The sequence below is a fragment of the Selenomonas sp. F0473 genome (genome assembly GCF_000315545.1).
Lineage (GTDB): Bacteria > Bacillota > Negativicutes > Selenomonadales > Selenomonadaceae > Centipeda.
Map to the genome: position 1 here is coordinate 1,136,470 of NZ_JH992902.1, position 115,343 is coordinate 1,251,812.

Sequence of the window (115,343 nt, forward strand, 5' to 3'; positions counted from 1 at the left end):
ATAACAGAATACATCGAAGGTCAACTGAAACGAGACAGGGAATCTGATCAGTTGAGTTTATTTGACCCGAGAGACCCATTTATGGGTAGCAAGTAACAAACGCATGGCTGGCAGGCCAATAAAAAGCGTACTTGTACGCCGCTAGTAATATTAGGGCTATGCCCGAAAATGAAAAACCACCCGCTACGCGGGTGAGTATTTATTATAAAAAACCAAAAAATACCTATTGACATCCCCTTTCCCTGCCCTTATAATACAACATATGAATAGTCATTCATATGTTGTGAAAAATAGAAGGGGACGATTACTATGAAGAAGGCATTTAAACTGAGCGAGCTCGACTGCGGCCACTGCGCACAGGAGATCGAGGACGCCGTGGCGAAACTCGACGGCGTGAACAAGGTGCGCGTGAACTTCATGAGCCAGCGTATGACGCTCGACGCGGACGACGCGCGCTTTGACGAGATCCTCGGCGAGGTCAGGAAGATCATCAAGACGATCGAACCGGACGCCGTATTCGAGGGCTAAACGACCCGAAAGGAGCCGCATCATGACAAAAAAACAAAAGCGCATGCTCTGCCGCATCTGCGGCGCGGCCGCGCTCTTCATCCCCGGCATGATCTTCGAGAAGACGATGCCCGGCATGGTGCTGCTCCTCGCCGCCTATGCCCTCATCGGCTGGGACATTCTGTGGCGCGCGGCCGTCAACATCCGGCACGGACGCGTCTTTGACGAGAACTTCCTCATGGCGATCGCAACCGTCGGCGCGCTGCTCCTCGGCGACTACTCCGAAGGCGTCGCGGTCATGCTGCTCTACCAGATCGGCGAGTGGTTCCAAGCGTACGCCGTCCAACGTTCCCGGCGCTCCATCTCCTCGCTCATGGATATCCGCCCCGACACCGCGCGCATCCTGCGGGGCGGTGCGGAGGAGGAGGTGTTCCCCGACGAGGTGGAGGTTGGCGACACGATTCTCGTCCGCCCGGGCGAGCGCGTTCCGCTCGACGGCATCATCAAGAAAGGCGAGGGACTCCTCGACACCTCTGCCCTCACGGGCGAATCCATGCCGCGCGAGGCGCATACGGGCGACGCGATCATCAGCGGGTGCATCAATCAAACGGGCGTCCTCGAAATCGAGGTTACGACGCCGTATGAGGAATCCACCGTCGAGCGCATCCTGTCGCTCGTGGAAGAGGCGACGGACAAGAAAGCGACGACCGAAGCGTTCATCACGCGTTTTGCGCGCTGGTACACGCCGTCCGTCGTTATCGGCGCCCTGCTCCTCGCCGTCATCCCGCCGCTCGTAACGGGCGATCCCTTCGGCATGTGGATCTACCGCGCGCTGACCTTCCTCGTCATCTCGTGCCCGTGCGCGCTCGTCATCTCCGTGCCGCTCTCATTCTTTGCGGGCATCGGCGGGGCGAGCCGCGCCGGTATCCTCATCAAGGGCGGCAACTACCTCGAGGCGCTCGCGAACGCTGACACCGTCGTCTTTGACAAAACGGGGACGCTCACAAAGGGCAGCTTCAGCGTTACGGACGTCCTGCCCGCGAACGGTTTTTCCAAAGAAGAGGTGCTCTTTTACGCGGCGAACGCCGAGCGATATTCCACGCATCCGATCGGCGTCTCCATCGTGCGGGCCTTCACCGAGAGCGGCAAACGCGCAAACGACGCTGACGTCCACGCCCTGGAGGAGAATGCGGGGCACGGCATCTCCGCGCACATCAACGGCCACATCATCCTCCTCGGCAAACTCGAATTCCTCGCCGCGCACAAGACCGCGGCTATGCCGCCCATTCCGCATGTCGGGGCGGTCTGTCTCGCGATCGACGGCCGCTATGCGGGCGTCGTGCACATCGCCGACGAGGTCAAGGACGATGCCAAGAGCGCCGTCCACGCGCTCAAGGAGCGCGGCATCGGCGAGACCGTCATGCTGACGGGCGATTCAAAATGGATCGGCGCGTCGGTCGGCAAGTCCCTCGGCATCGATACGATCCATGCCGAACTTCTTCCGCAGGATAAGGTCGCGGAGGTCGAGGAGCGCCTCGCCCACCGTAAGGAAGGTACGACCGTCGCCTATGTCGGCGACGGCATCAACGACGCGCCCGTGCTCGCGCGCGCGGACGTCGGCATCGCCATGGGCGCGCTCGGATCCGACGCGGCGATTGAGGCGGCGGACGTCGTCCTCATGACAGACGAGCCGAAGAAGATCGCCACCGCCATCGACATCGCGCGCAAGACCATGCGCATCGCCTGGCAGAACATCATCTTCGCCATCGGCATCAAGGCCGTCGTGCTCGTCCTGGGCGCGCTCGGCATGGCGGGGCTCTGGGCGGCCATATTCGCCGACGTCGGCGTCACCGTCCTCGCCATCCTCAACGCCATGCGCGCGCTGCATGTGAAAGAATAAATGCAAAAACAAAACCGGCAGCATCGACATCGAATCGTCGATACTGTCGGTTTTTATATGGTCAAAAATCCCGCGTTACGCCCCCATAGACACCGCTAAGCGACACGGAAGTTTCGATGCATAGCTAGGAATTGAGGCAAACGCGAGGAAGGCGTAGCCAAAACCTATGTCGACGAAGCGTTTGCCAAAAATGACGACGCTAGGCGCGAAAATCCCGCGCCACGCCCCCTCTATAGGCAACACTAAGTGACGCGCAAGCTTGGATGTATAGCTAGGCATGAGGAGAATACAAGCGAAGGTGTAGTTAAGAGCTACGTCGAGCGCAGTATTCGACGAATAACGACGCTAGACGCCAAGATCGCACGTCACGCCTCACGTCTGTCCGCGGCGCCCATGATACAGACACCACGGCTCCTCCGCCATATAATCCCCGCCGTGATAATACGCCGCGCGCGCGCGGCAGCCGCCGCACGACTTCTTATAGTTACAGGAACCGCATCCGCCGCCGTAATCGAGCGTGCGGAGTTTTGCAAGCACCTCGTTCTTCGCCCAAATCTCGTCGAAGGGCGTTTTACGCACGTCGCCGAGCTCGCGGTTGAGGTACGCGCACGGCTGCACCTTGCCGCGCGGGCTGATGATGCAGTACGTCAGTCCCGCCAGACACCCCCGCGTGAAACGTGTCCGCGTGCCGATCTGATCGGCGATGCGCAGGAACTGCGGCGCGCAGGTCGGCTTGAGTTCGATGTCGACGGTCTCCTGTTTCTTCATAATCCGCGTCAGGACATCCTCATACGCCTCGGCGCGCAAAGACTCCTCCTCGATCGTCTCGGCGCGTCCCGTGGGCACGAGAAAGAAGAAGTGGTGCGCCTTCGCCCCGATCTCCACGGCAAAATCCGTCATCGCCTCGAGCTCATGCGCGTTCCAATCCATCACCGTCGTATGGATCTGGAACGGCAGCCCGACGGCGCGACAGCTTTCCATGCCGCGCACCGCGCCCGCCCAGCCGCCCGGGAACGAACGGAACGTGTCGTGCTTTTTCGGATCGAGCGAGTCGAGCGAGATGCCCATGCCGCACGCGCCCGCATCCTTGAGCGCCTGTGCCGTCGGCAGATCGATCAGCGTGCCGTTCGTGCCGAAGACCGGGATCAGCCCAAGCCCGCGCGCATGGGAAACGAGCTCGAGGATGTCGGGACGCGTCAGTGGCTCCCCGCCCGAAAAGATCATGATGCGGAACCCCGCCCGCGCAATCTCATCAAGGAGTTTCTTCCCCTCTGCGGTCGAGAGTTCCTCCTCCGCACGGCAGCCCGCATCGCGATAGCAGTGCGCGCAGTACATATTGCACGCGTTCGTCGTGTTCCACGAGATGATCTTCACTCCGCCGCCCGCAACGCCCGGCGGATGTCCGCCCGGTCGTCCGCCGGGATGCCCCGCTCCGTGGGGATGCCCGCCCGGATGCCCCGCGCCGTGCGGGTGTCCCGGATGTGCGCCCCCCGTGTGCGGCCGGAACGCCTCTTTGCACGCGGCGGATGCGGCACAGAACTCCTGCACGGCACTCACAGCGCCGCCTCCCTGAGGCCGATCTCCTCGTCCGTCAGATAACACGAGGGATCCGACGCCCAAAAATCTCCCGTCCGCGCCTCCGCGCGCGTGCGGAAATTCCCGTTGCACCAACTGAGGTATTGGCATTTTGCACAGCGCCCCTTGAGCAGCGGCTTTCGATCCTTCAGCCCCGCGAGAATCGGATGCGTTATATCCTGCCAGATCTCGCCGAACGGCCGCTCCCGGACATTGCCGAAGGTGTGATGCTGCGTGAACTGGTCGGGATGCACATAGCCGAGCGGATCCACCTCGCCGAACGCGATGCCCGATCGGTTGCCGCCGTTCGCGCCGATGAGCTTTCGGATCTGCGCCGCCCCCGCGTCGTTGCCCTCCGCGAGCGCCTTGATGTACATATAGACGCCGTCGCAGTGATTGTCGACGGTCAGAATCTCCTTTTTGAGCCCGCGCGCCTCGAAGTCCTTCGTCCGTGCGATGATCGTGTCCATCGCGCGGCGCGACTCCTCGGCCGTTACGTCCTCGTCCATCATCCGGCCGCCGCGCCCCGAGTAAACGAGGTGATAGAAGCAGACGCGGTTGATGCCCTTTTCCTCGATGAAGTCAAAGATCTTATCGAGCTCCATGATGTTGTGCCGGTTGATGGTAAAGCGCAGCCCCACGCGCTGCCCGACCGCGACGCAGTTCTCGATGCCCTCCATCGCGCGCCGGTACGCGCCCTCCACGCCGCGGAACATGTCGTTCACATCCGCGAGGCCGTCGAGCGAGATGCCGACGTAGCCGACGCCGAGGTCCTTGATGCGCTGCGCGACGTCGCGCGTGATGAGCGTCCCGTTCGTCGAGAGCGTCGGGCGTACCCCGCGGTCGCGTGCGTGCTCTGCCAGCTCGAAGAAATCCGGCCGAATGAGCGGCTCCCCGCCCGAAAACAGCAGTACGGGCACGTGAAAATCGGCCAAGTCGTCGATGAACCGCTTAGCCTCCTCCGTCGTGAGCTCCCCCGCATACTTTTTCCCGTCCGACTCCATATAGCAGTGGCGGCAGCGCAGATTGCACGTGCGCGTCGAGTTCCAGACGACGACGGGTCCCATCCCTTCGGCCGCGCCGTTCCGCATGCGATGCGCGTTATGCCCGTAGCGCAGCGCGTCGCCGTAGTGCGCGTCCATAAAGAGCAGTTTGGTTACGCTGATCATATGGATCCCCTATCCGAAAATATCATACACAGAGTAAAAAGACTTTACGCCTCGTCGCGCGCGCGGATCCCGTCGAGCAGGAGCTTCGTTTTGAGCGCGATGTTCTCTTGGAACGAGAGATCGAGCCTGCTGAACGCCGCCGCCTGGTAGAGCGAGTGGAACATCTCGGCAATGAGATCCACGGGCACATCGCGGCGAATCTCTCCGTCGGCCTGTCCCTGTGCGATGATCTCCGTAAAGATCTCTTTGATCTGCGGCGTCATGCGCCTGCCGCTCTCCGCCGTTCCGCGCGGATGCGGCGCGGTCTTTGCATCCTCCAGCGCGCCGCGAAAGGAGTCTCCCGTTTCGTGCGGGTCCTGTGGGCCCTGGCGGCGCGACGCCGCGAGGAAGAGCGGCATCACAAACCGGTTCTCATCGAGGAATTTTGCCGTCACATGCGCGCCGACCTCGAGGAGTTCGAGTGCGGTCCGCTCGGCCGCGCGCGCCTCCGCGAGCGCCATGCGGATCGCGTCTCCGAGCCGCCCCAACAGCGAGAACAGGAGGTCCTCCTTCGATGTGAAATAATTGTAGAACGTACCGATCCCGAGATCCGCGGTTTTCATAATATCCGCGACCGACGTATCCTTGTAGCCGTTCTTCGAGAACTCGCTGATCGCCGCCTCGAGAATCATCCTGCGCGACTGCATTTTCTTGCGCTCGCGCCGTCCCATTTTCGCCTCCAACAAAACTCCACCCTTCTTTAAATAACAACTTACGGTATCATTATAGCGAAAAAATTCCCGTTTGAAAAGAAAAATATGAACGACATTCATATTTTCATTCTCAATACGCTTATTGAGAACGACAAAAAAGGCGCCGACCAAAGTCGACGCCTGCGCGTTCATTGAAATGGTGACCCAGGAGGGATTCGAACCCCCGACCCTTTGATTCGTAGTCAAATACTCTAATCCAGCTGAGCTACTGAGTCACTTCGTCTTGCGACGGTGATTATACTAACATTTTTAGGAGGTCGTGTCAAGGGGGAATTTTGGCGCGGCTTACATAACCGTCTGTGGGATCATAGGCAATCACTGCACGGTGGGGAAGATTCATATCTTTTTCTATCCCTAATATTCTCTTACGCGCTCTCCCCATATACCGTCGCGATAGAGGCGCGTGAGTCGCATGGGGACGAGATTGCCGCGTGTGACGGGCGCGTCCGTATAGACGCGGATATAGGTGTCCGTCAACCCGTCGGCGATGCCGTTCTCGGTCGTTTCAAAGAGGACCTCCGCCGCCGTGTCGAGCGCCGCGCGGCGGCAGTTCTCCGAGAGTTCTGCCGCAAGCGCCTGCATCCGCGCCACACGCTCCTTACGGACGGGCGCGGGGATCTGATCCGGCCGCCGCGCGGCGGGCGTTCCCCTGCGCGGCGAATACGGGAACACATGCATGCGCGCGAACCCCATCCGACGTATGAAGTCCATCCCCTCCGCAAACTGCGCCTCCGTCTCGCCCGGGAACCCCACGATGACGTCCGTCGAAACTGCGACCCCCGGTACGGCACGACGCACGTCCTCTATGAGCCGTGCGAACGCCGCGGTATCGTAGTGGCGGTTCATCGCCGCGAGGACGCCGTCGCTCCCCGCCTGGAGCGGCAGGTGCAGATGCGCCGCAAAGCGCGGCTCTGTACGGATCAGTTCGAGGAGATCGGCCGAGAGTTCCACCGATTCGAGCGAGCTGAGACGCAGACGGCCGAGCCCCGGCAAAGAGAGCGCCGTGCGGCAGGCATCGGCCAGCGTCGGACGCTCCGCGAGGTCGATCCCGTAGGCGCCGAGATGAATCCCCGTCAGCACGATCTCGCGGAACCCGGCCGCCACGAGCCGCTCCGTCTCACGCCGCACCGCCGGGAGCGTCCGCGACTTCACAGGACCGCGCGCATAGGGAATGATGCAGAATGTACAGAAGTTCTGGCAGCCGTCCTCAATCTTAAGAAACGCCCGCGTGCGGTGCGGCATATACGCGAGCGGGATGTCCTCGAAGGTCCGCGCCTGCATGATGTCCGTGATGCGTCCCGCAACGTGATCCTCTGCGCGCAGCGCCTCCTCCACATAGTCCACGATCTGCGCGCGTTCCTTCGTCCCGATCACCACGCGCACGCCCTCGAGCGCCCGGATCTCCTCGGGTGCCACCTGCGCGTAGCAGCCGCAGACTGCGATGCAGGCGCGCGGGTTCGTCCGTGCCGCGCGGCGGATCAGCTGACGCGACTTTCGGTCGCTGAGATGAGTCACCGAGCAGGTATTGACGACATAGACGTCCGCCCGCTCCTCGAACGGCACAACCTCATAGCCGCGCGCACGGAACAGTCCCTCCATCGTTTCCGTTTCGAACTGATTGACCTTGCAGCCGAGCGTCATGAATGCAACCGCGCCCAAGACGCACCTCCTCTTCTAAAATATTTTCCATTGTACCATAGAACCGGCCGTTCGGAACAATAAATTTTTCCGCTAAACTAATGACATTTCCCAAAAATGCGATATAATAAGTACAAGGAATCGTAGCCATGCCATACACCATGGAGGGGGGGATATTCATGGCAACCATTACCCAGATGACCGGAGCCGCGCGCTCCATCTACTCGTCTCTTTACAGCGGCAATTCGCGTACGAATGCGACGGCCGCGCTTTTCGGAGGGGATACGAGCCGCGCAGGCGCGGGCACGAGTCTCTTTTCCGCGCAGTACCGCGCGCAGGACTCCAGCGCACAGGAACTGAACGCGATCTTCTCGATTGCGAATCAGGCGGCAAGTCTCCGCAAGTCCTATGCCGAAACCAGTTCGAAGTTCTACAAAGAGTACGACGCAAACATGCAGGACCTGCGCAAATCCGCAGGCACCGTCAAGACGATGAGTTACGATCTCGACGGTTCGGACATTACGACGAATGCCGACGGCTCTAAGACCTACAGCGACCGTCTCAAAAAGGCGATCGGCAACGTCAAGGATCTCGTCGCGCAGTACAACGAGACCAACGGGTTCCTCGCCGGGAACAGAGACGCAGGCCCGGGGGTGCGCCGTCTTGCTTCGGACTTTTCAGACACGACGTACAAAGCGGACTCCTATGCCAAGATGGGCATCACCGTCAATGCGAAAACGGGACAGATGACGGTGAACGAGAGCCGCCTTGCGCGCGCGCTCACGACTTCGCCCGCACAATCCGAGGCGATCCTCGGCAAAGATGGTCTCGCGGGACGCGCGGATCGTCACGCGCAGCTTGCGCAGAGTTCGCGCAGCCGCGTTTTCCCATCGATGCAGCAATCCATCGGCAAGCAGCTGGGCTACGCCGACGGTATGCTGTCGGGCGGATCGCTCTCCGCAATGTCGCGATACTCGAGCATGCTGAACCTGTTCAGCATCTACGTCTAAGGAGAATATGAAATGGATCTCACAATGGATATTGCGCAGCTGTCGGTCAATATGCATCGCCGGCAGGATATGCAGGACCTCGGCATCGCCGCCGTAAAGATGGCGATGCATGCGAACGACGACGCGCTCGAGCTCCTCGAGGAGACGACCGCGAGCGTCGATCCGAACCTCGGAAACGGCGTCGACATCTACGCGTAAACTTGAAAAACCTCGTCCCTTTTAAAGGGACGAGGTTTTTTATTGCCGTATTATGGACAGAGCGGGCAAGTCCCCGCTTCATAGATATTTAAACAGCTGAATCAATCGCTTCCCAAAAATGACATTACTCTCATCCTCGTCAAGCAGTCGCTCTCCAAAAGCCTAAAATCCATTCCGTTCATAGAACTCTAACAGCCGCGGCTTATCCTCACATTCTAAATACACAAACCTTCCGCTGGATATCCGTTGAATCTGCATAACCTTATCACATGCAATTCGAAGGAGTTTATCCCCTTCGATCAAGCGATCGTATCCGTTTGCGTAATTCTTCGCCAACTGCCCAATGAGCAACGCTGAGACAATATATCTGCGCAAGTCCTCGTCATAAGAAGAAAATTTATTGATTCTCCTACGCTGCGTATTGCTTAAACTATTCTTCTTCAAGTCGATATGGAAATACTTCTGCGCAATGGAAAAATATCCCACCACGGCGTCCTCACCTCGATACTGTTTGAGGACGAGATACGTAGCTGCAATTCCCTGTTTTGAAAATAAAACGGCTTTCTCTTTAATAAAATTCTCCACATCTTTGTTATATGGACAGGAAAACTCCGACCGTATATGATCTATTTCCTCATCTTTTCCTGCGTCTATCAAATCTCGCAAGTTAACGACGATCGTTCCTATCATTCGGAATTGTTACCCCCGACGATATTTACGCAGTAGCGTATCGATTTGATCCGGGTCACGAACTTCATAATAGCTCACATGATCGGTATCCGTATTTTTTCACGTCCCCGTTCCGCTCGCTCCAAGGCTCCTACAAAAGCTTTCAGCTGTCTGCGGCCTTTAATGTTGATACTTTTTAAAAAGCTCTTGGTCGCCATATCTATCTCCCCTTAAAATCTTCATGATAAAATAGGAACTCATTGTTCCTCTATTATATGGGAGTTCACGTATATTCGCAATGGTTTCCCGACAAATAAATATCCACCCGCGTAGCGGGTAGTTTTTCATTTTCGGGCATAGCCCTAATATTACTAGCGGCGTACAAGTACGCTTTTTATTGGCCTGCCAGCCATGCGTTTGTTACTTGCTACCCATAAATGGGTCTCTTGGGTCAAATAAACTCAACTGATCAGATTCCCTGTCTCGTTTCAGTTGACCTTCGATGTATTCTGTTACCGCCTTCGTGTTTTTCCCTACCGTATCCACATAGTAACCTTTACACCAAAACTCCCGGTTCCTATATGCAAATTTCATATTCCCAAACTTCTGGAATATCATTAAGCTGCTCTTGCCTTTTAGATACCCCATAAACCCCGATACACTCATTTTCGGTGGGATACTTATCAGCATGTGGATATGATCCGGACACACCTCTCCTTCGATTATTTCTACTCCTTTCCACTGGCATAACGTCCGCAATATCTCTCGTATTGCCGTCCGTTTCTCTGCATAAAACACTTTCCTCCGATATTTCGGGGCAAATACTATGTGGTACTTACAATTCCACCTCGTATGTGCTAAACTATGTCTGTCTGCATTTTCTTGTTTTGACATTATGTGACCTCCCTAGTACGGTTGCTCTTGCTAAGCTGGCAGGCTCGGCTCTAGCTTACCATACTAGGGTCTATTTTTTTCACCGCTTAAGCTCTTTGGAACCACGCGACTATCGCGTGGTTTTCTTTATACAACAAAAAAATCCCCCGCCCGAAGGCGGGGGATTTTTCATGCGACAATGTCGCTTTTTGTGCTGAGAATCAATTAGAACAGGAACTCAACGCGGCCGAAGAGTTTCTGAACCTTATTGTTCGGCTGATCGGCGATCGTCTTACCATTGAAGTACTTCGCGGAAAGGACGACATTCTTGAACAGCGTGTAGTTCGTTCCGAATTCAAGTCCCTTTGTAGCGAAGAGAGCACCGTCCTGCGTTGGGAAAGCGAGCGATGCGCCGCCGAGGTAACGGTAGGAAGCATATGCGCCCCACGAGCCCTTATCCGCAGCGTCTGCACCCTTGTACTCATAGGTGACCTGATAGGACTTCTTGTACTTATTGTCTGTATCAAAATCTTTATTGTGAGCATAAGCACCCGAGAGCATATTGTTCTTATCGAAACGATAGCCGAGGTTTGCCGCCCAAATGTTCATCTTATCCTTAGCATCTTTGGTGACAAAGCGAAGAGCATCCGCACCCACACGATAGTAGCCGACGCCTGCCATCAGGTTGTTCTTATTGTACTGGAGTTCGACGCCCTGATAGTTGGCGTGGTGATCGGACAGAAGGCTGTCTGCCTGATTCTGTGTCAACGTTCCATTGTTAACTAGGCGTTCAGCGACCCCATTAACGACCGCGGCTCCAGCCACATCCTCAAGATTCAGGCGGCCGCCCTGCAGCTTGAGCTGGACATCCTTACCGAAGGAAACCTCCGCGCCCGAGAACTCGTCGTCGAAAACAAGGGCGCCCGGTGCGGCATAGGCCTCAGCCGTGAGAAGTTCCATCTTGCCGAGCTTCACGGTAAAGTTGTCATAGTCACCCTGTGCCCATGCACGCTTCAGTGAAACATGACTGTCCTGGGAGTCGCCATGCGTTGCATCGTTGCCGTCTTTCATCATATCGGTCGTTGCGTCAAGACGTGCGTTCACGTGCCAGTGACTGTTCACCTCCGCAGACGGCTCGAGACGGAAAAGAAGCTGATCATCGTTAATACGACGACGGCTCTCAGGACGTACACTCGTGTAAGTATACTCGAGTTTGCCGTTCCACTTCACCATGTCGGCATTGCGCTCGAGGTTCGAGACGCGAACGCCGAGGTTGTTGAGCTCATCCGCGAACTCAGCGGCAAGGCGGTCGACGAGCGCGCGGTCCGAAGCGGACATATCGCCCTTTGCCATCGCCTTTGCAACCATCTGCGCCATCTCATAACGCGTGATGTTGCGGTCGCCGCGGAACGTGCCGTCGCCGTAGCCCTCGATAACGCCGTCAGAGGCGAGCTGGGTCACGGCGTCGTAGGCCCAGTGATCGCGGGGCACATCGGAGAACGGGTTCGCAGCCGCGAACGTGGTGCTTGCCGCGCCGACAACGAGAGCCGTTGCCAGTGCGGATACGAGAGTCTTCTTCATGAGAAACTCCTCCTTCTGATAAATAGAACTTTATCGATTTCCAAAAGGAGCGAAATCTCGCTGAAGTATCCTTGTTTCCTTTTCGCGATAGATTCCCAACCCCTTGGAACAACTTCATCATAGCATGCGAATTAATAAATTGCAAGCTTTATGAGTAAAAAATTTTATATCAGGTTGTAATTTTCATCTTATTTTCAGTGGTTTATACGCTGTTCCTTCCCTCCGGCAAAGGCGATATGCGGTACAACCCTTCTCCCCTAGAACCTTGAAAATATCTGCGGCTATTGCGACGGACAGTAAAACGCCCCCTCCAAAGATGAAGGGGGCGTTGTTCCGCGGCGGGTGCCGCAAGTATTTAGAAGAAGAACTCGACGCGGCCGAAGAGTTTCTCCGCCTTGTCCTCAGCCGTCGGTCCGACATAGATCTCCTTGCCGCGGAAATATTTCGCCGAGAGCACTACGTTTTTAAAAAGCGTATAATCCGTACCGACTTCTACGCCCTTCGTATCCCACATGGCACCGTCGCTCGTCGGGAACGGGGAAGCGAATCCGCCGAGTTTGCGGTAGGCAACATAAGCGCCCCACGATCCCTTGTCCTCCGGGTCAGCCCCCTTGTACTCATAGGTGACCTGCCAGGAACTCTTTGCATTGTCCGCCTTTGTGTTCTCTGCGTAAGCACCGGAGAGCATGCCCGCGTCGCCGAATCGGACGCCGCCGTTCACGGCCCAGATATCCGCCTTCGTGTTTCTAAGATTCTCGGCTCTGTCGTTGAGGTACCGGACCGTATTTCTCCTGTGGAAATGCATCCCTCTGAAATAATTGGATCCCAGATGGTAGTAGCCCGCACCCAGCAGGACATTATTCTTGTCATACTGCAGTTCGACGCCCTGATAGTTCGCCACGTCTTCATCCCCCGGCAGGTTGTGTGCACCGTGACCGCCGCCGGGCGCGCCGAAGGCGTCGTCCAGATCAATGCGGCCGGCCTGCAGTTTGAACTTCAAATCCTTGCCAAAGCTGACCTCGGCGCCCGAGAACTCATCGTCGAACACGAGAGCGCCGGGTTTCGCATACGCCTCGGCGGAGAGCAGTTCCATCTTGCCGAGTTTCACCTGGAAGTTGCCGTAGTCTCCCTGTGCATAGAGCCGTTTAAGCGTGACTTTGTCTCCGTCGTCATCTCCCGCGTCCGTTTTCAGCTTGGTCTCCGCATCAAGGCGTGCGTTCACGTGCCAGTGGCTGTTGATCTCAGCCGACGGTTCGAGGCGGAACAAGAGATTGTCATCGTTCGTCTTCGTATGATTGAACTTCTTGCGCTGACTCGTATAGGTATACTCGAGTTTGCCGTTCCACTTCACCATGTCGGCATTGCGCTCGAGGTTGGAGACACGGACGCCTAGGTTGTTGAGCTCATCCGCGAACTCGGCGGCAAGGCGGTCGACGAGCGCGCGATCCGATGCGGACATATCGCCCTTTGCCATCGCCTTTGCGACCATCTGCGCCATCTCGTAACGCGTGATGTTGCGGTCGCCGCGGAACGTGCCGTCACCGTAGCCTTCGACAACGCCGTCGGCCGCGAGCTGCGTCACGGCGTCGTATGCCCAGTGATCGCGGGGCACATCGGAGAACGGGTTCGCAGCGGCGAACGTGGTGCTTGCCGCACCGACAACAAGAGCCGTTGCCAGCGCGGATACGAGAGTCTTCTTCATGAGAAACTCCTCCTTCTGATAAATAAAACTTTATCGATTTCCAAAAGGAGCGAATTCTCGCTGAAGTATCCTTGTTTCCTTTTTGCGATAGATTCTCAACCTCTTGGAACGGCTTCATCATAGCACGTACATTAGCAAAATACAAGCCTTATGGCGAAAAAATTTATAACAGGTTATAATTTTCATCTTATTTTCAGCGTTTTATACGCTGTTCCTTCTCTCCGGCAAAGGCGATATGCGGTACAACCCTTCTCCCCTAGAACCTTGAAAATATCTGCGGCTATTGCGACGGACAGCAAAAATCCCCCTCCCGAAGGAGGGGGATATATGTTGCGACTGCTGCCGCAGCTTGTTGGATGGGTTTAGAACATGAACTGAACGCGGCCGAAGAGCTTCTGCACCTTGTCGTCCGACTGTGCCTCAATGGTCTTGCCCTTGAAGTACTTCGCGGAGAACACGACGTTCTTGAACGGCGTATAGTTCGCGCCGAACTCGACGCCCTTCGAGCCGATGAGCGCACCGTCGTCCGTCGCGAAGACCGACGCGCCGCCGAGGTAACGATAGGCCGCGTATGCGCCCCACGAACCCTTATCCGCCGCATTTGCGCCCTTGTACTCGTACGCAACCTGATAGGACTTTTTGAGCTTGCTGCCGTCGATATCGTTGTTGTTCGCATAGGCGCCCGAGAGCATGTTGTTCTGATCAAAGCGATACCCGAGGTTCGCCGCCCAGATATTCATCTTGTCCTTGCCGTTCTTCGTGACGGAAGTGAGATCGTTCGAGCCGAGACGATAGTACGCGGCGCCGGCCATGAGCCCGCCCTTGTTGTACTGGAGCTCGGCACCCTGGTAGTTCGCCGTGTCGTTGTGCGTCAGCAGGTTCGTCTTGACGCCGTCATACGCGCCGTCCAGGTTCAGGCGGCCGGCCTGCAGCTTCAGCTGAACATCCTTGCCGAAGGTGGCCTCCGCGCCCGAGAACTCCTTATCGAACACGATCGAGCCCGGCGCCGCATAGCCCTCTGCGGAGTAGAGTTCCATCTTACCGAGCTTGACGTCGAAGTTGTCATAGGCGCCCTCTGCCCATGCGCGCTTCAGCTTGACATTAGCGTCGCTGTTGCGGCCGGACGCGTCGTCCTTCATGTTCGTCGACGCATCGAGACGCGCGTTCACGTGCCAGTGATCGTTGATCTCGGCGGACGGGTCGAGACGGAACAGGAGCTGATCGTCATTGACGCGTTTCTGGCCTTCCAGACGATTGCTCGTGTAGGTGTAGCGGAGCTGTCCTCTCCACTGGACCATGTCGGCATTGCGCTCGAGGTTCGAGACGCGGACGCCGAGGTTGTTGAGCTCATCCGCAAACTCGGCTGCGAGGCGGTCGACGAGCGCGCGGTCCGACGCGGACATGTCGCTCTTCGCCATCGCCTTTGCGACCATCTGCGCCATCTCATAACGCGTGATGTTGCGGTCACCGCGGAATGTGCCGTCGCCGTAGCCTTCGACAACGCCGTCGGCGGCGAGCTTGGTCACGGCATCGTACGCCCAGTGATCGCGGGGCACATCGGAGAACGGGTTCGCGGCTGCGAACGTGGTGCTTGCGGCACCGACGACGAGCACCGTCGCCAGTGCGGATACGAGAGTCTTCTTCATGATAAACTCCTCCTTTTGATAAATAGAACTTTATCGACTTCCAAAAGGAGTGCGGCGTCGCGGAAGTGTCCATGTTTCCTTTGCGCGGCATGTGCCCACCCTCTTGGATTGTCTTTATCATACCCCGCGCCGCGGCGAAATACAATGTTAATCAGATTAAAAATTTAGTACTAGGTAATAATTTTTCTGTTATTTTTACGCAAAAAAACTCATTCCCAACTCATAAGCGCCGCATTTCCCCTTCTCCCCCTGCATCAAAAATCCTCCGCCGCACCCGGGAGCCCCTAGGTGCGGCGGAGGATAAATCGGTTATGTAATGATATGCGGCAAGGAATAACGACGCCGCGAAGAAGACGCAGTTCCCCTCTGCTCCGGCCGCAGCGCTCGACAACATGACGAAGCTAGGCGCAAATATCGCGCATCACGCCGTCACGATACCGTAGCCTGAGTGGCGCGCAAGATTTGATGCATAGCAAGGAATGAGGAGATCGCGAAGGAAGGCGTAGTTATCCGCTACGTCGACCGCAGGATTTTTCGCAGTGACACAGCTATGCGCGAAAATCCCATGTCATACCAAAGATACGGGGGACGGCACCCGCACCCCCAGACTGTTCGTAAATATCTCTACCCGCACGCCGAACACCGCCGCAATGCGTTCCTCTGTAAGAACGTCCGCGGGGGTGCCGGTGGCGACGATCTCCCCCTGCCGCATGAGTACGATTTCATCGGCGTACTGCATGGCGTGCGCCATGTCGTGCAGCACCATGAGGATGGTAATGCCGCTGTCCTTGTTCAGCCGCGTGATGATCTCCATGACGCGCAGCTGGTGCGCGACATCGAGGTAGGTGGTCGGCTCGTCGAGGAGGAGCAGACGCGGGCGCTGGCTCAGCGCCATCGCAAGGTAGACGCGCTGCCGCTCGCCGCCCGAGAGCGTATGCACCTCGCGCTGCGCAAACGCATCGACGCGCGCCGTCTCCATCGCCCACGCGACGGCCGCGCGGTCGTCCGCCCCGTCGCGCGCCTGAAATATCCCGCGGTGCGAAAACCGCCCATAGGAGACGAGCTGCTCCACGGTAAGTCCGTGCGCCGTGCCGCGCTCCTGCGGCAGGATGGCGCGCACACGCGCGAGTTCCTTCTCCGAATAGCGGCCGAGTTCTTTGCCGTCGAGCAATATCTCTCCGGTATAGTGCGCGTTGAGCCCCGCAAGCGCGCGCAAAAGGGTCGTTTTGCCCGCGCCGTTGGGTCCGACGATCGCCGTTCGCCGGCCCGCCGCGACGGACACATTCAGCCCGTGCAGGATCTCTTTCCCCGCGATGCGGACATACAGATCGCGCGCCGTTACCCCCGCGCTCATAGCTGCCTCCGCAGGAGATAGAGGAAGAACGGCGCGCCGAGCGCCGCCATGATGATGCCGACGGGCAGCTCGAGCGGCGCGAAGAGCAGCCGCGCCGCCGTATCGCTGAGCGTCAGTACGCCGATGCCGAGCAGCGCCGCCGCCGGCAGGAGGAACCGATAGTCCGCGCCGATCATGAGCCGCGCCGCATGGGGGACGATGAGCCCGACGAAGCCGAGGAGGCCGACGACGGAGACGGCGCTCGCGGCAAGCAGCGCCGCAATCGCGGTCAGCATAACGCGCGTCTGCTCAACGGCGAGGCCGATGCCGCGCGCCATGTCGTCGCCAAGCTGCAGGATGTTCAGCCGCTGCGCCGCCAGCATCGCGAGCAGCCCCGCGCCGAGGGTATACGGCCAGAGCATTTCCACATGCGGCCACGTCCGCGCCGAAAGCCCGCCGACCATCCACATGAGCGCCCCCTGCACGCGGTCGCTGTAGAGGATCATCATGGCGGAGATACCCGCGCCAAGGAATGTCGACACCGCAACGCCCGCGAGGATGATCCGCGTCGGCCGAATGCCGTCGCGCCACGCGAGGATATAAATGAGGAACGCGGCGAACATCGCGCCGACAAACGCGCCCGGCGTGATGAGGAGCGCGGCGCCCGGCAGCGCGAGCATGATGAAGATGCCCGCAAGCCCCGCGCCCGACGAGATGCCGATGATGTGCGGATCGGCGAGCGGATTGCGCAGGATCGCCTGCAGGATCGCCCCCGAGAGCGAGAGATTGACGCCGACGAGCGCCGCGACGATCGTCCGCGGCAGGCGGATGTTCCAGAGAATTTGAGCGTGCACCGTATCGTGCGCGCCGCCGAGGATGGCAAAGATCTCCTCAAGGGGGATATCCGCGGATCCCTTGGCGACGGAAAGCAGCATCGCGCCTACGGCCGACGCGGCAAAGAGAACGAGCAGCGCGATTCGTTTTTTCATGGATAAACCAAATGCGCCATGTAGCGTACCGCCGCCGGATACTCGATGCCGGGACTGAAGAGGAAGAGATCCTGCGGCAGATAGTAGACGCGTCCTTCACGCACGGCGGAAACGCTCTGCCACGCGGGGCTCTCCGCAAACATCGCCTCCATCGAGGCGCGGATCTCGTCTTCTTTTCCCATACTCGTAACGAAGATGATGTCCGGGTTCTGCGCGACGAGAGTCTCCATGCTGTACGGCGCGGCGTCGGGGTTCTTATCGAGCGCGGCCATCCCGCTCGCCGTGTTCTCCCAGCCGAGCATGTTCGCGATCGAGCCCGCAATGCTGCCATCCAGCTGGACGGAAAGTCCCTGCCCCGTGCTGTGGATGATCGCGACGCGCTTCTTCTCCTGCGGGATGCCCGCCTTGACCTCGGCGATTTCCTTATCCATCTTCTCGACGAGGCTCTTCGCCTTATCAGGTTCTCCCGTGAGCGTCGCAAAGGTTGTCAACGTGCGCTTCACATCGTCATAACTCTTCATATCGATCACGATGCTGGGGATGCCGTTCGCGTCGAGCGTATCGATCAGTTTCTCATTGATGCCCTTGATGATGAGCACGAGATCCGGCTTGAGGGCCGCGATTTTTTCCACATCGATCTGATAAACGGGACCGATCTCGGCGACGTTCTGCGCCTCCGGGATCACCTTCGCCTTGCTTGCCGGCCGTCCGACGACCTCGCCGCCCACCGCATACAGCGGCGCGAGATAGGACACCGACGTCGTGACGATGCGCTGCGGCTTGTGCTCCAGCGTCACCGTACGGCCGCCGTCATCGGTAACGACGGCATACGCGCCGCTCTCCGCGGGCGCCGCGGCTTTGTCGGCGGGCGCGCCGCAGGCGGAGAAAAGAAGGGCGGAGGCGGCTAAGAATACGGCCGCACATTGTTTGATCATGATTAGTTCCTCCGTGTCAAGATGGTGGAAAGATAATTCAGCTTTTCATCCGCATGCCGCTCGAGGTTCTCGATGATCCGCTCCCCGTCCAGCCCCGCACGGCTGACGAGCACGGCCTCTTCCGCCATGTCGTTGCGGCGCAGGAGCTCGACGATCTCGGGGTAGTTGCGGTAAACCTTCATGATAACGGCGCTGGACGCCACGGCCATGACCTCCTCGATGCGTTCCTTCGGCGCGGTCGCGGGGATGATCGCGAGCACGTCGTTGCCCTCGACGATGGGACGGCCGATCCTGCTGCCGATCGCGGCAAACGCGGGAACGCCCGGGATGGTGACGATGTCGACGTCCTCGTGCGCGAGGAGGTGGAAAACATAGATATAGGTACTGAAAAACATAGGATCTCCGAGCGTCAGGAACGCGACGTTCTTGCCCGCGTTCAGGAGCGCGAGGATCTCCTCCTTGTTCGCTTCCCATGCGTCCGTGTTTTCCGCAAAGTCCTTGACCATCGGGAACACCTGATAGACGATTTCGATCCGATCCTTGAGATAGGGCCGCGCAATCTCGAGCGCAACGCTGCCCTCCTTCTTCTCCGTTTTGGGGGCAATCAGGACGTCTACCTGCTCGATCGCCTTGATCGCCTTGACCGTTAAGAGTTCCGGATCACCGGGACCGACGCCGATACCGAAAAATGTTCCGCGCATAAATTCTCCTTCCAAAAGATACTCCATGATGGATACTCAGCCCCACGGTGGAAGAACGTGAAAGCAAAAAATCCCCCTTTCATATTAGCCGTGAAGGCGTCTTTTGTCAATTGACGCGGCGCAGGATTTTCGCATAGAGGGAGCATCTTTGCGGCAAAGACGATGCGCCGCCATAAGGAGTTCAAGGGCGCAGCGGCGCGGCGCCCCTACGGAGGCGGCAACGGCGTTACATTCTCTCTCGATGATAATTGCGCCGCATTGATGTTTCGGTTCTATAAATGCCTGCATAAAAAAGGAGCCGCAGCGAAATCGTGTTTTTACACAATTTCGCTGCGGCTCCTTGTTAGACAAATTATGCCGAATTACATCAGCATTGCGAGCATCGTGCCCGCCGCGACGGCGGTGCCGATAACGCCGGCAACGTTCGGTCCCATGGCGTGCATGAGGAGGTAGTTGCCCGGCTTCGCCTTGATGCCGACAATCTGACTGACGCGCGCCGCCATCGGAACGGCGGAAACGCCCGCGGAGCCGATGAGCGGGTTGACTTTCCAGCCCGTCGCGCGGCACATGATCTTGCCGAGCCAGACGCCCGCGGCCGTGCCGAAGATGAATGCGACGAGGCCGAGGCAGATGATGAGGAGCGTCTCCGTAACGAGGAAGCTCTCCGCGCTCATCGTGAGTCCCGTGCCGAGCGCGAGGAAGATCGTGACCGTGTTGATCAGCGCGTTCTGCGCCGTATCGGAAAGACGATCCGTCACGCCGCTCTCACGGAAGAGGTTGCCGAGCATGAGCATGCCGAGCAGGGCGGCGATGGACGGAAGCAGAAGGCTGATGAAGATCGTCGAAACGATCGGGAACGCGATGCGTTCGAACTTCGTGACCTCGCGCGCCTGCTCCATGACGACTTCACGCTCTTTTTTGCTCGTGAAAAGCTTCATAACGGGCGGCTGGATCAGCGGAACGAGCGCCATGTAGGTGTACGCGGCAACGGCGATCGCGCCGAGCAGTTCCGGCGCCATCTTCGAAGCGAGGTAGATGGAGGTCGGGCCGTCCGCGCCGCCGATGATGCCGATCGCGCCCGCCTGCTGTGCGGTGAAGCCGAGCATCATCGCGCCGAGCAGGGCGACGAAGACGCCGAACTGCGCTGCGGCGCCCATGAGCAGACTCGAGGGGCGGGCGATCAGCGGGCCGAAGTCCGTCATCGCGCCGACGCCGAGGAAGATGAGCGGCGGGAAGATTTCATACTTGATGCCCATGCCGATGGCCGACATCACGCCCGGTTCTTCAAAGCCTGTGAGCGGGATGTTCGCGAGGATACAGCCGAATGCAATCGGGCTGAGCAGCAGCGGCTCGAAGTCCCTTGCAAACGCAAGATACAGGAGCACGAGCCCGACGATGATCATGATTAGATGCCCGCCGGTGAATGCCGAGAACCCGCTGCTCTCGGCGATCGCCTGCAGCGAGATAGTAAATGCGCTAATAAAATCCATTGTGTCACTCCCTCCCCGTCGTCACGAGCGCATGCCGCTCACGCGACCGTAGCCCGTCCATGCGGGCTGCTCTGCGGGACGTATCGCCTGAATTTGAGACGCGCTGCATCCGCACGCGCTGACGGCAGCCGCGATGACGGCGACCGTCTCCGCGTTGAGTCCGCCTGTCCGGGGTGCGGAAGCGGCGGGTGCAGTAGGAGCTGCGGTACCCAGAGGCTGAGCCGCAGGCGGCTCCGCCTTCTTCTTCGTCGGATCAATCCTATGGGTGATCTCGATCAGCGCCCATACTGCGATGAGTACGGTGAAAACGATGACCATGTTGATGATCATGATGACGAATGGGTTGTTGGTTACGGGTTGATGCATAAACTCACCTCATCCATAGATTTTAGGAACTCTCAGATTTATTAGATAGTTCCTCCTATACATGCCCTCTCCACGGAGCAATATGGTTAATATTATGCTTTATTTCAGACGATTTTACAAGGGTTTTTTCATTTTTCTTTCATGAAAAATATGCATAATTTTTATGCATAAAAGTTCTAACTCTTGGTTATGGCGTCAAAAGCCGCGCGTACGGCCGCATAGATCGTATCGTAGTCATCTCCCGGCTGCGCTTCGTAGCGTTTTTCCCCCGCCGCGAAGAGGCTCGGCACGTAGTAGTACATGCCCGCGTAGGGTTTCGTACGCGCGGGTTCGGCATTCTCGTCGATGTATTCGACGGGGACGTCCGCGTAGGCGCCGCCCTCGGCCTTCAGCGTCTGTATGGCGCGGCGCGCGTTCGCGCAGTACGGGCAGCCCGCCATCTCGATCATGGTCAATGTTTTCATAGATAACCTCTTTCTAGTGTGATAAATTTCAGCACCGTTTCAAATCCAGAGCGCCCTAAGACGCGCATATATCGCTCAGAGCACGGCAGCGCCGTGCCCCTACAGGACGCGCATAAATCGCGGCGATTACCCACGATGAAAAAGCTACTCATTGCGACGCATTCGACGAAATGACAACGCCGGGCGCGAAAATCCTGCGTCACTGTGACGCGTAAGCTTGGATGCATAGCGAGGAATTGAGACGAACGCGAGGAAGGCGTAGCCAAGACCTACGTCGACGAAGCGTTCGGCGAAAATGACAAAGCTAGGTACCAAGATCGCGCGTCACAATCATAGCATATTTTTTTATGCTAATACAACAAAAATTCTGCAAACACCTCGTTGCCGAACTTCATGCCGCGCGGTGTGAGCGCGGTAAAGCCGTCCGCGCGCCGCAGGAGCCCGCGCGCGACGAGCGGCGGCAGCGCCGCGCCGTAGACGGCCTCGAACGGCGTCCCCCACGCGCGGCGAAAATCCGCCTCGTCGATGCCCGCGGCGGTGCGCAGCGCGAGGAACGCATACTCCTCCATCGCCGCCGTCTGCGTGCGCGCGCCGTCCTCGGCACGGCGCACATCCTCGCCTGCCGTCACCCTACGGATATAGGCGGCGGCGTCGCGCTCGTTCTCCCAGCGGACGTTGTCGATATAGCCGTGCGCCCCCGCGCCGACGCCGAGGTAGGGCACGCTCCGCCAATAGCCGAGGTTGTGGCGGCTCTCATAGCCCGGGCGCGCAAAATTCGAAATCTCATAGCGCAGGTACCCGCGTGCGGGCAGTTCTGCCACGAGGTAGTCGTACATCTCCTCGGCCGTCTCCTCCGTCGGGAGCTCGAGCCGTCCCGCCGCCTCCGCCGCGGCAAAGGGCGTCCCTTCCTCGACGGTCAGCCCGTAAACCGAGATATGTTCGGGCGCAAGCGCAAGCGCCGCGCAGACGCTCTCCCGCACATCGACGAGGGTCTGCCCCGGCAGTCCGTACATAAGGTCGAGACTGATATTCGTAAAGTCCGCCGCGCGCGCCGCCCGGAATGCCGCGCGTGCCTCCGCCGCCGTATGGATGCGCCCGATGCGCCGAAGGAGCGCATCGTCAAAGCTCTGCACGCCGAGGCTGATGCGGTTCGCGCCCGCCGCGCGGAGCTGCCTAAAATACGCCTCGTCCACCGTACCGGGGTTCGCCTCGACGGTCATCTCCTCCGGGATCCCCGCCGCCTCCCGCAGCGCGGAGATGATCCCCGTAAGCAGATGCGCCGGCAGCGCTGTCGGCGTCCCCCCGCCGAAGTAGGCGGTCGCGGCGCTCCCCCACCGCGTGAAAAGCGGCGGCGCCGCATGCCGGATCTCTGCGCGCAGCGCCGCCGCATATTGTTCCTGTTCGCGCACCGTCTCCGTCCCCATAGACGCGGAGACAAAGTCGCAATACGCGCATTTTTTCACACAATAGGGAATGTGGACATAGACGCCCCACGCCCTTTTTTCATTCGTCAATTTTCAGCACCGCCATGAACGCCTCCTGCGGCAACTCCACGCTGCCGACCGCCTTCATGCGCTTTTTGCCCTCTTTCTGCTTCTCGAGCAGCTTGCGTTTGCGTGTGATGTCGCCGCCGTAACACTTTGCGAGAACGTCCTTGCGGCGTGCGCGCACGTTCTCGCGCGCGATGATCTTGCTCCCGATCGCGGCCTGGATAGGGATCTCGAACATCTGCTGCGGGATGATCTCCTTGAGCTTCACGGCGAGCTGACGGCCGCGCCCCACGGCGCGGTCGCGGTGGACGATGGTCGAGAGCGCGTCCACGGGATCGCCGTTGAGGAGGATATCGAGCTTGACGAGGCTGCCCGTCCGATAGTCGATGAGTTCGTAATCAAGGGAGGCGTAGCCGCGTGTGGCGGACTTGAGGCGGTCGAAGTAGTCGTAAAGAATCTCGTTGAGCGGGATTTCATAGATGATCATGACGCGCGTCGCGTCGAGATAGTCCATGGTCTTGAAGATGCCGCGCTTTTCCTGCGAAATCTCCATGACCGCGCCGACGTAGTCCTTCGGCACGATGACGGTCGCCTTGACATACGGCTCCTCGATATGATCAATTTCAGTCTGCGGCGGCAGATCGGCGGGATTGCTGACCTCGCGTATCGTGCCGTCCGTACGGTAGACCCGGTAGACGACGGACGGCGCGGTCATGATGAGCCCGAGGTTGTACTCGCGCTCGAGCCGCTCCTGTATGACGTCCATGTGCAGGAGTCCGAGGAAGCCGCAGCGGAAGCCGAAGCCGAGCGCGATGGAGGTCTCGGGTTCAAAGACGAGCGCGGCGTCGTTGAGCCGGAGCTTTTCGAGCGCCTCGCGGAGGTTCTCATAGTCCTTGCTGTCCTCGGGGTAAAGCCCGCAGAACACCATCGGCGTGACGCCGCGGTAGCCCGGCAATGCCTCGGCGGCGGGGCGCTCCGCGCTCGTCACGGTGTCGCCGACGCGCACGTCGCGCACGTCCTTGAGCGCCCCCGCGATAAAGCCGACCTCGCCCGTGCCGAGCGCGCCCGTATCCACGGGCTGCGGGCGGAAACAGCCGACGTCCGTCACCTCGAAGGTCCTCTCCGTCGCCATAAGTTTTAATTTCATGCCCTTTTTGATGCCGCCTTCCTTGACGCGGACATGGGCGATAACGCCCTTGTACGGGTCGAAGTAGGAATCGAAGATGAGCGCGCGCAGGGACGCGTCCGCGTCTCCCTCCGGCGGCGGGACGTAGGCGACGATGGCGTCGAGAATTTCCTTGATGCCGATGCCCGTCTTTGCCGAGGCGAACACCGCCGCGCTCGTATCGAGCCCGATGGTATCCTCGATCTCGCGGGCCACGCGCTCGGGTTCGGCGCTCGGCAGGTCGATTTTGTTGATGACGGGGAGGATTTCGAGGTCGTGTTCGAGCGCGAGGTAGACGTTCGCCAGCGTCTGCGCCTCCACGCCCTGCGCCGCATCCACGACGAGGAGCGCGCCCTCGCACGCGGCAAGGCTGCGCGAGACCTCATAGTTAAAGTCGACGTGCCCCGGGGTGTCGATGAGGTTCAGCTCGTACATCTCGCCGTCGGCGCCGCGATAGTCGAGGCGAACGGTCTGCGCCTTGATGGTGATGCCGCGCTCGCGCTCAAGATCCATGCTGTCAAGCACCTGCGCCTCCATCTCGCGCGCGCTGAGCGTGCCCGTGTACTCGATGAGGCGGTCGGCGATGGTCGATTTGCCGTGGTCGATGTGGGCGATGATGGAAAAATTGCGGATATGCGTCTGCTCCATGGGGCTCCCCTTCTCCTCTGCGATAGCTTTTCGAGATAATTTCCTATTATATTATATGACGACTTGAAAGACGTCCTGCTGTCTGTTTGTGATAAAAATCTCAATCTCTCCGCGCTCGTTCTCAAGCGCCGCGCGCAGGTGCTCCGCCAGAACGGAGACGACGGGGAACTCCGTGCCGAAATGTCCGGCGTCGACAACGTGCATGCCCAGCTCGACGGCGCGCTGGGCCTCGTGGTACTTCACATCGCCCGTGACGTAGACGTCCGCGCCGCGGATCGCCGCCTTGTCGATGAACTCCGCGCCCGCCCCGCCGCAGACGGCGACACACCGCACGGGGCGATTCGCCGCGGCGGCAAGGCGCACATGGGAAACATGGAGAGATGTTTTTACATGGCCGGCAAAGTCCTCTATGGAGACGGGTGCGGGCAGCGTGCCGATGCGCCCGAGGCTCTCCACCTCGCCGTCCGACTCCCCCGTGACGACGAATGCGGAGAGTTTTTCAAGTCCGAGGCGGGCCGCGAGGACGTCGTTGACCCCGCCGCGCGCGATGTCGAGATTCGTATGGGCGGCGGCAACGGCAATGTGATGCGTCACGAGTTTCGCAAGACGCCGCCCGAGCGGGAGGTCGGTGCGCAGTTGTTTCATGCCGTGGAAAATCGCGGGATGGTGCGCGACGATCATGTCCGCCTTGCGTTCGATCGCTTCATCTACGACGGCATCGTCCACGTCGAGCGCGACCATGATGCGGCTCACCTTCTGCGCAAAGCTCCCGACAAGGAGTCCGGGATTGTCCCAGTCCTCGGCGAGGCTGCGCGGGGCGAGGTGGTCCAATGCGTTCATTATGACTTGACAGCTTAACATATTCTCTCCTTAGGTGGGACGAGATATTGGCGCCTCGCTGTGTCACTGCGAAAAATCCTGCGGTCGACGTAGGTCTTATCTACGCCCTCCCTTGGATTTTTCTAGTTCCTTGCGATGCATCCAATCTTTCGCCCCACTGATTAACGGTTTTATCAAGCGGGATTTTCGCGTCACGGGGTGATAGTCACGTTCCTAGTTACCGCGTGCCGCGCGGCGTTTGCCGCAGCGATTTTTAAGCCATGCTTTTTTCGCAAGGCAAATGCCAAGCGGCAATCATACGTCACTATATTTTTAAAAGCTCCTCCAGCGCCGCGATTCGCTCCGTCACCGCGCGGTATGCGCGGCTCGTGCGCGCCTCTTTGCTCTGCGCCATCCCCTCTGCGGCGCGGCGTAGCTTGGCAATCTTTTCGGCAATAAATGCCGCGAGCAGGGGGTCGCGTTTTTCAATAAGGTTTTCCCCGACATGGAGGAAGACGTCTGCGGGCATCTCTGCGCGCCCGGGTTCTGCGCGGATGATTTCGTAGATGCGCCCGCCTGCGCGCGCGAGCGCCTCGTCCGCCGCGTGCCAGCCGTTCTCATAGAGCCAGGCGCGCAGCCTTGCCGCGCCGTTCATCGGCTGAAGAACGAGGGCTTTCACATGGGCAAGAACGTCCGGATTTCTCCCCAAAATCTGCGCGATCAGCGCGCCGCCCATCCCGGCGATCACAACGGCCTCCGCCTCGCCGGGCACGAGCACCGAGAGGCCGTCGCCCTGCCGCACGGCAATCCGATCCGCGAGCACATGGGCCTGTACGGTGCGCCGCGCCGCCGCGCACGCCCCCGCGCTGAGATCGCCGACGACGCCGCGGGGCGCCCCCCCGTCCCGCACCAAGGCGGCGGCGAGATAGGCATGGTCCCCGCCGATATCCGCAAACGAGGTTCCGGGAGGGACGAACGCCGCGATCGCGGCCAGACGCGCATCAAGTTGAATCATTTTCCCTCAATAATCACAGAATAAAAAGAAAGGGTGTAACGCTGCGTTACACCCTCGCATATACAAATGGCTCCTCGAACAGGACTCGAACCTGTGACATTCTGATTAACAGTCAGACGCTCTACCGACTGAGCTATCGAGGAATGTGTCAGACGCGCTTATTATAAAGGCTGTGACCCGTCCTGTCAAGGAAATATTTCCCCTCTTACTTTACCCTCGCCCCGTCGAGCGCGCTGCGGACGCTCTTCTGCGCGCGGCGGAGTTTCTCGATTTCCTCCTCCGACAGCCGCACCTCGAAGGAGCGGACGACGCCGTCCTGGCTGAGCATGCGCGGGATCGAGAGCGCGACGTCGTCGATGCCGTATTCGCCCTTCATCGCGGCGGCGCACGGCAGAATCGTGTGCTCGTTGTATAGGATCGCCTTGATGAAGCGGCAGACGACCATCGCGATGCCCGTGTTCGTATAGCCTTTGAGATTGATCACATCATAGGCGGTCTGAATCAATCCTTTCTCCACGTCCGCACGGCTGAGTTTTTCCTTCAAATGGAAATACTCGTCCAAATGATCGATGCCAAAGCCCGCGCAGTTGACGGTCGACCATGCGACGAACGCGTCGTTGCCGTGCTCGCCGAGGACGTAGCCGTGGATGTTCTTCGGATCCATGTCGTAATGCTCGGCGAGGATATAGCGGAAGCGGTAGGTCTCGAGCATCGTGCCCGTGCCGAGGATCTTCTCGCGCGGATAGTCGAACTCGGTCGAGACGACATAGGTCGCCACGTCGAGCGGATTCGTCACCATGATGATCATGGCTTCCTTCGTATGCTTCGTGATCTCGCTGAAGATGGAGCGCATGATCTTCGTATTCGTGCTCGCGAGCTTCAGCCGATCGGGCGTCTGCCCGGGCAGGATGGACGGCCCCGCCGTGATGACGATGAATCCCGCGTCTTTGCAGTCCTCATAGGCACCGGGATGGATCTTGATATTCGTGCTGTACGGCGAGGACATCGCATGGCTCGTGTCGAGCGCCTCGCCGCGCGCACGGTCCATATCGAGATCGATGAGCGCAATCTCGGAGGCCAGCTGAAAATCCGCGATCTTGTTCAGCACGGCGGAGCCTACGTTGCTCGTCCCGATGATGACGATTTTCCCCTTATTGACGGCCATAAAAATACCCCCTTAAAAACAATAAAACCCGACCGCACACAGTTCATGTGGAGTCGGGTGTCGTGTGAACGAAATGATAATTTTTGACAGCATCGCGCAGCACTTCTTTCGGGCAGATGCCGCAGGATTCCCTGCACGGTCATCGTAGCACTCCGGCACGCGCTTGTCAATGGGTTTTTATTCCAAAAAATCCCGCAGGACTTTGCTGCGGCTCGGGTGGCGGAGTTTCCGGAGCGCCTTTGCCTCGATCTGACGGATGCGCTCGCGCGTGACGCCGAAGCTCTGTCCGACCTCTTCGAGCGTGCGCGAGCGTCCGTCCTCGAGGCCGAACCGCAGGCGCAGGACGTTCTTCTCACGATCGGTGAGGGTCTCGAGGACTTCCTCGAGCTGCTCGCGGAGCAGCATGAACGACGCCGCCTCCGCGGGGGCGGGGGCCGCCTCATCCTCGATGAAGTCGCCGAGGTGGGAGTCCTCCTCCTCGCCGATCGGCGTCTCGAGCGATACGGGCTCCTGCGCGATCTTCATGATCTCGTGCACACGCGCAACGGTGATGTTCATCTCTTTGGCAATCTCTTCGGGCCGCGGATCGCGGCCGAGTTCCTGGAGAAGCTGGCGGGAGATGCGCACGAGTTTGTTGATCGTCTCCACCATATGCACGGGAATGCGGATCGTCCGCGCCTGGTCCGCGATCGCGCGCGTAATCGCCTGCCGGATCCACCATGTCGCGTAGGTGCTGAATTTATAGCCTTTGCTGTAGTCGAACTTTTCGACCGCCTTGAGGAGGCCGAGGTTCCCCTCCTGGATGAGGTCGAGGAAGAGCATGCCGCGGCCGACGTAGCGTTTGGCGATGCTCACGACGAGGCGCAGGTTTGCCTCCTCGAGCCGGTGACGCGCCTCCTCGTCGCCCGCCTCCATCTGCCGGGCGAGTTCGACTTCCTCCTCGGCGGTGAGGAGGGGCACATGGCCGATTTCCTTCAGGTACATGCGGACGGGATCGTCGAGGCTCACGCCCTCGGGGATGGAGAGATCGATCTCGACCTCTTCCTCCTTCTCCGCGGGCTCCTCGGGCGCGGGTTCATCGGCGTTCGACGCCGTGTTGTCGACAATGTCGACGCCCTCGTCGTTGAAGCGTTGATACATATCGTCCATTTCATCGGGGGACATATCCTGTTTTTGCAGTGCGTCGATCAGTTCGCCGTATGTCAGCGAACCGCCGTTTTTCTTGCCCTTGGCAAGCAGGCGTTCAATGATATCGGTGCTCGGCGCCTTTTTTTGCTCCGTCCCCTCTGCCATAACGCTGTCCTCCTACTGTAAACCGGTTTCGTTAAAAGTCAAAATTTCCTTGTAATTTACGCAGCCGCACGGGATGCCGGAGTTTCCGGAGCGCCTTCGCCTCGATCTGACGGATGCGCTCGCGCGTCACGCCGAAACTCTGCCCGACCTCTTCGAGCGTGCGCGAGCGTCCGTCCTCGAGGCCGAACCGCAGGCGCAGCACCTCCGCCTCGCGCGGGGCGAGGGTGTTTAAGACCTCCGAGATCTGCTCTTTGAGCAGCATCATGGACGCCGCGTCCGCAGGATCCGGAGCCGCCTCGTCCTCGATGAAATCGCCGAGGTGGGAATCCTCCTCCTCGCCGATCGGCGTCTCGAGCGATACGGGCTCCTGGGCAACCTTCATGATCTCGCGCACGCGCGCGACGCTGAGGCCCATCTCCTTGGCGATCTCTTCGGCCGTGGCGTCGCGGCCGAGTTCCTGCAGGAGCCGCCGCGAAACGCGAACGAGTTTATTGATCGTCTCCACCATATGCACAGGGATGCGGATCGTCCGCGCCTGATCCGCGATCGCGCGCGTAATCGCCTGCCGAATCCACCATGTCGCGTAGGTGCTGAATTTATAGCCTTTGCTGTAGTCGAACTTTTCGACTGCCTTTAAAAGGCCGAGGTTCCCCTCCTGGATGAGGTCGAGGAAGAGCATGCCGCGGCCGACATAGCGTTTGGCAATGCTCACGACGAGGCGCAGATTTGCCTCCTCGAGCCGCCGCCGCGCGGTATCGTCGCCCGCCTCCATGCGCCGGGCGAGGTCAACTTCCTCCTCCGCCGTGAGAAGGGGCACGCGCCCGATCTCCTTGAGGTACATACGGACGGGATCGTCGAGGCTCACGCCCTCGGGCACGGTGAGTTCGAGGCCGGCCTCCTCGTCTTTGTCGATATCCGCATCGTCTGCGCCGTCCTCCGCCGCAAGCGCATCCATATCCGTATCGTCCACAATCTCGACGCCGAGGTCTTGGAATCGCCGGTACAGATCGTCCATCTCATCCGGGGACATATCGCCGTTTCCCAGCGCTTCGGCCAGTTCGCTGAACGTCAGCGTACCGCCTTTTTCTGCGCCTCTCCTCAGCAGTTCGTCAACGCGCTCCGTACCGCGTTCTTCTTCGGGCGCAATCAGCGCCGCCGTTGCCTGCATCGTGTCCCCTCCTTTCGGTTCTCTCTAAAACAATCGGTTTCTCGTATGATGTCTATCGTCCCTTCGCTATAGTTCTTAAAGGGCGGAAATTTCGTCCTGGATTTTCTTCACTTCGTTTAATTCGTCAATGTATGCCGGTTTTCCTTCTTGCATCATTTCTTCCGCGCGCCGCGTGTGCCGGGCGAGCAGGGCGGCGAGATACATCCGGCGAAAGGTCTGCAGCGCGTCCCGGTAGGCCTCTTCCGTATGCCCCTCCTCCACAAGCGCGCGCGAGATCTCCGCTGCCGCGGCAGGATCCAGGCCCGCGGTAAACGCCGCGTCGAGCGTCCCCCCCGCCTCCGTATGCGCCGCCGCGCGTCGGAGAATATCGCCGAAAAGGTCGTCCGGAAATTCCGACAGCGGCACTGCGTCCGCAATCTCCGCGAGCAGGGCGGCATCGTGCCAAACGGCGGCGACAAGCTCGCGGCCCGCGCGCGCCGCGGCCTCGTTCCGGCGGCGCGCGGCGGGCGGCGCGGCGCCGGCCCGTGCCGCGGGCGCCGCGGCGGCCGCCCCGCCCCGCCGCAGGAACTGCTGCAGCGCGTCCGCAACGACTCCTTCGTCGAGGAAGAATGCGGCCGCCGCCTTACGCACATAGGCCGCGCGCGTCACGCCGTCAAGTTCGGCGAGCACGGGCAGCATCGCGCGAAGCGCCGCGCGCTGCCCGTCGACGCCCCGCGCCATGCCGCCGACAATGTGGCGCAGACGGTATTCCGGCGCGGGCACGGCGGTATCGACGACGCTGCGGAACGCCTCCGCACCGTGCGTGCGAATGTATTCGTCGGGATCCTTCCCGTCCGGGAGCAGGAGGACGCGCACCTCCGCCGCATGGCCGCGCACGGCCGCGAGCGCCCGCAGCGTCGCCTCCTGCCCCGCCGCGTCGCTGTCATAGCAGAACACAATGCGCGGCGCGCGCCGAAGCAGCAGCGCCGCATGATCCTCGGTAAACGCCGTACCGAGGGTAGCGACCGCGTTCGCGACGCCTGCCTCCGCGACCGCAATGGCATCCATATAGCCCTCGACCACAATCGCGACGCCCTCCTGCACGATGGCGCGGTGCGCGCGGTCAAGGCCGAAGAGGAGCTTCCGCTTGTTGAACACGGGCGTCTCCGCCGTATTGAGATATTTCGGCATCGCATCGCCGAGCGCACGTCCCCCGAAGCCGACGATACGCCCGCGCTCATCCGCGATCGGGATGATCACGCGGTTGCGGAACCGGTCGTACACGCCGCCGCTGCGCTCGCGCGCGGAGCAGAGCCCCGCTTCCACGAGGAGTTTTTCGGAAATACCGCGCTTTTGGAACGCATCCGAAAGTTTCGACCATGCGTCGGGGGCAAAGCCGAGCGCCCAGCGTTCGATGGTCTCCTCCCCGACGCCGCGTCCCGCGAGGTATTCTTTTCCCGCCGCGCCGTAGCGCGTGCGCGTGAGGCAGTTATGAAAGAAGTCCCGGGCAAGCGCGTTCACGCGCCGCAGATCATCGAGCGCCCGCAGGCGCGCCTCGGCGCGCGCGTCGCGTTTCCGCTCGGGCATCGGAATGCCGAGCTGCTCCGCCTGCCGCTTGATTGCCTCAAACGGCGTGATATGCTCCATGAGGGATATGAATTTGAACGCGTCGCCCCCCGCGTGACAGCCGAAACAGTAGAAGAACCCCTCGGCGGGCACGACGGAGAACGACGGCGTTTTTTCCTGATGAAAGGGACAGCAGCCCCAATAGCGTCCGCCCTTGCGCTTCAGAGGAACATAGCCCTGCACGACGGCAAGGATGTCGGTCTGCGCGCGCACCTGCTGCACGAACGCCTCCATCCTCGGGTCTTTCATGCGGTACTCCTCTATATCGGTTGTATACTCATCTCGCCGACGGGCGGCACAAAGATCTCGTGAAAGAGCGCGACGGCATAGCTGTCGGTGAGCCCCGCCACATAGTCGACGACGCACTGCTGCGTCCCCCAGCGCTCCGCGCGAACGACAAACGCACGCGGCAGCGTGTCAAAATGCTTCATAAAATGCGCGACAAGCGCCCGCAGGACAAACCCCGCCTGCGCTCTCTCGTGGGCAAGCGTCTTGGAATGGTAGATGCGCTCGAACATAAAGCTGCGAAAGATATCCATCACGCGCTGTGTCTCGGGTGAAAACGCCGCGTCGCCGCGTTCCTCGGACGTGACGATCATATCCGAGACCATGCGCGTGATCATCGCGGACGCATCCGCGCCGAAACACGCGATCACCTCGCGCGGCAAATCGCTCGCGTGCAGCAGCCCCGCGCGCAGGCTGTCGTCATAGTCGTGGCAAAGATATGCGATGCGGTCGGCAATGCGCACGATCCGCCCTTCAAAGGTGGAAGGCATCCCCTTGCCCGTATGGTTCAGGATGCCGTCTCGCACGGCGCCCGTGAGGTTCAGCCCGCGCCCGCCGCGCTCGAGTATCTCCACCATGCGAAGGCTCTGCTCGTTGTGGGCGAAATGTCCCGTGATCTCCGCCATCACCGCCTCGCCCGCATGGCCGAACGGCGTGTGACCGACGTCATGTCCGAGCGCGATCGCCTCCGTGAGATCCTCGTTGAGCCTGAGCCCGCGCGCAATCGTGCGCGAGATCTGTGCGACCTCGAGGCTGTGCGTCATGCGCGTGCGGTAATGATCGCCCGCGACGATGTAGACCTGCGTCTTGTGCTTGAGGCGGCGAAACGACTTGGAATGCAGAATGCGGTCGCGGTCGCGCTGGAACTTCGTACGGAACGGACACTCCTCCATCGGCCGGCTGCGGTGCGCGTCGGCGCTGCGCGCGGCGAGCGGCGACAGCAGCTCGTCCTCCTGCGCCTCGAGGCGTTCGCGGACGGTCATAACGTCACCTACTTGATCACCATCACGGGAATCTTGGATTCCTCGATGACCTTTTGGCTCACGCTGCCGATCAATACGCCCTTGAGGAGGCCGAGCCCGCGGCTGCCCATGATGATGATGTCGCTGCCCTCTTCCTGCGCAACCGCAAGGATCGTCTTGGCAATATTGCCCGTCTTGACGTGCTTGCGCGCGGCGCGTCCCGCGGGGATCTTCTCCCAGATGCGGTCAAAGACGATGTGGCTCGGAATGTCCTTGTTGATGTTGCTCGCAACATAGACGAAATCGAGCTCCGCATCGCATTTCTCCGCGAAGAACAGCGCCTCGTCCACCGCCTTGCAGCCGCTCACCGAGCCGTCGACGGGCACGAGGATCTTCTTGATCTTGCTCATCATAATCCCTCCTAGTCGTTTCTTCGTCTGCATTGATAAATAGGGTTTATCAGTATATTTCGATGATTGGATCGGGAAATCCTCTCTCCTCGAAAAAAAACCTGCGCTAGAGCAGATCATGCTCGGCAAAGCTGTAGTAGCCGTCGGCGCCGAGCACAATGTGGTCGATCACGGGGATGCCGAGCAGTCTGCCCGCCTCGGCGAGCGTGCGCGTAATGCGCAGGTCTTCGGCGCTCGGCGCCGGATCCCCGCTCGGGTGGTTGTGCACGAGAATGATATGCGCGGCGGCGCAGCGGATCGCGGGCGTGAAGACCTCGCGCGGGTGGACGAGCGTATGGGTGAGCGTGCCCTTCGAGACCTCCGCCACCATGATGATCTCGTTCTTTGCCGTCAAAGGGAGCACGATGAAATGTTCGTGCGGCGCGCTGCGGTACTCCGGCAGGAGGAGGTCGGCGACCGCCCGCGCCTCGTCCACACGCGGCCGCCCCTGCGCGCGGCGCTGCGCCCTGGCGCCGAGTTCGAGCGCCGCGAGCACTGTCGCGGCCTTCGTGAGACCGATCCCGTCGATGCGCGCCAGTTCCTGGGCCGGCATACGCAGGAGCTCCGAGAGGCGCCCCTCCGGCAGCCGGGCGATGATCCTGCGGGCGAGGTCCAGCACGTGCTCGCCCCGGCGCCCCGTCCGCAGAAGGATGGCGAGCAGCTCCGCGTCGGTGAGCTGCCCCGCGCCCTTTGCGATAAGGCGCTCGCGCGGGAGCTCGCCCGCGGGCAGGTCACGGAGCTGCATCGTCCTCGAAAAGGCTGATCCCCGCCTCCCGCGCGAGCGCCGCGACGGCCTGCAGCGGCAGCCCGACCACGTTCGAATACGAACCATGGATCTCCTCAATGTACATCGCCGCCCTCCCTTGGATGGCATAACCGCCCGCCTTGCCCATCGGTTCTCCCGTCGCGATATAACGCGCAATCTCCGCCGCGGACATCGGAGCAAACTGTACCGCGGTCACCGCCACATCCGTATAGGCGCGTCCGCGGTAGATCCACGCCACCCCCGTGCACACCTCGTGCCGGCGCCCGGCGAGAAGCTCAATGATGTGCCGTGCATCGGCGGGGTTCTTCGGCTTGCCGAATACGTTCCCCGCGATCACCACCGCCGTATCCGCGCCGAGCACGGCGTGTTCCGGATACGCCGCGGCGACGGCCTCGGCCTTGGCGAGCGCATTGTGTACGACCGCATCGCGCGGCGGCGCCTCCCGCAGCGACTCCTCGGCCCCGCTCGCCACGGCGGCAAAGCGCGCGCCGATCTGGCGCAGCAGATCCCGCCTGCGCGGCGAAGCGGATGCAAGAATAAACATGAGCCCCTCCTGCGTCGTGGAAAAAAATAAAACCGCCGAAATTCGGCGATTTCGCAAATTTCTATATTTTCTATTCGCCCCGCGGGGACTTTTTCCTGCAAGGAATTTTGTCCCTTTTTTTACAGTAAATAACGCAGGTAGATATACGCTGTCGAGAGCAGAATCGTCAGGATCATCAGGGGAAAGCCGATCTTAAAATATCTGACGAACGAGATGTGCACGCCGCGCTCCGTCGCCATGCCCGCAACGATGAGGTTCGCGGACGCGCCCACAAGCGTGCCGTTGCCGCCGAGGCACGCGCCGAGCGCGAGCGACCACCACAGCGGCTCGAGATGATCGATACCCATCGCCCCCATCCCTTGAATCAGGGGGATCATCGTTGCGACGAACGGGATATTGTCGAGCACGGAAGAAACGATCGCGCTCATCCAGAGGATCAGCATCGAGGTGGCCGTCATATCCCCGCCCGTCGCCGAAACCGCGGTCTCGGCAAGGCGCTCGATGATGCCGACCTCAATGAGACCGCCCACGGCGATGAAAAGGCCGATGAAGAAGAAGATTGTCGGCCACTCGACGGCATGCATCGCCTTTTCGACGAGCTGCTCGCTCCCGCCCGCCAGGAGCAGCAGAAGGAAACCGCCCGAGAGAGCGATCAGAGAGGACTCGATATGCGTGAAGGAGTGCGTAAAAAAGCCGAGAATCGTCAGCCCGAGGACGAAGAGGGAGCGCTTTAAGAGCGCATGGTCCCGGATCGCCGTCTTTTCATCCATGCGCATCAGTTTTTCCCGGCGCTCGGGCGTCGTCACGAGGTCTTTATGATAGATGCGCTCCATGATGAAGAGCACGGTGATCATACAGATGATCGCGATCGGCGCGAGATGCTCGATGAACATGACGAACGTCAGCTCCTTGACCGCGCTGCCGATCATGATGTTCGGCGGGTCCCCGATGAGCGTCGCCGTGCCGCCGATATTCGAGGCGATAATCTGCGTCAGGAGATACGGCATCGGGTCGAGCCGCAGGATGCTTGTGATGCTGAACGTCACGGGCACCATGAGAAGCACCGTCGTCACATTGTCGAGGAACGCCGAGAACACCGCTGTGATGAGGCAGAGATAGACAAGGATGCGGCGCGGCTCCGCCTTGGCCGCCTTGGCCGCGCGGATCGCCACGTAGTCAAATAGTCCCGTCTCCTTCGTCACGCCGACGAGCACCATCATGCCGACGAGGAGCCCCAGCGTCTCAAAATCGACATGATGCAGCGCCGTTTTCTGCGAGAGGATGCCGAGCAGCATCATGAGCACCGCGCCGACCATCGCTGCGACCGTGCGGTGAATCTTCTCCGAAACGATCACCATATACATGACGACAAAAATAATTCCTGCGAGCGTATCCATACGGGCGCCTCCTTTTATCGGGGGTGTCGTGTGTGCGGGGGCAGCGCGGTCGCCCGAATCCGCACGCGGCTCCGTTCATTCTATCACAAGGCGCGAAGCGCTGACAAGTTTCCCAACGCATAATTTTCCGCATTTGCACATGAAAAAAAACGCGCCGGACCGGTCCCTCCACCGTTCACACCCGCGTATTTTTCTCTCGCAATACGATTCTGTTGTTCAGAGAATGCCCTCCTCTGCCGCCGCGCCCGCAGCGCCGCCGCACGTTACGTGCGCAGTTCGAGCGCATACGGATCGCCGAAGATCTCACGCGACGCGTCGCTGTGAATATCATCCTCGAGTATTCTCAGCGAGCGGGCGAGCGCTTCGATGTCGAGCTTGTAGGCATTACTGCCGATGCCGTTCAGTTCACGGATATCCTCCCGGTATGCGGGCCGCCGCCCGTACATCCCCGCAACGAGCGCGTCCTCCGTGGCGGGATTGGCCGCCGAGGCACGCACCATCGCATAGATTTGGATCCGTTTCGCCGAGTTGTCCAGCACCGATGCGTGTGATAATACCGACATCACTGCCACCTCATTTCCTTATGAGTATACGGGGAGAGCGCAAAGCCCTCCGGATGAGACACTTCCCTTGTCTCATGTTTATTATAAAATGTTTTCCGGTAATTGAATATAGTTCTTTCTTCCTATTTTTAGGATATTCTCCCCATTTCGAATGAAAATTTTATGAAAATATTTTTTGATTGGGTATTGATTTTCATTATCTTAAGTGCTATAGTATATATAGGCTTTCGTTAGAAACCGTGTTCCGCGGACGGATCATGGTTTTCCAAAGCTCTCCTAAAATATAATACACAGCAAAAACACCCCGCAGCTGCTCATTGCGGGGTGTTTTTGTTGTGTGACGCGCGATCTTGACGCCGCGCAGCAAAATCACGTGTCACGCCGTAGCCTGAGTGACGTGCAAGCCTGGATGTACAGCCAGGCATGAGGAGAATACAAGCGAAGGCGTAAGATCTGCGTCGAGCGCAGTAAAGGGCGTATAACGAAGCTAGACGCCAAAATCCCGCGCCCCACAGCCGTAACGTAAGTGACGCGGAAGATTTGATGCATAACAAGGAATGAGAAAAATATAAAGGAGTCGCAGCAGCAGCGCTGCGTCGACTGCAATATTTTTCGATATGACGCAGTTAGGCGCAAATATCCCGCGTCACGCCTTTGGGATTCGGCAATCCATATTCTTAATATGCCCCGTCAGCCACCGCGCCAAAAAATCCAAAATCTTCAGCAGCTCTTCCTGCTGGTTCTCGTCGATATCGTCGAGGGCGAGGCTGTCGAGTTTTTGGATGAAGCGCAGATGCTGATAGCGCTCGCTGAAGCGCTTGTCATAGTTAATCTTTTCCATATACGCTTCTTCGTTCGCGAAATGCGTCGCGGCATACGCGCGCAGCTCGTTGAGAAGCTCCACGATCTTGTCGTATTTATCCTCCGCCGCATCCTCCATGACGAGCTCGTAGCATTCGTTCGTGAGATCGAACAGCCGCCGATGCTCGGCATCGATCGAATCAATGCCCGTCAAATAGTCGTCCGTGAATTCGTACTTCATTTTCCTCTCTCCCTTATCGATTAGTTCCATCCTTGCAGCGCCCAGTAGCGTTCGACGGCGTCGACGAGCGGATAAAAACCGTGCGCGTCGGCGTCTTCGCGCACCGCGAGGCCAACAAGCCGGAACCGCCCGTCCTCCTGCCGCCGCAGCAAAAGATAAAAATCCCCGGCCGGCAGTAGGCGCCCATATGTGCTGTCGTCGCCCGCAACGGTTGCAGTATAGGTTGCGCCGCCGCTTTCAAGCGCATCGTCACGCATATACGTCTTTGCTCGGACCGTATAGTGCTCCGCAAAGGCGCGCATCTCATCCGCCCCCCACCGCGCCGCACCGTCCGCGCGCGTTACGGGCATGCGATGCTCGTCGAAATAAAAGTCGATCATGCGGCGCGCCGCGTCAATATCGCGCGCACGGCGTTCCTCCATATAGCGCTGCATAAACGCCGCATCATGGCGGAAGAACCAGTCGTCCGGATAGCGTTCATGCAGCGCATTCATATGCTCCGACAGCAGCCCCGCCGCATTCCTGTGCATACTGAGGAGCACGCCGTCCACATCGACAAACTCCTCAAAGAGCGCCTGATCTTTTGCCGTAAGCGCCGCCGCAATCTGTTCCAGCGCATACGCCGACGTCCGCGCTTTCCTATACTGGCAGTATTGCCATCCCTCAAACAATCCGGCCGTAAGAGCGGCGATCAAAAGGAGCCCGGCCAGTACGCGCAGATATTTTTTCTTCATGAGCCCCTCTCTTTTCCGCCCCTATCGCCGCGCGGCAGACGACGCGGGCCGGGACGCGCCCGCCGCATTGCGCAGCGCTTCGTAAGCGGCCCATTCAAAATGCGTGCGCAAATAGAGGTCGACCCGCTCGCCGATGTATTTCTTGCCCATGAGGTCGGGGTGCAGGCCGTCCGTCGTGTATGCCGCCTCAAGCTGCCCGTCCGCATCCGAGAGTACGCTCGCAACGTCGAGGCAGTACTCCTGCTGCATGATCCAGTTGTTGATATAGTCCCGGTGCGCCCACCAGTCGGACGGCGGCGGCGCGATGTCCATCCGCGCCCGTATGAGCGAGGGGCGGATGGGCGTCGCGGTGAGAAAGATCGGCGTGATGCCGTGCGCCGCGCATTTGTCCCGCAGCGCCGCGAGATTGCGCACGCTCTCCGCGCCGTAGATACCGGAGCGGTAGTCGTTCACGCCGCCCATGATGATCAGCACATGCGGCGCAAAGGGGAGCACATCGCTGTCGAACCGCGCGAGCATGTCGGCCGTCGTATCGCCGCTCCTGCCGAGGTTTTTTACGGGAACGGCGCAGTATGTCTCCCAGTCGTAGAGCGTGTAGGAGGGCGGCAGGGTGATCGCGCCGCCGCCGTGTGTGACGCTGTCGCCGAGCGCCGCAACCGTCGTCGTCCCCGTCACATCGAACGAACCGTAGCCCGACCAGTCCGAGAGCGGCGCGCCGCCCGCCGTCACGGCGCGCACGCGGAAGATATAGTGCCCCGGCGCGCGATAGGCGAGATCGTCATAGACATCGTACTCTCCGCCGCGCAGCGTATTTACGTAGATATCGCGCGTCCCCTCGCGCCGATAGACCTCCACCTCGTGATGCTTCATGCCCGGCAGCGGGATCCACGAGTAGACGGGGTAGAGCGGCGCATACGCCATGTCGTCAAACTCTGTCGTAAGCACGGGTGCGGTCGGATTCTCCTGCTCCCATAGGATCGGCCGCGGCTCCCCCTCCCGGGCGAGCGGCGTACCGTCATAGCCGAGCGGCTGGACCGTCCAATAGAGGCCTGCCGGATCGCCATAGCCCGCGAGCGGTACGACGACGCCCGTCGTGTAGATATACGAAAACAGCGCGATCTGCTTCATGTCCGCATCCCGAACGCCGCTCTTGAGCCGCACCGCATAGCGCACCGCGCCCGGGACCGGCGCCCAGCGCAGGAGTTCCGAGGCGATCTTCCCCTCTAATCCGCCGCTCGCATGATGCGAAGTGCCGCGCGGTACCGCCTTCATCGCCGCGTCCGCCCCCGCGCCGCCGCATAGAACAAAAACGGCGAGGAGCGCACACACGCTCTGCCGCAGCATCCCAAATCCCATTTAATCCTCTTCCACATATTTGACGTATTCTGCGCCGATGGCATCCTTTGCGGCGGCAACGACGGGAGCAAGCAGCGCGCGCCCCTCCTCCCGTGTCGGCGCCGCGGCCGTCACGCGTACGAGCACGCCGTCCTCCTTCGCATAGGTCGCGACCGTCGGGTTCTCCCCGTCCACAAGGGCGCCGAGCCGATCGGCAACGGGCGACTCCCCAACGGGCAGGCCCTTCTCCGCCATCGTATAGAGTTTCAAATTCATCGAAACGAATACCTTATCGCTCTTTGCCCGCAGGAACCGCTCGCACGCCTCGTCGAACATCGGAATCATCTCTTTCGGCGGCCCCGGGAGCATGATGCACGCGCGGCCGTCCTTCTCGATGACGACGCCGGGCGCCGTTCCATTGTTGTTTTGGAGCACGAGCGCCCCCGCCGGCACCGTCGCCTGCTTGCGCATGCTCTCGGTGAGCGGAACGCCGCGCCGTGCGGCACGCTCCTCGAGACGCCGCAGCGCCTCGGCGTCCTCCACGGGACTGCATCCGAAATAGGAGATCAGCATCTCCTTCGTCAGATCGTCCTTCGTCGGACCGAGACCGCCCGTCGTGATCACACAGTCCCCGCGCGAGAACGCGATATCGAGCGCGGCTCTCAATCGTTCGGGGTTGTCCCCGACCACCGTCTGATAGTACGAGTCCAGCCCCATGTGCGCGAGGCGCCGCGCAATGTGCCGCGCATTCGTATTCGTAATGCTCCCCATGAGGAGCTCCGTCCCCACGCTGATGATTTCAACGACCATGTGCCGCCCCCCTAATCTTCCTGTCAATTAATTCCACGTTATTTTACTATATTGGAGATACGTATACAAGCCTATTGGATGGTGCAATTAGGACAAATATGATATTTATATATCTGCAAGAAGGCGTATTTATATTTTTTCATAGGCAAAACCGCACCTCAAATTGCCGACCTGCGATATTTAGTATACCTCGCAGTGAAACGTTATTATCGTCTTTTTGCATACCTGCTTTCAAAAAGGTAAATCCCCCTTTTTCGTCGAATTTATTTTATAGTATTCTCTACTTTTGTCGCAGAAAGGACTTTCCCATGAAAATAACACCGAAACGAATTTGTGCCGCCCTGCTCCCGGCGGCGTTCGTGCTCCCCGCGCTCTTCCCGCTGCATGCGGCGGAGGCCGGCATCGGCGGCGGCATCGGCATCACGTTTCCTACGGGACATCGCAGCGTGCCGTCCGCGCAGCGCGCGTCCTATGCGGGGGTGCGCGTTGGGGATGTCGCGCAGGAGCTGACGGTGGAAGAGAAGGGCGGCCGTCTGCTGCTGAAGCTCAAGGTGCACAACGACGGAGAAAGCCTCTACATGGTGGAGCACCCGACGGGGCAGGACTACGACTTCGCGCTGCTGGACGCAAAGGGCAAAGAGATTTGGCGCTGGTCGGACACGATGGCTTTTACGCAGGCGTTCCAAACGTTTTCGCTCGAGCCGGGCGCGTCGCAGGAATATACGGCGGAGATTGACCGCAAGGCGTATCGGGAGCTCCGCGACAGGGCGGTGCTCGCCGTCGCGGGGCTGACGGATACGGGCGTCTACGTCTCGGCGGAGGTGCCGGACACGACGTCTGGGAGCGGGCGCCGCGGCCCGTGGATTCACGGCGATATCATCTTCGGCAGCGGCGGATGGACGCGCTGGTAACCGCGAATCATTCGAGAAAATAGCGGGAGGAGCGACATAGAAAAAGCCGCTCCATGCGGAGCGGCTTTAAGCGGCACGTTAAACGACTTTAGCGACGAGCGCCTCTTGCAGGACCTTTGAGAAGTTGACGCCCCGCGCGAGCGCCCTATCGTTGAGCCACGCGGGAATGGTCAGCGTCTTCTTGACGGAGCGCGTGTTTTTCGCCAGATCCGCATCAATGCGAATCAGCGTAGGGTACGATGTGTCGGTTGCGGGAATCGACGCCATCGGACGCGGCACGGGGAGCGTATCCCCATGCGCGAGCGATTCGACGATCTCGCATTCAAGCGCCTCTGCGGCGTCGGAGAGGAGCGCGTCAAGCGTATCGTTGAACGCTTGACAACCAGGCAGGTCGGGGAACTCGAGCCACAGGCCGTCGGGGTCTTCGTGAATAATGGCGGGGTATATGTACCGCATCTCTTTCCTCCGTTTCGTTATTTCAGTCCCGTGCGTTTTAGAATCGCACTCAGCAGGCCGCTCGGAATATCCGCGCCGTGCACGGGGATAATCTCTGTTTGGGTTCCTTTTCGCAGTTTATGATGGCTGCCTTTGATGTGAACTTCCTGCCATCCGTTTTCCAGCAGAAGTTTCAGCAAATCTTTATCCCGCATTGCATACACCTCTCGTACAAGCACAGTATAGCACGTATATACGTGTCTGTAAAGGACACTGCTGCAATCCCCCGGGGCAAGTTCTTCTCTATCAATACTGTGGAGCGGCTGGACGTCGGCGGCGGTCTGCGATATAATAAAGGGCAATAATTTTTTGGCAGCGCAGTAGAAACGGCAGGAGTTTTGGAACTTGAAACGGATGATTGTCAACGCGGATGATTTTGGGCGGCACGCGCTCATCAACCGCGCGGTAGAATGCGGCGTACAGAGCGGCGTGCTGCGCTCGGCGACGGTGATGGCGGGCGGCGCGGCGTTTGACGATGCGGCGGAGCTCGCGCGCCGGACGCCCGCGCTCGGCGTGGGCGTTCATCTGACGCTCGTCAACGGCAATCCCGTCCTGCCGGCCGCGGAGATTCCCTCGCTCGTGACAGAGGAGGGCGTCTTCTGCGACAATCATACGCTGTTCGCCGTGCGGCTCCTGCGCGGGCAGATCAATTTGGACGAGGTGCGCGCGGAACTGGCGGCACAGCTGCGGCGCGTGGAGGCGGCGGGCATCCGGCCGACGCATGCGGACAGCCATCAGCATATGCATGTCCTGCCGGGTGTGATCGACGTTGTGCTCGACCTCTGCGCCGCGGCGGGTATTCCCGCGATGCGCGCGCCGCGCGCGCCGATCTTTGCGGGGCATTTCGGCGGCATCGGGCAGCTCGTGGGGCGCGTGGGGCTTTCTGTGCTCGCCCGCCGCGCGGCGGCAAAGGCGCGGCGGTGCGGCATCCGCACGCCCGACCGGTTTGCCGGCATCGTTGCGGGCGAGGCGGTCGATACGGCGGCACTCTGCGGAATCGCCGCATCGCTCGGGGAGGGAACGACGGAGGTTATGGTACATCCCGGTACGGACAACGCCGTGCTGATCCCGGACTGCCGCTGGGATCATGATTTCGAGGCGGAACTGCATGCCGTCTGCGCCCCCGAGGTGCGCGCGGCGCTTGCAGACGCGGAGCCCGTAAATTTCCGCGCGCTCGGCGTTTAGGGGGGAACATGCGGCACATTACGATCATTGTTCCCTGCTATAACGAGGCGGAGGTTCTCCCCCGCTTCTACGGCGAGGTGCGGGCGGCCGTCGAAAAAATCGAAGGCTGCGCCTTTTCATTCCTCTTCATCGACGACGGGAGCCGCGACGAGACGCTTGACGTCATTCGTACGCTTGCGCAGAGCGACGCGACGGTCCGCTATATAAGTTTTACGCGCAATTTCGGCAAGGAGGCCGCGATGATGGCGGGGCTCGACTACGCCGAGGGCGACGCGGTCATCCTCATGGACGCGGATCTGCAGCACCCGCCTGCGCTCATCCCGGAGATGGTCGCGCACTGGCGCGCGGGTTTTGACGATGTGTGCGCGAAGCGCATCGATCGGAACGACGAACCGCTTCTCAAGCGGACGATGGCGCGCCTCTTTTACCGCTCGATGCGGGCGGTCAGCCGATTCGGCCTGCAGCGCGACGTGGGCGATTTTCGTCTGCTGGATCGGCGCTGCGTGTCGGCGCTCCGCCTCCTGCGCGAGAATCAGCGCTTTACGAAGGGTCTGTTCACATGGGTGGGGTTCAAGAAGAAGGAACTCCCGTTTGAGGTGCGGCCGCGCGCGGCGGGGCATACGACGTGGAGTTACCTTTCCCTGCTCTCGCTCGCGGTGGAGGGAATCACTTCCTTTACGACGGCGCCCCTGCGCCTGACGACGGTGCTCGGGCTCCTCGTCTCGGCGCTCGCCCTCGGCTACATGGTGATCGTGCTCGCGGACGCGCTGGTCTACGGCGACCCGGTGGCGGGCTACCCGACGCTCATGACGGTGCTGCTCTTCCTCGGCGGGGTGCAGCTCCTCTCGCTCGGCATCATCGGCGAGTATCTCGGCCGCGTCTTCACGGAGAGCAAGCGGCGCCCGTGCTACCTCATCGACGAGCGGGACGGGGAAAAATTTGACTACGCGCCGCGGCGCAGGGAGGCGGAGTAATGCGGCGAAACGTCCTGGAGACGGTACTGATCGCATGCGGGATCTTCGGTTTTATGCTGGCGCTCAATCATCTCATGCCGATCCACCGCGACGACTACGACTATTCGATGATATGGAAGACGGGCATCCACATCGCCTCCCTCGGCGATGTGTTTGATTCGGCGTACCGGCATTACTTCCTGCACGGCGGGCGGATGCTGACGGTATGCGCACTGATTCTCTTTCTGTGGCTTGGAAAGGGGCTTTTTGACATTGCGAACGCCCTCATGTTCCTCGCCCTCGCCGTCCTGCTCACGATGCACGCGCGGCGCGATCCTTTCTTTTGGCGGGCCCCGGGGCTCCTCGCCGCGGCGGGCATTCTGCTTTGGCTGGCGCTGCCGCATTTCGGCGAGGTTGCGGTCTGGAAGAGCGGCTCGACGGTCTACCTGTGGTCGGCCGTGCCGGCATTTCTCTTCCTCCTGCCGTACAATCTCGGTCTGCGCGCGTGTGCCGACGGGCGCCGCCCGCGCGTTCCGGGCGGGCCGCTCTCGATGTTCCTGCTCGGCATCTGCGCGGGCTGGTCGGTTGAAAATCTCGCCGTAACCGTGGTGCTCGCGGCGGCGGGCGTCTCCTTTTATATCAAGAAGGCGTACAAAACGCTTCCCCTATGGATGCCGGCGGGTACGCTCGGCGCGCTGGTCGGTCTCATCGGGCTCGTCGCGGCGCCCGGGAATTTCGCCCGCTACGGTGAGCAGGGAACGGGGAAAGGCATTCTGCTCCACATCGGCAATCAGCTCGCGGGACAGGGCGAGATGGCGCTCTATCTGCTCCCCGTTCTCCTCATCCTGCTTACGGCATGGCGGCTCTATCGGCGCGCATGTGCGGGACTGCCCGCGGGAGAAACGGTACGGCCGGGCATCGGTACGTTCGTCCTCATCGCCGCGCTCCTGCTGCTCGTCTTCTCGCATATGACCTCGGGTTTCGTCGCGCAGACGATCCGTGACGCGATCGTATTCCATGTCATGCCGCCGCTCGGCATCGATCGCCCGAAGACGATCCGTCTCTTCACGAATGTGATGAACGGATTCGAAGAGGCGGCGATCTACTGGTGCACGCTCCTGGTCTTTTACGCGCGGATCAAGCAGACGCTCGGGCTGTCCGCCGCCTCGATTCGCGCCGCGGCGGCGCGTGTCCCCGCGGCGGAGGCGTTGTGCGCTTTCCCCGCCGCGCGTTATGCGCTCTTTCTGGCGGTTCTCGCCGTCTGCGATAATCTCGTCATGCTCGCGGCGCCGACTTTCCCCGGGCGGGCGACATTCGGCGCGGCGGCGATGTTCGTGACGGCGGCGCTCGCCGTCCTTCACGATCCTCCCGTACGGACCGCCCTGCGCGCGCCGGCTGCGCGCGCCATATGCGGGGCAGCGGCGCTGCTCCTCTTTGCCTCTACCGCGGTTCCCGCTCTCTTGATTATGAACGAAACCGCGGATGCGGACGCCGTGCGCGTCGCTCTGATCAAAGAGGCCGCCGCGCGCGGCGATGCGGTCGTCAATCTGCCGCCCATCGAGCATACGAACCGCGCGCTCCGCCATGTGTATTACGAGGACTGGTACAACGGCGTCACGCGGGACGGCGCGGAAGAGTACTACGGCGTACAGGAAATCCTTGTGGGCGGAAAATGACATTTCCCCGCCCCTATGCTACAATATATTCGACGGTATTTCTTCTCGATCAAAGGGGTTGGTTCTCTCTTGGACAGTTCCGCTTCGGACCTCATATGTCTCGTCCTGCTCATCGTCTGCCTCGCGGCAAACGCCTATTTCTCGCAGATTGAAACGGCGCTGACCGCCTCGCACCGCGGCAGGCTCGAAAAACTCTCGCTCGACGGCAGTCACGATGCCGCCGCCGCGCTCGCGCTGCTCGAACATCCCGAGAAGTCCGTTGCGATGGCGCAGGCGGGCGTCACCTGCATGAGCCTCCTCATCGGACTCGGCATGGGACTTCTTGTCGCGCCCGCATTCGGCCGCTTCCTCGCCCGTCTGATGCCGGGCATGGAGGTCTTTGCCGCGGCGCTGCTGCTCAGCATCCTCGTCATGACGGCGCTGACGCTGCTTTTCGGCGATTTCCTGCCGAAGGAGATCGCCCTGCGCCGCCCCGAGGATATCCTCCTGCGCAGCCACCGGAGCATCCGCATCCTGACGCGCCTCACGTCGCTCCCGAGCGCGGCCCTCGTCTCGGTCTCGCGCGGCCTGCTCCTCCTCTTCGGCATCAGCCCGCAGAACCGCGCCGCCGCCACGGAGGATGCGGTGAAGGATCTCATGGAGCAGGGCACGGAGGACGGCACATTCGAAAAAGCCGAGCAGGACATGGTCGACCGCATTTTCCACATGAGCGACCAGACCGCGTCCGCGCTCATGACGCCGCGCACGCGCATCGCGTGGATCGACCTCGCCGAGTCCCGCCGCGTGCAGATGCGCGTCATCCGCGAAACGTCGCACGACGTGTTCCCCGTCGCCTACGAGAACCTCGACGATTTCCGCGGGGTCATCTACGCCAAGGAGCTCCTCGACGCGGCGCTGGACGGCCGGCAGATCGAGCTGACGGACTACATCAAAAAGCCCCTCTTCGTGCCGCGCACGATGGAGGGGCTGCGCGTGCTCGAGAAGTTCCGCAGCGGAGACATCCACGAGGCGGTCGTGCTCGACGAGTACGGCGGCGTGGTCGGCTTCATCACGATGGGCGACATCATGGAGGAGATCATCGGCAGCGAGGATGACGACGCGCCCACGGGGGCCCGCATGAGCGCCGAGGAGGCGACGAACTGGGTCTTTGACGGCCTCTACCCCGTCGACGAGTTCAAGGAGGAGTTCGGCATTGACGAACTGCCGGACGAGGATCACGACCATTTTCAGACCCTCGGCGGCTTTGTGACCGCGCAGATGGGGCGCATCCCGGCGGTCGGCGAGACATGCACATGGAACGGATTCACATTCGAGGTGCGGCAGATGGACCGCGCGCGCGTCGCGCAGATTCGCATGACGCGTGCGGAGCCGGAGGAGGAGAACGACGCAAAAAGCGAGGAGTAATTCACGCGCACGCGGCATACATATGAGGAGGAAGACTTTTGAACGAACGCATTTATAACTTTAACCCCGGCCCCGCCGTCCTGCCCGAAGAGGTGCTGAAAGAGGTGCAGTCGGAACTGCTGAATTTCCGCGGCACGGGCATGTCCATCCTTGAGATCAGCCACCGTGCGCCCGCCTACGAAGAGGTGCACCGCTGGGCGAAAGCGGATATCAAAGAACTGATGGGGCTCGGCGACGACTACGACGTCGTCTTTACAGCGGGCGGGGCAAGCCAGACGTTCGCGCTGATCCCGCTGAATTTCGCCTCGGAGGAGCACCCGGGCAGCTATGCGCTCTCCGGCTCGTTCTCAGAGAAGGCCTACGCCGAGGCCGCACACCTCGGCGTCGGCACCGTCGCCGCCTCGACCAAGGAGGAGGACTACGCGCGCGTGCCCGCGCAGGAGGAACTGCACATCGCGCCGCATGCCGCCTATCTCCACATCTGCCTCAACAATACGATCTACGGCACGGAGTACGGCTATACGCCGAAAACAAACGGCGTTCCGCTCTTCGCAGATATGTCCTCCGACATCCTCTCGCGGCCGTGGGATTTCGGCAGCTACGACTTCATCTACGCGGGCGTGCAGAAAAATCTCGGACCTGCGGGCGTCGTTCTGAACGTTGCGAAAAAATCACTGCTCGAAAAGAGCCCCGCGGAGCTCCCGACGATGCTGCGCTACAGCACGTTCCAAAAGAACGATTCGCTCTACAACACGCCTCCCGTCTTCGCGATCTATATGGTCGGCAAGGTCGCCGCGTGGATCAAGGCGCAGGGCGGGCTTGCGGCAATGGGCAAACGCAACGCGGAGAAGGCGGCGCTCCTCTACGGCGCCGTCGACAGTTCCGACGGGTTCTACTGCGGGCATGCGGCAGAGGGCAGCCGCTCGCGCATGAACATCACGTTCCGGCTGAGGGATGCGGCGCTCGAGCAAAAATTTGTCGCCGAAGCAAAGGAACGCGGTCTCTCCGGCATCAAAGGGCACCGCAGCGTCGGCGGCATGCGCGCCTCTATCTACAACGCCATGCCCCTCGCGGGTGTGGAGAAACTCGCGGCGTTTATGGACGAATTCCGCAGGGCGAATCGGTAAGCCATCAATATGTCGATTTATTTACCGACATATTGATTGATATATATCCCTTTTTCTGATAGAATATCCTTATGAAAGAAGGGATATATATGTTACAGGCGGCGCCGCTCAACAAGACTGTTCCCATCACCGCATTCAACCGCGGCAAGGCGGGGCAAATATTTTCCGAAGTCAAACAATCCGGCATGGCTGTCGTCATCAAGAACAACACCCCCGAATGCGTGCTGCTCTCTCCGGCACAATACGACGCGCTGCTTGAAGAACTGAGCGACATGCATCTGCTCAAGCTGGCTGAGGAGCGTCTGCGACATTTGTACCCGCAGGAGACAGTCCCCTTTGAAGAGGTATGTAAAAAGGCGGGCATATCGTACGATGTGCTCGACGATATGGACGAGGCAGAATTCGAATGATATGGGCGGTAGAGTTCCTGCCGGAGGCGGAAGACGATTTCTCACGACTAGACGGCAGCCGGCAGAGGCTTATCGCAAAGGCAATTGAAAAAGCACGCAAAAATCCTCTGCCAAGTACCGAAGGCGGCTATGGGAAACCCCTAGGAAACCATTCCGTAAGCGCGCTCGCGGAACTGCTGAAAATCAAGCTGAAACAACAGGGGCTTCGCATCGTTTATCGCCTCCAGCGCACAGATACCCGCATGCTCATCATCGTCATCGGGGTGCGGACAGACGGCGAAGTCTATAAAGAGACGCAAAGACGTATCGATAGGCACAAATAAACAAAACCTCCCCGCCGCATATCACGGCGGGGAGGTTTTACATTGAGAACGGCCTACGCCCCGAATAAATCGCTGTGGGGTCCCGTGGGGGAGAGTGTCAGCACCAACACGTTTTCTGCGATACGATAAACGTGCAGCCAATCAGACGCGATATGGCACTCGCGGCGGCTCGCCCAACGCCCCGATAGGGCGTGGTCGCGATAATGCGGGGCGAGCGCCTCTCCGCGTGCGAGTTTTGAAATAAGCTCTTCTAAGAGCGCAATCTCAAGCCCTCGTTTCATGGCGCGCTTGTAGTCTTTTTTGAACTGCGCGGTCGTCTTGACCGTATACTTTGCGGCCCTCATTTTTTAAGGTCTGCAAAGAGTTCGTCAAGGTCGGTATACCCTTTGACCGTCGGATCTTTTGCAATCCGCTCCGCCTCCAAGAGGGCGGCGACGGTCTCTCGATTCGGCCGAGCGGTCTTCACGGCAAAAGGAAGACCGCCCTCGCGCAGGGACTGCCGCACAAAGATATTGAACGCCGTCGTCAGATTCATGCCGAGCTCTGCAAAGAGCGCGTCCGCCTCTCTCTTGAGGTCGGTATCCATGCGGATGCTGATATTCGTGGTCGCCATGATGTCATCGCCTTTCTATACGATATGGTAAATTGCATTTACATCATATGCGTTTTGCACGATGATTGCAATACTGCGCACGAAGCTTCATCTCTAAAGTATAAAAATACCCTCGCAGCGCAAAGCCTTGCGGGGGTATTTTTCGTTCGTTATGCCTTAACGGGCGTCTTGGTCGCTTGAAGGCGCGCGACGGCACGCTTGAGTGCGAGCGTGGCGCGCGCTTCGTCGATGGCGGCGCCGCCGTCCTCCGCGCCGCCTTCACGCAGGCGCTTCAGGCGCTCCTGCGCGCGGTCATAAGCGCGCTGGGCGCGGTTGATGTCGATCTCGTCCGGCTCTTCGGCAGCCGTGGCGAGGACGGTGATCTTCTCCGGGGTGACTTCCATAAAGCCGCCCGCAACCGCAAAGAGCTGCTCGGTACCGCCGTCGACATGGATCCTCATGGCATGCGGCTGAAGTCCCGTAACGAGGGGGATGTGCTTCGGCAGGATGCCGATCTCGCCGCCCGTGGAGCGGGCGATGAGCATGTCGATATCGGCGGCGTAGACCACGCGGTCGGGAGAGACAATCTCCAGCTGGATGGTCGCCATCGATTATTCCTCCTCTTTGAGTTTCTTCGCCTTCTCGATGGCCTCCTCAATGCCGCCGACCATGTAGAACGCCGCCTCGGGGAGATCGTCGTACTTGCCGTCGAGGATCTCTCTGAAACCGCGGATCGTGTCCTTGAGCGCGACGTATTTGCCCGGCGAACCGGTAAAGACCTCGGCAACCGCAAACGGCTGCGAGAGGAAGCGCTGGATCTTGCGCGCGCGCGAAACGGTCAGCTTATCCTCGTCGGAGAGTTCCTCCATACCGAGGATGGCGATGATGTCCTGCAGCTCTTTGTATTTCTGCAGAACCGCCTGCACGCCGCGCGCAACCTCGTAGTGCTCCTGCCCGATGACGTTCGGGTCGAGGATACGCGAGGTGGAGTCCAGAGGATCGACGGCGGGATAGATGCCGAGCTCCGCGATCTGACGGGAGAGAACGGTCGTCGCATCGAGATGCGTGAACGTTGCCGCAGGCGCAGGGTCGGTGAGGTCGTCCGCAGGGACGTAGACCGCCTGCACGGACGTGATGGAGCCCTTCTTCGTGGAGGTGATACGCTCCTGCAGCGCGCCGACGTCGGTCGTCAGCGTCGGCTGGTAACCGACGGCGGACGGCATACGCCCGAGCAGCGCCGAGACCTCAGAACCCGCCTGGATGAAACGGAAGATGTTGTCGATGAAGAGCAGCACGTCCTGGCCCTGCACGTCGCGGAAGTACTCCGCCATCGTGAGGCCCGTGAGCGCGACGCGCATACGCGCGCCGGGCGGCTCGTTCATCTGACCGTAGACGAGCGCGGTCTTATCGATAACGCCCGACTCGGTCATCTCCGACCAGAGGTCGTTGCCCTCGCGGGTACGCTCGCCAACGCCTGCAAAGACGGAGTATCCGCCGTGCTCGGTCGCGATGTTATGGATGAGCTCCATGATGAGAACCGTCTTGCCGACGCCCGCGCCGCCAAAGAGCCCGACCTTACCGCCGCGGGAATACGGGGCGATGAGGTCGACGACCTTGATGCCGGTCTCGAGGATCTGCGTCGACGTCTCCTGATCGTCGAACTTCGGCGCGGGCCGATGGATCGGCCACGATTCTGTGTTCCCGACGGGCGCGGGGTTGTGGTCAACCGTCTCGCCGAGAACGTTGAACACACGTCCGAGCGTCGCCTCGCCGACGGGCACCTTGATCGGGGCGCCCGTGTCCTCCGCCTCCATGCCGCGCATGAGACCGTCGGTTGAGCTCATCGCGATGCAGCGCGTCACGCTGTCGCCGAGATGCTGCATGACCTCGACCGTGAGATGGATCTCGCGGTCCGCGGCTTTGCCGTCGATCTTGATGGCGCTCAGTATCTCCGGCAGTTCACCTGCCGGGAATTCAATATCTACGACAGGTCCGATGACCTGTACGACTTTACCTTTTGCCAATGGAAAACCTCCTTACCTCCGCGGCGCAGCGTGCTGCGTGCGCGGGTGTCACTTGAGTGCCTCGGCGCCGCCGACGATTTCGTTGATCTCGTTCGTGATGCCCGCCTGACGTACCTTGTTATAGTACAGATCGAGCTTCCCGATGAGTTCGCCGGCGTTGTCCGTTGCGCTGCTCATCGCGTTCATGCGCGAGGAGAGTTCGCTGGCTGCCGACTGGAGGAGCGCCGCATAGACGATCGTGAAGATGTACTGCGGCAAGAGATGCCCCAGCACGGTCTCCGCGTCCGGTTCATAAATATATTGTGCACGCGGCCGGCCGTCATCCTCCGGCGCCTGAAACGGGAGGAGTTTGACTGCCTCCGGCACACAGGTGATCGCCGAGACGAACCGCGTGTAGATCATGTAGACTTCCTTGATGCCGCCGCCCGAAAACGCTGCGATCAGCTCGTCCGCGATCTTCTGCGCGTGCTGTGCGCGCGGCTTTTCGCTGATGCCGATGTGCTCGCTCACGATGTCAAAGGAGCGGTTTCTGAAGAAATCGCGCGCCTTGCGCCCGACGGTGACAATCTGCGCGTTCGCCTTGTCCTCGACGAGCGCCATGGCGGCCTTCAGCGCGTTGCTCGAGTAGGCGCCCGCAAGGCCCTTATCCGCCGCCAGGACGAGGATGAGACGCTTGCCGCTCTCATGCCGCTCGAGCAGCGGATGGGAAACGTCGTCCGCCGCGGCCGCAACGCTCCGAATGACCGCCGCGGTCTTTTCCGCATAGGGGCGGTTCCGGTTGGCGGCCTCCTTGGCACGGCGCAGACGCGAAGTCGCGACCATGTCCATGGCGTTCGTGATCTGCTGGATGCTCTTGACGCTTCGGATGCGACGACGAATGTCTTGTAAATTGGCCATTTCGTGTCACCTCTCCCCTTACGTTTCTCTGTAGGAGATAGTGTCCTTGAACTCTCCGATCGCCTGCGTGATCTCGGCTTCGAGCGCGTCGTCCAGCTGTTTCTTCTCCATGATCGCCGCGGCAATGTTCGGATGCGACGCCCGCATGAACTTGATGAAGTCCGTGTGGAACGCGACGACCTTGTCCACGGGGATGTCCGCCAGATGGCCGCGCACCGCGGTGAAGATGACGAGCACCTGATCCGCAACCGACAGCGGGCTGTACTGCGACTGCTTGAGCGTCTCGACCATGCGTGCGCCGCGGTCGAGCTGCGCCTTCGTCGCCTTGTCAAGATCGGAGCCGAACTGCGCGAACGCCGCGAGTTCGCGGTACTGCGCGAGGTCGAGACGCATCGTGCCCGCGACCTGCTTCATCGCCTTGATCTGTGCGGAACCGCCGACACGGGAGACCGAGAGGCCGACGCTGATCGCCGGGCGGATGCCCGCGTAGAACGAGTCGGTATCGAGCATGATCTGACCGTCCGTGATCGAGATGACGTTCGTCGGGATATACGCCGAAAGGTCGCCCGCGAGCGTCTCGATGATCGGCAGCGCCGTGATGGAGCCCGCGCCGAGCGCGTCGGAGAGTTTCGCCGCGCGCTCGAGAAGGCGGGAGTGTAAGTAGAAGACGTCGCCCGGGTATGCTTCGCGTCCCGGCGGACGGCGGAGCAGGAGCGACATGGCGCGATAGGCCGCCGCGTGTTTCGAGAGGTCGTCGTAGACGCAGAGCGCGTGACCGCCCTTGTACATGAAGTACTCCGCCATCGCAACGCCCGCGTAGGGGGCGAGGTATTGGAGCGGCGCGCTGTCCGCCGCCGTCGCGGCGACGACAATCGTATACTCCATGGCGCCGCCGTCCTCGAGCGTCTTGACGACGCGCGCGACGGTCGACGCCTTCTGGCCGATGGCGACGTAGACGCAGATACAGTTCTGTCCCTTTTGGTTCAAAATCGTATCGACGGCGATCGCCGTCTTGCCCGTGCCGCGGTCGCCGATGATGAGCTCGCGCTGTCCGCGGCCGATCGGCACGAGGGCGTCGATCGCCTTGAGGCCCGTCTGGAGCGGCTCGTGGACGCTCTTGCGGTCCGCGATACCGGGCGCCGGCGACTCGACCGGACGGAACTCCTTCGTATCGATGGGGCCCTTGCCGTCGATGGGGCGTCCGAGCGCGTCCACGACGCGGCCGATCATCGCCTCGCCGACGGGCACCTGCATGATGCGCCCCGTGCGCTTGACGGTGTCGCCTTCCTTGATGAGGGCTTCGCCGCCGAGAAGCACGGCGCCGACGCTCTCCTGCTCGAGGTTCAGAACGAGTCCGTAGACGTCGTTGCCAAAGTCGAGCAGCTCGCCCGCCATCGCCTTGTCCAGGCCGTAGATATGGGCAATGCCGTCGCCGACCTCAAGAACGGTGCCGACATCGTTGACGTTCAGATCGACGTCGTAGTTCTTGATTCGTTCCTTGATGATGGAAGTAATTTCTTCCGGATTCATTTTCATATTTCGCTGTCACCCCGCTAGTTCGCCATTAACTCTGCCGTCATTGCCTCGAGACGTCCTTTGATGCTGCCGTCGATGCGGCGGTCGCCGATGCGCACCACCACACCGCCGATGAGCGAGGGGTCGCGGTGCCGGCGCAGGGATATCTGTTTGCCCGTAACCTGCTCCAGCTTTGCCCGCAGCTCGGCAAGCTGCGTCTCGTCCAGTTCCTCGGCCGCCGTGACGTCCGCCACGGCGATACCGAGTTTCTCATTCGAAAGCTGTACGAAAATGGCGCTGATGGCATCAAAGACATGCATGCGTCTTTTGTCCACGAGCAGCAGGAGAAAGTTCAGCACATGCGGCTGGATCCCGCCCGCAAAGATCTCCTTCAGGAGAGACTTTTTATCCTCGGGCCGGAAGTTCGGGTTGCCGAGATACGACTTCAGCTCCGGGCAGTCCGTATAGAGACGCTGCACCTGCGCGATGTCCTCGCCGAACTCCTTCAGCTTATTTTCCTCACAGGCCAGTTCAAAGATCGCGCGGGCATATTTGCGTGCAAGCTCCATGTTCAGCATGTCGCATCACCGATCTTATGCGCGTCGAGTTTTGCGATGAACTCGCCGATAATGGCGTCGTTGTCGGACTTCTCCAGATTCTTCTGCACGATCTTGCCCGCGGCCGCGAGCGCCAGCGTGACAACCTCGCCCTTTAACTGTTCGACGGCGTGCGCGCGCTCGCGCTCCATCTGCTGCTCCGCCGCCTTTTTCATCTGCTCGATCTCGCGCTTCGTCGCCTGAATGCTCGCCTCATGCTCCTCGCTCGCGCGCTTCTCGGCGAGATCCATGATCTCCTGCGCTTTCGTGCGCGCCTCGGCCAGCTCCGCCTTATAGGCGTCGAGCGTCTTTGCCGCCTCGGCCGCGTCCGCATCGGCCTTGTCGATGCTGGCGGCGATTCTGTCCTCGCGCTCTTTGAGGATTTTGAGCACAGGTTTATACGCCACCGCACGCAGGAGAATAACGAGGATGAGGAAGTTCAGTATCTGAGCAAAAAAAGTCGAATTAAGCTCTATCAATTACGCTGCCTCCTTTGCACATATCCTCCCGCGGCTTACTTCATGAGCGGGTTGGCATAGAGCATGATGAGCGCGACAACCGTCGCGATGATCGCCATCGCTTCGATCAGACCGACGGAGATCAGCGTATTTGTGAAGAGGACGCCCTTTGCCTCGGGCTGACGCGTAATCCCCTCGATGAACTTGCTCGTGACGAGACCGTCGCCGATGCCCGCGCCAATCGCGGCAAGACCCATCGTAATGCCCGCACCGATCAGAGCCGCTGCTACCATGATTGCGTTTTCCATTGAGAAAATCCTCCTTAAATTTTGAACCTAAAATGTTTAATACATCAAAGCGGGTACGAAGGACGCGTTAGTGTTCGTCCTCTTTGACCGCATTGGCAAGATACGCCATCGACAGCATCGTAAAGATGACCGCCTGCACGCCGCCGATGAAGATACTGAACGCGAGCCACAGAACCGAGGGCACCGGCATCCAGATCGGCATGAGCTTCAGCAGGACGATGATGAGAATCTCGCCCGCCAGAATGTTGCCGAAAAGACGGAACGCCAGCGTAATCGGCTTTGCGACCTCTTCGATCGCGTTGATGATCACGAACACCGGGGTCGGCTGAAAGAAGTGGGCGATGTAATGCCCGCCTTTCATATAAACGCCCAGCACATGAACCATGCAGATAACCAAAAGCGCTAAACCTAATGTGGTGTTCAAGTCGTTCGTCGGCGACGCCATCGTGGGAACGAGTCCTACCCAGTTCGAGACAAGTAGGAACAAAAAGAGCGTGACAATGAACGGGGACAGGAACCGGCCGCGTTTCCCGAGCATCGTTTCGCTCTGCTCGCCGAGCGCCGTCACGACCATCTCGACCACATTCTGCCAGCCGCTCGGGACGAGCTTTAGATTGCGCGTCGCGAGAACAGCGACCAGCAGAACGATCGCCATCGTGATCCACGTCATTTCGAGCGTTTCCCAGTTGAAGGTCAAACCGGCGAACTGCACTGTTTCGCGAACACCGATTTCATGCATAACCTTTACCTCCTTACTACGGCATTCCGGAAGTCCGGAGCCGCCTCATTTTTGACTGCCCTGCGCCGCAATGAGATGCAGCATGAAAAGCGCGTAAAAGAGGAGACATCCTCCCGCCGCCGCCCCAAAAACGACGAGCGAAATGTGTGCGGCGACGCTCAGAATCAAGAACAGCGTCACGAGCCGTAACGCAAGCCCCCAAAGCATCTCCCGCTTCGCGCGCGCGGGCGTAAAGCCCGCACTGCGCCACACTCGGTGCGCCATGCCGAAAGTCACCGCCGCGCCCGCCGCATAGCCCGCAACCACCGCGCCGATCAGACGGATCTCGCCGCGCGCGCCGAGCATGGCGGCAAGACAGACGGTCACGATCGCAAGCGTGCGCAGGAAGCGCCGTACCACAGGCAGCAATACGTCTTTCATATCCCTCCTCCGACAGCGCCGAACGCGCACAAAAAACCGCGTCCCGAGATATTTCCCGGGGCGGGGTGTGCACCGTCACCGCCATTGTTGAATATCAGTACCTTATGAACATTCGACACAAAAAAAGGAAATCCTTCCACAATTGTATACACGTGTGGAAAGACCTCCCCTCCAAATCTTATCAAACGCATAAGGCGCGGCTATGTCCGCCGCTGTCATGCGGCGCATAACTCTTATGATCTATTATAGGGGGTTCCGTCGTATTCTGCAACTACATTTTAATCAATTCATTCAATTTAATATATTGCCGCATAGGATATACTCTGCTACAATAGGCGAAAATATTGGCGTTCTCCCCCTCGTCCGCCGTATTACTTCCGTCAAATCTCGGCGCCGCAGCCGCCGCACAGAGAGAGGAGCCTCATCATGACCATCGAAGGCGCCGTCATCATCGAGAAAGGCGTCACATTCGCCCTGATCCACGTCGACCCGAGCGTCACGCGCTACACCGTCAAATCCACGCAGACCCGCCGCGCCCTCATGCGGTTCTTCCCCGGCATGCCCATCGTCCTCATGAGCCTCACGCCCGCGGGCGAGCCGCGCTACTACGGCCGCAAGGACATCGTCGACTTCCTCAGCGGCCTGCGCCTCGATCAGATCCCGTGGAAGAAATATCATATTGTGTAGCGGGACGCATTATATACACAGAAAAAGCAGCCGGTCCGCCGCGGCCGGCTGCTTTTCACCCTATCTGCGTTTTTCCTTCTGTCACTCCGGATACATTCCTCTTTTGATTGTACGCAGCCCGTCGATCGTTTTGACCGCCGGCGTATACATATAGCCGAACGGCAGCATACGGATGCGGCCGTTCTTGACGGCGCGTAGGGAATTAAACCGAATGTCTTCGAAGAACCTCGTCGACTGCTCTTTATGTGTCGGATTGAAATATACGACGAAAATCACGTCGGGGTCATACGCGATTAGGTCCTCCGCACTGACCGATCTACCGTGTGCCGGCATATACCCGCCGAGCCGCCGTACCATATCGCCGACGATCCAGCCCTCATCATAGTTCATGATCCCGCTCTTGCTGATCTCCACGACCATTATCTTTTGCGCGGGAGATGCCGCGGTATTTGACGATATAGACGCAAGTTCCGTATGAATTTCCCGAATCAGCATATCCGATCGCTCCCGCACGTCGAAGATGCGCCCCATATCGTCGATGAATTTGCATTCGTCCTCGACGGTTCCGTATCTCAGCACGTGATTGGACGTTGCGACAATGTATGTCTTCACACCGCGCGCCTGCCACCACGCCGTCGTTCCGTATCTCTTTGCGGTGAACGTCGACTTCCACCCCAGAATAAAATCCGGCCGGCAGGCGACGGTCTGCTCTTGGCTGAGGTCAAGACGCGAGATGTTTTTTGCACGCGCGAACTCTTCCGGATATTCCTCTTTCAGCCTATCGTATGTGTGCTGCGAGGTGCTGAGGGACGCGGCAGCCACCCTATCGCCAAGGCCTAGCGCGAAGAGGGTCTCCAGCGTATTGACTTCCTGCACAAACACACGCGTCGGAACACGGTCGAAGACGAGTTTTACGGGCCGCTTGTTCGAGTCATATGTGTCGATTGCAACGGGAGGATATTCGGCAGAGGATGACGTCGGTTTGTCTGCAGAACTCGTATCGAGAACAGTACCGTTTCGTATGGATAAAAACGCGGTCAGTATAAGCAGTAGGATCAACAGCCCGAAAATATTTCTCATCGCAGGATACCGCCTAAAAATATCGGCAGGCCGATCAAAATGACGTTCTGCCGATATTTTTTCAATCGAGACTTAGAATTTATACTTCATGCCGACCATAAAGTGCCTGCTCGGCTGCGGCCAAGCCCCCATTCCCAAATAGCTGGTGTAGACGGTTTCATAAGCTTGATTTGTCAAATTGGAGATTGCGGCATAAAGTGTCAGGTCCTTTTGTAGGGTATAATTGACGCTCAGATCCAAAATGAACGCGCGTTTGCTCGTGTATGCCGACGTATCGCAGCCAGTATACCATGTTCCCATGAGCGCCGCATATAGTTTTCTGTTTTCATACGCAAGGTCCGCCGTATACGTATTGGCAGGGCGCAGCCGATTGATGACGGAGTTGACGTTGCCGTCCGCCCATTTCAGCTCGGGGTCAAACGTCATACCGTCCTTCGCCGAGAATTTGTCAAATGCATGAGAGTACCCCGCGGTCAGCGTCAGATGGGAATCGAACCGATGCTGTAGGGAGAGATTGACAGACGTCTTCTTCTCCTTTGCATTGACAAACTTGAGCTTGAAATCGTGCGCGGTGCTGTCCCAAACGCTATAACGGACGACGGCGTTGCTCATACGCGTATAGTCGTAATGTACCGATGCTGTCGTCTTATTGGAGAAGTCATGCCGCACGCCAAGCGTCCAAACGTCGCCCTTCTCGTCTTCGAGATTTGCGGGATCCGTCCCGTTCCGTGCCGTATAGTCGCTTGGCCGCAGTGGTCGGCGGACTCTGCTGTATCCGAAGTAAGCGCTCGTCTGATCGTTAAAAGCATACTGTGTGTTGAGCGACGGTGTGACGGTATTGGTCGTTTTACCGCCCGTCGAGTGAACGCCGCTTTGGGAAATCGAATGCGCGTCGCTGTAATGTGCGAGCCGCAGCGACGGAGTGATCTCCCACTTGTCTGAGAGAGAGATTTTATCTTGGATATAACCGATCACCGTATTTCGTTTGACGCTTGACTGCTTTCCCGTTCTCACCTGTATGCTGAAAGCTTTTGCGTTGTCATAGGTCCACGATGTGAGCACGTCGTGTTTGCCAAACGATTTCCCGAGCTGGAACTGGATTCCGCGGTTTTGCAGCTTATTGAACCATGAGCGGTAATTGCGCGTAGTGCGGAGCGCAACCGCCGGATTGTTCTTTTTCAGCTGCTCGAGCCACGGTCCCCATGCGGCGCTGCCGGGGAGCGGCGGGTGATCGAACTCGTCGCCCATGCCCCACGATCCCCAGTAGCATTCGTTCTGATCGTAGACGCGAACGAAACTCTCCATGCCGTTGTCCCGGTGGAACGTATAGGTGATGTCCGTATTGTTCTTGTTATACGCGGTGTACGCGCCCACCCACATCAACCATAGATTTCTGTAGCCAGGATTTTTAATATTCCCGGTGAGGCCGTTGCCCTTATTGTACCCCGTGACGATGCGGTCCCAGTCCGTCTGATTCATATATCTGTAGTCGGGCGCCGTCAGCGGGTAATCCGCATCGCTCTGCATATGGTTGTAGGCGGCGCGCAGCGCATGTGTCTTGTCAAACGTATAGTCAAGGCGCAGGTTTGCATATTCCTCTTTATATCCGGTGTTTCCATACGTGTAGATGTTTCCGTTCAGCCCGTCCTTGTATTTGGAATCGCCGCCCATCTCACGCCCGAGCGCAAAGAAATAGTTTAATTTCCCGTCGTCCGTCGCGCCGCCGTAAGTCAGTTTATAATTGTGCCGCCCCCACGATCCTGTGGAGAGATCGAGCGTACCGGCGGGTTTTTTACCTCCTTTGCGCGTGATGATATTGATAACGCCGCCCGTCGCGTCCGAACCGTAGAAGGATGCGCCGGGGCCTTTGATAACTTCGACCTTTTCGATATTGTCTATGTTTGTAATTTGATTGATGTCTACCAGTGCTTTCGAGCGGTCCCCGGAACGAGATGCCACCGTGCTGCCCGCAGCGTTGTCCATGCGTCGCCCATCCACCAATACGACGACGCGGTCGTCGCCGTTGATGGTTACGATATTGTGTGTCTGCGTATAGCCGAATTCGCCGCCGCGGTACCCGGGGGTCTTGATCTGAATCCCCGGGATCTGCCGCAGCGCGTCGCTGAGCTGATCATAGTGCCGTCGGTCGAGGGTTCTGCGGTCGATGATGTCGACATCTCCGCCTGTACGGTAATACGACTGCTCCGTCAACTCATTGCCGAAGTAATCTCTGGCACCCTCCCCCTCGACATTGATATCCTTTGTTACATAAGTGCGCGCTGTCGGCGTTTCTGCAGTCTCCTCGGCAGATGTCATATTTTGCGCATAGACGGTATGCTCTGCTCCGCATAATGAGAGAGACAGGAACACCCCAAGCGTCAGCCGGACTTTCTCCGTTCGATTCATATGATTTTCTCCTTTCCTTTCACTATAGACGATGGACTGCCGTATGTCTAATATAGAGGGGTATGTCAGCCCGCCCCGAACCCGTACGTCCGTTTCACCATCAAATAGATGAAACACGGCGCGCCGATCATCGAGATGAGGATGCCGATGGGGAGTTCCGTCTGCGGGATGACGACGCGGCAGAGCACATCCGCCCACACGAGGAAGATCGCCCCCGAGAGCACCGCCACGGGCAGGAGTTTCCGATGGTCCGCGCCCACGAGCATACGGCTCACATGCGGCACGATGAGCCCAACGAACCCAATCATCCCCGCCGCGTACACCGCAAAGCCGACGATGAGCGCCCCCACGAGCAGATAGCCCTGCCGATAGCGATGCAGATCCACGCCGAGCGTCACCGCCGTCTCGTCGCCGAGCAGCATCAGATTAAGCATCCTGCACTGCGTATAGAAGAATATGACGGCGAGGATCGTCAGCGGGATCATCACCGCGAGCGTCTCCCATTTAGCGCCCGCCATACTGCCCATCAGCCAGTACGTAATGGACTGAATCCCCTCCTTATCCTCCGCGAAATAGATGATAAAGCTCGAGAACGCACCGCACACGGCGCTGAGCGCCATCCCCGCGAGGAGCAGCTTCACCGCGTTCGCACGGCCGCCCATATTCGCGATGAAAATGACCGCGAGCGAGATGGCAAACGCGCCGGCAAATGCCGCGATACCGACAAAATTCTCTCCGAGCGCAACGCCCACATCCAGCATAATCGCGGCCGTCGCGCCGAGCGACGCCCCCGAGGAGATGCCGAGGATATAGGGGTCGGCGAGCGGGTTCTTCACAATCGCCTGCATGATGACGCCGCAGGCGGCGAGTCCCGCCCCGATGCACGCCGCAAGCAGAATGCGCGGCATGCGCAGGAGCCATACGATATCGTGCAGCGCCCCCTGCCCCGGCGCCTCGATCGGCACCCCCGAAGCAAACGTATCGGCAACCGCGCGTCCGATATCGCCTACAGAGAGTGAGATCGAGCCGAATGTCAGCGCTCCCGCCATACTGACGATGAGAATGAGGAGCAGCTCGATGATGATGATTGTTTGTTTTATGTCGATATTCCTCATAAATCAGGATACAGCCCCTTTTTGATTGTGCGCAGCCCGTCTACGGTCTTAATTGCAGACGTATACATATGGCTGAATGGAAGTAAATAAATACGGTCGTTCTTTACCGCCTTCAAAGAATTAAATCGAATGTTTCTAAAGAACTGTTCTGCCCGCGGCCGATCCGCCGCGCCGAAGTAGGTAACAAAGATCACATCCGGATCAGCCGCAATGACTTCCTCCGGACTTAGACGCCTGCTCTGAATCGCAATGCGCCCCCCTAACCGGCGAACCATATCCCCGACCAGATCGCGGTCGTCATAATTCACAATCGTACGATCCGTGATTTCAACGACCATGACGTTTTGCGGGGCACGGTTCTGCGTCTCGGCCGAATCAAGACGGAGCTCGTCCTCAATCTCGCGAATGACGGCGTCCGATTTTTCCCGCGCATGGAAGATGCGCCCCATATCGTCAATGAATTTACACTCCTCATCAACCGTAACGCGTTTTGCAAAGCGATTTGAATTCCCCGCGATATACGTTTTTACGCCGCGTTCGTTCCACCAATATGTCGTCCCGTATTGCCGCGGGGCAAAGGTGGAGCCCCACCCCAAGAAGAAATTGGGCCGGCTCATGATAAGAGCCTCGCGGCTCAGCTCTTTGCCTGTCACCTCGGGGAGTTTTGCATATTCCTCGGGGTATTCCTCTGCCAGCCGCGCATGGGAGGCGCTCGACGAACTCATGGTCACGCAGACGACCTTATCCGCCTGTCCGAGCACGAGGATCGTCTCCAGCATGTTCATTTGGTGAACCAGCACGCGCTCCGGCACCCGCTCAAACGTCATCTGCACAGGTTTCCGCATGGAGTCATACGTATCGATGACCACCGGAGCGGCCGCGGCGTCCGAAGGCCTCAACGGCATGTCTGTTTCCATGGAGACGGGGATACTGTTTTTCGCTGCAAAGAATATTGTCATACCGACGCCGATCAGGAAGAGGAACAAAATCTTCTTCATAAAACCTTCAAAAAGAACGGCAAGCGTGTCCAAAGCCCGCCTGCCGCATTTCCCTTTCTATTACGCGATTCACTTGACACAGGATTTAAAATTTGTATTTTGCACCAACCAGCACCGAGCGAGCGGGCATTGCGGAAGAACCGATCCCGTTGCGCGCATTAAACGTTGTCTCATAGGCCGTATTGGTCAGGTTGCTCACAACCATATATACGTCTAGATCCTTCGTCGCCTCATAGTTGATATTCCAGTCGAGCAGGAGGAACGACCGCGCGGTAAACGCCCGCGTATTGTTCCCCGTATACCAGTTCGTGAGGAGTCCCGTATAGAGTTTTCCGTTCTCATAGGAAAGGTTCAGCGCATAGTGGTTCGCCGGGCGCAGGCGGTTCATCGCGGTATTGACATCATCTGAATCGGTATAACCCCATCGCGGATCGAGTCTCATACCCTCCTTTGCCGCCCAATGGTCTTTCATCCGATCGTACGAGAGGCTCATCGTCAGGTGCTTGTCAAAGTCATGGTCGAGCGTAATGTTGAATGACGTCGCTTTCTGCCGCGCATTGACTGCAATCGCCGAAAAATCGTTTCTACTGGGCGACCAGATCGGCAGCGTCGCAATCGCGTTTGTCATATTGGTCCAGTTGTAGTGCGCGGCAAGGGTTGTTCTATCCCCAAGCTCCTTTCTGACACCAACGGTAAGAACATTGCCTCTCTCATCTCGAAGCGGCGCAGGGTATTCCGTGTTGATGATGGAATAGTCGCCTTCGCGCAGGGGCCGGAAGATACGTGTCCAGCCGAAATACATGCTCGCCGTGGGATCGAACATATACTGCGAGTTGAGCGCATAGGTAAACGCTCCCACGCTTCCCTTCCCCTGGTTGGTATCCGCGACATTCGTATTCTCAAACGAACTGTAATGGGCGTACCGCAATGCCGGCGTCAGATCCCATTTATCCGTCACATGAATCTTATCCTGCACATAGCCGGTCCATGTCTTGCGGTCGAGATGGGAGATATCATAGCCGCCGTTTCTATTTCTCCTACGCGAATAATTTTGGGCAATATCATAGGAAACGTTTGCGATCACATCGTTTTTCCCAAGCACTTTGGCATACTGTACCTCAAGCCCCTGATTCCTTTCGCGGTGCCAATCCGTAATAGGCGACGGGCCGCCCGTATCGGCGACCCATCTGGCGATCGCGTCTTTATCCCCTGCGGGGAACGGTGCAAGACGCGCTTTTGCCCACGCGTACCACTGCTCAAACGTCGTTCCATGGGGGAATGTCGCCTGGTATTCGGCATAGCCGACACCGGCGCCGTTTCCACCGCCGCCGCCAAAACGCGAAAACTGGAACGCATCCCGCCCCAGATAGCGATGATTCTGATAGTAATAGCGCGCAAAACTCTCCATCCCTTTGATTCTGTCAAAGGTATAAACGAGATCAAAATCATTGTTGTAGAAATCGTTGGAGATATTATACATACTGCGCGTCAAATAGATATTATGATAGCCCGGCTGACGCTGGTCCGTCCACCACTGCCCTTGATCCGTCAGCTTATAGTTGCCGTCAAACCGTCCGACAACGACCTCAAACAGGATGCGGTACCAGTCCAGTTCATTCCAAAACTTAGCGCGCGGCGTCGCCACCGGATAGCCGTCGCGCCCATTCTTGTGGTTGTACCAAAGCCGCAGACTGTGCCGCGCGTCAAAATCCTTGTCAATGCGGAAATTAACGCCGCTCTCTTTATAATGAGAACCGGAGAGGGATAAAACCTCTCCCGTCTCTCCGTCCTTAAACTTGGTATCGCCGGACATCTCGCGGTTCGCAGAGAAGAAGAAGTGCAGCGTCGGATCGTCATTCAGCGATCCTGAATAGGAAAGCGCATAATTATGTTTTCCCCATGAGCCGCTGGAGATATCGAGCGAGCCGTAGTTCTTGTATCCGCCCTTGCGCGTGATGATATTGATGACGCCGCCCGTCGCATCGGAGCCGTAGACGGAAGCGCCGGGGCCCTTGATGACCTCGATCTTGTCGATGTTCTCCATATTCGTGATCTGATCGAGGTTCACGCCTGTGGACTTCGATCCGCGTCGGCTCGTGCCGCCGATCCGCTGGCTTGCCGCATTATCGACACGACGTCCGTCGACAAGGATGATAACGCGCGAATCCCCGTTGATCAGCACGCCGTTGTTGTAAAACTGATAGCCGTACTCGCCGCCGCGATACCCCGGGTTATTGAAGGTCACCCCCGGAATACGCTTGATCGCCTCGGTGATATCCTTATAATGGCGCTTTTCAATCTCCTCGCGCGTGATGACCTTCACATCCCCGCCCGTACGGTAGTAGGACTGCTCGGTAATCGTGTCGCCGAACTTATTTTGAATGCGGTCGGCCTCCACAACAACGTCGTCGAGCGTATACTCTGTGAGGTTCTCATCGTGTCCCGCATGGACAAGGGACTGGCCCCCGCCCGCACATATGAGGGCCGTAAGGACAGCGGCCGTTAGTTGTTTCTTTCTCATCATCAATTTCTCCTGCGTCATCTATATTGCGTACCGATACCCCGGGGAGGGGGCACCTCCCCGCACCTTCCCGAGCTCTTAGAACCGATAGTCGACCCCGAGCATGAAACTCCGTCCCGGCATGGCGTATGCCCCCTTGCCGATATACGGATGGAACTTCACTTCGTAGCCTTCATTCGTGAGGTTATCGACCGTGAGGTAGACGGTTGCATCCTTGTTAATCTTATAGTTGAGCACCCAGTCCAAAACGAGGAACCGTTTCGCCGTGAAGTAGCGCGTATCCATCCCGCTGTACAACACGCTCGTCAGGGCAGAGGACCACTTGCCGTTCTCATACGAGACATCCAAAACGGTCTTATGTTTCGGCCGCGTCGAGTTGATATACGCATTGATGAGGATCGAGTCGATTCCAAGCCCCGGCTGGAAGACCATTCCTCGCTTTGCCGTCCAGTGTTCATCGACAGTTGAATATGCAAACCGCATTTTCCAATGATTATTAAATCGATGATTTACGCCTACATTAAATGCCCGTCGCCGTTGTTTTGCATTGACAGATTTTGTCTTGAAATCACCGGCCGTATCATCCCATACGGATTGTCGAGAAATTGCATTTGCCATGTCGGTATAGTCATAATTCATAAATATTGATGTTGCCGGCGAAAATTCTTTCTTCAAGCCAATCGTATAAGCGTTGCCCCGTTCGTTTTCAAGTTTTTGATCTTTATAAAGAGTGGCATCCGGCTTGTAGTCATTAGGTTTCAATGGCCGATTCACTTGCGTCCAACCGGCAAATATACTGAAGCCGGGTTGGAAGAGATACTCCGCGTTTATCGCCGCAGTCACTTTGGAATACTTACTATCTGCGGCTGTGGTCGATCCGGCTTCTGCGGTCGTACTCGCCGCATTGGAGTGTTGCCAGCGCAGTGCCGGAGCAATCTCGAGCCGATCGTTTACATGAATTTTATCCTGCACAAAACCGAGCAACGTCGTTTGTTTCACATTCGTTGCCGTCTCTCTGTGAGTAATATTGCTCGTACTAAAGCTCTCATGCCGCGACCAATCAATCGCCCAACCGAATAAGACATCGTGCTTTCCAAACGACTTGCCGAATTGTCCTTCCAGGCCATGGTTGTAGTCGTTGTCCCGATTCCGTTTGTCCTTATCGGTAACAGTCCGAGCACGAACATATTCATCCCATTCGGGATCCCACGGCGTCGGTATTGGGCGGCTAGGCCATGCGGCATCGTCACTGGGGCCCCAAACCAGCCAATATTTATGCTGTTGATAGTACGCCCGGATATAACTCTCCATGCCGTGATCCTTACCAAAGGAATACGTCAAATCATAATCAAAGTTATTATGCCCTGTGGCGGTTCCGTTGAACCCCCTCAAATACCAGTTATTACGATACCCTTGATTGGGGATCGCGCCATATTTCTTTTCTACTTTATAACGATGCATCATCGCCTCGTACTCTGCTTTTGTCATATAGCGGTAATCCGGTACCGTGATGGGATACCCATCGTATGCATCGGTGTGGTTCATAGAGAATGTGAGGCTGTGGGTATCATCAAAATATTTATCAATACGGATGTTATAACCGGCGTCATTAAACTGCGTGCCGTTTGAACGATAGTTTTTTCCGGTCATACGGTCATAATACCTACCCGCAGCACCACGATCACGCATGCCGGAAATGAAATAGCGAAGCGAGCCATCTTTCGTCGACCCGGAATAGTTGAACCGATAAACATGGTGTCCGTAGGAGCCAGTTGCCAAATCAATCTTCCCCTGCGGTGTCAGCGTTCCCTTCTTCGTAATGATGTTAATCACGCCGCCCGTCGCGTCCGCACCGTATTTCGACGCGCCCGGGCCCTTGATGATCTCAATCTTTTCGATATTGTCGATACTCGTGATCTGATCAAGATTTGCCAATGCCTTCGACCAGTTTGCAGACTTTGAGCCCATCAGCCCGCTGACCGCGTTGTCGACGCGCCGTCCGTCAAGACAGACGACAACACGGTCGTCTCCATTGATTGTTACGGTGGTGTTATACTGTGTACCCGCGCCGTATTCGCCGCCATGATAGCCGATGCTGTTCACCTGTACGCCCGGCAGCGTTTTGATCGCGCTCGTCACATCCGGATAATGGCGCTCTTCGATATCGTCGCTCGTGATGACATCCACATCACCGCCGGTACGATAATAGGACTGCTCTGTGATAATGTCGCCGAACGCATTCTTCGTTCGCGCGGCTCGGACCTCAATAGGATCGAGCGTATATTCGTCAATTCCCTCGTCCTGTGCGGCATGGGCAACACCATGTCCCCCCCCCGCGCACATCAAGGCTATAATTACGGCAGCCGTCAACTCTTTTTTCTTCATCAAAAATACCTCCTCAACAATCTCTCTGTCGGCCCGACTTGCCGAGCTGAATATCCGTCGCCTACTCGTTCACCGCCCCATAGCGCTCTGGATATAAGCCTCTCTTTACAATACGCAGCCCCTCGGCCGTCTTGACCGCCGTCGCGTACATATACGCGAACGGCAGCATATAAACCCGCCCGTTCTGCACGGCACGCAGCGAACTGAACCGCGGTTCCTTGAAAAACGCCGTTGACTTATCCATCTGCGCCAGATTGAAGTACACGACAAATATCACATCGGGGTCCGCCGCAATGAGGTCCTCCGGCCCCACCGTCCTGCTCTTCACAGGCATCTGCCCGCCCAAGCGATTCACCATATCTCCGATGAGCCAACCGTCGTCATAGTTGGCAATTCGATTACCGGTTAGTTCGACAACCATGACATTCTGTGCTTCTCCATGCACCGTATCATGTGCCGCGTACTCCAGTTCCGTATGAATCTCGCGAATCACCTTCTCCGCCTTTTCCCTCACGTCAAAGATCCGGCCCATATCTTCTAAAAATTGGCACTCATCTTCTATCGTTCCGTGCGGCACCACATGATTGGAGGTTGCGATGATATACGTGTTTATACCGCGCGCCCGCCACCACTCCGTATTCCCATACCGCACCGGAAGGAAGGTCGATTTCCAGCCTAGGATAAAATCCGGATGATACGCAACGGCTTGTTCCCTCCCTAACTCCTGTTGTGTAATATGCTGTATTTTTGCAAATTCCTCAGGATATTTCCCCTTGAGCTCCGCATATGCTTCCGTTGTCGGCTTCATAGTAACGGCAACGATCTTTGCCCCCTGTTCAAAAAGCAGCAATGTCTCCACTGTATTTACGCCATATACAAGGACGCGTTCCGGCATTCTATCGAAACGGATGTATGTATGTTCTTTCTTCGAATCAAACGTCTCGATCTCTACAGGGTAATGCGGAGATATCCCGGCCGTCTCCCTCCCCGGCGGTAATTCCAGCGGAACGATTTCACTGTTTTTTGATGATAAAAACGATGCCGCAGCAACGAGTATAAAAAACAGAATGAGGATTTGTCTCATAATAGTCACATTACCTCAAAACGGCAGTATGGTCTCATGTATCTTAAAAAATACATATCGGCGTCGCGTCGGCCCTCCCGTCACACTCTATACAAAACCGCCTAAAATTTATACTTCATACCGATCATAAAGTGCCTGCCGAGCTGCGGCCAAGCCCCCTTGCCCAGATAGCTGGTATAGACCGTCTGATACGCCTGATTGGTCAAATTGACGATTGAGGCATATATTGTCAGATCTTTGTGTATCGCGTAGTTTGCATTCAGATCCAGTATAAACGCCCGTCTGGCAGTGTAAGCCATCGTGTCACAGCCCGTGTACCATGTGCTTGTAATCGTGGCGTACAACTTATCGTTTTCATACGCAAGATCTGCCGTGTAGTTATTGGCCGGACGCAGCCGATTAATGACGGAGTTGACGTTGCCGTCGGCCCATTTCAGTTCCGGGTCAAAAATCATTCCGTCCTTTGCGGAGAAATTATCGTATGCGTGTGAATAACTAGCGGTCAATGTCAGATGCGGATTAAAGCGATGCTGCAGGGAGAGATTAACGGCCTTTTTTATCTCCTTCGCATTGACAAACTTGAGTTTGAAATCATCTATCCCTTGATCCCAAACACTATAACGAACGACGGCATTGCTCATTCTCGTATAGTTATAGTGTATGGAAGCCGTTGTCTTTGCAGAAAACTCACGCCGAATACCGATGCTCCACACATCCCCTTTTTCATCCTGAAGCTTTGCGAAGTCGGTATCGTTTTTTGCCGTATAGTCGCTAGGACGCAGCGGCCGGCGCACTTTACTGTATCCGAAATAGGCGGTAGTCTTCCGATCCAACGCATACTGTGTGTTGAGCGACGGCGTTATGGTATTCGTCGTTGACCCCACGGTACTTCTTACCCCATCCTGAGAGACTGTCGCCCCGTCGCTGTAATGTGCGAAACGGAGTGAAGGAGTAAGCTCCCATTTATCAGAAAGCAGAATTTTATCCTGAATGTACCCGATAACAGAATTTCTCTTAACAGACGCCTGCTTTCCGGTTGTCACAGTCGTATTAAAATATTTTGAATGATCATAGGTCCATGTTGTGAGAACGTCATGTTTCCCATATGCCTTGCCTACCTGAAATTGGATTCCTTGATTTTTCAGCTGATGAAACCAATGTCGATTACTTCTGTCTCGATAATGAGCCCTGCCCCATTCATACCACTCCGGCGTATCCGGAACAGGCGAATCCTTTTGCGTTCTGCCGCCAAATGACCCCCAATATCGTTCATTTTGATCATAGATACGAACGAAACTCTCCATTCCGTTTTCCCGATTAAATATATACGTCAGATCGGTATTATTTTTATTGTATGCATTATATGAACCGGTCACCGCCCACATATACCATAGCGTCCGATAGCCGGGATTTTTGGGGTCGCCGGTTATTTTATTGTCAAAATAATCGTGTTTGATGCGGTCCCAGTCTGCTTGATTAAAATATTTATGATCCGGCGCCGTCAAGGGATAATCCGCATCGCTCTGCATATGGTTGTATGCCGCCCGCAACGTATGCAGCTTGTCAAAATCATAATCAAAACGGAAGTTCAGATACTCTTCCTTATATCCCGTATTGACATAAGTGTAATTTTTCCCGCTAAGCCCATCCTTATATTTTGCGTCGCCCCCCATTTCTCTCCCCAGAGAAAAGAAATATTTCATCTTTCCTTGAGCGGTGCTCCCCGAATAATTGAACCGATAGTTATGCCGTCCCCACGAACCGGTTGATAAATCCAGCGTTCCTGTCGCTCGGTCGCCGCCTTTGCGCGTGATAATATTAATTACTCCGCCGGTCGCGTCCGAACCGTAGAACGAGCCGCCGGGGCCCTTGATCACCTCAATCTTTTCAATATTATCGATATTTGTAATCTGATTGATGTCCACCATTGCTTTTGAGCGATGTGACGATGTGCTTGCGATGGCGCTGCCCGCCGTATTGTCCATCCGCCGTCCGTCAACGAGAACCACAACGCGGTCGTCTCCGTTGATCGTTACGATATTGTGCGTCTGCGTATAACCAAACTCACCGCCGCGATATCCCGGCGTTTTAATCTGAACCCCCGGTACTTGCCGCAGCGCGTCGCTCAGCTGATCATAATGCCGTCGCTCAAGAGTTTCCCTATCAATTACGTTAACGTCTCCGCCGGTACGGTAATAGGACTGCTCAGTCACAGCATTGCCAAAATAATCTATCGAAGTATTTCCTTCAACTTCAATATCTCTTGCCACGTATGTCTGCGTGCGTGAAGACTTTGTCTCCTCGTTTTTCTCGGCAGTCTCCGCCGCATAAGCATGCGCTGTGCCCGCGCATAGGGACAGCGATAACAGCGCACATAGGGTCAGGCGTTCCTTTTTATTTTGTGCCACTTGATCTCTCCTCTCCTGTTACAACGACATATTCGTTATAGGATCAAACCGCGCTGCCGCATCTCCGGCAAAAACAGTTCCACCTGACCCTCCAAAATAAAATCTTCGGTTCCCAAAATAAAACGCCTTCTTGCCTACATGGCAAAAAGGCGCAACTATCCTCTCAAAGCGCTCCTCCCTGTCGATCGCAGGTGATTACGGCGTTCCAACTAGGCAGTTCTTCTGGCTTTGCATCATCGTCTTCCTCGCCTTCCCGATTGCCCAGTGACATGAATGAGGTCGACTCCGCATTACAGCTGCGGGACAGCGCAGGTTTCTCACCTGCTTCTCTATTGAGCGCAACGCGCACCTAATCGGATCGTATTTAATTTTATTTGATATTAAAAATTCATGCGTAGATTATCATGTCATAAATAAAATGTCAAGAGGCAAAGTTTTCATGTTTTTCGGTTCTAATCGATGTGCCGTGAAATCTCATCCGTCGGGATACAGGCCGCTCTTAATGATGCGCAGCCCCTCCACAGTACGAACGGCGGGCGTATACACGCAGGCGAACGGCAGCATATAGACGCGCCCGCCCCGCACCGCGCGCAGGAAGTTGAACCGCCGGCTGCGGAAGAACCGCTCCGCATGCGCCTTGTCATACGCGCCGAAATACAGCACGAAGATAACGTCGGGATCGATTTGCAGCAAATCCTCCGCCCCGATCATTGCGCTCTTCACCGGCATCCGTCCGCCGAGGCGCACGACCATATCGCCCACAAGGTCGCCTTCGTCATAGTTGACAATCTCGTCCCCGTTCAGCTCGACGACCACGACCGTCTGCGGTATCCGTGCAGCGGCATCGCCTTCATCGTATACGAGCATAGCGTTAATCTCTTTGATCAGCACGTCCGATTTTTCCTGCACATCAAAGACGCGCCCCATGTCGTCGATAAAGCCGCACTCCCCCTCGATCGTCGCGCGGCCCCGCACGCGGTTCGACGTGGAGACGATGTAGGTATCGACGCCGCGTTCGTTCCACCAGCGGGTGCTCCCATAGCGGTGCGGGGAGAATGTCGAGCGCCAGCCCAAAAAGAAGTCGGGCATATATGCGATCGCGTGCTCTCGGCTGAGCTCACGCCGCGCCGCATGACGAATTTTTTCAATCTCGTCTGGATACTGTTCCCGCAGCCGTTCATAGACCGCGCCGCCCGTATCGAGCGTCACGCCGACGATCCGATCGCCCTGTCCGAGGGCAAGCAGCGTCTCGAGCGTATTCGTCTGATGCACGAGAACACGTGTCGGCGGACGCTGCAGTGTGATCCGCGTCGGCCGCTTTGCCGAATCATAGGTATCGATCACACGGGGATAACCTGCGGCGGTACCGGAGGGCGCCGCCTCCTGCGGCTCCAAATCAACAATCTCGCTGCTGCGGGACGCGAGCGCGGCCGACAGCCCCGCGATGACCTCAATCTTTTCTATGCCGTTGATATTGATGATTTGATTAATATCAACCGTCGCTTTCGTATTTCCCACGGAGTCCCATGTTGTCACATTTCCGGCGGCGTTATCCATACGGCGTCCGTCAACAAGCACAACGACGCGATCATCGCCGTTAATACTAACGACGCTGTGCGTATTTCCGTTTTGGAACTCGCCGCCGCGGTAGCCCGGCGTGCGGATGAGGACGTCCGGCACCTGCCGTAGGGCGTCGGTCAGCTGATCGTAATGCCGCCGGTCGAGCGTCTTGCGGTCGATGACGGTGACGTCGCCGCCCGTACGATAGTAGGACTGCTCGGTAATCTCGTTGCCGAAATAGTCGCGGGCCGCCTCGCCCTCGACCTCAACGTCGCGGGTCACATAGGTCTGCGACGATTCCCTTGTATTTTCATCATCATCGGTTGTCTTTTCCGCATAGACGTCCGCGCTTCCCGCACATACGGACAGCGACAACAGCACGCCCAAAGTCAGACGCATCTTTTCTTTTCGATTCACTTGATTTCTCCTTTCAATGGTACGGCGCATATGGTCTGCCCCCCAACCGTTAGAATTTATACTTCACGCCGAATATGACGGCGCGTCCCGGCTGCGGCCATGCGTTTTTGCCCATATAACGCGTATAGAGCGTCTGATACGCTTGATTGGTCAGATTCGTCACGGACGCATAGACGGTCATATCGTCCGTCACAGCATAGTTCACGTTGAGGTCGAGAATGAGCGCGCGGGAACTCGTATACGCGGTCGTATTCGATCCCGTATACCACGTCGCCGCAAGAGAGGTGTAGAGTCTGCGGTTCTCATAAGCAAGGTCCGCAATATAGACGTTCGCGGGGCGCAGTTTATTGATGACAGAGTTGATATTGCCTTCGTTTACGGTCAGCCCGCTCTTGAACTTCAGGCCGTTCTTCGCCGAATATTCATCGAACGCATGAGAGTAGTTTGCGTTCAGCGTCAGATGCTTGTTAAACTGATGCTGCACAGAGACATTGAACGACTTTTTCAATTCCCGCGCATTCACACCGACGGCATATTCTTGATAATCTTCATTCCAAACGGGATAGGAGACGACCGCGTTGCTCATGCGCGTATAGTCATAGTTGACCGCCGCCGTCGTCTTTGGCGACAGTTCGCGGCGCATGCCGAGCGTCCAAACGTCGCCCTTCTCATCCCGGAGGCGGCTGAATACGTTGTCATACGGATCCCAATGGTCTTCCACCTTGATGGGGCGGTACACATGGCTCCACCCGAAGTATGCGCTCGTCTTATCGTCAAAAGCATACTGCGTATTGAGCGAAGGCGTCAGCGCGTGCGCACTCCCAATATGAACGGAGGTATATTCATCCGTGTCCATATCCACATATGTGACGTCGGCCGCGCCATAGCGAACGTAGCGCAGGGACGGCGTGAGTTCCCACTTATCGGAGATAAAGATCTTATCCTGCACATAGCCGCTCAGTGTGGGGCGCTCATGGCGCACCATCTGTACTCCGTAGATATCGGGATCCTCCGGATTAAACCAGTGATCCGCCTTCGCCCGGTCGTACGTCCATGTTGTCAGCACATTGTGCTTGCCGTACGCTTTGCCGAGCTGGAGCTGGACGCCCCTGTTCTGCAGCTGATGGAACCATTTTTTATAATCGCGTCCTCTGTAATTGTCCTTCAGCCATTCATACCATTCGGGCGTTCCGGGGAACGGGGTCCCTGTTCCGGGAATATAATTGCCGTGCGCGTCTTTTTGATACCTTTTCCATTTGCCGCCCTACGATCCCCAATAGCGTTCATGCTGATCGTAGACGCGTACGAAGCTCTCCATTCCGTTCTCACGGCTGAACGTATAGGATAGGTCGAAATTATTCTTGTTGTAGGCGTTATACGCGCCCGCCGCCGCACGGACAATCGGCCACCGATTTCTAAAACCGGGCGTTGCAAGCGTCCCGCCGCCCTCCGTGATGCTGCACGGCCAATCCTGCGGGTTCAAATAGCGATAGTCGGGCGCAACCACGGGATAGGCCGCATCGCTCTGCATATGGTTGTAGTTAAAACGCAGATTATGAATTTTATCGAAATCATAGTCGAGGCGAATGTTCGCCGAATCGTCCCGATAGCGCGTGAACGGGTAGGTTTGATCTTTGCCCGTGAGGCCGTCATGAAATTTACTGTCGCCGCTCATCTCGCGCGTCACGGACGTAAAATATTTCAGCTTATTGTCGCCGCTCGTGCCCGAGTAACTCAATCGGTAGTTGTGTTTCCCCCACGATCCCGTCGATATATCGAGCTCTCCGACAGGCTTCTTCGCGCCTTTGCGCGTGATGATGTTGATGACGCCGCCCGTCGCGTCCGAGCCGTAAAAGGACGCGCCCGGTCCCTTCATGACCTCGATCTTCTCGATGCTGTTCATATTGATCGTATGATTGATGTCAACGGAGACTTTGGTGGACGATGTCGAGCTCTGCGATATAGGGTTGAACGCGCCGTTGTCCATGCGCCGCCCGTCTACAAGTATAATGACGCGGTCGTCTCCGTTGATGCCGACGACGTTGTGCCCGTTGCTCTGTTCATTGTATTCCCCGTTATGGAATCCGGGGGACCGCACGAGCACGCCCGGCACCTGCCGCAGGGCGTCGGTCAGCTGGTCGTAATGCCGGCGGTCAAGCGTCTTGCGGTCGATGACGGTGACGTCGCCGCCCGTGCGATAGTAGGACTGCTCCGTGATTTCGTTGCCGAAATAGTCGCGCGTCGCCTCGCCCTCAACCTCAATATCCTTCGTCACATAGGTCTGCGACGCAGACCCATCTTTAGCCGAATCCGCGTCAGCTGTCTTTTCCGCATAAACGTCCGCCCCTCCCGCATATATGGACAGCGACAACAGCACGCCCAACGTCAGGCGCATTTTCCCCTTTCGATTCACTTGATTTCTCCTTTCAGCCATACCGCGCATAGCTCATGCGCCATAGATACGAGACGCCGCATCGCCGGACACGCGGCGCGTCACGCGCCGTTCCCGCCCGGCCCTACCGTTTTGTAAGAAACACGCGATAGGCGCAAAATAAAAGCCTTCTTGCTCGCATGGCAAAAAGGCGCAGACAAATCCTATCTCATCGCGCCTCCCTGTCGGTCGCAGGTATTCTCGGCGTTCTTAATCAGGCAGGTCTTCCGGCTCTGCTTCATCGCTTGCCTCGTCTTCCCGGTTTCCCAGTGACATCGTGAGGCCGGCTCAGCATTACGGCTGCGGGACAGCGCAGGCATCTCACCTGCTTCCCTATTGAGCGCGCTGCGCACCTGATCGGCAGCTATTCAGCTTTGTAGAATATTAAAAATAACACATGCAGATTATCATAGTATAAATAGGATATCAAGCGGACTCCTAACAAAAAGAGAAAAAACAATTACCGTTATTTTCTCATCGCACTGCTTCCCGGTCAATCCGCACTCTTAGAATATGTCCGTACGAAGAAAAAGCTGCGCCCCTGTCTTTCAACAAGGCACAGCCTGTTTTCATAGGCATTGAACTACCACAAGCCGATCATCTTCCACCACGCCGCGCCGATCGTGAGGTAGACGAGCGTCGTGCATGTTGTCGCGACGAAGCCGTTGCGCCACCATTCTCCCTGCGAAACATAGCCTCCGCCGAAATAGATCGGAGCGCAGCCGTTGCCGTAGTGGGTGAGAGAAATGGGAACATCCGCGAAAATACCGAAGACGATTGCCGTCATAAGGGGCGGCGCCCCAACGGTCGCACACACGGCAATGAACGCGGCATAGAGGGCGCTGATGCGCGCCGTCACACTGGCAAAGCAGTAGTGCACGTAGGTGTAAAAGAGCAGCAATATGAGTGCCGAGCCGATCCAGCCCAGTCCGATGGAGGAAATCGCGGCGCCCGCGCCCTCCGCCATCCACTTAATAATGCCCGATTTTGCGAGCGCAGAGGCGAGCGTCATCAGCGAGCCCATCCAAAACATCGCGTCCCACGCGCCTTTTTCCGTGATGACATCCTGCCAGTTGATAACATTGAGGATAATCATGACACAGACCGCCCCCATTGCCACGGGTGTCGCGCCGATGCCCGTAAATCCCGACGTCGCCCAAAGCAGGAGCGAGACGATGAAGATGACGGAGAGGTATTTCTCGCCGCTCGACATGGGGCCCATCGCCGCGAGCTCCTTCTCCGCCAAGCCGCGCGCGTTCGGGATGCTGACAAGCTCCGGTTTTGCGAGTTTCATCATGAGGAGCGGAACGAGCAGCAGGCTGACGAGTCCGGGCACGATTGCGGCGCTTGCCCACCCCATCCATGTAATTTCAACGTCCAGCGCCTTCGCCGCAAGGGCGACGCAGAGCGGGTTGCCCGCCATGGATGTGACAAACATGGTACAGGTCACGGCGTCGCAGTGGTAGCCGACCTGCATGAGATAGGCGCCGATCCGCCGCGATGTCTCGCCCGGTTCAGACCCGAGCGCCCCCGCGAGCGAGCGGACAATGGGGTACATGATGCCGCCGCCGCGCGCCGTAGCCGAGGGCGTCGCCGGCGCAATGACCAGCTCGCTGAGGGCAATCGCATAGCCGAGCGACAGCGCGCTCTTTCCGATCACGCGAATAATGCCGAACGCGATCCGTTTTCCCAGGCCGCTTTTGATGAATCCGCGCGAATAGAGAAAGGCGCAGACGATCAGCCAAATGGTGCTGTTGCCGTAGCCGCTGAGCGCATCGCTCACCTTCAGCAGGCCGGCGCACGTCGTAAACGTCACGGCGATAAAGGCGACCGCACCGATCGGCAGCGGCTGCAGGATAAAGCCGAGCACTGTTGCGACGAACACCGCCATAAGATGCCACGACTCCTGCGTCACTTCTGCGGGAACGGGAGAAAACCACAGCCCCGCAAAGATGACAAGCGTAACGAGTGCATTACGTTGCTTTTTGCTCATGTCATTCACCTCGCCTCAGAGTAATCCGATTGGGAGGCTTCTCCTCCCGATTGCAGAGAAGTTAGGGACATCCCATGTTTTATCAATACTATATTATTTCGTCCTTAACCGATATTTTCCTTCTCTTCATTTATGTTTTCATAATAAATATTTATCATAAAAATTATACTGCTCCCGTATCGGCATGTTAATAAATCAAATTCCGTTCGCACCGCATATTCTTCCGGTTCTTGAAGGCGCCGTCATTTCTCCGTCATGCCGTTCCGCAGCAAGTTCCCCTTGACACTGAACTCCGCTCCAATGATATAATGCAGGAAGTGTGAACAGGGGAACGAAAGCGCGGCTTCGGCCGCGCCGTTCGCAGGAGCAAAGGGGGAGTTTCTTTGTATTTGGAAAAAATCACGTCACCCACGGATATCAAGTGCTTTGACGCCGCACAGCGCAGAGCGCTGGCACAGGAGATGCGCGACGCGATGCTGAAGCGCGCGAGCATCCACGGCGGGCATTTCGGCCCGGACTTCGGCGCGGTCGAGGCGATCATCGCACTCCACACGGTCTTTGACTCGCCGCGGGACAAGATCGTCTACGACGTCTCGCATCAGTCCTATCCGCATAAGATGCTGACGGGGCGCGCCCCGGCCTACATCGACGAGGCGCACTACGACGATGTCTCGGGCTATACGAATCCCGAGGAGAGTCCGCACGACTTCTTTAACGTGGGGCACACGTCGACATCGATCAGTCTCGCAACGGGGCTTGCCAAGGCGCGCGATCTCGCGGGGCGGAAGGAAAACATCATCGCGTTCATCGGCGACGGCTCGATGTCGGGCGGCGAAGCGCTCGAGGGGCTCAACACGGCGGGCGCCATGAACGCGAACCTCATCGTCGTGTTCAACGACAACGACCAGTCCATCGCGGAGAACCACGGCGGCATGTACCGCGCGTTCAAGGAACTGCGCGAGTCGAACGGGGCTTCCCCGAACAACCTTTTCCGCGCGATGGGGCTCGCGTACCGCTATGTCGCGGACGGCAACGACACCGAGGCGCTGATTGCCGCGTTCTCCGCGGTGAAGGACACGGAGACGCCCGTCGTCGTCCATATCCGCACGCAAAAGGGCAAGGGCTACAAGTTCGCGGAGGAGAACCGCGAGGCGTGGCACTACTGCGGTCCTTTCGACATCGAGACGGGCAAGGCAAAACACGCGGCCAGCGATCCTTACGCAAAGGCGAGCGTCGATTTCGTTCTCGAGACGGCAAAGGCCAATCCGAATTTCGTCTTTATCGCGGCGGGCACGATGGGCGGCATCGGACTTTCCCCGTCGAAACGCGCCGCGCTCGGCAATCAGTATGTCGATGTGGGCATCGCCGAGGAGCAGGCGGTCGCGATGGCGTCGGGCATTGCCAAGGCGGGCGGCCGGCCGATCTTCGGTACCTACAGCACGTTCTTCCAGCGCGTCTACGATCAGATGGCGCAGGACGTCGCGGTGAACGACAATCCCGCCGTCTTCCTCTCGGTCGGCGCGTCCATGTACTACATGAACGACGTGACGCATCTCGGGTTCTTCGATATCCCGATCTTCTCGAACATCCCGAACCTCGTCTTCCTCGCACCCGCGAGCCTCGCGGAGTACAAGGCGACGCTCGCGTGGTCGGTCGCGCAGACGGCGCATCCCGTGATGATCCGCATGCCGGTCGGCGGCTACGAGGAGAGCCCCTACGAGGTGCGCACGGACTACAACGAACTGAACAAGTATCAAGTGGTCACAGAGGGCGCGGACGTCGCCGTCATCGGCGTCGGGAACTTCGCGGCGCTCGCGAGCGAGGCTGCGGCAGAGCTCGAAAAGGAAGGCATCCGGGCGACGATCGTAAATCCGATCTACCTCTCGGGGCTTGATACCGCTCTCCTCGATTCGCTCAAAGAGAAGCACCGCCTCGTCCTCACGCTCGAGGACGGTATCCTCGACGGCGGTTTCGGGCAGAAGATCGCCTCGTACTACGGCACCGACGTGGGTCTCCGCGTGCGCAACTACGGCCTCAGCAAGGAGTTCCACGACCGGTACGACGCGGCGAAGCTTGCGCGCGCGCATCATCTCACCGCCGCGCAGATCGCGGCGGATGCGCTGGCGGCGATTCGGCATCCCCGATAAAGCGCAGAAATGTCAACCGCACAAAAAAAGAGCCGGCATCGGCTCTTTTTTTTGTGTGCAGCGCTCGTCGCCATCCCCTATTTACGGCTCGTACGGAATGCCTTTCCCCTTCATAAAGTCGATAAAGTTTCCCTGCTCCTCTCCGGAGGGGAACACCCGCATAGGGATGATCAGCACAGAGGCGGGGCCCATCATGAGATAAAAAGCCGTCGCCGAACGCTCGAGAGCGATAAACTGTTTATAGCGCGCCGTCATATCGTAGTACGAGGCGTGTTCCGTGAGATGTTCCTCGCCGCATTCGACGATCCGCGCGCCGACGCTGTTATTGCGCCCGGCAGTCAGAAACATGGCCCGCGCGTTGCGGCGCAGAGAGGCGTCCGTCAGCTTCACAGTCACCCAATAAAGCGCCAACGCAAGCAGCAGCATTGCGCCGGCCAGCATCGCCCCCTGCCTGACGTCCATGCCGCGCACCATCGTCAGGATCAGCAAAAAGGCGACGATGGGAACAAGCGCGGACAAAATCCGCAGGCGCTTCCGCTGCTTTTTAAAGAACGGAGCCCTGCGCGCATAGAAAAGCGTAAAATCGATGCGGTCCTGCGGCGTTAGGTCAAACGTAAATTTCATCAATGTACCTCCCGTCTTCGTTCAAATACAGATGAAGTCTTCTCGAATTATATTCATAATATCGTCTATCATCCGCGCAATCAAGGGCGGTTTCCTTAGAACGGCACGCCGCGGAAAAAAGGGCTTGCTTTTTCCGCGACGCCGCGTTATAATATGCCTCGTCAGTCACGGGGACGTAGCTCAGCTGGGAGAGCACCAGGTTCGCAATCTGGGGGTCGAGAGTTCAATCCTCTTCGTCTCCACCATCGACGCAGTATACGGAGCAGCCGATCGGCCGCTCCGTTTTTGTATGTCCTCCAACGCAAAAAACGGTCATGCCGCCGGGCACAACCGCCGCTCTATTTTCCATTGACAATCACATCGTCGGTCCGATGATCTTCTCCATCCAGATCATGCCGTACCGCCGCCCGAATTTGCACGCGCACCGGTGAAACTCGCCCACCTTCGCGAACCCGAGCCGCTCGTGAAACGCCGCGCTGTCTTTCGTCAGGTATTCGTCCTCGGCGTCCGGCCAGCCGATACAGGCGTAGAGATTGCATATCCCCCGTGTGCGCAGGCGTTCTTCCAGCGCCTCATACAGCACATCCGGCCAAGCCCGCCCCCGCGCGCCGCGCGGTCGAGATAGACGGTCAGCTCGCACGAACATCGGTAGGCGGCGCGCCCCACAAAAGGCCCCGCATACGCATACCCGAGCGTGCGCCCATTGCGTACGGCAACGAGATAGGGGTACCGCGCCGCGGTATTTCGCACGCGGTTCTCAAACTCCGCAAGGGTCGGCACGTCATATTCAAAGGAGACCGCCGTGTGCTCCACATAGTAGGCATAGATCTCGAGGAGCCGCGGCGCATCTTCCGGTCTCGCGTCTCGGATGACGGCGGAACTGCTCATATCGGTTCCTCACGCCTCGACGTTCAGCACGATGAGCTTTTCCTCGGTAAACGCGCGGATCGCATAGGCGGGGCCTTCGCGGCCGATGCCGCTGTCTTTGACGCCGCCGTACGGCATGTTGTCCATGCGGAAGGTCGCGCCGTCGCCGATGATGACCCCGCCGACCTCGAGGTGCTCGGCACAGTAGTTCGCCACGGCAAGGGAGCGCGTAAAGACGCCCGCCTGCAGGCCGTAACGCGTATCGTTCACCGCGCGGACGGCATCCTCGATCGCGTCGTACGGGACGATGCTGAAGACGGGCGCAAAGGTCTCCTCGCAGACGACCTTCATGTCCGGCGCGACATCCGTGAGCACGGTCGGTTCGTAGAACGCGCCCGTCCGCGCGCCGCCCGTGAGAATCCGCGCGCCCTGCGCGGCGGCCTCACGCACCCAAGCGTCGATGCGCTCCGCCTCGTGCTCCGAGATCATGGGGCCGATCTGCGTGTGCACGTCCATCAGATCGCCGCCGCGGAACCCGCGCGCCGCATCGACGGCAGCCTCGCAAAACGTCTCGTAAATGGAACGCGACACATAGACGCGCTGACAGGAGATGCATACCTGTCCCGCATTGACAAAGGCGTATCGCGCGCAGCGTTCGGCGACCCAGCGCACGTCCGCCACATCCTCGTGGACGATGTTCGCGGAATTCGAGCCGAGCTCGAGTGAGATGCGACGGAACCCTACGGCATTCCGGAGCGCCTTGCCGACGGGCACGCTCCCCGTGAAGGAAAACATGCGGATCCGCTCGTCCGCGGCAAGGAGATCGCCGACGGGCCCGCCCTCGCCGAGTATGAGGTTCAGGCAGCCCGCGGGCAGCCCCGCCTCCCGGAAGACGTCGCAGAGCATGGACGCTGTGATCGGCGTCGCCGAGGCGGGCTTATAGACGACGGTATTGCCCGCGGCGAGCGCCGGCCCGATCTTGTGCGCGGCGAGATTGACGGGGAAGTTGAACGGTGTGATGGCGCAGACAACGCCGAGCGGCCGTCGGATCGTGAACGCCATGCGGTTTTCGCAGCCGGGCGCGCCCGCGAGCGGCACGGTCTCGCCGCGCAGGCGCTTTGCCTCCTCCGCCGAGAGGATGAGGGTCTGATAGGCGCGGTCGATCTCTCCGCGCGCGTCGCGGATGGGTTTGCCTGCCTCGGCGACGAGTGCCGCGGCGAATTCCTCGCGCCGCTCCCGCATGAGGTTCGCCGCGCGCAGGATGATCTCATAGCGTTCGTACGGGCTCAAGGTCACCGTTCGAAAGGCGCGCTCCGCCGCATCGACGGCCGCATGCACGTGCGATGCGCCCGCAACCGCAATCTCCGCGATCACCTCGCCCGTCGCCTTATGACGAACGGGCAGCGTCCCGTCTCCCGCGGCGCGCACGCCGTCGATCAGCATCCGAATGGTGTCCATCCCGCATCCTCCTTCCGCGCCGCCGATCATGCGGCGGCGCCTTCTCTCCTATTTATCCCTCGTCGTGCACCAGCCGCAGCGCGAGTTCCGCGTTGCGTGCGGCGAGGATCCGCATCTGCGCGAGCAGTTCGCCGCTCGTCTCCGCGAATTCGTGCCGTGCGCTCCATTTGCGGCGCACTTCTTTGAGCACGCTCGCCGTCGTGATATCTTGTAAGTCGTTGACGGGTTTTTCCCCGATGGAACGCAGGAAGCGGTCCACCTTCGGATCGTACGAGATGCCGATCATCGGGACGCCCATGACGCCCGCAAAGATGAGCGCATGCAGGCGCACGCCGATCATGAGGTCCATGTTGGCGACGAGGGAAAGCAGCTCCGTCGTCGTATATTCGCCCGTGAGGACGGTACAGTCCTCTGCGGTTCGGGCAGCGACGGTCTCGGCCGTGCGCACGTCCTCGGGATACTGCATGGGGAGGAAGACGACGCGCGCGTCGAGCTCTCGGACGATGTTGTCGCTGATCTCGGCGAGTACTTCCTTATAGTGCTGCCAGCCCTGCCAGTCGCGTACGGAGATGCCGATGACGGGCTTCGCTCCGTCCGCGCCGTAATGTGCGAGGATGGCGCGCCCCGCTTCCCTGCCGACCGGATGGATGCCGAGCACGGGATCGGCCGTGCACTCCATCGGCGGACGGACGATGCCGAGCCGCCGCAGTTCTGCCATCGATCCTTCGTCCCGCACGGTGATCAGCGACACCCTATTGCCGATCCAACGCATCGCACGGCAGGCAAACGCCCCCGCGACGGGACCGATGCCCTGCGCGTAAAGCATGACGCGCTTGCCCAAAAGAAGCGCAAGGAAGATCACCGCCATATAGTAGTATAGGCTGCGCCCGCTTGTGACGTTCTGCAGAAGGCTCCCGCCGCCGCTGACGACGAGATCCGCGCGGCGCATCGCGCTGAGAATGGCCCCCGCATCAAACGAGCCGATCGCCTCCACGCCGTGCCTGCGGCGCGTGTCCTCCGGTTCGGCGGAGATCACGGTGATATGAAGTTCCGGGTCTAGGTCTCCGAGCACTTCCAGCATCGCCGCGAGCATTGCCTCGTCGCCCGCGTTCTTCGCTCCGTAGTACCCCGATACGACGATCCGCTTCATCGGGTCAAATCCCCTCCGTTTCTTCGTGCCCATTTTCGGCATGTTTGACGCAGCCTCACGATGTCGCAGCCTTCACCTTGTCCAGCAAACGGTTCCAGGCCGCAACGAGCGCGACCAATGCGGCGCCGATCGCGCCGCCCAGCGCAATGCCGCCGATACCGCGCACAAGCGACATCTCGATCGGCGTGCGCATATGAGCGAAGGTCTCGACCATCGAGCCCTGTCCGATCGTCGCGGCGAGCACAAGCCCGAAGACGATCATCGTCGGCCAGCGCCGCGCCGCCGCATAGATGCCGAGCAGGAACGCGGGATGTCCGATGAGGAACTCCTTCGTACGGGGCCGCGCATAGAAGACCTGCTCGAGGAAGGCGCGCACCTGCAGTTCGATGCCCGGCACGGGCAGCCCCGAAGTATGACCGCTGCGCAGAACGAGCACAACAAGCCCGCCGAGGAGGGCGAGCGCGCCGAGCAGCGAACCGACGCGCACAGGGGTCGCGAGGATCTCGCGCACCTGTCCCATGACCCCCGCGGAGGCGTCGTAGCGCCCGTCAAAGATGTCAAAGCGCTGCATGAACGCGACGGCGACAAGGATCATCGGCAGGACGAAGGTCAGCTTGATCCCGCGGAAGATATCGAACTCGAGGAAGTAGCGCGTATCCGAGAGCGCACCCGAGAGATAGGAGGCGCCGATGAGAGAAAGCGCGCTCGTGATGCCGAGAAGGATGAGCCCGCCGACGATGATGCGCCATGCGGGGGCATCTTTCGGGAACCGCCGCCCGCGGAGGAGATCAAGCAGCCCCACCATCGCGAGCGCGGGAAAGAGGTTCGCGCTCGCAAACGACGCGAGGATCCGAATTTTGCTCCCTGCGCCGAGCAGCACGGGCATCATCCCGATGAGCGCCGCAATGGCAAAGAAGAGCAGCAGGAGGCGGGGGCGCCGGTTGAGCGCGGGAACGACGAGCGACAGGTAGAGCATGCCCGCGGCCGCAACGCCCATGATGACGAGCGCGCGCAGGATGCGCGCAGGTTCATAAGCGGCGAACATGCCCGCTCTGCCGATCTTGAATCCGTGCGATTCGAGCGCCGCGCGCGTATCGGCGAAGTATTTCATATTCGTCTCGAGGAGCGACATGTTCGGCGCGGGTTCCTCGTAGATGCGCAGGAGGTTGATGCGGATGTTCCGCTCCTCGTCCGTCGTCACCCAACGCTCGACGGCGTCCGCGATCTTGAGTTTTTTCAGTTCGTCCTTGGGAATGGAGTAAAGGCGCGCCACGTGATCGTAGCCGATCCCCTTCGCGATCTCGTCCATACCCTGCTGGCGGTAAAATTGGAGCTGTGTCACCCCCTCGATGAGGCCGAGGTTCAGGTGCCGTTCCCGCATCTCGTCAATCGTCGTCTGGAGCGCCTTCGGCGCGCCGAGGGTCTCCGTGCCCGAGAACACGATATCCGAGATACGGATACCGTCCATGCGCGCGAAGACCGCCCGCACATCGTCCGGCGTACAGGCTTCGTAGTTCGACGGACGTGCGAGGACGTCGAAGCCCGCCGCGTTGACGGCGCGCATCTCGTCGCTCGGCAGTCCGATATTCCGTTTTTCGAACGCCTCGTAGTAGTCCTTGACGGCGATGACCTCGTCGCCGCCGACCGTATGAACGGTCACGCGGCGCGCGCCGAAGCGCTGCACGAGATCGTCTTTCAGCTCGGCGTAGGCAGCCGGATCATGTCCGACGATATAGATCTCCGTGCCGACGATCTTCCCGTCCTCGACGAGCGACCGCCAAAGCGGATCGGTCAGCATGCCCGCATGGTAGCGCGCGATGATGTCCGCGCCCGTCAGCGCGACCGCTTTGCCGTTCACGTTAAACTTTTTGAACGTCGTCTCATAGACGGCGAGCGATGTGATGCCCGCTTCCTTTGCCTGCGCAAAGACTTCGTCCGGAGGAAGCCCCTCGCGCGCGGCGAGCTCGAGGAGGCCCTCGTAGTCGATGGCGAGTTCCACCGTGCGGCTGTTTTCCTCGATCACATGGCGCTCGATACCGATGACGAACGATGCGAGAAATCCGATGAAAACGGCTGCGAGGAGCACGGAATGATAGTGAAATTTCTTCATGAAAGTTCCTTCTCTGATGCGGGAATTACGACGCGTCCTTGCCCGCCGTCAAAATGACGACACCGTCGCGGGCCTCGACGCTCCGGAACGCAAGGCCGAGCGGCAGCGCGTCGGCACGGGCGACAACGATATCCGGGAAGAGCCCGTCGAGGCTGAGCGCGTTCATGCCGCGCCCGCGCGCGGAAATGCGGCGGACTTTATAATAGAGGTCGCCGGAGACGATTTCAAACGCTCCCTCGAGCGTGACGGCAAAGGTCTGCCCGAGGGCCTTGGTCTTCGCCGTGGCAACGACGCCGTCCGGCGTGACGGTCACATCGACGTCCTCAAATTTGCCCGTGGACTTTGTGATCAGTTCGCGGATGGCGTCCGCATCAATCACGCCGCGCAGCTCCGCAGACTTGGCCGAGGTGAGAACCGCCCTGCGCTCGGTCAGAAGCGTCAGCGTATCGATATGAAGTCCCGTGCCTGTGAGCGTGAGTTCGCGGACGAAGATCTTGCCGATGCGCCCCTGCCGCAGAACGCCGTCCACCGCGCCGATCTCGCCGAAGACGAGGCGCGGGCTCTCCGAGATCGAGATCTGCACATCCTCCGCCGCCGTTTGCTCGCGCAGCGCATCCACAATGAGGTTCGTGGCGTAGGAAGGGAGGGCGAGCACCGCCCCCGCGGCAATGACGACGATAATGAGCAGCGCTGCAGCGGCTTTCCACATGTGAACCTCCAATCGTTGCATGTTGTATTACGGCTCAGGGCATCTTTCTCGCTGCTGCGCAAACGGCGCGATTTTTCGGTGCCTCCCGTTCGCGGGCGAATTCTTGTCGCTGCGTAAACGACACGGCAGTTCGTGCATGAAAATCCCACGCTCCGACCGTAACGTAAGTGACGCGGAAGTTTGGATGCATAGCTAGGAATAAGGAGAATGCGAGGGAGTCGTAGTTAAGACCTACGTCGACCGACGCATTCGACGAAATGACGACGCTAGGCGCCAAAATCCCGCGTCACGTCGCGCGTCACGCCTAGAATTCGTGATTGGCCTTTGCGTTGAGGTAAGCCCTGATAAACGGGTCGATCTCCCCGTCCATAACCGCCTGCACGTTTCCCGTCTCGGCGTTCGTGCGGACGTCTTTCACCATCGTGTACGGCTGGAACACATAGGAGCGAATCTGACTGCCCCACTCGATCTTCTGCTGGACGCCTTCGAGTTTGGCAATCTCCTCTTCCTTCTTCTCCTGCTCGAGCTCGAAGAGTTTAGCGCGGAGCATCTTGAGGCACTGCTCCTTGTTCTGGAGCTGGGAGCGCTCGTTCTGGCACTGCACGACGATGCCCGTCGGCTCGTGCGTCATGCGCACGGCGGACGATGTCTTGTTGATGTGCTGCCCGCCCGCGCCGCTCGCGCGGTAGTAATCGACGCGCACATCGTCCATGTGGATGTCCACTTCGACCGCATCGTCGATCTCGGGCATGACGTCGCACGCGGAGAACGATGTGTGCCGCCGCGCCTGCGAGTCGAACGGCGAGATGCGGACGAGGCGATGGACGCCCTTTTCAGATTTTAGGAAGCCGTAGGCGTTGTGCCCCTTGATGAAAAGGCTCGCGGACTTGACGCCCGCCTCGTCGCCCGGCTGGAGGTCGGCAGTCTCGACGGTGAACCCGTGCCGCTCCGCCCAGCGCCCGTACATGCGCAGGAGCATCTGCGTCCAGTCCTGCGCCTCGGTGCCGCCCGCGCCCGCGTGGAGCGTGAGAATCGCGTTGTTCGCGTCGTATTCCCCGGAGAGGAGCACCTCGAGCTGGAGCGTCTCGAGCCCCGCGGCGATCGCGTCGAGCTCGGCGCGGATATCGTCCTCCATCGCGGGATCGTTCTCTTCGATGCCCATTTCATAGAGGGTCTCGGCGTCCTCGTATTTCGCGGCGAGCGCCTTGTAGGTGTCGACGCCGCCCTTGAGATCCACGAGTTCCCGGTTGACCTTCTGCGCCGCCGCCGCATCGTCCCAGAACGTCGGCTCGCTCATCTTGTATTCGAGCTCGGCGATCTTCTCCTCCTTCGCGGGGATCTCCAGGGAAATGCGCATCTGATCCAGCTTTTCGCCCAAATCACTCAGTGTCGGTTTCAGATCTTCCAGCATGTTGTTTCTTCCCTAAATTACACAATTATTAACTCCGCATTTTATTGGCTCAGTATGGGGCCGTCCGCACATCATGCGCGGCACAAAGTTACGCGCGCGTATGTCGCGGGAGAGCGCGGCAACGCGGGGCGGGACGCGCGTGAATCAAGTCCCCTCCCCCCCAGAACCAAACCTAAGTGACGACGCTAGGCGCGAAAATCCCGCGTCACACCGCCCCGTCATACCGCAAACCAAGTGAAGCGCTAGGTTCGATGCACGGGTAGGAATGAGGAGAATGCGAGCGACGGCGTAGTTAAGACCTACTCCGAGCGAAGCGTTCGACGAAATGACGCCGCCGTGCGCAAAGATAGCGTTTCACTGTCGCCCGTGGCAGTTCTTGTATTTTTTGCCACTCCCGCACGGACACGGATCGTTCCGCCCGACCTTCTTCCCGTCCTCGCCCTTTTCGGCGCGCGCCTCGGCGGGCGCGCTCTCATCGCCGTGAGAAACGCGGGCGGTGCGGAGGTGGTCCTCGAGTTTGGACCGCTCGCGCGCGAGCAGTTCATGCGCACGCTGCGCGGCGGCGGCATCCGCGACGGGCGCGGGTGCGGGCGTACCGTCAGGCGCCGCACTCTGCACGGGCGGCGCGGCCTGCGGGGCGACGATGCTCACATGGTACATGAGGTTCGCGATCTGATCCATGATGGAGGCTTCCATCTCTTCAAACATGGTCAGCGCCTCGATCTTATACTCGACGAGCGGGTTGCGCTGCCCGTATGCGCGCAGGTTGATGCCCTCGCGCAGCATGTCCATGTGATCGAGATGGTCCATCCATTTCTGATCCACGACGCGGAGCATGACGACCTTCTCGAGTTCGCGCATATTCTCCTCGCCGAACATGCGCTCGCGGTTCTTGTAGCCCTCCTCTGCGATCTGCTCGAGCAGCTCCTGGATCTCGTCGCGCGCGAGCACTTCGAGCTCTTCCTTTTTCAGTCTGCCCTGCGGCGCGTAGACCTTCTCCGCATCCTCGATAAGCGCATCCAGCTGCCACTCCTCGGGGTAGAGTTTCTCGTTCGCGTACTGCGTCATCTCGTCCTTGATGATGTGCTTGACCATCGCGAGGATGTTCTCGCGCAGGTTCTCGCCGCAGAGGATCTTGCGCCGCTCTCCGTAGATGACCTCGCGCTGCTGATTCATGACGTCGTCGTATTCGAGGACGTGCTTGCGGATGTCGAAATTGCGCGCTTCGACCTTTTTCTGCGCATGCTCGATGGAGCGCGTGATGATGGCGTGCTCGATCGGTTCGTCCTCCTCCATGCCGAGCTTGTCCATGATGCCCGCGATGCGGTCGGAGGCAAAGAGGCGCATGAGGTCGTCCTCGAGCGAGAGGAAGAACTTCGACGCGCCGGGGTCGCCCTGACGCCCGGAACGTCCGCGCAGCTGGTTGTCGATGCGCCGCGATTCGTGGCGCTCCGTGCCGACGATGTAGAGCCCGCCGAGCGCGTCGACGCCCTCGCCGAGCTTGATGTCCGTGCCGCGGCCCGCCATATTCGTCGCGATCGTAACGGCGCCCTTTTGCCCGGCGTTCGCAACGATCTCGGCTTCTTTTTCATGAAATTTCGCATTGAGCACGACGTGCGGGATGCCGTTTTTCCGCAGGACGTTCGACATCTCCTCGGACTGCGTGATGGACGTCGTGCCGATGAGGATGGGCTGTCCCGTCTCGTGGATCTCCTTAACCGAGCGCCCGACGGCGCGGTATTTCGCCGCCTTCGTCTTGTAGATGACGTCGGGGTGGTCGATGCGGCAGACCGGCTTGTTCGTCGGGATGACGATGACGGGCAGCTTATAGATCTTGAGGAATTCGTTCTCCTCCGTCTTGGCCGTGCCCGTCATGCCCGCGAGTTTTTCATACATGCGGAAATAATTCTGGAACGTGATGCTCGCGAGCGTCTGCGATTCGCGCTGAATCTTGACGCCCTCCTTCGCCTCGATCGCCTGATGCAGGCCGTCGGAGTAGCGGCGCCCCTCCATGAGGCGCCCCGTGAACTCGTCCACGATGACGATCTCGTCGCCGCGCACGACGTAGTCGCGGTCGCGGTGCATGAGCGCCTTTGCGCGCAGCGCGGCAGTAAAGCAGTGCGAGAGCTCGATGTTCTCGGGCGCGTAGAGGTTCTGGATGCCGACGATCTTCTCGATCTTCGGCACGGCGCTGTCGGCGGGCGCGACGGTCTTTTGCTTCTCGTCGACCGTGTAGTCCTCGCCCTCCTTCAGGTGGCGCACGGCGTTTGCCATGACGGCGTAGTTGTCCGTCGACTTCGTCCCGGGCCCCGAGATGATGAGCGGCGTGCGCGCCTCGTCGATGAGGATCGAGTCCACCTCGTCGACGATCGCATAGTGCAGCGCGCGCTGTACCATCTGGCTCTCGGAGAGCACCATGTTGTCGCGCAGATAGTCAAAGCCGAACTCGTTGTTCGTGCCGAATGTGACGTCCGACGCATAGGCCGCCTTGCGCTCCGGGAAGTCCATGTTGTGCGCGATGAGCCCGACCGAAAGCCCAAGGTAGCGGTAGAGCTTGCCCATCCACTCGCTGTCGCGCCGCGCGAGGTAGTCGTTGACCGTGACCATATGAACGCCGCGCCCCGCGAGCGCGTTGAGGTACACCGCCGTCGTCGCGACGAGCGTCTTGCCTTCGCCCGTGCGCATCTCCGCGATGCGCCCCTCGTGCAGGCACATGCCGCCGATGAGCTGCACGTCGAAATGGCGCATGCCGAGCACGCGCCGCGACGTCTCGCGCACGACGGCGAACGCCTCGGGGAGGATGTCCTCCATGGACGCCCCATTTTCAAGCTGTTCGCGGAACCTGCGCGTATAGCCCGTCAGCTTGTCGTCCGTCAGGTTCACCATATCGGGCTCGAGCCCGTTGATTTGATCCACAATCACACGGTAACGAGCGATCTCCTTGTCGTTGTTGTCGCCAAGGAAATGCTTCAAAATGGAAGAAATTCCAAACAAGTGGTTTCACACTCCTAATTCATGATCACGATAACATCCTGCATGCAGGACAATATTCGCTCCATTATACCACAAAGCCCCTGCCTTTGCACAAAAAGTTCAAAGGGGGCGGCGTTTTATCCTACTTTAAATAACGTATTTCGGCTTGTTCAAATCATATATGAATTGAATTATATTCCATATCATGATATAATCTTAAAATAAAGGAGGTGCATATTGCCGATATTTACGTATTTCTTGCGAATGATAGAAATTCGTTGAAGAATGTTTCTAAATATCTTATGGAAACGACATTAGAACTGATGAAATGGAGATGGATCAATGGATGCAGCAATGCTAACGTTAAGTGTTCTCGCAGTGGCGGCGATCCTATTCGCCACCGAAATTATCCCGCTCGCCGTAACGGCAATGGGCGCGGCGATCGCCCTCGGACTTTTAGGGGTGCTGACGCCCGCGCAGGTATTTTCCGGCCTGTCGAATTCCACCGTCGTTCTCTTCGCCGGCATGTTCATCATCGGCGCGGCGATGTTCCAAACGGGTCTCGCACAGAAGATCGGCATCGCCGTCGTCAAAAAATCCGGCAGTGACGAGCGCCCCCTCATGGCGGCGCTGATGCTGATCACCATCGTCCTGTCCTCGATCTCGTCGAACACGGCGACCGTGGCGTGTCTCATGCCGGTCGTCATCCAGATCTGCGCGGCGGCAAAACTCCCCGTCTCGCCGCAGCTCATGGCGCTCGCAATCGCGGCCAACGTCGGCGGCACCATTACGATGATCGGCACGCCGCCGAACATCCTGATGAGCGCCACGCTCCAGGCCACGGGGCTCGAGCCGTTCGGCTTTTTCGAATTCGCATGGATCGGCGTTCCGCTCTCGATTGTCGGCATGATCTACATGCTGACGATCGGCCGCAAGCTCTGCCCGCAGCACATGGTTGACAGCGATGCCAATGCGGGCAGCGGCGCTGCCGAAAGCGCCAAAGACTCCCGCAAGATGATCATCTGCGCAGTCATTCTGCTCGGCGTCGTCACCGCAATGGTTCTTGAGAAGGACATCCACGTGCCGATGCAGATGTCCGCCATCATTGGCGGCCTGCTCTGCGTGCTGACGGGCTGTCTCAATGAAAAGCAGGCATACGAGGGCATCGACTGGACGACGATCTTCCTCTTTGCCGGTATGCTGCCGCTGGCGAGCGCGATGGAAAAGAGCGGCGCCGGCGCGCTCATCGCGAACTTCGTCGTCGGACTCATGGGCGACGCGCCCTCGCCGTACCTCATCGTCGTCGCCATGTTCATCCTCTCCTGCGGCCTGACGCAGTTTATGTCGAATACCGCCGCGGCGGCGCTGCTCGCACCGATCGCGATCTCCATCGCGCAGTCCATCGGCGTATCGCCGTACCCGGTCGTTATGGCCATCGGCATCGCGGCATCCTGCGCGTTCACGACGCCGGTCGCGACCCCGCCGAACACGCTCGTGCTCGGTCCCGGCAAGTTCCGCTTCATGGACTATGTCAAGATCGGCCTGCCGCTCGTCTTTATATCGCTGCTCGTCTGCGTCGCCGTTATCCCGCTCGTGTGGCCGTTCCAATAAAAGATGCGCGGTTTTTTATGAACTAAGCGTGCAAATACGTAAACAGGGGCTGTTGCATCTGCATGTTATCGTGCAGATGCAACAGCCCTTGTTTTTATGCCGCCATGTATTACAACCATAACGCGGGCGCGGCGGCGCCGCTCGGCTTGTACGGAAAGACTCTTTTAGAGGCTGACCGCCGCGGACAGCATGAACGTCCGCCCAGGGTTCAGCATGAGGCCGCCGTCGCTCCATTTCACGGTGGTGGACGACCAGTACATCTTGTTCAGGACGTTATAAATCATGAGATTGAAGGTTGTCGGATAGCCGTCAATCTTGGTCTCGTACTGTGCGCCCAGGTCAAAGCGCGTCCATGAGGGAACCTCGATGCGATTCTTGCTGTCCGCATAGGTGCTGCCCATATGGAGCAGGCGGCCGTAGACGTTCAGTCCCCGCACGGGCGTCTCCCAGTCGAGCGCCATGGTCGCGTTGAACCGCGGCGTGCCGAACACGCGGTTGCCGTCGTTCACACCGCCATCCGTTTTCTCATATTTGGCGTCGAGCAGCATCATGCCGCCCGTGAGGCTGAGCCGCGGCGCGACCTTGCCAAAGATGTTCCACTCGACGCCCTGACTGCGCGTCTCGCCGTCCATCACATAGTAATTGGCGGCGTTCACAAGCCCCGTCGGCTGTTTGATGCGGAAGAGGCTGAGCGTCGTCCCCCAGTCGCCCATATCCCATTTCGCTCCGAACTCATACTGCTTCGTCTTGGTCGGCGGCATGACCTCGTTTTTATTCACGACGGTATTCGGCGTCGTCGCCCCCGAGGTCAGCGACTCCGCGTAGTTCACATAGAGGGCGGTGCGCGGCGAGAGCTTGTAGAGCGCGGCAAAGGTCGGCGTCGTCGCGCTCTTCTCGTAGGACTTCGTCAGTGCGCCCGTCTTGCTGAAGTTGCGCGTATAGATCGTCTGCCGGCGCAGCCCCGCGATGAGCTTCAAACGCCCGTCAAGCGCCGTTATCGCATCGGCAAAGACGACGCTGCGGTTGTTGAGCTTGCTGCCGACATACCACTGCCCCTCGGGCGCATGCGGCGCGCCCGGATCCGTAATGAGGCCGCGATAGATATTGCCCGTCATATTGGACGTCGTTCCCGTTGCCTCGTTCGACCAACCGTGCTGTGAGAGGTAATCGTACCCGATCGTCATCGCATGATTGACGGCGCCCGTGTCAAAGTTCAGTTTGACCCCCGTCATAAAGACGCGCCGATTGGTCTTGCCCATCGTGGAGCTGCCGTCGATGCTCAGCGTATAGTCGCCCGCGTCGTTTTGCAGCCACGGCTTGCTCGTCAGATAGCCCGGCCAGTCGCGGTGCATGAGCCCCGCCTTCACATAGCCCGTGATATGTTCATTGAACTTCTGCTCATGCTGAAACAGATAAACGCGGTGCGTGTGCTTAACGAGCGCCCATGACGGCATGAAATTCTTTACCACGGCGCTTGCCGAAGGGAGATGCGTTACGTTCGTGCCCCAGTTCGCGTCCTTGATGCGCAGCACCTCCGGCATCCCGTGATGCGTGGAGGTATCGTAGCCGTAGAGCAGCGAACTCTTGCTGCGCGCCGTCTCCCGGTCGATGTTGATATAGAGATCGCGCCCGCGCAGCTCCTCGCCCGGCGACGTCGTGCGCCCCGTATACGCCTCCGTATTGATGCGGATGCCGAACTGCTGGTTTTTCCCGAACCGCCGCCCCCAGTCGATCCCCGTCGTCAGATACCGGCTGCTCGCATAGGACTGCGTGATGTCAAAAACGGGGCGCGGTCCGGCCTTTTTCGGCACGAAATTGACGAACCCCGCGGCGGACTGCATCGTCCCCGTTCCGCTGACGACGGCGTTCGGTCCCGTGATGATCTCCATCCGTCCGATGTAGTTCGTCGGCTGGTTCTGCATCATAATCATGCCGGGCACCCCGTCGAGCAGGATGTCGTGCGTGTTGAACTCCACGCCGCGGATCTGCAGCTCGACGTTGTTGTCCGTCGATGCGCCGCCGACCTGCACGGAGGGATTGTTCGTCGCCGCGTTCAGGAACGCGCGCGTCGGAACAAAATTTTTCTTCAGCACAGCATCCGTATAGGATGTCACGTTGACGGGCGTCTCCATAACCGCCGCGTCTTCGCCGAGCGCGCCAAGCGACGCCGTCCGCGCGACATTTCCGCCGGGCATCGTATCGTCGGTACTCCGGCCCTCGACGTCAACGGGGTCGAGCTCGTAGGTATCGACCGTATTTGTTCCCCCGCCCGCGCTTTTCTCCGACGCGTGCGCAGATACGCTCATGCTCAGCAGCGCGGCGAGAATTGCCGCGCTTAATCTTTTCTTCTTCATCGTTTCCATACACTCCTCTTCCATGGTTCAAATATCCGGTCAAACCGCACGTCAAAATCCGTCGAACGCCGCGATAAATTCGCGCGTAAATTCCTCGCGCGGAGCGCCGAGGACTTCGGCGGCGTGCCCCTGTTCGATCATGCGCCCGCGGCACATGACGCCCACGTCGTCGGCGAGGAAGCGGACGAGATCGAGATCGTGCGAGATGAAGAGATAGGTGAGGCGTTCCGCGCGCTGCAAATCTTTCAGCAGGCGCATGATCTGCACCTGTACGGTCGGGTCGAGCATCGCGGTCGGCTCGTCCAGCACGACGAAGGACGGCCGCATCGTGAGGACGCGCGCGATCGAAAGGCGCTGGAGCTGCCCCCCGCTCAGCTCCGCCGGATAGCGATCCAAGATATCCGACGCGAGGCTGACCTTCTCGAGGCACGCCTTGATCCACGCCCAGTCCGGCGCGCCCATCGCGGCCGCGTGAATGCGGTACGGCTCCTCGAGCAGGCGCCGGATGGGGAAGTTCTCGTAGAGAGACGCCTGCGGGTTCTGAAAGATCATCTGATGCCCGCGCCGAAACTCCCGCTCCGCCGCGCGCGTCCTCAGCCGGTCGACAAGCGGCGTGTCCCCGTAATACACCGCGCCGCTCGTGGCGGGGACAAGCCCCAGCACGATGCGCCCGAGCGTCGATTTCCCCGCGCCGCTGAGTCCGCAGAGCGCATAGGTCGTTCCCTCCGCAACGGAAAACGACACATCCTCGAGCGCCGTCACCGCGCGGCCGCCCATGAACCCGCTCCGGAAGACCTTGCCGATGTGTTCACAGCGCATCATGCCGCACCGTCCTCCCCCGCAAACGCCTCGGCCGCAGCCGCGAGTGTCCGCGTATATTCCTCCCGCGGCCGCGTAAAGAGTTCCTCCGTCGCGCCCTGCTCCACAAGCCGCCCGTCCCGCAGCACAACGGTGCGGCTGCTGATCCGCCGCACGAACCGCAGGTCGTGGCTGATGATGATAAAGCCGCAGTTCTGCGTCTCGGCAAGCCGGCGAAACAGCGTAAATACCTGTTTGCGCAGCCCGGGGTCGAGCCCCTTCGTCGGCTCGTCCGCGATGATCCACCGCGGCCGCATGAGCGAGGCGATCGCGCAGAGCACGCGCTGGCGCATCCCGCCGCTCAGACCGAACGCATAGGCGCGAAAGACGCGCTGCGCATCGTCGAATCCGTAGCGAGAAAGCTCGGCCATCGCCAGCCGCCGCGCCTCGGCGGGCGGCAGTCCCTCATGGTACTCGAGCGCCTCCGTGAGCTGTTCCCCGACGGTGAGCGCCGGATTGAGCGCGAGCGCGGGATCCTGCGGCATAAAGAAGATGCGCCGCCCGCGGTAGGCGCGCAGATCGCGCTCCGCCATCGCCGCAAGATTCTGCCCGTCGTAGAGGATGCGCCCCGTCACGCAGGCGCGGCTGAGGAGCCCGACGATCGCCTTGCCGAGGACGGATTTCCCGCTGCCCGATTCGCCGATCACAGCGGTGATCTCGCGCGCGGGAAACGTGCAGTCGAGCGGATGCAGCACCAATCCCTGCTCGTAGGGGAAGCTGACGCTCACCTGCTCCAGCGCGATGTCCTCGCGCGCCGCATGCCGTATGTTATCCATTCTCCCCGCCTCCCTACATCTCGCGCCGCGTACGTCCGGCAAACCGCCGCTGGAGTCCCTCGCCGAGGATGTTCACCGCGACGCACAGGATAAATATGCAGGCGCCCGGGGCGTAGAGGAGCAGCGGGTACGTGCGGAAATAGGTCTGCCCCTCGCTGACCATGAGCCCCCAGTCCGACGTCGGCGGCTGGAGCCCGATGCCGATGTAGCTGAGCCCCGAGACGGAGAGGATGACCATGCCGATGCGGATGGTAAAGAGCACGATGACGACGGGCAGGAGACTCCTGAGGACATAGCGGCCGACGATGAATCCCGCGCCCGCCCCGAGCGCGCGCAGCCCCTCGACGAACGGCTCGCCCTTGATGCGGATCACCTCGCCGCGCACGACGCGCGAGAATCCCGTCCACGAGGTCACGACGACCGCAATGAGCATGCTCGTGACGCCCGGCTCGAGAAGCCCCGCCAGCGCGATCATCAGACTAAAGCTCGGGATGCCCTGAAAGACGTTCACCACCGTTTGAATCAGCGCGTCCACACGCCCCCCGACGTAGCCGCTGACGGTTCCGACGACAAGGCCGACCGTCATCGTGCAGAACGCGGCGGCCGCGGCAAACCCGATCGAGACGCGCGCGCCCGAGATGAGACGGCTGAGCACATCGCGCCCGAGCGGATCGGTGCCGAGCAGATAGCGCGCGCTCGGATATTCGAGCACATGCCCCATATCGACGAAGTTCGGATCGTACGGCATGAGGAGCGGCGCGGCGGCCGCGACGAAGATAAAGGCGGCGCAGACGGCGAGCGCGCCGCGCTCGAGCCGGTTCATCTCAGTCATTTTGCCCATCCCCCAGCCGCAGATTCGGTTTTAACATCACATAGAACACATCGACGCACATGTTCACGACAATCATCATGCAGCCGACCATCAGCACATAGCCTTGGATCATCGGATAGTCACGAGCCTGCACCGCCGTCAGCGCGAGCGTGCCGAGCCCGGGCAGGGCAAAGATCAGCTCGATGATCGCCGCGCCGCCGAGCAGAGCGCCCGCGTAGTTGCCGAGCATCGTCGCGGTTGCAATGAACGCGTTGCGCAGGGCGTGGCGGTAGACGATGTAAAAGAGCGGGAGCCCCTTTGCCCGCGCCGTCAGGATGTAGTTCTCCGCGAACACCTCTGTCAGCGCGTCCCGCTGGAGCCGCATCACCGCGCCGATCGTCCCCGCGCCGAGGACGAGCCCCGGCAGCAGCAGATGGCGCACCGTCCCGTAGCCGCTCGTGGGGAAGATGCGCAGGTTCTCGCAGAGGATCTGCATGAGGACGATCGCGAGCCAAAAACTCGGCAGAGACGTCAGCGCGATGGAGAGCAGCGTCAGCCAGCGCTCCGCCGCCCCGTGCCGATACACCGCCATGACGGCGCCGAGCGGCACGCTGAGGAGGATCACCCAAAGGAGCGCCATGCCCGCGAGCGAGAGCGTCACGGGGAGTGCCTGCAGGAGTTCCTGCAGCACGTTTTTCCCCGTGATAAAGGAGACGCCCCAGTCCCCGCGGAGCACCCCGCCGAGCCACGCGGCGTACTGCACGGCATAGGGGCGGTCGAGCCCGAGTTCCACCCGCTTCGCCGCGATCTCCTCCGGCGTCGGGGCGGTCACGCCGTCCATCGTCATGATCACCGCCGCCGGATCGGAGGGCGAGATAAAGCCGAGCGCAAAGACCAGCGCCGTCATGCCGACGAGGGTCGGCAGGAGGAGCAGCAGGCGCTGCCGGAAATACGTTTTCATCGCTTCACCGCCTCTCCACCTGATCCAGCGTAATGCCGTACGTCGTCGCGTTGTAGCCCGTCAGCTCCGCGGCATTGTAAACCACGACGTTATTGTCGCTGCCGAAGGGGATGAGCGGCGGCGCCTCAACCGCCATATCCTGCAGTTCGTCATAGTATGCGCGGCGCCGGTCCATGTCGATCACCTCCGGCAATTCCTTAAAGACCGCGTCCGCCGCGGGGTTCTCATAGCCCACGTGGTACAGCTTATTATTGCTCCCCCACGTCGCCATATAGCTCTCCATCAGCGTCTCTGGCGCGTAGTTCGCAAGCCCGTGCGTCCCGATCGAAAAGTCGTAGTTGCCGGCGGACATGTATTTCGAATGCGTCGCGCTGTCGAGGATCAGAATGCGCGCTTCGATGTGCAGCTTCCGCAGCGCCGCCTGAAGATACTCGACCACTTCCTTGTAGGAGTAGCGGCTCAGCCCGTACTGCGGGATGAGGAACGTCGCCCGATAGGTCTCTCCTCCCATCACTTCGTCCGCAAGGCGGACGGCCTCCGCCTCGTCGTGTACGAGCGGAATTTCTTTATAGAACGGATTGCAGCGGTTCAGCAGATTCATCGTCGGCTCCGACTGCCCGTTGAAATAGTACCGCACAATCGCTTCGCGGTCGATGAGAAGGCTGATCGCACGCATCATCCGCACATCCGAAAACGGGAAGCGGCTCTGGTTCACCGTCACATACTGATTGATCGTATTGCGGTTCGAAGAGACAGCAAAGCGCGGGTCCCGCAGCAGGGCGAGCGTGAGGGACGGCGTGAGCGAGCCGAGATCGAGGACGCCCTCCACCTCGCCCGCCCGCAGCGCCGAGAAGCGCGTGGCGGCGTTCGGCATGCTCACGAGCCGGATGTATTCGCTCTTTGCGGGCGTCCCGTGATAGCCGTCGAAACGCTTCAGCACGACATACTGCCCCGGTTTGCGGTCAACGATGGCAAAGGGGCCCGTGCCCACGGCATAGCCCGTGAAATCGCCCGACTCGATGTCAAAACACTTTGGACTGAACATCGGCGAGGAGAAGTTGATCATGCGGTAGACGAGCATCGGCTGCGGTTCGGAGAAACGCAGCTCCACCTCGTCGTCGGCGATCTTCTCGATCCCCGCGTAGCCCGGATAGACGCGCGCGAGGAGGAATCCGTAAAACGACGACAGGCGATAGCCCATATTCTCCCAGCGGCGGAAATTCGCCACCACCGCGTCCGCGTCGAAGGGTTCGCCGTCTTGGAAGGAAATGCCGCGGCGCAGCTTGAACCGCCATACCGTCGCATCCTCGTTCGCCTGCCAAGACGCCGCGAGCACGCCGCGCAGATGGCCGTCGGCATCCACCCCGACGAGGGGTTCCCACACCATGCCGATACTGCTGATGTAATAGGGATCCTTCTCCCCCGGCGCGAGGTCGCGCGGCGCTGCGAGCGTGATCTCCGCGGGGTGCGCGCTCTTATCCTGCTGCACCGCCCCCGCGAGCACCGCCAGCCACAGCGCGAGGAATACCGCGAGCAGCCTGCATTTGCGCAGGTAAAACCGCAGTCGTCTCATGAAGCGCCTCCTCTCGGGCCGTCATGCGGAAAACGCCGCACACCGACAAGCGGTATGCGGCGTACGCATATATTAAATATCAAACTGCGCCGAGAACATCCATGTGCGCGGCATCGACAGGCCGAACGTCGACGACCCGCCGCGCCCCATCCAGTAACTCTTGTTGAGCGCGTTGTAGCACATGAGGCTCAGCTTCGTCGGCACCGTGTTGATGCGCGTCTTATACGTCATCCCGAGATCCACCGTCGCGTACGCGGGGATCTCGATCTTGCCCCTGCCCGACGTATTCTCAATGTAGGCCTTATCGCTCCAAACGAGGCGCCCGATGAAGCTGCACGCGTCCGTCGGCTCATAGGTAAGACCGACGACGCCCGAGTACTTTGCGGCGCCCGTGACGAACGCGCCGTCCTTCGCCCCGCCCGCCGTATGCGCTCGTTCGGCGTCGAGATAGAGGAGGCCGCCCGTCACCGTCCACTTCGCGTGAGGCTTGCCGTTCGCCGTGTACTCGATCCCGCGGTAGCGGTTCTTGCCGTCCGCCGCGCGGCGATAGTTGGTGCCGCCGAGCGGCACGTCAATCAGATTCGGCTCGTCGATCTCGAAGAAGCTCAGCGTCGAAAGCACGCCGCCCGCCAGATGCTTGACGCCGATCTCGTTCTGCCTGCTCCGCACGGGCGCGAGCGTTTCCCCCTCGTTGATATACGTTTTTGTGCTGCTGTTCATGACAACCGCGCCGCGCGAGAAACTCTCCGTATGCCCGTAGTAGATCGACGTGCGCTCCGTCGGACGGTAGGTCAGTCCCCACGTCGGCAGGATATTCGTGTTCTCGATCGTCTTGCCCGAGGAAATATTTTTGAAATGCTCATGTTTCTGCGACGCCGCGAGCAGTACGTTCCACTTGCCGACGTGCATGGCGTCCGCAAGCGTCACGCCGACGTTCAGCTCCTCCCACTGCGGCAGATAGGGCTTATAGCTCGGCACCGTAAAGCCCGGCAGGAAGGAAATCCCGTCGTAGAGGTTCCCGCCGTAGAGATTATAGCCGCTCCAATTGTTCGCGTTCCAGTACTTCGCCCACGAGCGGTCGACGGACAGCGCAAAATCGTGATGCACCGCCCCCGTCACCGCGGTTCCCTTGATGCCCGCCTGCAAATAGACGTTGCGCGCCGCCTCGTGCTGCGCGTTCGAGCGGTTGCTCCCGGTGAAGTTCCCGTTCGCGTCGAATGCCAAACTGGCGCCCGAGTTGTACTTCTCCCCGTCGCGGCGCGAGAATCCGACGTTGAAGAACGCCGTATAGCGGTCGTCGATCTTTTGCTCGTGATTCAGCGTGAGGATATGCCCCCACATGCGTTTCGTCGTCTCCTTGAAGTCGTACGGCGTCGCCGCATCCGGCACCGTCGGCAGCTGCGCCGTATTGCCCGTGTAGGTGAACCAGCGCTGCGCGCCGTCCACGCGCTGGTCGAAGAATCCCGCGAAGAGATTCGTCGTGCTCCGCGCATCATGGTGGTCGAGGTTGAAGAAGATATTGCTGTTGTGCATCTCGGCGTCCCGCAGCGACATCTTCCCGTGCAGAAGCTCGCCGTTCACGCGCAGCCCCCACGCCTCGTCCCTGCCGAAGCGGCGGCCGACGTCGATGTACTCGCCGAACGTCCCGCGTCCGCTCACGACCTGCGTATAGCGCGTGACGGGCACGGCGCCCGCACGCTTCGTCACGATATTGACCGTGCCGGGCGCCGGCGTCGCGCCGCCGTTCGTGCCGTTGTTGGACATGCTGACGCCGTTGACGGCGGCGTTCGGTCCCGAGGTGATGTCCATGCGCGCGATCACATGAGACGGCGGCGTCGTGAACTGCGAGTAAAGACTCGGCACGCCGTTCACCATCATGTGGTTGCCGTTCATATTGATGCCGCGCATGGAGAAGTCGCTGTACATCGGCGAGCTCGTGCTCGAGCGGATGGACGGGTTGTTGAGCAGCACGTTCGCGAGCGGCTGGCTCGGGTCGTTGTACGTCTCGAGCATCTTCTCCGTCATGCTCATCTCCGAATACGGCACCGCAAAGATGCTCTGCGCGCCGAGCACGCCGAGTTTCGTCTGCTCCTGTACCATGCCGCCCGGCACGCTCTCGCGCCGGCCCTCCACGTCGACGGGATCGAGCTCATAGGTATCGACCGATCCCGCCCCGCGGCCGTCCGTCTTCTCTGCGGCGGATGCGGCATGCGCCGACGGACAGGCATACATCGTAAGTGCCGCGAGCACCGCCGCGGTCAGTTGTTTCCTACGCATCATTTCTCTCCCGCCCCCTTACAGATCCATCGCCATCGAGAGCGCGAACGTGCGCGGCGTCGAGAGATAAAGGCTCTTATCGGAGCGCGACGCCATCCAGTACTCCTTGTCGAGCACGTTGTAGACCGTCAGGCCGAACGTCGTCGGCACGGAGCCGAGCCGCGTCTTATAGGTCACGCCGAGATCGAACACGGTATTCGAGGGGACTTTAAATTTTTCATCGTACGTCCATGCCGCCCCCGCGTAAGTCATGCGGGCAAAGGCGCCGAATTTCTCATCCGCCGTATAGCGCGCCATGATCGTCCCGTTCCAACGCGGCTGTCCGTCGGGCGTCATGCCGTTCTGCGCGCCGTTCTTCGTTTTCTCTTTGGTCGCGCGCATATAGGCAAGCCCCGCCGCAAGCGACCATTTCGGCGCGATCTTGCCGCCGATGCCGAGTTCGACGCCGCGGTGACGCTCCTCGCCGTTCTGCTCCAAATACAGCCTGCTGTTGCGGGTCACTTCGATATTATTCGCCTGCGTGATGTCAAAGAGCGCAAGGGAATAGAGCACGCCCTTATTGCCGTACTTCACGCCGATTTCGTTCTGCTTCGTTTTAGAGGGCGGCAGAATCTCCCCCCCGTTCGCATATTTGGTCGCAACGGCGGCTCCGACGTCAAAATACTCCGCGTGGCTCGCATAGACGGTAATATCTTCCGTAGGGCGGTAGGAGAGCGCGTAGGTCGGCGTCGTCGCGCTCGAATCCACGCTCGACGATACGCGTCCCGTGTGCAGATTATAGGATTTCACATTCGCGGAATGATGATGTACGCCGAGGATCATGTTCCACTTATTGAACGTAATCGAGTCGACAAGCGAGACGCCCTTGATGCTCGTCTTATTGTTCATCGAGGTATCGTAAGCCGTATTCGCCATACTGTGCTGATTGAGGATGCCCGTATAGAGGTTGCCCGTGCCGAGAGAATACACGGTGGTGCCGTCGGGCACCGCCTCCCGCGCGCGCCATGCGCGGTCGGCGGCCAGCGTGACCTCGTGTTCCGCCGCGCCTGTATCAAATTTGCCGCCGACGCCCATCTGGATATAGTGCGCGCGCTGCGGCGTTGAGGACCGCTGCGCTCTGAGATCGAAATTCCCCGCGTCGTCCAAAATCGTGAGCGCGCTGTACTCGTACATGACGTTCTTGTTCAGCTTGTTCCGCAGCAGCCCCGCGTTCAGGAACCATTTCCAATCCTCCGAGAACTTCTGCTCGTGATTGAGGATCATCATCCAGCCGTAGGATTCCTTGTCCATCCCGTCGAACGCATAGTTGCGCGACGCTTTCGGCACGGCCGGCAGGCGGCTGATTTTGGGGGTCCCGTCCGGATTGCTGCCGATCTTGAACCAGCGCTGCCCGCCGACGATCTCGTTCTGACGGTAGCCCGTGAAGAAGTTGGTCTTGCTCCTCGCGTCCTGCCGGTCGAGGTTGATATAGATGCCCGCAGATTTGACCTTCTGCCCGTCGACCGCGGTCTCGCCGTCCACCTTCTCCGCGTTGAGGCGCACGCCCCATGTGCGGTTCTTGCCGAAACGACGCCCGAGATCGAAATAAAATCCGCCCATACTATGCCCGGAGTGCGTTAGCGTGAGCCGCGTAATATCCTCATGGGCCCGCTTCGTCGTAAAGTTCACAATGCCGCCGGCCGCCGTCGACTCGTAGTGGGTGCCCGTACCCGCAAGGCCGCTGTTCGGCCCCGAGATCACGTCGGTCTTCTCCACGGCGAACATCGGCGCGTTGAACTGCGTGAACATGCCCGGCACATTGTTGACATAGGTGCTCGTACCGTTCGCGCGGAACCCGCGATGCTGGAAGTCGTTGTGCAGGATGCTGCCCGTCGGGCGGATCGACGGCGAGATCGAGAGCACGCTGTCGAGCGGCTGCGTCGGGTCGCTAAAACTCTGAATCGTCTCCTTCGTGATGTTCGTCGTCGTGAAGGGGGTCTCCATCGCGGACTTCTCGCCGAGGAAACCGACCGTGCCCTCCGTCGCGGTGAAGTTTTCCGCGCCCTCCTCCGCACGCCGTCCCTCGACATCGACCGGGTCAAGCTCGTAGGTATCGACCGACGTCCCTCCCCCGCGGACATCCGCCTTCTCTGCGGCAGACGCGCCGCTTCCCCATACCGTGCTCGTCCCGAGCGCCGCAATCGCGACCGCAAGCGCCAGCTTTCGTTTTTTCATGTGAAATGCTCCTCCCAAATCCGTGGCGCGCCTCCGCGCCGCTATCCATTCCCCGGACTTCATCGTACGCACAAAAAAACGCTGCCGTCCCGTCCGTCGCGGGATGCAGTGGGGGGACGGCCGGCGGCGCATCCGCGCGCATCGGCTCATTCATCCTTCTCGGCGCACGAGATTCGGTAGGTCTTCCGGCTCTGCGTCATCGTCCGCCCCGCCTTCCCGCTTGCGCAGTGACATTGTGGGGCTTCCTCGGCATTACGGCGGCGGGACCGCATCGGCTTTGCACCGATTTCCCTGTTATCCCCGAAGGGCACCGAATCTGCTTATGAAGTTAAAATAAGATAAATACTGATTGGAGTATAGCTAAGGTTTATGCTGTTGTCAACCGATTTTATCATCATTGCCGCCGTATCTATGCAAAAAAGACGTTCGGCTCCCGTGTATTTTTTCACGCATAACTTGTATTTATTCTTTTCATGCGAAACTTTCATGCGCTTTTTGTCAGAATTTTAGTAGGAAAAGTAAACTTGACGCAGAATTATTCACATAAAGCAGGCGGGCAGACGTACGATCTGAATACGCCAAAATGCAGCTTTATTATGATGAGAACAACGGATGCGGCAATGCTGCCGAACACGTCTATGCGCAAGGAATGCAGACCTTGGCTGCGCGCCCCCCGCTCCGACGGTCCGCGCGCATATGCGTCATCATGCCCCGACACAACGTGTGCCGGTGTCCGAAAGGAGAAACTGCATTATGGAAACAGAAAGCTTGCTCAATCACCTCAAGGGTTTCGACGCGGAGATCTTTGAGCTCCTGCAGGAAGAGATCCGCCAGCAGCGCTATACCCTATCGCTCATCCCGACGGTCAACGCGATGTCGCCGCTCGCCGCCTATCTCGAGGGGAGCCTCCTCACCAACAGCACGATCGACCGCTGCGGCGGCCGCGTGAGCGCGATCGAAGAGCTCGTACGCGCCCGCGTGCGGGAACTCTTCGGCAGCGAGCACGCCATCGTGCGCTTCGGCAGTCTCGCCGCCGCCTCGCGCGTGGTCTTCCTCGGCCTCCTGCAGCAGGGGGACCGCGTGCTCTCGTTCAATCGACGCAAAGAGGAACACTGCGCCGGGCTGAATTACGCCTTCGAGAATTTCGGCATCGATCCCGCCGCGCAGCAGGTTGACTGGAACGCCGTGACGGAACTCGCGCAGCGGGTTAAGCCGAAGCTCATCGTCTTCTCCCCCGTCAGCTATCCGCGCATCCCGAACTACGAAAAGCTGGCGGAGGTCGCCCGCGCGGTCGGCGCGTATCTCTGGGTGGACATCGGACAGAGCGTCGGCCTCATCGCCGCGGGGCTCCTGCCCTCCCCCGTTGCCCATGCCGACGTGGTGACCTTCCCCACGAACGACTCCCTGCACGGTCCGGACGGCGCCGTCGTTCTCTGTAAGGAAGCCGTCGCCGGAAAACTGGACATGTCGGTGGAGAACACGGGGCACAGCGCGCTCCACATGAACCATCTGGCGGCGCTCGGCATCGCGCTCCACGAGGCGGCGAGCCCGACTTTCAAAGCGTACGGGCGTCAGGTCGTGGCGAACGCCAAGGCGCTCGCAGCCTCCCTTGAGCAGAACGGAACGAAGCTCCTCTGCGGCGGTACGGACACACACCTCGTCCTCGCGGCCCCCGCCGCGGGCGTCCGGCTCGTCGACACCGCGCATCGGCTGGCGCGCATCGGACTGCGCGTCAAACCCGACGTCGTGCCGACGATGACGGACGGAACGACGCTCGACGCGCTGCGGCTCTCGAGCCTGAACCCGACGACCCGCGCCCTCAAAGAGGAGGACATGGCGGCCGTCGGCAGGATCCTCGCCAAGGTGCTCGCGGCCGTGCCCTCCGACGAGACGCTCGAAACGCTGCGGCAGGAAGTCGCCGCGCTCATCGTGAACAAACCCATCTTCTCCAACGAGTGGTATGTCGACGTCAGCGCCGACGACAGCACCTTCTACGACGAGACCAGCGCGGGCGCCGTCCACGAACATGTCGCGCGCGCACGCATGAGCACGATTAAGAAACTCTTCCGCTGGAAGTAGCGGCGGTTTTGGAAATGGAATCAAAAAGGAGGACCGCAGAGGGTTCTCCTTTTTTGATGCTCATCTTTCGGTAATTGCGGCAGCGAGCTATTAATGATATAATTGTTGTATAACAGCATAGAAAGGACGCCTCATATGAAATTGCAAAAACAACAGCCTACGCAGACCCCCCAACCGCTTCACATACAGACAAGCGAGAATACCCCCATGCTAGAAGAAAAGATTCGTCGTTCTTCAGAAAAATTCATCAAACGAAATTATCGCCTATATAAAGCACTAGAAAACAAATGAACAGTGTACATGGAATCATACAGTTTATCCTAAAAGACGTTATCGCATTCCATGAACGATTGGAAGAAATTTTCGTCGTGAATCATGGAATTCATGACAAAGGTCTTTTAGAGTCAGCCGTACATGCTCCGTTTCAAACCTTTGGCAGCCATGATTTATACCCGACCTTGTTCGATAAAGCCGCACAGCTCTGTTTCGGCTTAGCAAAAGACCACCTGTTCAAGGATGGAAATAAACGCACAGCCCTGCACAGCATGCTTGTATTTTTGGATGTGAACGGTATCTCTATAGACTACGATGAAACTGAAATGGAAGAGCTGATTATCTCAGTTGCCGTAGGTGATATGACAAGCCCGCAGCTATCCGTATGGCTGCAGGAGCATTCAGTAGATTTCAATAGATAATATATAACTCCGCCCCGACAGCATATCCGTCGGGGCGGGTTTTATATGCGTATGAAGGAATCAGAACGCGCAGTTCACACCAACGAGGAAACTGCGTCCCGTCGTGTAGTAGACACCGCTGTTCGTAAAGTCGCGGCGGTTGAAGAGATTGTCCACATCGAACGTGCCTGTGACGTTCGGCGTGAACCGATAGGCGACATGGAGGTTGGAGGCAAGGAGATTGCCCGGGATGTGTGTGAAGGTCACCTGTTCGTTCCGCGTGCCGTTATAGCCGCGGTCGCCCCAATAGCTGAGGTTCAGCGCCGCCGTGAGGGCGCGGTTCTCATAGTTCACGCCCGCCGTCAGCTGGTAGCGGCCGAGCGCGCGCTGCCACGCCTGCCCCTCCTTGTACTTGCGCTCGGGATTGCCGACGGTAACGCCCGCATTCCAGCCGAAGTGCGCGTCCCTTTCCTCGGCATAGGAGAGTTCGACGCCCGTATTGCGGTACGACGCGGCGTTCGTCTGATACGTGACGGCGCCGTCCTTGACGCCGACAATTTGATCGCTGACGTCGATATGGAACAGCGCCGCGGTAAAGCGCCGTTTGCCCGCGTCGTATTTATACCCCGCCTCGTAGTTCCAGCCGGACTCCGGCTTTAGATTCGGATTCGGACGCATGACGGCGCTCGCATAGTAGAGGTTGCGGAAGTTCGGCATACGGAAGAACCTGCCGGCACTCGCATAGGCGGCGCTGTCCCTGCCGAGCCGCGTCGTCACCTGCACCTGCGGCAGGAATGCCCGATAGTCCCCCGCCGTCGATTTCACCCAGTCCTGCCGCATACTGAGAATCGCCGCCGTCACGGGGCTGAGGTCGCGGTCATACGAGGCGAGCAGCGAGTATTCGTTCATCGCGTAGGGGCCGAACTTCGCATAGGGTCTGAGCGCACTTGAGCTGTCGCGCCAAGTAACATATTTTTGATTCTGATCGACATACGTCTGCCGCTTGACCGAGAGCCCGACAAGCGTCGTACTCACATCGTTTTTCCAGACTTTCTTGATATCCGTGCCGAAATGCCGATGTATACTCTTCTCCCACTCCACAACGGAAGGATTAACGACGAAGTGGTCGGGATTTGAAATCGAGCGGACGTTATAGAACGCGTCTGCCGTCCACCCATTCGAGTCATGATAGTTCACACTTGCAAAATGCTCGTCGTCATCGTAGCTAAACAATTGGAGTAGATTTCCTGCCTCGTCGCGGGACTGAATGGAGTGATTTTTCCCATTATACATGTAAGAAAATCGCGTTCGCTCGTTGATCTTATATGTCAAGTGAACGTGATCCTTGCGGCTTGCGCCAAATCCATACACAAACGGAGTCGGTATCCCGTTGATCTTTGTCTTCGCCTGTACGGTTGACAAAATCCCCGTCTCGCCGTACCGTGTTTGACTGACGGCAAGCCCGACGGGGCCCAGGTCAAATGTTGCCGCATAGACGCGCTGCCCACGGTCGCCCGCCGCAATCCGCACCGTGTTCTTGTACGCGCTCTTCGTGATGACGTTGACGACGCCGCCGAACGCCTCGGAGCCGTAGAGTACGGAACCGCCGCCCTTCACGACCTCAACGCGGTCGACCGTGTCGAGCGTCAGCATGTCGAGATGGCTGACGTTGTTGAATGACGCGGGAATCCCGTCGATGAGCACGAGCGTCCCGTTCTCGATGCCGCGCAGGTTGACGCCCGCGTTCCCCGTGATCCAGCTCTGATTATCGGGTCCCATCTGTGTAAAGTGGACGCCGTTCTTGTATTTCAGCGCCGAAATCACGTCGTGGGCGCCCGTCTTCTTCAGCTCCTCGGCCGTGTAGACGGTCGTATCCGCGGGCGTGTCGAGCGTCGGTTTTTCATAGCCCTGCGCCGTGACGTTGACATCCGCTGTCTGAACGACGTTCTCCGCCGATGCCGGCGCAAAAGGTACCGTCCCCGCGCAAAATGCGCATGCAATTCCAAACAGCCGCTTTGTTGTACGCATAAAAATCCCCTTCCATTTTCCCCATACCTTTACCGTGCCAATCCCTCGACCACGGAGAGATGCCGGTGCACGGGCAGCGGTACGATGTCGCCGTACGCCGCGTGTGCGATGTCCTGCGCGCCGAAGATCATGTCCTGCGACGCGTTGTAGATGTAGCCCTCGTGCGGGCGGTAGATTTGGCGGTCACGGATCGCCCGCACCGTTTGGAGCGCGGGGTCGTCCAGGTATGTGCGGTTGAACTTCTCGATGTCGTAGCTGCCGTGGTTGTTCCACACGGGCACAATGAGAAAATCCGGATTCACCGCGACGATGTGTTCCTTCGTCAGCGACTGCCCCGCCGTGAGTCCTATCTCCGCCGCGCCGTTCGTGACGCCCGCCATGCCGCACAGCCCGTCAAAGAGGCCGCCGCGGCTGCCGTAGGTCGGCGACATAGAGATGACGATGACCGTCTTGCGCGCGTCCGGCGGCACCTCTGTGAGACGCCCCGCAAGCGCCGCCCGCTCCGCATCAAAGAGCCAGACGAGCGCCTCCCCCTTTTCCGCCTCGCCGAGCGCGGCGGCGACGAGCCGGACGGCCGCGCGCAGTTCCTCGGCGTTGTGCGGTTTCTTGCAGGCGACGACGCGGATGCCGAGCTCCGGCAGCGTCTGCGCGGGTCCCGCGTCGATGTCGGCGTCGAGGAACACGACGTCGGGGTGCAGGGCGAGCACGCGCTCCGCCGACGGGTGATTGATCTTCTCCGTGATGCCCTCGGCGATGTCGACGATGTTGGAGCTGTTCGGGTCGTCTGCCATATGGTCGATGCCGACGAGCCGCTCCGGCGGGAGCATCCCGAGCACGATGTCGTCCAGCCACAGCCCGTAGTCCAGAATCCGCACGGGTTTCTCTTCGAACGCGACCGCGCGCCCCTGCGCGTCCGTCACCGTATAGCCCGCTTCCTCGGGAGCAGAAGGCTTTCCGCAGCCGACACTCAGGGCGAGCAAAAATACGGCGAGCAGCGGAACACACCTGCGGTACAAAGCCCCCATGATTTTCCCCTTTTCCACGCGGTCACGGTTTGAGCAGCCGCACATGCTTATACCCGTCGGCGACGCTGACGCGGGTCTCGACGCCGTACATCGCTGCGATGTTCTCTTCGGTCAGGACGTCCTGCGCTGCGCCGCGCGCGAATACGTGCGCGTTCTTCAGCATGAGCAGACGGTCGCAGAACAGAGAGGCGAGGTTGAGGTCGTGAATCGTCAGGAGGATCGCGATGCCGTCGCGCTTTGCAATCTCCGTGATAATCTGCAGGATGAAGAGTTGATTATGCAGGTCAAGACTCGCCGTCGGCTCGTCGAGGATGATGATGCGCGTCTGCTGCGCCAGCGCCCGCGCGATAAAGACGCGCTGACGCTCGCCGCCGCTCATCTCCTTGATGTTCCGCAGGGCGAACGGCTCGAGCTCCATGCGCCGGATGACATGGAACGCTATCTCTTCGTCCCGCGCAGAGTACCTATGTCCCGCGTAGGGCAGGCGTCCCATGAGCACCGCCTGCAGCGCCGTCATTCCGAAGGACGCCGTGTTGTACTGCGGCACATAGGCGATGCGTTTGGCGACCTCCCCCGCGCCGAGCGCCGAGAGGTCTTCGCCCGAGACGCGCACGGTCCCGCGCGCGGGGCGCAGGAGGCGCGCGATGCACCGCAGGAGCGTTGTTTTGCCCGTGCCGTTGGGCCCGAGAAGGCCGAGCACCTCCCCCGCGCGGAGTTCGAGCGACACATCGTCGAGGATTTTTCTTTCCGCCTTGTAGCCGAAGGTCAGATGCTCCGCCGCAAGACTCGCCGCCGTACTCATTCGAACTCCTTTCCCCTGCGCAGGATGAGATGGATGAAGAGCGGCACGCCGAAGAAGGAAATCACGATGCCGACGGGCACGGTCACAGGGTAGAGAATGAGTTTCCCGACCGTGTCCGACACGAGGAGGAGCGCCGCTCCGAGCACACAGGTAAAGGGCAGGTAGAAGCGGTGATCCGTCCCGATGAGGAACCGCGCCATATGCGGCGCGATGAGCCCCACGAACCCGATGACTCCCGTAAAGCTGATGATCGCCGCCGTCATAAAGACCGCCGCGAGCCCCACGACCGTCCGCAGGCGCGCGGGATTCACCCCTAGACTGACGGCGGTCTCGTCGTCGCTCGTCGCCATGACGTTCAGCGGCAGGCAGAAGAACATCGCGATGAGAAAGCCCGCCGCAACGATGACGGCGCCGATGACAACGTAGTCCCACGAGGCGCGGTGGAGCGAGCCGAACGTCCACTGAATGACCGCCGCGAGCTTGTGTTCCTGCGCGAAGAACTCAAGCGTCGCCGTGAGCGCGCTGAAGAAGTAGTTCAGCGCGATGCCGACGAGCACGAGCGTCGTCGGGGTCAGTCCCGCGCGCTGCGCGATGCCGTAGACGAGCGCGCCGCAGACGCAGGAAAGCGTGAACGCGGAGAGGATGATGCCGATGTCCGTGTCGAGCGCCGTCCCCGCGGCAAACACGATGCAGATGGACGCGCCGAGCGCCGCTGCCGATGAGATGCCGAGGGTGAACGGGCTGACGAGGTAGTTGCGCGTGATGGACTGCATGAGCGCGCCCGCGAGCGCGAGCCCCGCTCCCGCGACGATCGCGAGCAGGATGCGCGGCAGACGCAGCAGCAGAATAATCTTATTCGTCGCCGCGTCCGCGCCGCTCCCCGCCGCGCCGTCCGCCCACTGCTCAATCGCCGCGATTGTCTGCGCCGGCGAAACCTCCCGCATCCCGATGGTCGTGAACACATAGGCGGCGGCGAGAGTAAAGACAATGCCTGCCGCGATCATCAGCCACTTGCGCCGGTTCTTTTCATGATAGGCCTGTTCCAGCATGGCGCGTCACTCGCTCAGTGGGAACGCGGGATAGGTATGCCCGCCGATATACGGCAGATGCTGATATTTTTCGAGCCAGACCTTGAAGATGTCCTCCGGATGGAGGTCGGGGAGCTGCTCGGGGTAGAGGAACTTCGCGATGTACATCGTCCCCACGAGCTTGGATGCGCCGCCGTGCACATAGTGCGAGAGCAGGAGAATCCTTTGATTTTTCACCGCGTCGATGGTATCCCATCCCTTGCGCGACTCCAGTTCATGCAGGATGCGCGCGTGATCCTCGGGCGTCGGCGGGATATACGAGGAGTTGACCTTCGGCTCGGAGACCTTCACGATGTATGCGGGATTGCGCTCGATGACCGCCTCGGGGTTCACCTGCGGATTCGCCGCGTCGCCGAAGATGTTGTGCGCGCCCGAATACTCCACCATGTCGTAGAAATAGTTCCCGGGCACGGTCGTATTGCCCTCGGTGCGGTACTCGAAGTAAAGAGATTTCTTCGGCACGTCCTTCGTCTGCCGTTCGATGTAGTCGAGTTTCTCCATAAAGAAATCCGCGAGTTCCTGCGCCTCGGTCTCTTTGCCGAAAAGCCGGCCGATGAGCGCGCAGTTGTCCCTGAACTCGCGCGTATAGTAGGCGTCCACGACGATGACCGCGATGCCGAACGGCGCGAGTTTTTCCTGCGCGTCCTCCCAGCCGCCGTTGCCTGTCAGGATGAGCGCCTGCGGCGCGAGTTCGACGATCTTCTCATAGTTCAGATTGCCCTGGTTCGCGCCGATGACCTGATCCTGTTTGAACTTCCCCTTAAATCCCGCCTCGTCGTTGAAGATGTAGTTATCGACGCCGACGACGGTATCGAGCGATCCGACGGCGTTGATCAGCTCGGCGTTGTAGGCGTTCGAAACGACGACGCGCGTCAGCGGATGCGGCACGGTCACGCTGCGCCCGATGCTGTCCGTCACGGTGATCGTATCGGCGCTCCCCGCCGCGCTGTCCTGCGCCGCGTCCCTGCCGCAGCCAAGGGCGAGCAGGGCGCACACGAGGAGCGCGCAGAGCGCTTTGATGCTGTATTTTTTCATAATCCCCTCGCAAAATAAGGGAACCCGCCGCGGCCGCGGCGAATCCCCGTGTACTTTTTAGATATCCATTGTCATCGACAGAACGAGGCTGCGCGGATAGCCCTGAATCCCGAAATTATAGGTCGGACGCGACATCCAGTAGCGCTTGTCGAAGAGATTGTAACAGGTGAGGCTCAGCGCCGCGGGCACGGCGCCGAATTTCGTCTTGTAGGTAACGCCGAGGTCACAGGTGAGATACGAAGGCACGTTCAGCTTGCGCGCGTCCCCCGTGTAAATCGGCGCGGAGCCGGAGTAAATCGCGCGTGCAAACGCCGTTAGCTGCGCATCCGGCGCGTACTCGACAGCGAGCATACCGCTCCAGTCCGCGACGCCCGCCACAGCCTTGCCGTTATAGCCCGTATTCGTCTGCTGCTCCGTCGTCAGGTGCATCAGGCCGCCCGTCAGCGTCCACTTCGGCGCGATTTGGCCGCTGACGCTCAGTTCGACGCCCTTGAATTTATTCTTGCCCTCCATGACGCGCGTGGGGTTCGGGTCGCCGGTGTAACGCACGTCAATCGTGCGGTCCTGTTCGATTTGGAAGACGCTCAGCCCCGCGAGGACGCCGCGCTTCCGATATTTGACGCCGAGCTCGTTCTGCTTGGTCTTGGCCGGAGAAAGCATCGCGCCCGTGTTCATAAAACCGCTGCCGACGACATTCCCCTTATCAAAGCTCTCCGAGTGGTTCGCATAGATGCTGAGGTCCTCCGTCGGACGGTAGACGATGCCGTAGGTCGGAGAGTTCGCGCTGCTGGTGACCGTCGTGCTGCGCGCGCGGTTATAGCCCGAGCTTGCGGCATATGACGTCGCCTTGACGCTGTGGTGGTGGACGCCGAGCAGGACGGCCATCTTCTTGTATTCGATCGTATCGGTCAGCGATATGCCCGAATAGGTCGTCACGCCGGACTTGATCGCCCCGTGAACAGATGCGGGCATGTAGTTCCAGATAACGCTGCGCACGCCGTCGCGCAGGCTGCCCTCCACGCTGCCGAAGTTCGGTACATCGTTCCCATACTGACCGTTGCGCTCGTAGCCCCAATACGCATGGTACCAATCGCGGTCGAGCGCCAGGACGACATCGTTCTTCACGTCGCCAATTCGGAGCGTACCGCGCACGCCGAGCTGCGCGTAAACATTGCGAATCCCATACGAACGGGTCCACAGCGTATTGGCAAAATCCCCCGCCTCATTGCGCACGAACACCTTGCTGGATGCTGTCATCACATAGCCGCTGCCGTAGTTGCGGCTGTACCCCGCGTTAAAGAAGGCCTTCCACGTATCGCCGAGCTTCTGCTCGTGATTCAGCACGGCCGTCCACGTCTTCACCGCGATATACTGCCCCGGAAAACTGTAGTTGTGCCTGCCGCTCGGCGCCGACGGCAGGCGATCCCCCGTATAGCGATTTGCCCCCGTACCGCTGAAATCAAAATAGCGCTGGCCGCCCTCGTTCTTCGTATAGCGGTAGCCCGCAAAGAGATTCGTTGTGCTGCGGCGCCCCGCGTGGTCGAGATTGACGTAGAAATCGCGCGTCGTCAGCTTCTCGCCATCGACTGCCGTTTTCCCTTGAATGTTCTCCGCATTGATGCGCAGCCCCCACGCCTCGCTTTTGCCAAAGCGCCTGCCGATGTCGACGATCTCGCCGAGCGCCCCGCCCGAGCCGATCGTCTCGGTATAGGTGAGGCGCTCCTTGCCGTACTCTGCGCGCTTCGTCACGAGATTGACCGAGCCGCCCGCCGACTCCGAATTCGTCGAGCCGTGAATGCCGATCGCGGGCCCCGAGACGACCTCCATACGATCGACGAAGTTCGACGGCATATTCGT

99 protein-coding genes, 3 tRNA genes, 1 pseudogene and 3 riboswitches (1 of these 106 running past the window's edge) are annotated in these 115,343 nt (G+C 59.4%); of the genes and pseudogenes, 18 read left to right on the forward strand and 85 right to left on the reverse strand.

Annotated features, from left to right (window positions below; translation table 11 throughout):
- The first annotated feature begins 309 nt into the window (after window positions 1-309).
- Both HMPREF9161_RS05245 and HMPREF9161_RS05250 read left to right on the forward strand, forming a co-directional pair.
- Window positions 310-528, forward strand: coding sequence for a heavy-metal-associated domain-containing protein (locus HMPREF9161_RS05245; RefSeq protein ID WP_009728649.1), 219 nt, complete (start codon window positions 310-312; stop codon window positions 526-528).
- A gap of 22 nt (window positions 529-550) precedes the next feature.
- Window positions 551-2,407: a heavy metal translocating P-type ATPase gene (locus HMPREF9161_RS05250; RefSeq protein ID WP_009728650.1), complete on the forward strand. Its 1,857-nt coding sequence runs from the start codon at window positions 551-553 to the stop codon at window positions 2,405-2,407.
- A 372-nt stretch (window positions 2,408-2,779) separates the two neighbouring features.
- On the opposite strand, the gene nirJ2 is transcribed toward HMPREF9161_RS05250, so the two are convergent.
- The 5 genes from nirJ2 to mtaB form a co-directional block, all read right to left on the reverse strand.
- Complete coding sequence (nirJ2, locus tag HMPREF9161_RS05255) at window positions 2,780-3,964, reverse strand: putative heme d1 biosynthesis radical SAM protein NirJ2 (protein WP_009728651.1); 1,185 nt, start codon at window positions 3,962-3,964, stop codon at window positions 2,780-2,782.
- A complete protein-coding gene (gene nirJ1, locus HMPREF9161_RS05260) occupies window positions 3,961-5,151 on the reverse strand; it encodes a putative heme d1 biosynthesis radical SAM protein NirJ1 (RefSeq protein WP_009728652.1) in 1,191 nt (396 codons plus the stop codon). The genes nirJ2 and nirJ1 overlap by 4 nt, the downstream gene beginning before the upstream one ends.
- Window positions 5,152-5,195: 44 nt before the next feature.
- A complete protein-coding gene (locus HMPREF9161_RS05265) occupies window positions 5,196-5,861 on the reverse strand; it encodes a TetR/AcrR family transcriptional regulator (RefSeq protein ID WP_009728653.1) in 666 nt (221 codons plus the stop codon).
- A gap of 179 nt (window positions 5,862-6,040) precedes the next feature.
- A tRNA-Arg gene (locus tag HMPREF9161_RS05270) sits at window positions 6,041-6,118 on the reverse strand.
- A 139-nt stretch (window positions 6,119-6,257) separates the two neighbouring features.
- On the reverse strand, window positions 6,258-7,562 hold the full coding sequence (gene mtaB / locus HMPREF9161_RS05275) for a tRNA (N(6)-L-threonylcarbamoyladenosine(37)-C(2))-methylthiotransferase MtaB (protein WP_009728654.1): 1,305 nt from the start codon (window positions 7,560-7,562) through the stop codon (window positions 6,258-6,260).
- A gap of 158 nt (window positions 7,563-7,720) precedes the next feature.
- Between mtaB and fliD the strand changes: the two genes are divergently transcribed.
- Together fliD and HMPREF9161_RS05285 are read left to right on the forward strand one after the other, a co-directional pair.
- Window positions 7,721-8,551, forward strand: coding sequence for a flagellar filament capping protein FliD (fliD, locus tag HMPREF9161_RS05280; RefSeq protein WP_037348591.1), 831 nt, complete (start codon window positions 7,721-7,723; stop codon window positions 8,549-8,551).
- 12 nt (window positions 8,552-8,563) lie between these two features.
- Window positions 8,564-8,749, forward strand: coding sequence for a YjfB family protein (locus HMPREF9161_RS05285; RefSeq protein WP_009728656.1), 186 nt, complete (start codon window positions 8,564-8,566; stop codon window positions 8,747-8,749).
- 162 nt (window positions 8,750-8,911) lie between these two features.
- Here HMPREF9161_RS05285 and HMPREF9161_RS05290 read toward each other — a convergent pair whose 3' ends face one another.
- From HMPREF9161_RS05290 to HMPREF9161_RS05440, 32 genes are all read right to left on the reverse strand, one after another.
- Window positions 8,912-9,439 carry an N-acetyltransferase gene (locus HMPREF9161_RS05290; RefSeq protein WP_198002155.1) on the reverse strand — a complete coding sequence of 176 codons (528 nt, stop codon included), beginning with the start codon at window positions 9,437-9,439 and terminating at the stop codon, window positions 8,912-8,914.
- A gap of 74 nt (window positions 9,440-9,513) precedes the next feature.
- Window positions 9,514-9,636 (reverse strand): hypothetical protein, encoded by a 123-nt coding sequence (locus tag HMPREF9161_RS10130; RefSeq protein WP_255344686.1) that lies wholly within the window; start codon window positions 9,634-9,636, stop codon window positions 9,514-9,516.
- A gap of 202 nt (window positions 9,637-9,838) precedes the next feature.
- A complete protein-coding gene (gene tnpA / locus HMPREF9161_RS05295) occupies window positions 9,839-10,312 on the reverse strand; it encodes an IS200/IS605 family transposase (RefSeq protein WP_009728657.1) in 474 nt (157 codons plus the stop codon).
- A gap of 204 nt (window positions 10,313-10,516) precedes the next feature.
- Window positions 10,517-11,872, reverse strand: a complete 1,356-nt coding sequence (locus HMPREF9161_RS05300; RefSeq protein ID WP_009728658.1) for an S-layer homology domain-containing protein — start codon at window positions 11,870-11,872, stop codon at window positions 10,517-10,519.
- A 355-nt stretch (window positions 11,873-12,227) separates the two neighbouring features.
- Entirely contained in the window at window positions 12,228-13,574 is a 1,347-nt protein-coding gene (locus HMPREF9161_RS05305; protein ID WP_009728659.1) for an S-layer homology domain-containing protein, read from the reverse strand.
- 362 nt (window positions 13,575-13,936) lie between these two features.
- The gene (locus tag HMPREF9161_RS05310) at window positions 13,937-15,220 is read right to left on the reverse strand and encodes an S-layer homology domain-containing protein (protein ID WP_009728660.1); all 1,284 of its coding nucleotides are present in this window, start codon (window positions 15,218-15,220) and stop codon (window positions 13,937-13,939) included.
- A gap of 568 nt (window positions 15,221-15,788) precedes the next feature.
- Window positions 15,789-16,574 (reverse strand): ABC transporter ATP-binding protein, encoded by a 786-nt coding sequence (locus tag HMPREF9161_RS05315; RefSeq protein ID WP_009728661.1) that lies wholly within the window; start codon window positions 16,572-16,574, stop codon window positions 15,789-15,791.
- Window positions 16,571-17,542, reverse strand: a complete 972-nt coding sequence (locus HMPREF9161_RS05320) for an iron ABC transporter permease (protein ID WP_009728662.1) — start codon at window positions 17,540-17,542, stop codon at window positions 16,571-16,573. The genes HMPREF9161_RS05315 and HMPREF9161_RS05320 overlap by 4 nt, the downstream gene beginning before the upstream one ends.
- Complete coding sequence (locus HMPREF9161_RS05325; RefSeq protein ID WP_009728663.1) at window positions 17,539-18,477, reverse strand: ABC transporter substrate-binding protein; 939 nt, start codon at window positions 18,475-18,477, stop codon at window positions 17,539-17,541. Before HMPREF9161_RS05325 ends, HMPREF9161_RS05320 begins: the two co-directional genes overlap by 4 nt.
- Before the next feature lie 2 nt (window positions 18,478-18,479).
- A complete protein-coding gene (gene cobI / locus HMPREF9161_RS05330) occupies window positions 18,480-19,178 on the reverse strand; it encodes a precorrin-2 C(20)-methyltransferase (RefSeq protein WP_009728664.1) in 699 nt (232 codons plus the stop codon).
- Window positions 19,179-19,540: 362 nt separating this feature from the next.
- A complete protein-coding gene (locus tag HMPREF9161_RS05335) occupies window positions 19,541-20,668 on the reverse strand; it encodes a sodium ion-translocating decarboxylase subunit beta (protein ID WP_009728665.1) in 1,128 nt (375 codons plus the stop codon).
- A gap of 21 nt (window positions 20,669-20,689) precedes the next feature.
- Window positions 20,690-21,034: an OadG family protein gene (locus HMPREF9161_RS05340; RefSeq protein ID WP_009728666.1), complete on the reverse strand. Its 345-nt coding sequence runs from the start codon at window positions 21,032-21,034 to the stop codon at window positions 20,690-20,692.
- Between the two features lie 176 nt (window positions 21,035-21,210).
- Window positions 21,211-21,498, reverse strand: coding sequence for a hypothetical protein (locus HMPREF9161_RS05345; RefSeq protein ID WP_009728667.1), 288 nt, complete (start codon window positions 21,496-21,498; stop codon window positions 21,211-21,213).
- A gap of 350 nt (window positions 21,499-21,848) precedes the next feature.
- Window positions 21,849-23,012 (reverse strand): radical SAM family heme chaperone HemW, encoded by a 1,164-nt coding sequence (hemW, locus tag HMPREF9161_RS05350; protein WP_009728668.1) that lies wholly within the window; start codon window positions 23,010-23,012, stop codon window positions 21,849-21,851.
- Complete coding sequence (lepA, locus tag HMPREF9161_RS05355) at window positions 23,002-24,801, reverse strand: translation elongation factor 4 (protein WP_009728669.1); 1,800 nt, start codon at window positions 24,799-24,801, stop codon at window positions 23,002-23,004. Before lepA ends, hemW begins: the two co-directional genes overlap by 11 nt.
- Before the next feature lie 51 nt (window positions 24,802-24,852).
- Complete coding sequence (locus tag HMPREF9161_RS05360; RefSeq protein WP_009728670.1) at window positions 24,853-25,662, reverse strand: Nif3-like dinuclear metal center hexameric protein; 810 nt, start codon at window positions 25,660-25,662, stop codon at window positions 24,853-24,855.
- A 283-nt stretch (window positions 25,663-25,945) separates the two neighbouring features.
- On the reverse strand, window positions 25,946-26,635 hold the full coding sequence (locus HMPREF9161_RS05365; RefSeq protein ID WP_009728671.1) for a class I SAM-dependent methyltransferase: 690 nt from the start codon (window positions 26,633-26,635) through the stop codon (window positions 25,946-25,948).
- Window positions 26,636-26,702: 67 nt separating this feature from the next.
- Window positions 26,703-26,778 (reverse strand) — tRNA-Asn (locus HMPREF9161_RS05370).
- 62 nt (window positions 26,779-26,840) lie between these two features.
- The gene (locus tag HMPREF9161_RS05375) at window positions 26,841-27,800 is read right to left on the reverse strand and encodes an L-lactate dehydrogenase (protein WP_009728672.1); all 960 of its coding nucleotides are present in this window, start codon (window positions 27,798-27,800) and stop codon (window positions 26,841-26,843) included.
- 177 nt (window positions 27,801-27,977) lie between these two features.
- Entirely contained in the window at window positions 27,978-29,093 is a 1,116-nt protein-coding gene (gene rpoD, locus HMPREF9161_RS05380) for an RNA polymerase sigma factor RpoD (RefSeq protein ID WP_009728673.1), read from the reverse strand.
- A 31-nt stretch (window positions 29,094-29,124) separates the two neighbouring features.
- On the reverse strand, window positions 29,125-30,261 hold the full coding sequence (rpoD, locus tag HMPREF9161_RS05385; protein ID WP_009728674.1) for an RNA polymerase sigma factor RpoD: 1,137 nt from the start codon (window positions 30,259-30,261) through the stop codon (window positions 29,125-29,127).
- Between the two features lie 75 nt (window positions 30,262-30,336).
- The gene (gene dnaG / locus HMPREF9161_RS05390) at window positions 30,337-32,115 is read right to left on the reverse strand and encodes a DNA primase (RefSeq protein WP_009728675.1); all 1,779 of its coding nucleotides are present in this window, start codon (window positions 32,113-32,115) and stop codon (window positions 30,337-30,339) included.
- A gap of 11 nt (window positions 32,116-32,126) precedes the next feature.
- A complete protein-coding gene (locus tag HMPREF9161_RS05395) occupies window positions 32,127-33,134 on the reverse strand; it encodes a deoxyguanosinetriphosphate triphosphohydrolase (protein WP_009728676.1) in 1,008 nt (335 codons plus the stop codon).
- Between the two features lie 8 nt (window positions 33,135-33,142).
- Window positions 33,143-33,526 (reverse strand): universal stress protein, encoded by a 384-nt coding sequence (locus HMPREF9161_RS05400; protein ID WP_198002156.1) that lies wholly within the window; start codon window positions 33,524-33,526, stop codon window positions 33,143-33,145.
- 103 nt (window positions 33,527-33,629) lie between these two features.
- Window positions 33,630-34,307 carry a DNA repair protein RadC gene (gene radC / locus HMPREF9161_RS05405; protein WP_009728678.1) on the reverse strand — a complete coding sequence of 226 codons (678 nt, stop codon included), beginning with the start codon at window positions 34,305-34,307 and terminating at the stop codon, window positions 33,630-33,632.
- Window positions 34,294-34,872: a nucleoside triphosphate pyrophosphatase gene (locus tag HMPREF9161_RS05410; RefSeq protein ID WP_009728679.1), complete on the reverse strand. Its 579-nt coding sequence runs from the start codon at window positions 34,870-34,872 to the stop codon at window positions 34,294-34,296. Before HMPREF9161_RS05410 ends, radC begins: the two co-directional genes overlap by 14 nt.
- A gap of 119 nt (window positions 34,873-34,991) precedes the next feature.
- On the reverse strand, window positions 34,992-36,269 hold the full coding sequence (locus HMPREF9161_RS05415; protein ID WP_009728680.1) for an SLC13 family permease: 1,278 nt from the start codon (window positions 36,267-36,269) through the stop codon (window positions 34,992-34,994).
- Between the two features lie 263 nt (window positions 36,270-36,532).
- Window positions 36,533-36,832, reverse strand: a complete 300-nt coding sequence (locus HMPREF9161_RS05420) for a hypothetical protein (RefSeq protein WP_009728681.1) — start codon at window positions 36,830-36,832, stop codon at window positions 36,533-36,535.
- A 646-nt stretch (window positions 36,833-37,478) separates the two neighbouring features.
- The gene (locus HMPREF9161_RS05425) at window positions 37,479-37,874 is read right to left on the reverse strand and encodes a bacteriohemerythrin (protein ID WP_009728682.1); all 396 of its coding nucleotides are present in this window, start codon (window positions 37,872-37,874) and stop codon (window positions 37,479-37,481) included.
- Between the two features lie 20 nt (window positions 37,875-37,894).
- Window positions 37,895-38,608 carry a hypothetical protein gene (locus tag HMPREF9161_RS05430; RefSeq protein ID WP_009728683.1) on the reverse strand — a complete coding sequence of 238 codons (714 nt, stop codon included), beginning with the start codon at window positions 38,606-38,608 and terminating at the stop codon, window positions 37,895-37,897.
- Between the two features lie 21 nt (window positions 38,609-38,629).
- Window positions 38,630-39,964, reverse strand: coding sequence for a GDSL-type esterase/lipase family protein (locus HMPREF9161_RS05435; protein WP_009728684.1), 1,335 nt, complete (start codon window positions 39,962-39,964; stop codon window positions 38,630-38,632).
- The gene (locus HMPREF9161_RS05440) at window positions 39,965-40,753 is read right to left on the reverse strand and encodes a molybdopterin-binding protein (protein WP_009728685.1); all 789 of its coding nucleotides are present in this window, start codon (window positions 40,751-40,753) and stop codon (window positions 39,965-39,967) included.
- A 308-nt stretch (window positions 40,754-41,061) separates the two neighbouring features.
- Between HMPREF9161_RS05440 and HMPREF9161_RS05445 the strand changes: the two genes are divergently transcribed.
- Window positions 41,062-41,664: a BsuPI-related putative proteinase inhibitor gene (locus HMPREF9161_RS05445; protein WP_009728686.1), complete on the forward strand. Its 603-nt coding sequence runs from the start codon at window positions 41,062-41,064 to the stop codon at window positions 41,662-41,664.
- 78 nt (window positions 41,665-41,742) lie between these two features.
- Here HMPREF9161_RS05445 and HMPREF9161_RS05450 read toward each other — a convergent pair whose 3' ends face one another.
- Window positions 41,743-42,120 (reverse strand): type II toxin-antitoxin system HicB family antitoxin, encoded by a 378-nt coding sequence (locus tag HMPREF9161_RS05450; RefSeq protein WP_009728687.1) that lies wholly within the window; start codon window positions 42,118-42,120, stop codon window positions 41,743-41,745.
- A gap of 17 nt (window positions 42,121-42,137) precedes the next feature.
- On the reverse strand, window positions 42,138-42,314 hold the full coding sequence (locus tag HMPREF9161_RS05455) for a type II toxin-antitoxin system HicA family toxin (protein ID WP_009728688.1): 177 nt from the start codon (window positions 42,312-42,314) through the stop codon (window positions 42,138-42,140).
- Between the two features lie 190 nt (window positions 42,315-42,504).
- On the opposite strand from HMPREF9161_RS05455, the gene HMPREF9161_RS05460 reads away from it, so the two are divergent.
- The 7 genes from HMPREF9161_RS05460 (at window position 42,505) to HMPREF9161_RS05490 (ending at window position 49,237) form a co-directional block, all read left to right on the forward strand.
- Complete coding sequence (locus tag HMPREF9161_RS05460; RefSeq protein ID WP_009728689.1) at window positions 42,505-43,344, forward strand: ChbG/HpnK family deacetylase; 840 nt, start codon at window positions 42,505-42,507, stop codon at window positions 43,342-43,344.
- A gap of 8 nt (window positions 43,345-43,352) precedes the next feature.
- Entirely contained in the window at window positions 43,353-44,318 is a 966-nt protein-coding gene (locus tag HMPREF9161_RS05465) for a glycosyltransferase family 2 protein (protein ID WP_009728690.1), read from the forward strand.
- A complete protein-coding gene (locus HMPREF9161_RS05470; RefSeq protein ID WP_009728691.1) occupies window positions 44,318-45,973 on the forward strand; it encodes a DUF6056 family protein in 1,656 nt (551 codons plus the stop codon). Before HMPREF9161_RS05465 ends, HMPREF9161_RS05470 begins: the two co-directional genes overlap by 1 nt.
- Window positions 45,974-46,042: 69 nt before the next feature.
- Window positions 46,043-47,377 carry a hemolysin family protein gene (locus HMPREF9161_RS05475; RefSeq protein WP_009728692.1) on the forward strand — a complete coding sequence of 445 codons (1,335 nt, stop codon included), beginning with the start codon at window positions 46,043-46,045 and terminating at the stop codon, window positions 47,375-47,377.
- 38 nt (window positions 47,378-47,415) lie between these two features.
- Window positions 47,416-48,504 carry a 3-phosphoserine/phosphohydroxythreonine transaminase gene (gene serC, locus HMPREF9161_RS05480; RefSeq protein ID WP_009728693.1) on the forward strand — a complete coding sequence of 363 codons (1,089 nt, stop codon included), beginning with the start codon at window positions 47,416-47,418 and terminating at the stop codon, window positions 48,502-48,504.
- 89 nt (window positions 48,505-48,593) lie between these two features.
- On the forward strand, window positions 48,594-48,914 hold the full coding sequence (locus tag HMPREF9161_RS05485; RefSeq protein ID WP_009728694.1) for a type II toxin-antitoxin system Phd/YefM family antitoxin: 321 nt from the start codon (window positions 48,594-48,596) through the stop codon (window positions 48,912-48,914).
- The gene (locus HMPREF9161_RS05490) at window positions 48,911-49,237 is read left to right on the forward strand and encodes a type II toxin-antitoxin system RelE/ParE family toxin (RefSeq protein WP_009728695.1); all 327 of its coding nucleotides are present in this window, start codon (window positions 48,911-48,913) and stop codon (window positions 49,235-49,237) included. Before HMPREF9161_RS05485 ends, HMPREF9161_RS05490 begins: the two co-directional genes overlap by 4 nt.
- A 53-nt stretch (window positions 49,238-49,290) precedes the next feature.
- Here HMPREF9161_RS05490 and HMPREF9161_RS05495 read toward each other — a convergent pair whose 3' ends face one another.
- From HMPREF9161_RS05495 to HMPREF9161_RS05545, 11 genes are all read right to left on the reverse strand, one after another.
- A complete protein-coding gene (locus tag HMPREF9161_RS05495; RefSeq protein WP_009728696.1) occupies window positions 49,291-49,581 on the reverse strand; it encodes a type II toxin-antitoxin system YafQ family toxin in 291 nt (96 codons plus the stop codon).
- Entirely contained in the window at window positions 49,578-49,850 is a 273-nt protein-coding gene (locus tag HMPREF9161_RS05500) for a type II toxin-antitoxin system RelB/DinJ family antitoxin (protein ID WP_009728697.1), read from the reverse strand. Before HMPREF9161_RS05500 ends, HMPREF9161_RS05495 begins: the two co-directional genes overlap by 4 nt.
- A gap of 149 nt (window positions 49,851-49,999) precedes the next feature.
- Window positions 50,000-50,437 carry a F0F1 ATP synthase subunit epsilon gene (locus HMPREF9161_RS05505; protein WP_009728698.1) on the reverse strand — a complete coding sequence of 146 codons (438 nt, stop codon included), beginning with the start codon at window positions 50,435-50,437 and terminating at the stop codon, window positions 50,000-50,002.
- 3 nt (window positions 50,438-50,440) lie between these two features.
- Window positions 50,441-51,853 carry a F0F1 ATP synthase subunit beta gene (gene atpD / locus HMPREF9161_RS05510; RefSeq protein WP_009728699.1) on the reverse strand — a complete coding sequence of 471 codons (1,413 nt, stop codon included), beginning with the start codon at window positions 51,851-51,853 and terminating at the stop codon, window positions 50,441-50,443.
- Between the two features lie 48 nt (window positions 51,854-51,901).
- Window positions 51,902-52,750 (reverse strand): ATP synthase F1 subunit gamma, encoded by an 849-nt coding sequence (atpG, locus tag HMPREF9161_RS05515; RefSeq protein ID WP_009728700.1) that lies wholly within the window; start codon window positions 52,748-52,750, stop codon window positions 51,902-51,904.
- Window positions 52,751-52,768: 18 nt separating this feature from the next.
- Window positions 52,769-54,286: a F0F1 ATP synthase subunit alpha gene (gene atpA / locus HMPREF9161_RS05520; protein ID WP_009728701.1), complete on the reverse strand. Its 1,518-nt coding sequence runs from the start codon at window positions 54,284-54,286 to the stop codon at window positions 52,769-52,771.
- Between the two features lie 17 nt (window positions 54,287-54,303).
- Window positions 54,304-54,843: a F0F1 ATP synthase subunit delta gene (locus HMPREF9161_RS05525; RefSeq protein WP_009728702.1), complete on the reverse strand. Its 540-nt coding sequence runs from the start codon at window positions 54,841-54,843 to the stop codon at window positions 54,304-54,306.
- Window positions 54,837-55,340 carry a F0F1 ATP synthase subunit B gene (gene atpF / locus HMPREF9161_RS05530; protein WP_009728703.1) on the reverse strand — a complete coding sequence of 168 codons (504 nt, stop codon included), beginning with the start codon at window positions 55,338-55,340 and terminating at the stop codon, window positions 54,837-54,839. Before atpF ends, HMPREF9161_RS05525 begins: the two co-directional genes overlap by 7 nt.
- Window positions 55,341-55,375: 35 nt before the next feature.
- Entirely contained in the window at window positions 55,376-55,627 is a 252-nt protein-coding gene (gene atpE, locus HMPREF9161_RS05535) for a F0F1 ATP synthase subunit C (protein ID WP_009349337.1), read from the reverse strand.
- A 67-nt stretch (window positions 55,628-55,694) separates the two neighbouring features.
- Window positions 55,695-56,366 carry a F0F1 ATP synthase subunit A gene (gene atpB, locus HMPREF9161_RS05540; RefSeq protein ID WP_009728704.1) on the reverse strand — a complete coding sequence of 224 codons (672 nt, stop codon included), beginning with the start codon at window positions 56,364-56,366 and terminating at the stop codon, window positions 55,695-55,697.
- A 45-nt stretch (window positions 56,367-56,411) separates the two neighbouring features.
- Window positions 56,412-56,786 (reverse strand): hypothetical protein, encoded by a 375-nt coding sequence (locus HMPREF9161_RS05545; RefSeq protein ID WP_009728705.1) that lies wholly within the window; start codon window positions 56,784-56,786, stop codon window positions 56,412-56,414.
- A 426-nt stretch (window positions 56,787-57,212) separates the two neighbouring features.
- Here HMPREF9161_RS05545 and HMPREF9161_RS05550 point away from each other — a divergent pair, with 426 nt between their 5' ends.
- The gene (locus HMPREF9161_RS05550; protein WP_009728706.1) at window positions 57,213-57,473 is read left to right on the forward strand and encodes a hypothetical protein; all 261 of its coding nucleotides are present in this window, start codon (window positions 57,213-57,215) and stop codon (window positions 57,471-57,473) included.
- Between the two features lie 81 nt (window positions 57,474-57,554).
- Here the strand turns inward: HMPREF9161_RS05550 and HMPREF9161_RS05555 are convergent, their stop codons facing one another.
- The 12 genes from HMPREF9161_RS05555 to HMPREF9161_RS05605 form a co-directional block, all read right to left on the reverse strand.
- A complete protein-coding gene (locus tag HMPREF9161_RS05555) occupies window positions 57,555-58,553 on the reverse strand; it encodes an ABC transporter substrate-binding protein (RefSeq protein ID WP_009728707.1) in 999 nt (332 codons plus the stop codon).
- 72 nt (window positions 58,554-58,625) lie between these two features.
- On the reverse strand, window positions 58,626-60,959 hold the full coding sequence (locus HMPREF9161_RS05560; protein ID WP_009728708.1) for a TonB-dependent receptor: 2,334 nt from the start codon (window positions 60,957-60,959) through the stop codon (window positions 58,626-58,628).
- 65 nt (window positions 60,960-61,024) lie between these two features.
- Window positions 61,025-62,074, reverse strand: a complete 1,050-nt coding sequence (locus HMPREF9161_RS05565; protein WP_009728709.1) for an iron ABC transporter permease — start codon at window positions 62,072-62,074, stop codon at window positions 61,025-61,027.
- Entirely contained in the window at window positions 62,071-63,072 is a 1,002-nt protein-coding gene (locus HMPREF9161_RS05570) for an ABC transporter substrate-binding protein (protein ID WP_037348812.1), read from the reverse strand. Before HMPREF9161_RS05570 ends, HMPREF9161_RS05565 begins: the two co-directional genes overlap by 4 nt.
- Before the next feature lie 85 nt (window positions 63,073-63,157).
- Window positions 63,158-65,593, reverse strand: a complete 2,436-nt coding sequence (locus tag HMPREF9161_RS05575; protein WP_037348813.1) for a TonB-dependent siderophore receptor — start codon at window positions 65,591-65,593, stop codon at window positions 63,158-63,160.
- A 78-nt stretch (window positions 65,594-65,671) separates the two neighbouring features.
- Window positions 65,672-67,978 (reverse strand): TonB-dependent siderophore receptor, encoded by a 2,307-nt coding sequence (locus HMPREF9161_RS10135; RefSeq protein WP_009728712.1) that lies wholly within the window; start codon window positions 67,976-67,978, stop codon window positions 65,672-65,674.
- A 61-nt stretch (window positions 67,979-68,039) separates the two neighbouring features.
- The gene (locus tag HMPREF9161_RS05585; RefSeq protein WP_232213518.1) at window positions 68,040-68,837 is read right to left on the reverse strand and encodes an ABC transporter substrate-binding protein; all 798 of its coding nucleotides are present in this window, start codon (window positions 68,835-68,837) and stop codon (window positions 68,040-68,042) included.
- A gap of 326 nt (window positions 68,838-69,163) precedes the next feature.
- Window positions 69,164-71,470 (reverse strand): TonB-dependent siderophore receptor, encoded by a 2,307-nt coding sequence (locus tag HMPREF9161_RS05590; protein ID WP_009728714.1) that lies wholly within the window; start codon window positions 71,468-71,470, stop codon window positions 69,164-69,166.
- Between the two features lie 194 nt (window positions 71,471-71,664).
- Window positions 71,665-71,838, reverse strand: a riboswitch (cobalamin riboswitch).
- 106 nt (window positions 71,839-71,944) lie between these two features.
- Window positions 71,945-73,447: a TonB-dependent receptor plug domain-containing protein gene (locus HMPREF9161_RS05595; protein WP_156804649.1), complete on the reverse strand. Its 1,503-nt coding sequence runs from the start codon at window positions 73,445-73,447 to the stop codon at window positions 71,945-71,947.
- A gap of 49 nt (window positions 73,448-73,496) precedes the next feature.
- Window positions 73,497-74,666: a TonB-dependent receptor domain-containing protein gene (locus HMPREF9161_RS10055; protein WP_255344692.1), complete on the reverse strand. Its 1,170-nt coding sequence runs from the start codon at window positions 74,664-74,666 to the stop codon at window positions 73,497-73,499.
- Window positions 74,667-74,711: 45 nt separating this feature from the next.
- The gene (locus HMPREF9161_RS10060) at window positions 74,712-75,860 is read right to left on the reverse strand and encodes a TonB-dependent receptor (RefSeq protein WP_009728717.1); all 1,149 of its coding nucleotides are present in this window, start codon (window positions 75,858-75,860) and stop codon (window positions 74,712-74,714) included.
- A 217-nt stretch (window positions 75,861-76,077) separates the two neighbouring features.
- Window positions 76,078-76,250: riboswitch (cobalamin riboswitch) on the reverse strand.
- Window positions 76,251-76,461: 211 nt separating this feature from the next.
- Window positions 76,462-77,871, reverse strand: coding sequence for a DASS family sodium-coupled anion symporter (locus HMPREF9161_RS05605; protein ID WP_009728718.1), 1,410 nt, complete (start codon window positions 77,869-77,871; stop codon window positions 76,462-76,464).
- Between the two features lie 383 nt (window positions 77,872-78,254).
- Here HMPREF9161_RS05605 and HMPREF9161_RS05610 point away from each other — a divergent pair, with 383 nt between their 5' ends.
- A complete protein-coding gene (locus HMPREF9161_RS05610; RefSeq protein WP_009728719.1) occupies window positions 78,255-80,018 on the forward strand; it encodes a 1-deoxy-D-xylulose-5-phosphate synthase in 1,764 nt (587 codons plus the stop codon).
- Window positions 80,019-80,099: 81 nt separating this feature from the next.
- Here HMPREF9161_RS05610 and HMPREF9161_RS05615 read toward each other — a convergent pair whose 3' ends face one another.
- A complete protein-coding gene (locus HMPREF9161_RS05615; protein ID WP_009728720.1) occupies window positions 80,100-80,642 on the reverse strand; it encodes a YcxB family protein in 543 nt (180 codons plus the stop codon).
- 169 nt (window positions 80,643-80,811) lie between these two features.
- Between HMPREF9161_RS05615 and HMPREF9161_RS05620 the strand changes: the two genes are divergently transcribed.
- Window positions 80,812-80,887 (forward strand) — tRNA-Ala (locus tag HMPREF9161_RS05620).
- Between the two features lie 200 nt (window positions 80,888-81,087).
- Here HMPREF9161_RS05620 and HMPREF9161_RS10185 read toward each other — a convergent pair.
- The 8 genes and pseudogenes from HMPREF9161_RS10185 to secA form a co-directional block, all read right to left on the reverse strand.
- Window positions 81,088-81,162: pseudogene (locus HMPREF9161_RS10185) on the reverse strand (hypothetical protein); the annotation flags it as partial.
- Window positions 81,129-81,530 carry a GNAT family N-acetyltransferase gene (locus HMPREF9161_RS05625; protein ID WP_009728721.1) on the reverse strand — a complete coding sequence of 134 codons (402 nt, stop codon included), beginning with the start codon at window positions 81,528-81,530 and terminating at the stop codon, window positions 81,129-81,131. The gene HMPREF9161_RS05625 and the pseudogene HMPREF9161_RS10185, both read right to left, overlap by 34 nt.
- A gap of 9 nt (window positions 81,531-81,539) precedes the next feature.
- Entirely contained in the window at window positions 81,540-82,967 is a 1,428-nt protein-coding gene (locus HMPREF9161_RS05630; protein WP_037348815.1) for an aldehyde dehydrogenase family protein, read from the reverse strand.
- 52 nt (window positions 82,968-83,019) lie between these two features.
- The gene (csaB, locus tag HMPREF9161_RS05635) at window positions 83,020-84,117 is read right to left on the reverse strand and encodes a polysaccharide pyruvyl transferase CsaB (RefSeq protein WP_037348597.1); all 1,098 of its coding nucleotides are present in this window, start codon (window positions 84,115-84,117) and stop codon (window positions 83,020-83,022) included.
- A 55-nt stretch (window positions 84,118-84,172) separates the two neighbouring features.
- Window positions 84,173-86,227: a DUF5693 family protein gene (locus tag HMPREF9161_RS05640; protein ID WP_009728724.1), complete on the reverse strand. Its 2,055-nt coding sequence runs from the start codon at window positions 86,225-86,227 to the stop codon at window positions 84,173-84,175.
- 25 nt (window positions 86,228-86,252) lie between these two features.
- On the reverse strand, window positions 86,253-86,936 hold the full coding sequence (locus HMPREF9161_RS05645) for a DUF2993 domain-containing protein (RefSeq protein WP_009728725.1): 684 nt from the start codon (window positions 86,934-86,936) through the stop codon (window positions 86,253-86,255).
- Between the two features lie 304 nt (window positions 86,937-87,240).
- Window positions 87,241-88,347: a peptide chain release factor 2 gene (gene prfB, locus HMPREF9161_RS05650; protein ID WP_009728726.1), complete on the reverse strand. Its 1,107-nt coding sequence runs from the start codon at window positions 88,345-88,347 to the stop codon at window positions 87,241-87,243.
- A 354-nt stretch (window positions 88,348-88,701) separates the two neighbouring features.
- Window positions 88,702-91,341, reverse strand: a complete 2,640-nt coding sequence (gene secA, locus HMPREF9161_RS05655; RefSeq protein WP_009728727.1) for a preprotein translocase subunit SecA — start codon at window positions 91,339-91,341, stop codon at window positions 88,702-88,704.
- Between the two features lie 321 nt (window positions 91,342-91,662).
- On the opposite strand from secA, the gene HMPREF9161_RS05660 reads away from it, so the two are divergent.
- Entirely contained in the window at window positions 91,663-92,931 is a 1,269-nt protein-coding gene (locus HMPREF9161_RS05660; protein ID WP_009728728.1) for an SLC13 family permease, read from the forward strand.
- A 164-nt stretch (window positions 92,932-93,095) separates the two neighbouring features.
- On the opposite strand, the gene HMPREF9161_RS05665 is transcribed toward HMPREF9161_RS05660, so the two are convergent.
- From HMPREF9161_RS05665 to HMPREF9161_RS05700, 8 genes are all read right to left on the reverse strand, one after another.
- Window positions 93,096-95,294, reverse strand: a complete 2,199-nt coding sequence (locus tag HMPREF9161_RS05665) for a TonB-dependent siderophore receptor (RefSeq protein ID WP_037348600.1) — start codon at window positions 95,292-95,294, stop codon at window positions 93,096-93,098.
- A 42-nt stretch (window positions 95,295-95,336) separates the two neighbouring features.
- Complete coding sequence (locus HMPREF9161_RS05670) at window positions 95,337-96,107, reverse strand: ABC transporter ATP-binding protein (protein ID WP_009728730.1); 771 nt, start codon at window positions 96,105-96,107, stop codon at window positions 95,337-95,339.
- Window positions 96,104-96,919, reverse strand: a complete 816-nt coding sequence (locus HMPREF9161_RS05675) for an ABC transporter ATP-binding protein (protein WP_009728731.1) — start codon at window positions 96,917-96,919, stop codon at window positions 96,104-96,106. Before HMPREF9161_RS05675 ends, HMPREF9161_RS05670 begins: the two co-directional genes overlap by 4 nt.
- A gap of 13 nt (window positions 96,920-96,932) precedes the next feature.
- Window positions 96,933-97,751, reverse strand: a complete 819-nt coding sequence (locus HMPREF9161_RS05680) for an ABC transporter permease (RefSeq protein WP_009728732.1) — start codon at window positions 97,749-97,751, stop codon at window positions 96,933-96,935.
- Window positions 97,744-98,691, reverse strand: a complete 948-nt coding sequence (locus tag HMPREF9161_RS05685) for an ABC transporter permease (protein WP_009728733.1) — start codon at window positions 98,689-98,691, stop codon at window positions 97,744-97,746. Before HMPREF9161_RS05685 ends, HMPREF9161_RS05680 begins: the two co-directional genes overlap by 8 nt.
- A gap of 4 nt (window positions 98,692-98,695) precedes the next feature.
- The gene (locus HMPREF9161_RS05690) at window positions 98,696-100,264 is read right to left on the reverse strand and encodes an ABC transporter substrate-binding protein (protein ID WP_009728734.1); all 1,569 of its coding nucleotides are present in this window, start codon (window positions 100,262-100,264) and stop codon (window positions 98,696-98,698) included.
- Between the two features lie 72 nt (window positions 100,265-100,336).
- Window positions 100,337-102,541, reverse strand: coding sequence for a TonB-dependent siderophore receptor (locus HMPREF9161_RS05695; RefSeq protein WP_232213519.1), 2,205 nt, complete (start codon window positions 102,539-102,541; stop codon window positions 100,337-100,339).
- A gap of 18 nt (window positions 102,542-102,559) precedes the next feature.
- A complete protein-coding gene (locus HMPREF9161_RS05700) occupies window positions 102,560-104,755 on the reverse strand; it encodes a TonB-dependent siderophore receptor (RefSeq protein WP_009728736.1) in 2,196 nt (731 codons plus the stop codon).
- 157 nt (window positions 104,756-104,912) lie between these two features.
- Window positions 104,913-105,085: riboswitch (cobalamin riboswitch) on the reverse strand.
- Between the two features lie 423 nt (window positions 105,086-105,508).
- On the opposite strand from HMPREF9161_RS05700, the gene HMPREF9161_RS05705 reads away from it, so the two are divergent.
- Together HMPREF9161_RS05705 and HMPREF9161_RS05710 are read left to right on the forward strand one after the other, a co-directional pair.
- Window positions 105,509-106,834, forward strand: a complete 1,326-nt coding sequence (locus HMPREF9161_RS05705; RefSeq protein ID WP_009728737.1) for a hypothetical protein — start codon at window positions 105,509-105,511, stop codon at window positions 106,832-106,834.
- A gap of 287 nt (window positions 106,835-107,121) precedes the next feature.
- Window positions 107,122-107,529 (forward strand): type II toxin-antitoxin system death-on-curing family toxin, encoded by a 408-nt coding sequence (locus HMPREF9161_RS05710; RefSeq protein ID WP_009728738.1) that lies wholly within the window; start codon window positions 107,122-107,124, stop codon window positions 107,527-107,529.
- 60 nt (window positions 107,530-107,589) lie between these two features.
- Here HMPREF9161_RS05710 and HMPREF9161_RS05715 read toward each other — a convergent pair whose 3' ends face one another.
- The 6 genes in view from HMPREF9161_RS05715 to HMPREF9161_RS05740 are tightly spaced (at most 57 nt apart) and all read right to left on the reverse strand, a layout consistent with a single transcriptional unit that may run on beyond the window.
- The gene (locus tag HMPREF9161_RS05715) at window positions 107,590-109,536 is read right to left on the reverse strand and encodes a TonB-dependent siderophore receptor (RefSeq protein WP_009728739.1); all 1,947 of its coding nucleotides are present in this window, start codon (window positions 109,534-109,536) and stop codon (window positions 107,590-107,592) included.
- Between the two features lie 29 nt (window positions 109,537-109,565).
- Window positions 109,566-110,561: an ABC transporter substrate-binding protein gene (locus HMPREF9161_RS05720; protein WP_009728740.1), complete on the reverse strand. Its 996-nt coding sequence runs from the start codon at window positions 110,559-110,561 to the stop codon at window positions 109,566-109,568.
- Window positions 110,562-110,583: 22 nt separating this feature from the next.
- A complete protein-coding gene (locus HMPREF9161_RS05725) occupies window positions 110,584-111,363 on the reverse strand; it encodes an ABC transporter ATP-binding protein (RefSeq protein WP_009728741.1) in 780 nt (259 codons plus the stop codon).
- Window positions 111,360-112,412, reverse strand: coding sequence for an iron ABC transporter permease (locus tag HMPREF9161_RS05730; RefSeq protein ID WP_009728742.1), 1,053 nt, complete (start codon window positions 112,410-112,412; stop codon window positions 111,360-111,362). The genes HMPREF9161_RS05725 and HMPREF9161_RS05730 overlap by 4 nt, the downstream gene beginning before the upstream one ends.
- A gap of 6 nt (window positions 112,413-112,418) precedes the next feature.
- Window positions 112,419-113,486 (reverse strand): ABC transporter substrate-binding protein, encoded by a 1,068-nt coding sequence (locus tag HMPREF9161_RS05735; RefSeq protein WP_009728743.1) that lies wholly within the window; start codon window positions 113,484-113,486, stop codon window positions 112,419-112,421.
- A 57-nt stretch (window positions 113,487-113,543) separates the two neighbouring features.
- Window positions 113,544-115,343, reverse strand: partial view of a TonB-dependent siderophore receptor gene (locus HMPREF9161_RS05740; protein ID WP_009728744.1) — the 3' portion only. The gene runs 438 nt beyond the window's last position; only the last 1,800 of its 2,238 coding nucleotides appear in the window; its start codon lies off the right edge, out of view; it ends in the stop codon at window positions 113,544-113,546.

Excerpts from the sequence above, each read along its gene's own strand:
- HMPREF9161_RS05720 (WP_009728740.1), bottom strand. The coding sequence starts at position 110,561 with ATGGGGGCTTTGTACCGCAGGTGTGTTCCGCTGCTCGCCGTATTTTTG.
- HMPREF9161_RS05715 (WP_009728739.1), bottom strand. The coding sequence starts at position 109,536 with ATGCGTACAACAAAGCGGCTGTTTGGAATTGCATGCGCATTTTGCGCG.
- HMPREF9161_RS05305 (WP_009728659.1), bottom strand. The coding sequence starts at position 13,574 with ATGAAGAAGACTCTCGTATCCGCGCTGGCAACGGCTCTTGTTGTCGGT.
- atpG (WP_009728700.1), bottom strand. The coding sequence starts at position 52,750 with ATGGCCAATTTACAAGACATTCGTCGTCGCATCCGAAGCGTCAAGAGC.
- HMPREF9161_RS05415 (WP_009728680.1), bottom strand. The coding sequence starts at position 36,269 with ATGGATACGCTCGCAGGAATTATTTTTGTCGTCATGTATATGGTGATC.
- HMPREF9161_RS05500 (WP_009728697.1), bottom strand. The coding sequence starts at position 49,850 with ATGGCGACCACGAATATCAGCATCCGCATGGATACCGACCTCAAGAGA.
- HMPREF9161_RS05250 (WP_009728650.1), top strand. The coding sequence starts at position 551 with ATGACAAAAAAACAAAAGCGCATGCTCTGCCGCATCTGCGGCGCGGCC.
- HMPREF9161_RS05695 (WP_232213519.1), bottom strand. The coding sequence starts at position 102,541 with ATGCGTAGGAAACAACTGACCGCGGCGGTGCTCGCGGCACTTACGATG.
- atpE (WP_009349337.1), bottom strand. The coding sequence starts at position 55,627 with ATGGAAAACGCAATCATGGTAGCAGCGGCTCTGATCGGTGCGGGCATT.
- prfB (WP_009728726.1), bottom strand. The coding sequence starts at position 88,347 with ATGCTGGAAGATCTGAAACCGACACTGAGTGATTTGGGCGAAAAGCTG.
- HMPREF9161_RS05315 (WP_009728661.1), bottom strand. The coding sequence starts at position 16,574 with ATGAGCGCGGGGGTAACGGCGCGCGATCTGTATGTCCGCATCGCGGGG.
- HMPREF9161_RS05420 (WP_009728681.1), bottom strand. The coding sequence starts at position 36,832 with ATGTCGGTATTATCACACGCATCGGTGCTGGACAACTCGGCGAAACGG.
- HMPREF9161_RS05425 (WP_009728682.1), bottom strand. The coding sequence starts at position 37,874 with ATGAAGTACGAATTCACGGACGACTATTTGACGGGCATTGATTCGATC.
- HMPREF9161_RS05575 (WP_037348813.1), bottom strand. The coding sequence starts at position 65,593 with ATGAGAAAGAAACAACTAACGGCCGCTGTCCTTACGGCCCTCATATGT.
- HMPREF9161_RS05710 (WP_009728738.1), top strand. The coding sequence starts at position 107,122 with ATGAACAGTGTACATGGAATCATACAGTTTATCCTAAAAGACGTTATC.
- HMPREF9161_RS05285 (WP_009728656.1), top strand. The coding sequence starts at position 8,564 with ATGGATCTCACAATGGATATTGCGCAGCTGTCGGTCAATATGCATCGC.
- HMPREF9161_RS05670 (WP_009728730.1), bottom strand. The coding sequence starts at position 96,107 with ATGATGCGCTGTGAACACATCGGCAAGGTCTTCCGGAGCGGGTTCATG.
- HMPREF9161_RS05525 (WP_009728702.1), bottom strand. The coding sequence starts at position 54,843 with ATGCTGAACATGGAGCTTGCACGCAAATATGCCCGCGCGATCTTTGAA.
- HMPREF9161_RS05660 (WP_009728728.1), top strand. The coding sequence starts at position 91,663 with ATGGATGCAGCAATGCTAACGTTAAGTGTTCTCGCAGTGGCGGCGATC.
- HMPREF9161_RS05445 (WP_009728686.1), top strand. The coding sequence starts at position 41,062 with ATGAAAATAACACCGAAACGAATTTGTGCCGCCCTGCTCCCGGCGGCG.
- HMPREF9161_RS05430 (WP_009728683.1), bottom strand. The coding sequence starts at position 38,608 with ATGAAGAAAAAATATCTGCGCGTACTGGCCGGGCTCCTTTTGATCGCC.
- HMPREF9161_RS05675 (WP_009728731.1), bottom strand. The coding sequence starts at position 96,919 with ATGGATAACATACGGCATGCGGCGCGCGAGGACATCGCGCTGGAGCAG.
- HMPREF9161_RS05335 (WP_009728665.1), bottom strand. The coding sequence starts at position 20,668 with ATGGATTTTATTAGCGCATTTACTATCTCGCTGCAGGCGATCGCCGAG.
- HMPREF9161_RS05505 (WP_009728698.1), bottom strand. The coding sequence starts at position 50,437 with ATGGCGACCATCCAGCTGGAGATTGTCTCTCCCGACCGCGTGGTCTAC.
- HMPREF9161_RS05545 (WP_009728705.1), bottom strand. The coding sequence starts at position 56,786 with ATGAAAGACGTATTGCTGCCTGTGGTACGGCGCTTCCTGCGCACGCTT.
- HMPREF9161_RS05560 (WP_009728708.1), bottom strand. The coding sequence starts at position 60,959 with ATGAATCGAACGGAGAAAGTCCGGCTGACGCTTGGGGTGTTCCTGTCT.
- HMPREF9161_RS05325 (WP_009728663.1), bottom strand. The coding sequence starts at position 18,477 with ATGATCAAACAATGTGCGGCCGTATTCTTAGCCGCCTCCGCCCTTCTT.
- HMPREF9161_RS05725 (WP_009728741.1), bottom strand. The coding sequence starts at position 111,363 with ATGAGTACGGCGGCGAGTCTTGCGGCGGAGCATCTGACCTTCGGCTAC.
- atpB (WP_009728704.1), bottom strand. The coding sequence starts at position 56,366 with ATGCATGAAATCGGTGTTCGCGAAACAGTGCAGTTCGCCGGTTTGACC.
- HMPREF9161_RS05365 (WP_009728671.1), bottom strand. The coding sequence starts at position 26,635 with ATGATTCAACTTGATGCGCGTCTGGCCGCGATCGCGGCGTTCGTCCCT.
- fliD (WP_037348591.1), top strand. The coding sequence starts at position 7,721 with ATGGCAACCATTACCCAGATGACCGGAGCCGCGCGCTCCATCTACTCG.
- nirJ1 (WP_009728652.1), bottom strand. The coding sequence starts at position 5,151 with ATGATCAGCGTAACCAAACTGCTCTTTATGGACGCGCACTACGGCGAC.
- HMPREF9161_RS05375 (WP_009728672.1), bottom strand. The coding sequence starts at position 27,800 with ATGGCCGTCAATAAGGGGAAAATCGTCATCATCGGGACGAGCAACGTA.
- HMPREF9161_RS05730 (WP_009728742.1), bottom strand. The coding sequence starts at position 112,412 with ATGCTGGAACAGGCCTATCATGAAAAGAACCGGCGCAAGTGGCTGATG.
- HMPREF9161_RS05265 (WP_009728653.1), bottom strand. The coding sequence starts at position 5,861 with ATGGGACGGCGCGAGCGCAAGAAAATGCAGTCGCGCAGGATGATTCTC.
- HMPREF9161_RS05450 (WP_009728687.1), bottom strand. The coding sequence starts at position 42,120 with ATGCGGTACATATACCCCGCCATTATTCACGAAGACCCCGACGGCCTG.
- HMPREF9161_RS10130 (WP_255344686.1), bottom strand. The coding sequence starts at position 9,636 with ATGGCGACCAAGAGCTTTTTAAAAAGTATCAACATTAAAGGCCGCAGA.
- cobI (WP_009728664.1), bottom strand. The coding sequence starts at position 19,178 with ATGCGCGGAACATTTTTCGGTATCGGCGTCGGTCCCGGTGATCCGGAA.
- HMPREF9161_RS05555 (WP_009728707.1), bottom strand. The coding sequence starts at position 58,553 with ATGAGAAATATTTTCGGGCTGTTGATCCTACTGCTTATACTGACCGCG.
- HMPREF9161_RS05605 (WP_009728718.1), bottom strand. The coding sequence starts at position 77,871 with ATGAGCAAAAAGCAACGTAATGCACTCGTTACGCTTGTCATCTTTGCG.
- HMPREF9161_RS05465 (WP_009728690.1), top strand. The coding sequence starts at position 43,353 with ATGCGGCACATTACGATCATTGTTCCCTGCTATAACGAGGCGGAGGTT.
- HMPREF9161_RS05435 (WP_009728684.1), bottom strand. The coding sequence starts at position 39,964 with ATGGGATTTGGGATGCTGCGGCAGAGCGTGTGTGCGCTCCTCGCCGTT.
- HMPREF9161_RS05455 (WP_009728688.1), bottom strand. The coding sequence starts at position 42,314 with ATGCGGGATAAAGATTTGCTGAAACTTCTGCTGGAAAACGGATGGCAG.
- lepA (WP_009728669.1), bottom strand. The coding sequence starts at position 24,801 with ATGGAGCAGACGCATATCCGCAATTTTTCCATCATCGCCCACATCGAC.
- atpA (WP_009728701.1), bottom strand. The coding sequence starts at position 54,286 with ATGAAAATGAATCCGGAAGAAATTACTTCCATCATCAAGGAACGAATC.
- HMPREF9161_RS05735 (WP_009728743.1), bottom strand. The coding sequence starts at position 113,486 with ATGAAAAAATACAGCATCAAAGCGCTCTGCGCGCTCCTCGTGTGCGCC.
- HMPREF9161_RS05300 (WP_009728658.1), bottom strand. The coding sequence starts at position 11,872 with ATGAAGAAGACTCTCGTATCCGCACTGGCAACGGCTCTCGTTGTCGGC.
- HMPREF9161_RS05640 (WP_009728724.1), bottom strand. The coding sequence starts at position 86,227 with ATGAAGAAATTTCACTATCATTCCGTGCTCCTCGCAGCCGTTTTCATC.
- HMPREF9161_RS05310 (WP_009728660.1), bottom strand. The coding sequence starts at position 15,220 with ATGAAGAAGACTCTCGTATCCGCACTGGCGACGGTGCTCGTCGTCGGT.
- rpoD (WP_009728673.1), bottom strand. The coding sequence starts at position 29,093 with ATGGCAGAGGGGACGGAGCAAAAAAAGGCGCCGAGCACCGATATCATT.
- HMPREF9161_RS05410 (WP_009728679.1), bottom strand. The coding sequence starts at position 34,872 with ATGTTTATTCTTGCATCCGCTTCGCCGCGCAGGCGGGATCTGCTGCGC.
- csaB (WP_037348597.1), bottom strand. The coding sequence starts at position 84,117 with ATGAAGCGGATCGTCGTATCGGGGTACTACGGAGCGAAGAACGCGGGC.
- HMPREF9161_RS05685 (WP_009728733.1), bottom strand. The coding sequence starts at position 98,691 with ATGAAAACGTATTTCCGGCAGCGCCTGCTGCTCCTCCTGCCGACCCTC.
- HMPREF9161_RS05340 (WP_009728666.1), bottom strand. The coding sequence starts at position 21,034 with ATGCATCAACCCGTAACCAACAACCCATTCGTCATCATGATCATCAAC.
- HMPREF9161_RS05565 (WP_009728709.1), bottom strand. The coding sequence starts at position 62,074 with ATGAGGAATATCGACATAAAACAAACAATCATCATCATCGAGCTGCTC.
- HMPREF9161_RS05615 (WP_009728720.1), bottom strand. The coding sequence starts at position 80,642 with ATGAAATTTACGTTTGACCTAACGCCGCAGGACCGCATCGATTTTACG.
- HMPREF9161_RS05320 (WP_009728662.1), bottom strand. The coding sequence starts at position 17,542 with ATGAAAAAACGAATCGCGCTGCTCGTTCTCTTTGCCGCGTCGGCCGTA.
- HMPREF9161_RS05470 (WP_009728691.1), top strand. The coding sequence starts at position 44,318 with ATGCGGCGAAACGTCCTGGAGACGGTACTGATCGCATGCGGGATCTTC.
- rpoD (WP_009728674.1), bottom strand. The coding sequence starts at position 30,261 with ATGCAGGCAACGGCGGCGCTGATTGCGCCCGAAGAAGAACGCGGTACG.
- HMPREF9161_RS05290 (WP_198002155.1), bottom strand. The coding sequence starts at position 9,439 with ATGATAGGAACGATCGTCGTTAACTTGCGAGATTTGATAGACGCAGGA.
- HMPREF9161_RS05700 (WP_009728736.1), bottom strand. The coding sequence starts at position 104,755 with ATGAAAAAACGAAAGCTGGCGCTTGCGGTCGCGATTGCGGCGCTCGGG.
- HMPREF9161_RS05360 (WP_009728670.1), bottom strand. The coding sequence starts at position 25,662 with ATGTTAAGCTGTCAAGTCATAATGAACGCATTGGACCACCTCGCCCCG.
- HMPREF9161_RS05485 (WP_009728694.1), top strand. The coding sequence starts at position 48,594 with ATGTTACAGGCGGCGCCGCTCAACAAGACTGTTCCCATCACCGCATTC.
- HMPREF9161_RS05345 (WP_009728667.1), bottom strand. The coding sequence starts at position 21,498 with ATGAAAACATTGACCATGATCGAGATGGCGGGCTGCCCGTACTGCGCG.
- HMPREF9161_RS05570 (WP_037348812.1), bottom strand. The coding sequence starts at position 63,072 with ATGAAGAAGATTTTGTTCCTCTTCCTGATCGGCGTCGGTATGACAATA.
- HMPREF9161_RS05490 (WP_009728695.1), top strand. The coding sequence starts at position 48,911 with ATGATATGGGCGGTAGAGTTCCTGCCGGAGGCGGAAGACGATTTCTCA.
- HMPREF9161_RS05705 (WP_009728737.1), top strand. The coding sequence starts at position 105,509 with ATGGAAACAGAAAGCTTGCTCAATCACCTCAAGGGTTTCGACGCGGAG.
- HMPREF9161_RS05395 (WP_009728676.1), bottom strand. The coding sequence starts at position 33,134 with ATGACCGTCCGCGAACGCCTCGAGGCGCAGGAGGACGAGCTGCTGTCG.
- HMPREF9161_RS05645 (WP_009728725.1), bottom strand. The coding sequence starts at position 86,936 with ATGTGGAAAGCCGCTGCAGCGCTGCTCATTATCGTCGTCATTGCCGCG.
- tnpA (WP_009728657.1), bottom strand. The coding sequence starts at position 10,312 with ATGTCAAAACAAGAAAATGCAGACAGACATAGTTTAGCACATACGAGG.
- HMPREF9161_RS05550 (WP_009728706.1), top strand. The coding sequence starts at position 57,213 with ATGACCATCGAAGGCGCCGTCATCATCGAGAAAGGCGTCACATTCGCC.
- HMPREF9161_RS05690 (WP_009728734.1), bottom strand. The coding sequence starts at position 100,264 with ATGAGACGACTGCGGTTTTACCTGCGCAAATGCAGGCTGCTCGCGGTA.
- HMPREF9161_RS10135 (WP_009728712.1), bottom strand. The coding sequence starts at position 67,978 with ATGAAGAAAAAAGAGTTGACGGCTGCCGTAATTATAGCCTTGATGTGC.
- radC (WP_009728678.1), bottom strand. The coding sequence starts at position 34,307 with ATGCAGCTCCGTGACCTGCCCGCGGGCGAGCTCCCGCGCGAGCGCCTT.
- HMPREF9161_RS05625 (WP_009728721.1), bottom strand. The coding sequence starts at position 81,530 with ATGAGCAGTTCCGCCGTCATCCGAGACGCGAGACCGGAAGATGCGCCG.
- HMPREF9161_RS05245 (WP_009728649.1), top strand. The coding sequence starts at position 310 with ATGAAGAAGGCATTTAAACTGAGCGAGCTCGACTGCGGCCACTGCGCA.
- HMPREF9161_RS05680 (WP_009728732.1), bottom strand. The coding sequence starts at position 97,751 with ATGACTGAGATGAACCGGCTCGAGCGCGGCGCGCTCGCCGTCTGCGCC.
- HMPREF9161_RS05630 (WP_037348815.1), bottom strand. The coding sequence starts at position 82,967 with ATGGACACCATTCGGATGCTGATCGACGGCGTGCGCGCCGCGGGAGAC.
- HMPREF9161_RS05665 (WP_037348600.1), bottom strand. The coding sequence starts at position 95,294 with ATGGAAACGATGAAGAAGAAAAGATTAAGCGCGGCAATTCTCGCCGCG.
- HMPREF9161_RS05440 (WP_009728685.1), bottom strand. The coding sequence starts at position 40,753 with ATGGTCGTTGAAATCATCAGCGTGGGGACGGAGCTCCTCATGGGGAGC.
- HMPREF9161_RS05400 (WP_198002156.1), bottom strand. The coding sequence starts at position 33,526 with ATGATGAGCAAGATCAAGAAGATCCTCGTGCCCGTCGACGGCTCGGTG.
- dnaG (WP_009728675.1), bottom strand. The coding sequence starts at position 32,115 with ATGAAAGACCCGAGGATGGAGGCGTTCGTGCAGCAGGTGCGCGCGCAG.
- HMPREF9161_RS05495 (WP_009728696.1), bottom strand. The coding sequence starts at position 49,581 with ATGAGGGCCGCAAAGTATACGGTCAAGACGACCGCGCAGTTCAAAAAA.